The organism is Rhodococcus sp. SORGH_AS_0301 (genome assembly GCF_030818285.1).
Taxonomy (GTDB): domain Bacteria; phylum Actinomycetota; class Actinomycetes; order Mycobacteriales; family Mycobacteriaceae; genus Rhodococcoides.
This window is the reverse complement of the sequence record NZ_JAUTAC010000002.1, coordinates 1-111607: the sequence shown is the minus strand read 5'-3', so window position 1 is coordinate 111607 and position 111607 is coordinate 1. Positions and strand designations below refer to the sequence as shown.

At 68.5% G+C, this 111607-nt stretch carries 122 protein-coding genes and 1 pseudogene (1 of these 123 cut by a window edge); 50 read left to right on the top strand and 73 right to left on the bottom strand.

Annotated features, from left to right (window positions below; all coding sequences use genetic code 11):
- Both QE397_RS01260 and mshA read right to left on the bottom strand, forming a co-directional pair.
- A protein-coding gene (locus tag QE397_RS01260) for a YbjN domain-containing protein (RefSeq protein WP_037186136.1) crosses the window boundary here: on the bottom strand, positions 1 to 182 show its 5' portion. 376 nt of this gene lie to the left of the window's left edge; only the first 182 of its 558 coding nucleotides appear in the window; its start codon is at positions 180 to 182; its stop codon lies beyond the left edge, outside the window.
- Positions 179 to 1558, bottom strand: a complete 1380-nt coding sequence (mshA, locus tag QE397_RS01255) for a D-inositol-3-phosphate glycosyltransferase (protein ID WP_222650065.1) — start codon at positions 1556 to 1558, stop codon at positions 179 to 181. Before mshA ends, QE397_RS01260 begins: the two co-directional genes overlap by 4 nt.
- Positions 1559 to 1702: 144 nt before the next feature.
- On the opposite strand from mshA, the gene QE397_RS01250 reads away from it, so the two are divergent.
- Positions 1703 to 3199 carry a DUF222 domain-containing protein gene (locus tag QE397_RS01250; protein ID WP_307091190.1) on the top strand — a complete coding sequence of 499 codons (1497 nt, stop codon included), beginning with the start codon at positions 1703 to 1705 and terminating at the stop codon, positions 3197 to 3199.
- Positions 3200 to 3218: 19 nt separating this feature from the next.
- Here the strand turns inward: QE397_RS01250 and QE397_RS01245 are convergent, their stop codons facing one another.
- Entirely contained in the window at positions 3219 to 4046 is an 828-nt protein-coding gene (locus QE397_RS01245) for an alpha/beta fold hydrolase (protein WP_307091188.1), read from the bottom strand.
- A gap of 89 nt (positions 4047 to 4135) precedes the next feature.
- On the opposite strand from QE397_RS01245, the gene QE397_RS01240 reads away from it, so the two are divergent.
- Complete coding sequence (locus tag QE397_RS01240) at positions 4136 to 5359, top strand: alkane 1-monooxygenase (RefSeq protein ID WP_307091186.1); 1224 nt, start codon at positions 4136 to 4138, stop codon at positions 5357 to 5359.
- Here the strand turns inward: QE397_RS01240 and QE397_RS01235 are convergent, their stop codons facing one another.
- Both QE397_RS01235 and QE397_RS01230 read right to left on the bottom strand, forming a co-directional pair.
- Positions 5360 to 6088, bottom strand: coding sequence for a hypothetical protein (locus QE397_RS01235; RefSeq protein WP_307091183.1), 729 nt, complete (start codon positions 6086 to 6088; stop codon positions 5360 to 5362).
- A gap of 22 nt (positions 6089 to 6110) precedes the next feature.
- Positions 6111 to 7439 carry an ROK family transcriptional regulator gene (locus tag QE397_RS01230; RefSeq protein ID WP_307091181.1) on the bottom strand — a complete coding sequence of 443 codons (1329 nt, stop codon included), beginning with the start codon at positions 7437 to 7439 and terminating at the stop codon, positions 6111 to 6113.
- Positions 7440 to 7758: 319 nt separating this feature from the next.
- On the opposite strand from QE397_RS01230, the gene QE397_RS01225 reads away from it, so the two are divergent.
- Entirely contained in the window at positions 7759 to 8646 is an 888-nt protein-coding gene (locus tag QE397_RS01225; RefSeq protein ID WP_307091179.1) for a TauD/TfdA family dioxygenase, read from the top strand.
- Between the two features lie 20 nt (positions 8647 to 8666).
- The gene (locus QE397_RS01220) at positions 8667 to 9434 is read left to right on the top strand and encodes an SDR family NAD(P)-dependent oxidoreductase (RefSeq protein ID WP_222631935.1); all 768 of its coding nucleotides are present in this window, start codon (positions 8667 to 8669) and stop codon (positions 9432 to 9434) included.
- 22 nt (positions 9435 to 9456) lie between these two features.
- On the opposite strand, the gene QE397_RS01215 is transcribed toward QE397_RS01220, so the two are convergent.
- Both QE397_RS01215 and QE397_RS01210 read right to left on the bottom strand, forming a co-directional pair.
- Positions 9457 to 10638, bottom strand: coding sequence for an Ig-like domain-containing protein (locus QE397_RS01215; protein ID WP_037186261.1), 1182 nt, complete (start codon positions 10636 to 10638; stop codon positions 9457 to 9459).
- 37 nt (positions 10639 to 10675) lie between these two features.
- Positions 10676 to 11764, bottom strand: a complete 1089-nt coding sequence (locus tag QE397_RS01210) for a UDP-N-acetylmuramate dehydrogenase (protein WP_307091176.1) — start codon at positions 11762 to 11764, stop codon at positions 10676 to 10678.
- A 103-nt stretch (positions 11765 to 11867) separates the two neighbouring features.
- On the opposite strand from QE397_RS01210, the gene QE397_RS01205 reads away from it, so the two are divergent.
- The 4 genes from QE397_RS01205 (at position 11868) to QE397_RS01190 (ending at position 15389) form a co-directional block, all read left to right on the top strand.
- Complete coding sequence (locus QE397_RS01205; protein ID WP_307091174.1) at positions 11868 to 13460, top strand: Rieske 2Fe-2S domain-containing protein; 1593 nt, start codon at positions 11868 to 11870, stop codon at positions 13458 to 13460.
- Positions 13461 to 13469: 9 nt separating this feature from the next.
- Positions 13470 to 13988, top strand: coding sequence for a DUF2505 domain-containing protein (locus tag QE397_RS01200; protein WP_307091172.1), 519 nt, complete (start codon positions 13470 to 13472; stop codon positions 13986 to 13988).
- A 22-nt stretch (positions 13989 to 14010) separates the two neighbouring features.
- Positions 14011 to 14514, top strand: coding sequence for a DUF2505 domain-containing protein (locus QE397_RS01195; protein ID WP_222630250.1), 504 nt, complete (start codon positions 14011 to 14013; stop codon positions 14512 to 14514).
- Positions 14515 to 14597: 83 nt separating this feature from the next.
- A complete protein-coding gene (locus QE397_RS01190) occupies positions 14598 to 15389 on the top strand; it encodes a class I SAM-dependent methyltransferase (protein ID WP_373425199.1) in 792 nt (263 codons plus the stop codon).
- Here the strand turns inward: QE397_RS01190 and pabB are convergent.
- Positions 15348 to 17420: an aminodeoxychorismate synthase component I gene (gene pabB / locus QE397_RS01185; protein WP_307091169.1), complete on the bottom strand. Its 2073-nt coding sequence runs from the start codon at positions 17418 to 17420 to the stop codon at positions 15348 to 15350. The genes QE397_RS01190 and pabB overlap by 42 nt on opposite strands.
- A gap of 15 nt (positions 17421 to 17435) precedes the next feature.
- The gene (locus tag QE397_RS01180; RefSeq protein WP_222646260.1) at positions 17436 to 18011 is read right to left on the bottom strand and encodes a hypothetical protein; all 576 of its coding nucleotides are present in this window, start codon (positions 18009 to 18011) and stop codon (positions 17436 to 17438) included.
- 114 nt (positions 18012 to 18125) lie between these two features.
- Between QE397_RS01180 and QE397_RS01175 the strand changes: the two genes are divergently transcribed.
- A complete protein-coding gene (locus QE397_RS01175) occupies positions 18126 to 18863 on the top strand; it encodes a DUF2993 domain-containing protein (RefSeq protein WP_027506333.1) in 738 nt (245 codons plus the stop codon).
- On the opposite strand, the gene deoC is transcribed toward QE397_RS01175, so the two are convergent.
- On the bottom strand, positions 18860 to 19537 hold the full coding sequence (gene deoC, locus QE397_RS01170) for a deoxyribose-phosphate aldolase (RefSeq protein ID WP_037186135.1): 678 nt from the start codon (positions 19535 to 19537) through the stop codon (positions 18860 to 18862). The genes QE397_RS01175 and deoC overlap by 4 nt on opposite strands.
- Before the next feature lie 75 nt (positions 19538 to 19612).
- On the opposite strand from deoC, the gene purU reads away from it, so the two are divergent.
- Positions 19613 to 20503 carry a formyltetrahydrofolate deformylase gene (gene purU / locus QE397_RS01165; protein WP_027506331.1) on the top strand — a complete coding sequence of 297 codons (891 nt, stop codon included), beginning with the start codon at positions 19613 to 19615 and terminating at the stop codon, positions 20501 to 20503.
- Between the two features lie 13 nt (positions 20504 to 20516).
- Here the strand turns inward: purU and QE397_RS01160 are convergent, their stop codons facing one another.
- The 3 genes from QE397_RS01160 to QE397_RS01150 are packed head-to-tail and all read right to left on the bottom strand — an operon-like array spanning position 20517 to position 23001.
- Positions 20517 to 21110 carry a bifunctional 2-polyprenyl-6-hydroxyphenol methylase/3-demethylubiquinol 3-O-methyltransferase UbiG gene (locus QE397_RS01160; protein ID WP_307091166.1) on the bottom strand — a complete coding sequence of 198 codons (594 nt, stop codon included), beginning with the start codon at positions 21108 to 21110 and terminating at the stop codon, positions 20517 to 20519.
- Entirely contained in the window at positions 21107 to 22123 is a 1017-nt protein-coding gene (locus QE397_RS01155; protein ID WP_307091165.1) for an alpha/beta fold hydrolase, read from the bottom strand. Before QE397_RS01155 ends, QE397_RS01160 begins: the two co-directional genes overlap by 4 nt.
- The gene (locus tag QE397_RS01150; protein ID WP_231476397.1) at positions 22120 to 23001 is read right to left on the bottom strand and encodes a MerR family transcriptional regulator; all 882 of its coding nucleotides are present in this window, start codon (positions 22999 to 23001) and stop codon (positions 22120 to 22122) included. Before QE397_RS01150 ends, QE397_RS01155 begins: the two co-directional genes overlap by 4 nt.
- 76 nt (positions 23002 to 23077) lie before the next feature.
- On the opposite strand from QE397_RS01150, the gene QE397_RS01145 reads away from it, so the two are divergent.
- From QE397_RS01145 to QE397_RS01135, 3 genes are all read left to right on the top strand, one after another.
- Positions 23078 to 23557 (top strand): DUF2975 domain-containing protein, encoded by a 480-nt coding sequence (locus tag QE397_RS01145; RefSeq protein WP_027506328.1) that lies wholly within the window; start codon positions 23078 to 23080, stop codon positions 23555 to 23557.
- Positions 23557 to 23769 carry a helix-turn-helix transcriptional regulator gene (locus QE397_RS01140; protein WP_027506327.1) on the top strand — a complete coding sequence of 71 codons (213 nt, stop codon included), beginning with the start codon at positions 23557 to 23559 and terminating at the stop codon, positions 23767 to 23769. Before QE397_RS01145 ends, QE397_RS01140 begins: the two co-directional genes overlap by 1 nt.
- A 68-nt stretch (positions 23770 to 23837) precedes the next feature.
- Complete coding sequence (locus tag QE397_RS01135) at positions 23838 to 25094, top strand: Nramp family divalent metal transporter (RefSeq protein WP_051613478.1); 1257 nt, start codon at positions 23838 to 23840, stop codon at positions 25092 to 25094.
- Position 25095: 1 nt separating this feature from the next.
- Here QE397_RS01135 and QE397_RS01130 read toward each other — a convergent pair whose 3' ends face one another.
- The 4 genes from QE397_RS01130 to QE397_RS01115 all read right to left on the bottom strand — a co-directional run bounded on the left by QE397_RS01130 (position 25096) and on the right by QE397_RS01115 (position 28269).
- Positions 25096 to 25389, bottom strand: coding sequence for a DUF2516 family protein (locus QE397_RS01130; RefSeq protein WP_027506325.1), 294 nt, complete (start codon positions 25387 to 25389; stop codon positions 25096 to 25098).
- Positions 25390 to 25456: 67 nt separating this feature from the next.
- The gene (locus QE397_RS01125) at positions 25457 to 26326 is read right to left on the bottom strand and encodes a heparin-binding hemagglutinin (protein ID WP_307091161.1); all 870 of its coding nucleotides are present in this window, start codon (positions 26324 to 26326) and stop codon (positions 25457 to 25459) included.
- Positions 26323 to 26790, bottom strand: a complete 468-nt coding sequence (locus tag QE397_RS01120; RefSeq protein ID WP_037186255.1) for a helix-turn-helix domain-containing protein — start codon at positions 26788 to 26790, stop codon at positions 26323 to 26325. Before QE397_RS01120 ends, QE397_RS01125 begins: the two co-directional genes overlap by 4 nt.
- A 207-nt stretch (positions 26791 to 26997) precedes the next feature.
- Positions 26998 to 28269: a DUF445 domain-containing protein gene (locus QE397_RS01115; protein WP_307091157.1), complete on the bottom strand. Its 1272-nt coding sequence runs from the start codon at positions 28267 to 28269 to the stop codon at positions 26998 to 27000.
- Between the two features lie 276 nt (positions 28270 to 28545).
- Here QE397_RS01115 and QE397_RS01110 point away from each other — a divergent pair, with 276 nt between their 5' ends.
- Entirely contained in the window at positions 28546 to 29247 is a 702-nt protein-coding gene (locus QE397_RS01110; protein WP_027506322.1) for a TetR/AcrR family transcriptional regulator, read from the top strand.
- 6 nt (positions 29248 to 29253) lie between these two features.
- Here the strand turns inward: QE397_RS01110 and QE397_RS01105 are convergent, their stop codons facing one another.
- Together QE397_RS01105 and QE397_RS01100 are read right to left on the bottom strand one after the other, a co-directional pair.
- Positions 29254 to 29436, bottom strand: a complete 183-nt coding sequence (locus QE397_RS01105) for a hypothetical protein (protein ID WP_222631971.1) — start codon at positions 29434 to 29436, stop codon at positions 29254 to 29256.
- A gap of 44 nt (positions 29437 to 29480) precedes the next feature.
- Positions 29481 to 29735, bottom strand: a complete 255-nt coding sequence (locus tag QE397_RS01100) for a hypothetical protein (RefSeq protein WP_155957058.1) — start codon at positions 29733 to 29735, stop codon at positions 29481 to 29483.
- 204 nt (positions 29736 to 29939) lie between these two features.
- Between QE397_RS01100 and QE397_RS01095 the strand changes: the two genes are divergently transcribed.
- Positions 29940 to 30515, top strand: a complete 576-nt coding sequence (locus tag QE397_RS01095) for a type 1 glutamine amidotransferase domain-containing protein (protein ID WP_156380449.1) — start codon at positions 29940 to 29942, stop codon at positions 30513 to 30515.
- Between the two features lie 7 nt (positions 30516 to 30522).
- Here QE397_RS01095 and QE397_RS01090 read toward each other — a convergent pair whose 3' ends face one another.
- Entirely contained in the window at positions 30523 to 31011 is a 489-nt protein-coding gene (locus QE397_RS01090; RefSeq protein ID WP_307091153.1) for a PPOX class F420-dependent oxidoreductase, read from the bottom strand.
- 125 nt (positions 31012 to 31136) lie between these two features.
- On the opposite strand from QE397_RS01090, the gene QE397_RS01085 reads away from it, so the two are divergent.
- Positions 31137 to 32168 carry a GGDEF domain-containing protein gene (locus QE397_RS01085; RefSeq protein ID WP_307091151.1) on the top strand — a complete coding sequence of 344 codons (1032 nt, stop codon included), beginning with the start codon at positions 31137 to 31139 and terminating at the stop codon, positions 32166 to 32168.
- Here the strand turns inward: QE397_RS01085 and QE397_RS01080 are convergent.
- From QE397_RS01080 to QE397_RS01070, 3 genes are all read right to left on the bottom strand, one after another.
- Complete coding sequence (locus QE397_RS01080) at positions 32094 to 34343, bottom strand: EAL domain-containing protein (protein WP_307091149.1); 2250 nt, start codon at positions 34341 to 34343, stop codon at positions 32094 to 32096. The genes QE397_RS01085 and QE397_RS01080 overlap by 75 nt on opposite strands.
- Positions 34344 to 34462: 119 nt before the next feature.
- Positions 34463 to 35497, bottom strand: coding sequence for a PHP domain-containing protein (locus QE397_RS01075; RefSeq protein ID WP_307091147.1), 1035 nt, complete (start codon positions 35495 to 35497; stop codon positions 34463 to 34465).
- 120 nt (positions 35498 to 35617) lie between these two features.
- Positions 35618 to 35983, bottom strand: a complete 366-nt coding sequence (locus tag QE397_RS01070; protein ID WP_037186133.1) for an STAS domain-containing protein — start codon at positions 35981 to 35983, stop codon at positions 35618 to 35620.
- Between the two features lie 347 nt (positions 35984 to 36330).
- Here QE397_RS01070 and QE397_RS01065 point away from each other — a divergent pair, with 347 nt between their 5' ends.
- The 3 genes from QE397_RS01065 to QE397_RS01055 are packed head-to-tail and all read left to right on the top strand — an operon-like array spanning position 36331 to position 38447.
- Positions 36331 to 36762 (top strand): ATP-binding protein, encoded by a 432-nt coding sequence (locus QE397_RS01065; protein ID WP_056442299.1) that lies wholly within the window; start codon positions 36331 to 36333, stop codon positions 36760 to 36762.
- Positions 36759 to 37550 carry a SigB/SigF/SigG family RNA polymerase sigma factor gene (locus tag QE397_RS01060; protein ID WP_027506315.1) on the top strand — a complete coding sequence of 264 codons (792 nt, stop codon included), beginning with the start codon at positions 36759 to 36761 and terminating at the stop codon, positions 37548 to 37550. The genes QE397_RS01065 and QE397_RS01060 overlap by 4 nt, the downstream gene beginning before the upstream one ends.
- Positions 37551 to 37580: 30 nt before the next feature.
- A complete protein-coding gene (locus QE397_RS01055; protein WP_307091143.1) occupies positions 37581 to 38447 on the top strand; it encodes a PPK2 family polyphosphate kinase in 867 nt (288 codons plus the stop codon).
- 72 nt (positions 38448 to 38519) lie between these two features.
- Here the strand turns inward: QE397_RS01055 and QE397_RS01050 are convergent, their stop codons facing one another.
- Both QE397_RS01050 and QE397_RS01045 read right to left on the bottom strand, forming a co-directional pair.
- Complete coding sequence (locus QE397_RS01050) at positions 38520 to 39560, bottom strand: NAD(P)-dependent alcohol dehydrogenase (protein ID WP_027506313.1); 1041 nt, start codon at positions 39558 to 39560, stop codon at positions 38520 to 38522.
- A 64-nt stretch (positions 39561 to 39624) separates the two neighbouring features.
- Complete coding sequence (locus QE397_RS01045; protein ID WP_027506312.1) at positions 39625 to 39885, bottom strand: hypothetical protein; 261 nt, start codon at positions 39883 to 39885, stop codon at positions 39625 to 39627.
- Positions 39886 to 39989: 104 nt separating this feature from the next.
- Here QE397_RS01045 and QE397_RS01040 point away from each other — a divergent pair, with 104 nt between their 5' ends.
- Positions 39990 to 40847 (top strand): class I SAM-dependent methyltransferase, encoded by an 858-nt coding sequence (locus QE397_RS01040; protein ID WP_307091138.1) that lies wholly within the window; start codon positions 39990 to 39992, stop codon positions 40845 to 40847.
- Here the strand turns inward: QE397_RS01040 and QE397_RS01035 are convergent.
- From QE397_RS01035 to QE397_RS00980, 12 genes are all read right to left on the bottom strand, one after another.
- Entirely contained in the window at positions 40820 to 41401 is a 582-nt protein-coding gene (locus QE397_RS01035; RefSeq protein WP_051613463.1) for a hypothetical protein, read from the bottom strand. The genes QE397_RS01040 and QE397_RS01035 overlap by 28 nt on opposite strands.
- A 40-nt stretch (positions 41402 to 41441) precedes the next feature.
- Positions 41442 to 42392 carry an MlaD family protein gene (locus QE397_RS01030; RefSeq protein ID WP_037186130.1) on the bottom strand — a complete coding sequence of 317 codons (951 nt, stop codon included), beginning with the start codon at positions 42390 to 42392 and terminating at the stop codon, positions 41442 to 41444.
- The gene (locus QE397_RS01025) at positions 42389 to 43456 is read right to left on the bottom strand and encodes an MlaD family protein (RefSeq protein ID WP_307091135.1); all 1068 of its coding nucleotides are present in this window, start codon (positions 43454 to 43456) and stop codon (positions 42389 to 42391) included. Before QE397_RS01025 ends, QE397_RS01030 begins: the two co-directional genes overlap by 4 nt.
- Positions 43453 to 44517: an MCE family protein gene (locus QE397_RS01020; RefSeq protein ID WP_307091133.1), complete on the bottom strand. Its 1065-nt coding sequence runs from the start codon at positions 44515 to 44517 to the stop codon at positions 43453 to 43455. Before QE397_RS01020 ends, QE397_RS01025 begins: the two co-directional genes overlap by 4 nt.
- A gap of 1 nt (position 44518) precedes the next feature.
- Entirely contained in the window at positions 44519 to 45499 is a 981-nt protein-coding gene (locus QE397_RS01015; RefSeq protein WP_156380447.1) for an MlaD family protein, read from the bottom strand.
- Complete coding sequence (locus QE397_RS01010) at positions 45496 to 46521, bottom strand: MCE family protein (RefSeq protein ID WP_307091129.1); 1026 nt, start codon at positions 46519 to 46521, stop codon at positions 45496 to 45498. Before QE397_RS01010 ends, QE397_RS01015 begins: the two co-directional genes overlap by 4 nt.
- Positions 46518 to 47564 (bottom strand): MlaD family protein, encoded by a 1047-nt coding sequence (locus tag QE397_RS01005; RefSeq protein ID WP_056441520.1) that lies wholly within the window; start codon positions 47562 to 47564, stop codon positions 46518 to 46520. Before QE397_RS01005 ends, QE397_RS01010 begins: the two co-directional genes overlap by 4 nt.
- A 6-nt stretch (positions 47565 to 47570) precedes the next feature.
- Positions 47571 to 48440, bottom strand: coding sequence for an ABC transporter permease (locus QE397_RS01000; protein WP_056441517.1), 870 nt, complete (start codon positions 48438 to 48440; stop codon positions 47571 to 47573).
- Between the two features lie 4 nt (positions 48441 to 48444).
- Positions 48445 to 49248, bottom strand: coding sequence for an ABC transporter permease (locus tag QE397_RS00995; RefSeq protein WP_051613460.1), 804 nt, complete (start codon positions 49246 to 49248; stop codon positions 48445 to 48447).
- A 131-nt stretch (positions 49249 to 49379) separates the two neighbouring features.
- Positions 49380 to 50264, bottom strand: a complete 885-nt coding sequence (locus QE397_RS00990) for a 3-hydroxybutyryl-CoA dehydrogenase (RefSeq protein ID WP_027506306.1) — start codon at positions 50262 to 50264, stop codon at positions 49380 to 49382.
- A 161-nt stretch (positions 50265 to 50425) separates the two neighbouring features.
- Positions 50426 to 51715 carry an isocitrate lyase gene (gene aceA / locus QE397_RS00985; RefSeq protein WP_027506305.1) on the bottom strand — a complete coding sequence of 430 codons (1290 nt, stop codon included), beginning with the start codon at positions 51713 to 51715 and terminating at the stop codon, positions 50426 to 50428.
- A gap of 350 nt (positions 51716 to 52065) precedes the next feature.
- Positions 52066 to 52428, bottom strand: coding sequence for a hypothetical protein (locus QE397_RS00980; RefSeq protein WP_307091121.1), 363 nt, complete (start codon positions 52426 to 52428; stop codon positions 52066 to 52068).
- A 176-nt stretch (positions 52429 to 52604) separates the two neighbouring features.
- Here QE397_RS00980 and ramB point away from each other — a divergent pair, with 176 nt between their 5' ends.
- Positions 52605 to 54017: an acetate metabolism transcriptional regulator RamB gene (gene ramB / locus QE397_RS00975; RefSeq protein ID WP_027506304.1), complete on the top strand. Its 1413-nt coding sequence runs from the start codon at positions 52605 to 52607 to the stop codon at positions 54015 to 54017.
- A 1-nt stretch (position 54018) separates the two neighbouring features.
- On the opposite strand, the gene QE397_RS00970 is transcribed toward ramB, so the two are convergent.
- Together QE397_RS00970 and QE397_RS00965 are read right to left on the bottom strand one after the other, a co-directional pair.
- On the bottom strand, positions 54019 to 54513 hold the full coding sequence (locus tag QE397_RS00970; protein WP_307091117.1) for a DUF2029 domain-containing protein: 495 nt from the start codon (positions 54511 to 54513) through the stop codon (positions 54019 to 54021).
- Complete coding sequence (locus QE397_RS00965) at positions 54510 to 54743, bottom strand: helix-turn-helix transcriptional regulator (protein WP_027506302.1); 234 nt, start codon at positions 54741 to 54743, stop codon at positions 54510 to 54512. Before QE397_RS00965 ends, QE397_RS00970 begins: the two co-directional genes overlap by 4 nt.
- A gap of 92 nt (positions 54744 to 54835) precedes the next feature.
- Here QE397_RS00965 and QE397_RS00960 point away from each other — a divergent pair, with 92 nt between their 5' ends.
- A complete protein-coding gene (locus tag QE397_RS00960) occupies positions 54836 to 55372 on the top strand; it encodes a carboxymuconolactone decarboxylase family protein (protein WP_027506301.1) in 537 nt (178 codons plus the stop codon).
- A gap of 59 nt (positions 55373 to 55431) precedes the next feature.
- Here QE397_RS00960 and lpdA read toward each other — a convergent pair whose 3' ends face one another.
- Both lpdA and QE397_RS00950 read right to left on the bottom strand, forming a co-directional pair.
- Complete coding sequence (gene lpdA / locus QE397_RS00955) at positions 55432 to 56835, bottom strand: dihydrolipoyl dehydrogenase (protein WP_027506300.1); 1404 nt, start codon at positions 56833 to 56835, stop codon at positions 55432 to 55434.
- Between the two features lie 98 nt (positions 56836 to 56933).
- The gene (locus QE397_RS00950; protein WP_222638048.1) at positions 56934 to 57782 is read right to left on the bottom strand and encodes an aldo/keto reductase; all 849 of its coding nucleotides are present in this window, start codon (positions 57780 to 57782) and stop codon (positions 56934 to 56936) included.
- Between the two features lie 179 nt (positions 57783 to 57961).
- Between QE397_RS00950 and QE397_RS00945 the strand changes: the two genes are divergently transcribed.
- A complete protein-coding gene (locus QE397_RS00945; protein ID WP_027506298.1) occupies positions 57962 to 58384 on the top strand; it encodes a nitroreductase/quinone reductase family protein in 423 nt (140 codons plus the stop codon).
- A gap of 21 nt (positions 58385 to 58405) precedes the next feature.
- On the opposite strand, the gene QE397_RS00940 is transcribed toward QE397_RS00945, so the two are convergent.
- Both QE397_RS00940 and QE397_RS00935 read right to left on the bottom strand, forming a co-directional pair.
- Entirely contained in the window at positions 58406 to 59365 is a 960-nt protein-coding gene (locus tag QE397_RS00940) for a dipeptidase (protein WP_027506297.1), read from the bottom strand.
- Positions 59362 to 59979, bottom strand: a complete 618-nt coding sequence (locus QE397_RS00935; RefSeq protein ID WP_285184301.1) for a TMEM175 family protein — start codon at positions 59977 to 59979, stop codon at positions 59362 to 59364. The genes QE397_RS00940 and QE397_RS00935 overlap by 4 nt, the downstream gene beginning before the upstream one ends.
- Before the next feature lie 52 nt (positions 59980 to 60031).
- On the opposite strand from QE397_RS00935, the gene QE397_RS00930 reads away from it, so the two are divergent.
- Complete coding sequence (locus QE397_RS00930; RefSeq protein ID WP_307091112.1) at positions 60032 to 62095, top strand: prolyl oligopeptidase family protein; 2064 nt, start codon at positions 60032 to 60034, stop codon at positions 62093 to 62095.
- Between the two features lies 1 nt (position 62096).
- Here the strand turns inward: QE397_RS00930 and ppk2 are convergent, their stop codons facing one another.
- Positions 62097 to 62963 carry a polyphosphate kinase 2 gene (ppk2, locus tag QE397_RS00925; RefSeq protein ID WP_027506294.1) on the bottom strand — a complete coding sequence of 289 codons (867 nt, stop codon included), beginning with the start codon at positions 62961 to 62963 and terminating at the stop codon, positions 62097 to 62099.
- Between the two features lie 171 nt (positions 62964 to 63134).
- Here ppk2 and QE397_RS00920 point away from each other — a divergent pair, with 171 nt between their 5' ends.
- Positions 63135 to 63365 carry a PspC domain-containing protein gene (locus QE397_RS00920; protein ID WP_037186123.1) on the top strand — a complete coding sequence of 77 codons (231 nt, stop codon included), beginning with the start codon at positions 63135 to 63137 and terminating at the stop codon, positions 63363 to 63365.
- 22 nt (positions 63366 to 63387) lie between these two features.
- On the opposite strand, the gene QE397_RS00915 is transcribed toward QE397_RS00920, so the two are convergent.
- Positions 63388 to 63537 (bottom strand): hypothetical protein, encoded by a 150-nt coding sequence (locus QE397_RS00915; protein WP_222632006.1) that lies wholly within the window; start codon positions 63535 to 63537, stop codon positions 63388 to 63390.
- Positions 63538 to 63685: 148 nt separating this feature from the next.
- Positions 63686 to 65125 carry a glucose-6-phosphate dehydrogenase (NADP(+)) gene (locus QE397_RS00910; protein ID WP_222632008.1) on the bottom strand — a complete coding sequence of 480 codons (1440 nt, stop codon included), beginning with the start codon at positions 65123 to 65125 and terminating at the stop codon, positions 63686 to 63688.
- A 78-nt stretch (positions 65126 to 65203) separates the two neighbouring features.
- Here QE397_RS00910 and QE397_RS00905 point away from each other — a divergent pair, with 78 nt between their 5' ends.
- Entirely contained in the window at positions 65204 to 65806 is a 603-nt protein-coding gene (locus QE397_RS00905; RefSeq protein WP_307091108.1) for a hypothetical protein, read from the top strand.
- 6 nt (positions 65807 to 65812) lie between these two features.
- On the opposite strand, the gene QE397_RS00900 is transcribed toward QE397_RS00905, so the two are convergent.
- Together QE397_RS00900 and QE397_RS00895 are read right to left on the bottom strand one after the other, a co-directional pair.
- Positions 65813 to 66496, bottom strand: coding sequence for a hypothetical protein (locus QE397_RS00900; protein ID WP_307091106.1), 684 nt, complete (start codon positions 66494 to 66496; stop codon positions 65813 to 65815).
- 120 nt (positions 66497 to 66616) lie between these two features.
- The gene (locus QE397_RS00895; protein ID WP_307091104.1) at positions 66617 to 66910 is read right to left on the bottom strand and encodes a hypothetical protein; all 294 of its coding nucleotides are present in this window, start codon (positions 66908 to 66910) and stop codon (positions 66617 to 66619) included.
- A gap of 167 nt (positions 66911 to 67077) precedes the next feature.
- Here QE397_RS00895 and htpG point away from each other — a divergent pair, with 167 nt between their 5' ends.
- A complete protein-coding gene (gene htpG / locus QE397_RS00890) occupies positions 67078 to 68970 on the top strand; it encodes a molecular chaperone HtpG (protein WP_373425271.1) in 1893 nt (630 codons plus the stop codon).
- Positions 68971 to 69004: 34 nt separating this feature from the next.
- Positions 69005 to 70333 carry an FAD-dependent oxidoreductase gene (locus QE397_RS00885; protein WP_307091101.1) on the top strand — a complete coding sequence of 443 codons (1329 nt, stop codon included), beginning with the start codon at positions 69005 to 69007 and terminating at the stop codon, positions 70331 to 70333.
- Here QE397_RS00885 and ligD read toward each other — a convergent pair.
- The gene (gene ligD / locus QE397_RS00880; protein ID WP_307091099.1) at positions 70314 to 71267 is read right to left on the bottom strand and encodes a non-homologous end-joining DNA ligase; all 954 of its coding nucleotides are present in this window, start codon (positions 71265 to 71267) and stop codon (positions 70314 to 70316) included. The two genes, QE397_RS00885 and ligD, sit on opposite strands and share 20 nt — an antisense overlap.
- 72 nt (positions 71268 to 71339) lie before the next feature.
- Between ligD and QE397_RS00875 the strand changes: the two genes are divergently transcribed.
- Positions 71340 to 71663 carry a putative quinol monooxygenase gene (locus QE397_RS00875; RefSeq protein WP_307091097.1) on the top strand — a complete coding sequence of 108 codons (324 nt, stop codon included), beginning with the start codon at positions 71340 to 71342 and terminating at the stop codon, positions 71661 to 71663.
- Here QE397_RS00875 and QE397_RS00870 read toward each other — a convergent pair.
- Together QE397_RS00870 and QE397_RS00865 are read right to left on the bottom strand one after the other, a co-directional pair.
- Positions 71660 to 72556: an alpha/beta fold hydrolase gene (locus QE397_RS00870; protein WP_307091095.1), complete on the bottom strand. Its 897-nt coding sequence runs from the start codon at positions 72554 to 72556 to the stop codon at positions 71660 to 71662. The two genes, QE397_RS00875 and QE397_RS00870, sit on opposite strands and share 4 nt — an antisense overlap.
- 7 nt (positions 72557 to 72563) lie before the next feature.
- Positions 72564 to 73142, bottom strand: a complete 579-nt coding sequence (locus tag QE397_RS00865) for a TetR/AcrR family transcriptional regulator (protein ID WP_307091094.1) — start codon at positions 73140 to 73142, stop codon at positions 72564 to 72566.
- A 53-nt stretch (positions 73143 to 73195) separates the two neighbouring features.
- On the opposite strand from QE397_RS00865, the gene QE397_RS00860 reads away from it, so the two are divergent.
- Positions 73196 to 74113 carry an oxygenase MpaB family protein gene (locus tag QE397_RS00860; protein WP_307091091.1) on the top strand — a complete coding sequence of 306 codons (918 nt, stop codon included), beginning with the start codon at positions 73196 to 73198 and terminating at the stop codon, positions 74111 to 74113.
- 508 nt (positions 74114 to 74621) lie between these two features.
- A complete protein-coding gene (locus tag QE397_RS00855; protein ID WP_307091089.1) occupies positions 74622 to 75131 on the top strand; it encodes an endonuclease domain-containing protein in 510 nt (169 codons plus the stop codon).
- 56 nt (positions 75132 to 75187) lie between these two features.
- On the opposite strand, the gene QE397_RS00850 is transcribed toward QE397_RS00855, so the two are convergent.
- Positions 75188 to 75679 (bottom strand): alpha/beta hydrolase, encoded by a 492-nt coding sequence (locus QE397_RS00850; RefSeq protein ID WP_307091087.1) that lies wholly within the window; start codon positions 75677 to 75679, stop codon positions 75188 to 75190.
- Positions 75680 to 75778: 99 nt separating this feature from the next.
- On the bottom strand, positions 75779 to 77404 hold the full coding sequence (groL, locus tag QE397_RS00845; protein WP_027506274.1) for a chaperonin GroEL: 1626 nt from the start codon (positions 77402 to 77404) through the stop codon (positions 75779 to 75781).
- 403 nt (positions 77405 to 77807) lie between these two features.
- On the opposite strand from groL, the gene QE397_RS00840 reads away from it, so the two are divergent.
- Positions 77808 to 79259: an amino acid permease gene (locus QE397_RS00840; protein ID WP_307097296.1), complete on the top strand. Its 1452-nt coding sequence runs from the start codon at positions 77808 to 77810 to the stop codon at positions 79257 to 79259.
- On the opposite strand, the gene QE397_RS00835 is transcribed toward QE397_RS00840, so the two are convergent.
- The 8 genes from QE397_RS00835 to QE397_RS00800 all read right to left on the bottom strand — a co-directional run bounded on the left by QE397_RS00835 (position 79256) and on the right by QE397_RS00800 (position 87037).
- The gene (locus tag QE397_RS00835) at positions 79256 to 80197 is read right to left on the bottom strand and encodes a serine/threonine-protein kinase (protein WP_307091085.1); all 942 of its coding nucleotides are present in this window, start codon (positions 80195 to 80197) and stop codon (positions 79256 to 79258) included. The genes QE397_RS00840 and QE397_RS00835 overlap by 4 nt on opposite strands.
- Positions 80197 to 80991 (bottom strand): HAD-IIA family hydrolase, encoded by a 795-nt coding sequence (locus QE397_RS00830; protein ID WP_027506272.1) that lies wholly within the window; start codon positions 80989 to 80991, stop codon positions 80197 to 80199. Before QE397_RS00830 ends, QE397_RS00835 begins: the two co-directional genes overlap by 1 nt.
- Before the next feature lie 18 nt (positions 80992 to 81009).
- Positions 81010 to 81897 (bottom strand): DMT family transporter, encoded by an 888-nt coding sequence (locus tag QE397_RS00825; protein WP_307091082.1) that lies wholly within the window; start codon positions 81895 to 81897, stop codon positions 81010 to 81012.
- 5 nt (positions 81898 to 81902) lie between these two features.
- Positions 81903 to 82478 carry a DUF6764 family protein gene (locus QE397_RS00820; protein ID WP_037186116.1) on the bottom strand — a complete coding sequence of 192 codons (576 nt, stop codon included), beginning with the start codon at positions 82476 to 82478 and terminating at the stop codon, positions 81903 to 81905.
- A 75-nt stretch (positions 82479 to 82553) separates the two neighbouring features.
- On the bottom strand, positions 82554 to 82898 hold the full coding sequence (locus tag QE397_RS00815; RefSeq protein ID WP_056441460.1) for a UBP-type zinc finger domain-containing protein: 345 nt from the start codon (positions 82896 to 82898) through the stop codon (positions 82554 to 82556).
- Positions 82895 to 84349 (bottom strand): ATP-binding protein, encoded by a 1455-nt coding sequence (locus QE397_RS00810; protein ID WP_307091079.1) that lies wholly within the window; start codon positions 84347 to 84349, stop codon positions 82895 to 82897. Before QE397_RS00810 ends, QE397_RS00815 begins: the two co-directional genes overlap by 4 nt.
- A 31-nt stretch (positions 84350 to 84380) precedes the next feature.
- A complete protein-coding gene (locus tag QE397_RS00805; RefSeq protein WP_027506267.1) occupies positions 84381 to 86072 on the bottom strand; it encodes an FAD-dependent oxidoreductase in 1692 nt (563 codons plus the stop codon).
- A 38-nt stretch (positions 86073 to 86110) separates the two neighbouring features.
- Positions 86111 to 87037 carry a LysR family transcriptional regulator gene (locus tag QE397_RS00800; protein WP_051613454.1) on the bottom strand — a complete coding sequence of 309 codons (927 nt, stop codon included), beginning with the start codon at positions 87035 to 87037 and terminating at the stop codon, positions 86111 to 86113.
- Positions 87038 to 87205: 168 nt separating this feature from the next.
- Between QE397_RS00800 and QE397_RS00795 the strand changes: the two genes are divergently transcribed.
- Positions 87206 to 87616 carry a DUF5997 family protein gene (locus tag QE397_RS00795; RefSeq protein WP_056441446.1) on the top strand — a complete coding sequence of 137 codons (411 nt, stop codon included), beginning with the start codon at positions 87206 to 87208 and terminating at the stop codon, positions 87614 to 87616.
- A gap of 25 nt (positions 87617 to 87641) precedes the next feature.
- Here QE397_RS00795 and QE397_RS00790 read toward each other — a convergent pair whose 3' ends face one another.
- Positions 87642 to 87971, bottom strand: coding sequence for a hypothetical protein (locus QE397_RS00790; RefSeq protein ID WP_155957051.1), 330 nt, complete (start codon positions 87969 to 87971; stop codon positions 87642 to 87644).
- 205 nt (positions 87972 to 88176) lie between these two features.
- Between QE397_RS00790 and QE397_RS00785 the strand changes: the two genes are divergently transcribed.
- Complete coding sequence (locus QE397_RS00785) at positions 88177 to 88557, top strand: DUF1304 domain-containing protein (protein ID WP_307091076.1); 381 nt, start codon at positions 88177 to 88179, stop codon at positions 88555 to 88557.
- A gap of 10 nt (positions 88558 to 88567) precedes the next feature.
- Here the strand turns inward: QE397_RS00785 and QE397_RS00780 are convergent, their stop codons facing one another.
- The 6 genes from QE397_RS00780 to QE397_RS00755 are packed head-to-tail and all read right to left on the bottom strand — an operon-like array spanning position 88568 to position 91321.
- Positions 88568 to 89119: a hypothetical protein gene (locus QE397_RS00780; RefSeq protein WP_027506263.1), complete on the bottom strand. Its 552-nt coding sequence runs from the start codon at positions 89117 to 89119 to the stop codon at positions 88568 to 88570.
- Entirely contained in the window at positions 89116 to 89940 is an 825-nt protein-coding gene (locus tag QE397_RS00775) for an Asp23/Gls24 family envelope stress response protein (RefSeq protein WP_307091073.1), read from the bottom strand. The genes QE397_RS00780 and QE397_RS00775 overlap by 4 nt, the downstream gene beginning before the upstream one ends.
- On the bottom strand, positions 89933 to 90112 hold the full coding sequence (locus tag QE397_RS00770; protein ID WP_027506261.1) for a DUF2273 domain-containing protein: 180 nt from the start codon (positions 90110 to 90112) through the stop codon (positions 89933 to 89935). The genes QE397_RS00775 and QE397_RS00770 overlap by 8 nt, the downstream gene beginning before the upstream one ends.
- A gap of 23 nt (positions 90113 to 90135) precedes the next feature.
- Complete coding sequence (locus QE397_RS00765; protein WP_307091072.1) at positions 90136 to 90456, bottom strand: hypothetical protein; 321 nt, start codon at positions 90454 to 90456, stop codon at positions 90136 to 90138.
- Positions 90453 to 90839 (bottom strand): hypothetical protein, encoded by a 387-nt coding sequence (locus QE397_RS00760; RefSeq protein ID WP_231476392.1) that lies wholly within the window; start codon positions 90837 to 90839, stop codon positions 90453 to 90455. The genes QE397_RS00765 and QE397_RS00760 overlap by 4 nt, the downstream gene beginning before the upstream one ends.
- Positions 90836 to 91321 carry an Asp23/Gls24 family envelope stress response protein gene (locus QE397_RS00755; protein ID WP_056441439.1) on the bottom strand — a complete coding sequence of 162 codons (486 nt, stop codon included), beginning with the start codon at positions 91319 to 91321 and terminating at the stop codon, positions 90836 to 90838. The genes QE397_RS00760 and QE397_RS00755 overlap by 4 nt, the downstream gene beginning before the upstream one ends.
- 122 nt (positions 91322 to 91443) lie before the next feature.
- Between QE397_RS00755 and QE397_RS00750 the strand changes: the two genes are divergently transcribed.
- The 7 genes from QE397_RS00750 to QE397_RS00720 all read left to right on the top strand — a co-directional run bounded on the left by QE397_RS00750 (position 91444) and on the right by QE397_RS00720 (position 96327).
- Entirely contained in the window at positions 91444 to 91983 is a 540-nt protein-coding gene (locus QE397_RS00750) for an RNA polymerase sigma factor (RefSeq protein ID WP_307091069.1), read from the top strand.
- On the top strand, positions 91974 to 92426 hold the full coding sequence (locus QE397_RS00745; protein WP_307091067.1) for a hypothetical protein: 453 nt from the start codon (positions 91974 to 91976) through the stop codon (positions 92424 to 92426). Before QE397_RS00750 ends, QE397_RS00745 begins: the two co-directional genes overlap by 10 nt.
- 43 nt (positions 92427 to 92469) lie before the next feature.
- The gene (locus QE397_RS00740; RefSeq protein WP_027506258.1) at positions 92470 to 92937 is read left to right on the top strand and encodes an SRPBCC family protein; all 468 of its coding nucleotides are present in this window, start codon (positions 92470 to 92472) and stop codon (positions 92935 to 92937) included.
- Positions 92937 to 94151, top strand: a complete 1215-nt coding sequence (locus tag QE397_RS00735) for a sorbosone dehydrogenase family protein (RefSeq protein ID WP_307091064.1) — start codon at positions 92937 to 92939, stop codon at positions 94149 to 94151. Before QE397_RS00740 ends, QE397_RS00735 begins: the two co-directional genes overlap by 1 nt.
- Positions 94152 to 94292: 141 nt before the next feature.
- Complete coding sequence (locus QE397_RS00730; RefSeq protein WP_027506256.1) at positions 94293 to 94565, top strand: GlsB/YeaQ/YmgE family stress response membrane protein; 273 nt, start codon at positions 94293 to 94295, stop codon at positions 94563 to 94565.
- A gap of 110 nt (positions 94566 to 94675) precedes the next feature.
- Entirely contained in the window at positions 94676 to 95389 is a 714-nt protein-coding gene (locus tag QE397_RS00725; RefSeq protein ID WP_027506255.1) for a phosphatidylserine decarboxylase, read from the top strand.
- Between the two features lie 83 nt (positions 95390 to 95472).
- The gene (locus tag QE397_RS00720; RefSeq protein WP_231476405.1) at positions 95473 to 96327 is read left to right on the top strand and encodes a phosphatidylcholine/phosphatidylserine synthase; all 855 of its coding nucleotides are present in this window, start codon (positions 95473 to 95475) and stop codon (positions 96325 to 96327) included.
- Here the strand turns inward: QE397_RS00720 and QE397_RS00715 are convergent.
- Positions 96324 to 97034 carry a type 1 glutamine amidotransferase gene (locus QE397_RS00715; protein ID WP_027506253.1) on the bottom strand — a complete coding sequence of 237 codons (711 nt, stop codon included), beginning with the start codon at positions 97032 to 97034 and terminating at the stop codon, positions 96324 to 96326. The two genes, QE397_RS00720 and QE397_RS00715, sit on opposite strands and share 4 nt — an antisense overlap.
- Positions 97035 to 97109: 75 nt before the next feature.
- On the opposite strand from QE397_RS00715, the gene QE397_RS00710 reads away from it, so the two are divergent.
- On the top strand, positions 97110 to 99302 hold the full coding sequence (locus QE397_RS00710) for an AAA family ATPase (protein WP_307091061.1): 2193 nt from the start codon (positions 97110 to 97112) through the stop codon (positions 99300 to 99302).
- Position 99303: 1 nt separating this feature from the next.
- Here QE397_RS00710 and QE397_RS00705 read toward each other — a convergent pair whose 3' ends face one another.
- Positions 99304 to 100053: an isocitrate lyase/phosphoenolpyruvate mutase family protein gene (locus QE397_RS00705; protein WP_027506251.1), complete on the bottom strand. Its 750-nt coding sequence runs from the start codon at positions 100051 to 100053 to the stop codon at positions 99304 to 99306.
- Positions 100054 to 100120: 67 nt separating this feature from the next.
- On the opposite strand from QE397_RS00705, the gene QE397_RS00700 reads away from it, so the two are divergent.
- Together QE397_RS00700 and QE397_RS00695 are read left to right on the top strand one after the other, a co-directional pair.
- Positions 100121 to 101371, top strand: coding sequence for a hypothetical protein (locus tag QE397_RS00700; RefSeq protein ID WP_307091058.1), 1251 nt, complete (start codon positions 100121 to 100123; stop codon positions 101369 to 101371).
- Positions 101368 to 102771, top strand: coding sequence for a hypothetical protein (locus QE397_RS00695; RefSeq protein ID WP_307091056.1), 1404 nt, complete (start codon positions 101368 to 101370; stop codon positions 102769 to 102771). The genes QE397_RS00700 and QE397_RS00695 overlap by 4 nt, the downstream gene beginning before the upstream one ends.
- An 11-nt stretch (positions 102772 to 102782) precedes the next feature.
- On the opposite strand, the gene QE397_RS00690 is transcribed toward QE397_RS00695, so the two are convergent.
- The gene (locus QE397_RS00690; RefSeq protein WP_307091055.1) at positions 102783 to 103193 is read right to left on the bottom strand and encodes an NUDIX domain-containing protein; all 411 of its coding nucleotides are present in this window, start codon (positions 103191 to 103193) and stop codon (positions 102783 to 102785) included.
- Between the two features lie 135 nt (positions 103194 to 103328).
- On the opposite strand from QE397_RS00690, the gene QE397_RS00685 reads away from it, so the two are divergent.
- The 6 genes and pseudogenes from QE397_RS00685 to mnhG all read left to right on the top strand — a co-directional run bounded on the left by QE397_RS00685 (position 103329) and on the right by mnhG (position 109713).
- Complete coding sequence (locus QE397_RS00685; protein ID WP_222638015.1) at positions 103329 to 106154, top strand: Na+/H+ antiporter subunit A; 2826 nt, start codon at positions 103329 to 103331, stop codon at positions 106152 to 106154.
- On the top strand, positions 106151 to 106720 hold the full coding sequence (locus QE397_RS00680; protein ID WP_027506246.1) for a Na(+)/H(+) antiporter subunit C: 570 nt from the start codon (positions 106151 to 106153) through the stop codon (positions 106718 to 106720). Before QE397_RS00685 ends, QE397_RS00680 begins: the two co-directional genes overlap by 4 nt.
- Positions 106717 to 108360 (top strand): Na+/H+ antiporter subunit D, encoded by a 1644-nt coding sequence (locus tag QE397_RS00675; RefSeq protein WP_285184267.1) that lies wholly within the window; start codon positions 106717 to 106719, stop codon positions 108358 to 108360. The genes QE397_RS00680 and QE397_RS00675 overlap by 4 nt, the downstream gene beginning before the upstream one ends.
- Complete coding sequence (locus tag QE397_RS00670; RefSeq protein ID WP_235578870.1) at positions 108357 to 109022, top strand: Na+/H+ antiporter subunit E; 666 nt, start codon at positions 108357 to 108359, stop codon at positions 109020 to 109022. Before QE397_RS00675 ends, QE397_RS00670 begins: the two co-directional genes overlap by 4 nt.
- Positions 109019 to 109270, top strand: a pseudogene (locus QE397_RS00665) (monovalent cation/H+ antiporter complex subunit F); the annotation flags it as partial. The gene QE397_RS00670 and the pseudogene QE397_RS00665, both read left to right, overlap by 4 nt.
- 95 nt (positions 109271 to 109365) lie before the next feature.
- The gene (mnhG, locus tag QE397_RS00660; RefSeq protein ID WP_027506245.1) at positions 109366 to 109713 is read left to right on the top strand and encodes a monovalent cation/H(+) antiporter subunit G; all 348 of its coding nucleotides are present in this window, start codon (positions 109366 to 109368) and stop codon (positions 109711 to 109713) included.
- A 15-nt stretch (positions 109714 to 109728) separates the two neighbouring features.
- On the opposite strand, the gene QE397_RS00655 is transcribed toward mnhG, so the two are convergent.
- Both QE397_RS00655 and QE397_RS00650 read right to left on the bottom strand, forming a co-directional pair.
- The gene (locus tag QE397_RS00655) at positions 109729 to 110844 is read right to left on the bottom strand and encodes a glutamate--cysteine ligase (RefSeq protein WP_037186102.1); all 1116 of its coding nucleotides are present in this window, start codon (positions 110842 to 110844) and stop codon (positions 109729 to 109731) included.
- Between the two features lie 41 nt (positions 110845 to 110885).
- Positions 110886 to 111572, bottom strand: coding sequence for a superoxide dismutase family protein (locus QE397_RS00650; RefSeq protein ID WP_307097294.1), 687 nt, complete (start codon positions 111570 to 111572; stop codon positions 110886 to 110888).
- Positions 111573 to 111607 lie beyond the last annotated feature (35 nt).

Genomic DNA, 111607 nt, shown 5'->3' with positions numbered 1-111607 from the left:
CGGCACACGAAGGCCTCGATGCGCACGCCGTGGTTGCCGACCGTCAGCATCGTCGAGGTCTTGAGCTTCTTCTCACCGGGAAGGTCCACGACGAACTGCGTGTCGGTGGCCCGGGAGTAGTCCAACTCCCGGTCGGCCAACACCGAGTCGATCAGTTCCGTCACCTGGTCGGTCGTCGTCACAGCGCTCTCACCGGTCCTGTCCGTCGTAGTCGCCACAGACCACGGGGTCTGCGAGGCGAGAACTCACCCGTCGGTCTCTCGACACCCGCGGTACGGCCGAATCTCCACGCCGCGCGGGCGTAGGTGTCCAGCAACGCGTCCGAGGTGTGTTCCCACGAGAAGTTCTCCGCATGTCGTGAGGCATTCGACGCCATCACGGTGCGCAGACGGTCGTCGGCGAGCAACGACTGCACCGCGGTGGCCCAGTCGGCCGGATCGTGGCCCTGCACCAGCACGCCGGTCTCCCCGTCCCGCACGGCCACACCGAGGCCCCCGACGTCCGCGGCGACCACCGGGACACCGCACGCCTGGGCCTCGATGGCCACGAGACCGAAGGACTCCGAATAACTGGGCACCGCAACGAGATCCGACGCGCGGTAGACGTCCGCCAGCCTGTCCGGGGGTTGCGGCGGGAGGAACGTCACCCGATCCTCGATGCCCAGCCGGCGACTCAGCTCGATGAGGGAGTCGGGCCGTTCCAGACCGGTGCCCGACGGGCCACCGACCACCAGCACGCGTACGCGCGACGACGGGTCCCGCCGGTGGATCTCGGCGACGGCCGCGACGAGGACGTCCGGCGCCTTGAGAGGTTGGATCCGTCCCACGAACGTCACGAGAGGGTCGTCGGCGTCCAGCCCCAGGGAGCGTCGAGCGGCGGCGCGATCGCCCGGCCGGAACATGCTCAGGTCCGCTCCCGGCGCGACGACGTCGATCTTGTCCTCGGCCGCGTCGTACAGATCGACGAGAGCCCGGGCCTCGTCGAGAGTGTTGGCCGTGAGCCGATCGGCTTCCTCGACGACCTGCTTCTCACCGATGCGGCGGGCCGCCGGTTCCGGCTTGTCCCCCGCCGCCACCGACAGATTCTTCACCGCGGCGAGCGTGTGCGCGGTGTGCACCAAGGGGACCTTCCACCGGTCGCGGGCGAGCCAGCCGACCTGCCCCGACAACCAGTAGTGCGAGTGGATCATGTCGTAGTGGCCCGGCTCGTGCCGTGCCTCCTCGCGCAGGACGCCCGCGGCGAAGGCGCAGAGCTGGGTGGGCAGGTCGTGCTTGTCGAGACCCTCGAACGGGCCGGCCGCGATGCTGCGCACCAGTACGCCGGGCGCGGCCTCGACCACGGGTTCGTCACGGGAGGACGTGGCCCGGGTGAAGATCTCCACCTCGACTCCGCGCGCCGCCATCTGCACGGCGGTCTGCAGGACGTACACGTTCATGCCGCCCGCGTCCCCCGTGCCGGGCTGCGCCAGCGGAGACGTGTGCAGCGACAACACGGCTACCCGATGCGGGCTGTGACGGCGGACCACCGTTCCAGTGTGCCCTGTCCGATTGCGTCGCAGGTGCGCGCCCACCCGGTCATCCCCCTACGGGCGTGCCGACACATGCGCGGGAACCCGCCGACATTCACAGCGCCGGGAACACGTACGCCACTGCCCCGCGGGAGTCATGGAAACATGTCGGAGGACCCTGCTAACTTCGCACACATGTTCGAACAGGGGTGGGCGACGCAGGATCCGGAGGCCATGGGACTACCCGGAACGCTCCTCGACGCACCCGCGAACACCCTCCTGTCCACGATGTCCTACGCCTCGGCCGGACTGTCCTATCTCGAATGGACCCGATACCGGGCCGCAGCGGAACTGCACACTCAACTCGTCGTTCCTCACGAGATGTCCGATCACCGCCGGATGGATGCGACGACTCACTGCGCCGCCCGCATCTCGGCCGTCCTGTCCGTCAGCCAGGGCGCCGGAGAAGGCATCCTGACCCGCGCAATTGCACTCCGAGACCGGCTTCCCCGCGTAGCCGAGTGCCTCCGCGACGGCCTCATCGCCCCCAAACACGTCCACACCATCATCGGCCGAACCGACCTCGTCGACGGCACCACGTACGTGCGGGAAGTCGACACCGAGATCGCCGCGGCCCTACAGCGACGCGGCTCGTGGTCGGACAAACGCATGCGGGACATGATCGACCGCATCGTCTACCGCCACGATCCCGACGCCGTCAGGGAACGACGTGTGCTCGCCGAGAACAACCGCAGCTTCTGGATCGACGCGGGACCCGACGGCATGGCATACATGGGCGCAACCATGACAGCCGACAATGCCGTCGTCATCGCTGCCGCGGTGGAGGAGTTGGCCGGACGCGTGTGTCGCAAGGATCCTCGCAGCAAGGGCGCCCGTTCCAGCGACGCCCTGTTCGCCCTCGCCACCCGCACAGCGTACGAGTGCCAGTGCGACGATCCGGACTGCTCCGCGCCCGGGTGGACCGGTGAGGACGGCCTGCTCACGTCTTTCATCGTGCACGTCGTCACGGACTCCACCACCATGGCCGGCGACACCGCCGCCGACGGCAATCCAGGGTTCCTCGTCGGCCACGGCGTCATCTCGCCCGACCACGTCGCCGACCTCGCCGATCGTGCCGACTCCGTCATCCGCCCCGTCTCGACCACCAACCCCGCATCACAGCCCGCCGATCCGTACCGCCCCTCCAGCGCCCTCGACACGTTCGTGCGCATTCGCGACCAGTACTGCACCTGGCCCGGCTGCAACCGTGGGGTGTGGACCGGCGATCTCGACCACATCGCGGAGTACGACCATGAGAATCCCGACGGCGGCGGCCAGACGACCGACGTCAACCTCGGCGGCAAATGCAGGTTCCACCACAACGTGAAGACGTTCGGCGACTTCGTCGACGATCAGTACACCGAGGACGACACGGGACGCGTCGTCTCCACCGTCACCACGCCCGAGGGCCTCGTCGTCCCGGGGCCGGCGCACAACGGATACGACATCCACCCCGGACTCGCCGACGTCACCTTCGAGACGCCCGATCCTCCACCAACGAGTCCGCCCCGCACTCCCCCCAGCAGACGCCGCACACGTCTGGCGGACAAACATGCCCGCCGGAGGAACGAACGCAACCGCAACCGACGGGCCCGCGAAGTCGCCGACACCGACGACCCCCCACCGTTCTGACATGCATCACGTGTGTGGACTAACCCAGAGAGTCGACGAAACCCGCCAGCTCGGACAGGAAGCGGGCCGGGTCCGCGACGAACGGACCGTGATCGACGCCCTCCCACCACGAGGTCGACGCACCGGGCACGACGGAGGCGGTGTGCCGACCCGCGCCGACGTCCACCACCGTGTCCGCCGTGCCGTGCATCACCAGGGTGGGGACGTCCAGCGCCGCCAGCGTCTCGTCGTGTCCCACGTGGCGCCGGAACACCGCGGACCGCACGCGTGGACGCGTCGCCAGGCTGGCGCCGAACAGTGCCTGAGCTGCGGCGCCGTGTCCTTCGCCGGGTCCGGTGAGGGCGTTGCCGAAACTCGCGAGCGCCCTGATGGCCACGCGCGAGTCCTCGCTCATCGCGCCGGGGATCGCCGCACGCATCGCCGTGCCGACGGCTCCGCCGGGTCGATCCGGACCGATCGCGGTGATCGCCGCGACGAAGACGACACCCGCCACCGCACCGGTGCCGTACACCGACAGGTAGTCGCACAGCACCAGACCGCCGTAGGACCAGCCCAGCAGGACCGCACCCGAGCGGATGCCCTCCTGCTCGAGAACGGCGTGCACGTCCCCGGCCCACAGCGCGGACCGGTCGTAACCGACGTCGGGGGCACCGGACATGCCGTGCCCGCGCAGGTCCACCGCGATGACGCGGTACCGCTCGGACAGGTCGGCGAGGAGGTCGTCGCCCCAGCAGGCTCCGCTCTGGGCCCAGCCGTGCAGCAGCACCAACGGTCGAGCCGAGACGTCTCCCGTGACGCGGTAGACCAGGGATGTTCCGTCGCGCCCGAGCGCCTCTCGTATTGCCATGCCACCAACATATTGGGCGCACGTTGTGGGATGTCAGAAGGGCTCGTGCAGCGGCCTGAGCAGCGTCGACTCGTCGGTAAAGTTCCGTCGTGACCGAAACACACCAGCGCTCCATCTCGCCGAAGACGGGCGAATGGCGTGACCTCAACCGGTACTACTGGCCGTGGGCTCTCATCGCTCCGATGCTTCCGCTCATCTCCGTGGGCATCGTCTTCGGGCTGCAGTGGTGGGCACCGGGAGTGTCACAGGTCGCGTGGTGGTCGGGTCCCCTGTTCCTCTACGTCGTGGTCCCCATCGCGGATCGCATCGTCGTCCCGTTCGACGAGAATCCGCCCGAGGATCTGGTCGAGTCTCTCGAGGCCGACTTCTGGTATCGCGGCTGCGTCTACGCCTACATCCCCATGCAGTTCTTCGGCATCGGGCTGTCGTCCCATCTACTGACGGCCGACGACCTCTCGTGGCTCGGGCTCGAGAACGGCCTGTCACTCGCCTCGAAGATCGGCGTGGCGCTGACCATCGGACTCGTCGGCGGCATCGGCATCAACACGGCGCACGAGCTCGGTCACAAGAAGGTCGAGTACGAACAGTGGCTCTCGCGCATCGTGCTCGCGCAGAGCTTCTACGGGCACTTCTACGTCGAACACAATCGCGGGCATCACGTCCGGGTCGCCACTCCGGAGGATCCGGCGAGCTCGCGTCTCGGTGAGACCCTGTGGCAGTTCTACCCCCGCAGCGTTCTCGGCGGATTCCGTTCCGGGTGGGCACTCGAGCGAGATCGTCTGCACCGCACCGGGAAGCGCACCTTCTCCTTCTCGAACGCGAATCTCACCGCCTGGCTCATGAGCCTCGCCCTGTGGGGTGCGCTGGTCGGCGTGTTCGGTGTCGAACTGCTGCCGTTCCTGGTTCTGCAGGCGGTGTACGGGATCTCGCTGCTCGAGGCCGTCAACTACCTCGAGCACTACGGGCTGCTGCGGCGCACCAAGGAGAACGGACGCTACGAGCGCTGCACTCCGGAACACAGCTGGAACAGCGACTACGCCGTCTCCGACATCTTCCTCTACCACCTGCAACGACACAGCGACCATCACGCCAACCCCACGCGCCGGTACCAGGTGCTGCGGAGCATGCCCGAATCTCCGCAGCTCCCAGCGGGTTACGCGCCCCTGATCCTCGTGTCGTACTTCCCGTTCCTGTGGCGGGCGCTGATGGACAAGCGCGTGGTCGCGCACTACGACGGCGACCTCCGGCGCTCCAACATCCAGCCCGCGAAGCGGGAGAAGTACCTCGCGAAGTACCCCGCGCCGACGCGGTAGCTACTTCTTCCGGCGCCGACTACCGCCGTGCCAGTCCTGCTGCACGCCCGCCTCGTCCTCGCTCACACCGAGAGCCCGCAGCTGGGGTAGCTCCCGCAGACTGCGCTTCAGCTCCGCGAATCCCGGGAACCGTGCCAGTCCCACGACGTGGTCCCACAACTCGACCGCGTCGTCGTCCGACGGGAGCCGGCTGATGACCGGGCCGAAGAACGCCACACCCTCGGGCGGCTCGACGTGGATGATCGGTGTTCCGACGTCCTTGCCCGTGAGAGACAGCGCCTCGTCTGTCGACGCCTGGATCTCCTCGTCGAACGACGTGTCGTCCAGTGCCCGGACGTGATGCTCGGGCAGGCCGAGGCCGGCGAGGATCGGTGCGAGGAACTCGGCCGTTCCGCGGTGCGCGTGAGCACCGGCCTCGTCGGGCACCGGCTCCGCATCGAAGATCCGCGCGCCGAGCGCGGCGTACAGCGGGCCCATCGCCTCCCGGCCGTGCTCGGCCCGCACGCTCGCGGCAGCCCGGAGCAGCCGGAGCCCCGCAGTGTGTCCCGCCTCGTACTCCGGCGGGAAGTGCGTCGAGTAGTCGATGTGCGCGTTGAGTTGTCGCAGGGAGATGAAACTCCAGTCGACGGTGTAGTCCCGTTGCGCCTGGACGAGGCGGACCCACCTGCTGGTCATCCAGGCGAACGGGCACACCGGGTCGAAGTAGAACCGGAGATCGGGTGCTGTCATGTCCGCAGTATTCCCCGTGCGATCAGCGCTGAGCGTCGATCTTCCGCATCGTCACCACGGGATCGGCGTAGAGCGAGCCGAGGGACACCGCCGCCGCAGCGTGGTCCTGCACGCGCTTGCCGAAGCTGGTGACCCGCACTCGCCGCGACGTCGCGACCGAACTGGAGGACTCGAACGCGGCCTCGACGCGCTCCATCGCCGCCGGATACGCGGTGAACGCCTGACCGCCCACCTGCACGCTGTCGGGGTTGACGACATCGTGCACCAACGCCAGTGCGCGACCCAGCGCATCGGCGCGGTCGTTCAGAAGTCCCTGTGCCACAGTGGAACCCGTGCGCGCCGCCAGGTACACCGCGGCGATGGAACGCTCCGACTCGTCCAGCAGTCCGGCGCGCTGCGCCGCGGCCACGACGGCCCGATCGCTCACGGTCGCCTCGAGGCATCCCGTACGCCCGCAGTCGCACACGGCGTCCGAGCCGGTCGGTAGATGAGCGATCGACCCCGGGCCGCCCGCGGGGGTGTGCACCCGACCGTCGATGGTCAGCGCCAACCCCGTCATCTCCCGCGCATAGAAGTACAGCGACGTACCCGGCCGGCCGCCGACAGACCCACCGGCCTCCGACCTTCCCGCATCCTCGGGGGCCGACTCCGTCGCGAGCAGCAACTCCGACGCCGCCATCGCCTCGACGTGGGGCGCCACGGCCACCACGGCACCGAGCCGCTCGCCCAGGACCGCGCCCACCGGGGCGTCGGACCAGGCGAGGCGAGGGTGATCGACGGTGCCCTTCTGCACGTTCACGCGGCCACCGATGGCGACACCCACGAACAGGATGCGGCGCCGGTGCCACCGTGCGGCGAAGGACGCGGCACTCTCCGCGATGGAGCGCAGTGCGCCGGCGTGCGGGCCGGAGGGTGTGGCGATCTCGACGCCGCCGAGCACGGTGCCGCGCAGGTCGACGGCGACGATGCGCGTGGTGGTCGCGCCGATGTGCACCCCGAGGGTGCACTGCCCCTCGTGGTCCACCTCCACCGGAACGCGGGGACGCCCGACGGCGCCGGACGTGGACAGATTGGCACGCTCACGCAGCAGCCCTGCGGCGATGAGCGCACTGACGTGGCGGTTGACGGTGGCGGTGCTGATGCCGGTGGCCGAGACGATGACGTCGCGCGACACGGGGCCGCGCTGCACCACGGCGCGCAGGACGACGGCGGCCGGAGTGTCGCTGACGCGCAGTTCGGGCGCGACGACGCGCGCCGGCCTCGGCCGGTGGGGACGTCCGTACGGGGACCGCGTGGCGGAACCCGGCGTACGAGAAGCAGAACTCTGAGCGAGAACGGTGGGGGCAGACATGGGAATCCCTCGAGAGCGAGACGGATGGGCCGGGAGCCTGGGAACGAGGCCGGTCACACCCGATCGTCAGACCTCACATGGAGGTCGTCCGTCGACGCGCGATCAGACTCGTGAGAGACCGCGTCGACAACAGAGTTCGCGAGCGAGAGGCAGACGGGAACCGAGCGCGGCGGTCACATACGTGACCCGCGGTGCGGACTTCCTCGCTGGTGCCATGACCGAAAAGTAGCACCGATGTCGCCGCGCTGCAGAATCGCCTCTTTCGCTCGAGGTGATTCGAAGGGTGGACAACCTGCGACTTCGGCATGACAGTGAGCCCATGAAGACCGTAAAACTGGGCGCCAACATCGGCGCACGCATCGACGACGTGCGGATCGGCGGCGATCTCCCGGACGAGATCGTGCACGAGATCAACGAGGCGCTGCTCGAGCACGAGGTCGTGTTCTTCCGCGGCCAGCATCACGTGGACGAGAAGGTGCAGTACGCGTTCGCCGAGCGGCTCGGGATCCCCACCACCCCGCACCCCACGGTCCGGTCGCGCGGAACCCGCACTCTCGCCATCGATTCCACGTACGACAAGGCGGACAGCTGGCACACGGACGTGACGTTCGTCGACCGCGTGCCGAAGGCGTCGATCCTGCGGGCCGTGCACCTGCCCCCGTACGGCGGCACCACCACCTGGGCGTCGGCGACCGCCGGCTACGAGCAGCTGCCGCCCGCGATGAAGGCCCTCGCGGAGTCGCTGTGGGCCGTGCACACCAACATCTACGACTACGCGGCGACCGCTGCCGAGAAGTCCGTCACGTCGACGGCCGAGCGCTACCGCGCGGAGTTCCGCAGCGAGTACTTCGAGGTCGAGCATCCCGTGGTGCGCGTGCATCCCGAGACGGGGAAGCGCGCGATCCTGCTGGGCCACTTCGCCAAGTCGTTCCCGGGCCTCTCCTCCAAGGAGTTCCGCGCACTCTTCGAGCTGCTGCAGGACCGGGTGACCCGCCTGGAGAACACCATCCGGTGGTCGTGGGAGCTCGGCGACATCGCCATCTGGGACAACCGGTCGACCCAGCACTACGCCGTCTCCGACTACGACGACCAGTACCGCCGCCTCGAGCGCATCACCCTCGCGGGCGACGTTCCCGTCAGCGTGCAGGGCGAGTACTCGCGCGTCGTCGCCGGCGACGCGTCGGGCTACAGCGCGATCGCGAGCTGACGCGATCTAGCCTGGTTCCCATGACCAGCGTTCCGACGACACCGTCGACCCAGACCGACCGCCCCACCGCCGTCGTCACCGGAGCCAGCTCCGGGATCGGCGCCGCCACCGCGCGGACACTCGCCGCCGGCGGCTATCACGTGGTCGTGGGCGCCCGCCGCGTCGACCGCCTCGAGGCACTGGCCGAGGAGATCGACGGCACCGCCCTCGCCCTCGACGTGACCGACGAGGACTCCGTCGCGGCCTTCACCTCGGTGCTGCCGCGTGTGGACGTCCTGGTGAACAACGCGGGCGGCGCGAAGGGCCTCGCCCCGATCCTCGAGGCGGACCTCGACGACTGGCAGTGGATGTGGGAGACCAACGTCGTCGGCACGCTGCGCATGACCAAGGCGCTGCTGCCCAAGCTGATCGAGTCCGGTAACGGTCTCGTCGTGACCATCACGTCCATCGCCGCGTTCGAGACGTACGACAACGGCGCCGGGTACACCACGGCCAAGCACGCACAGGGCGTGCTGCACCGGACGCTCCGCGGCGAACTGCTGGGCACGCCCGTGCGTCTGACCGAGATCGCTCCGGGCGCGGTGGAGACGGAGTTCTCCCTCGTCCGCTTCGACGGTGACGAGGAGAAGGCCGCGAAGGTCTACGAGGGCATCGACCCGTTGGTGGCCGCCGACATCGCCGAGATCATCGGCTTCGTGGCGTCCCGCCCCTCGCACGTGAACCTCGACACCATCGTCGTGCGCCCGCGCGATCAGGCCCCGAACGGCCGTTTCAGCCGCCGGACCTGATTCTCACGCGGCAGTCCGACTCTCACGCGGCAGTCAGGGCGCTCATGCTCTGCCATGTGGGCCAGTCGATCGCCCAGTCGTAGATGTCGCCGTCCGCCGCCGAGAGATCGATGCGCGTGCCGGTGACCTCGACGGGGTCACCGTAGACGGCCATCTGGAAGTACGTCTGCGCGTCCTCGGTGGAGAGGTTGATACAGCCGTTGGTCACGTTGGACGAGCCCTGCACTCCCGTGGTCAGCGGATTGGCGTGGATGAACTCGCCGTTGTTCGAGATGCGGGTGGCCCACCGTTCCCGCACGTTCTCGTAGTACGGCGGGTTGGACATCAGGAAGTCCTCGTACTTCTCGGTGACGACGTGGATGCCGCTGCGCGTGACGTTGCGGTCCTCGTTGCCCTCGCCGTAACTCACCGGGATGTCCATGACGGTCTGGCCGTCGCGCACCACCTGCATGCGGTGGCTGGTCGCATCGGCGACGACGACCTGGCTCCGACCGATGGTGAAGTTCACCGTGACGTCCGAGTCGCCGTAGGCGCCGCCGCCGTAGTTCACGCCGTAGAGCTTCGCCGACACGTCGACGGTGGTGCCGGGGGCCCAGTAGTTCTGCGGACGCCAGTGCACGCGGGACCCGCCGTCGTCGGGCAGCCAGGCCCACGAGCCGGCCGTCGGCGGGTTCGTGGTCACCGTCAGCGCCTTCTCGACCGCCTTCTTGTCGACGATCGCGTCGTCGAACTTCAGGATGATCGGCGCCGCGACACCGACCTCCTGGCCGTCACCGATGTTGGTGGAGACCGACGTGATCGACTGCGGTGCCACCGTGCCGAGAGTGCCCTCGACCGGCACCGGCTTGCCGTCGCTGCCGACTGCCGTCCCTGCCCACGTGTAGACCGCGTCGTACCCGAGGGGCTCGGTGACGGTGAACGTCGTCTTCGCCGGGTCCAGCGTTCCCGCGACGGCGCGGCCGTCGGCGGTGGTGAGCGACACGGCCTCGAAGGTGCCGTTCGCGACCGAGACGGAGATCGGAGCGGTGGGTGAGACGTCGGTCGCACCGGCCGCCGGTGCGTAGGTCACCGCCGCCACGGGCGCGGCCTCGGTGGTCGGCGCGGCGCTCTCCGAGGACCCGGGTGTGCCGGAGCACCCCGCGACCAGCGCGATCACGAGTGCCAGCACGGCCAGGACGGCTGCGTACGGTGTTCTCCCCTGCATCTTCACGGGGACGACGTTACCTGTGGCAACAGACCGATCAGTCGAGCGTGCAGTTCACCAGGCGGCACTCGGGGATCAGCGTGATGCCGTACTTCTCCTGCACACCCGCGCGCACGTGCGACGCGAGGGCGGTGACGTCCGCTGCACTCGCGCCGCCCCGGTTGGTGACGGCCAGGACGTGGCGGGTGGAGAGGGTGGCCCGTCCGGTGCCGACGCGCTCGCCGTACCCGCGGGAGAACCCGGCGTGCTCGATGAGCCAGGCAGCACTGAGCTTGATGCCCTTCGGGTCCGTGAACTGCGGCGATCCGAGTGCCTCGGGCGGTACGGACGACACGATCGGGTTCAGGAAGAAGGACCCGACACTCCACGAGTCGTGCTCCGCCTCGTCCCACACCATGCCGCGATCGGTCCGCAGAGCGATCACGGCATCGCGCACCTCGCGCGCCGAGACGCTCTCTCCGATGCGCACGCCGAGCCGCTCGGCGAGCGCCGCGTAACGCACCGGTGCCGACTCGTCGCTGCGTCGGAGTGCGAACGTGACATCCACCACGACGTAGCGATCGGTGTACTTGAAGGCCGACGACCGGTGCGAGCCGAAGCCGCAGCGTGCGTTGTCCCACACCTCGACCTCCCCGCTCTCCCGGTCGAGCACCGTCACCGACTCGAGCCAGTCCGAGGTGGAGGCGCCGTACGCGCCGACGTTCTGCACGGGCGTTCCGCCGGTGCTGCCCGGGATGCCGGAGAGTGCCTCGATGCCGGCGAGCCCGTGATCGAGCGCGGTGCGGACGACCAGATCCCACTCGACTCCGGCGTCCACGTGCATCCTGGTGCCCTCGACCCGGAGCCCGGACGTCGCGACGCGGACGACGGTGCCGTCGAAACCGTCGTCTCCGACCAGCAGGTTCGAGCCGCCGCCGATGACGAGCACCGGAGTTCCGGCCGCGTCGGCGCTGCGTACGGCGTCGACGAGCTCCTGCGAGGTGGTCGCCTCGACGAGACGTCCGACGGGGCCACCGACGTGGATCGTGGTGAGGTCGGCGAAGGACACGGGGCGGTGCGCGGCCGTCACGGAGCCGGGATCGCCGGTCTCCGGAGCTGTCGCGGACTGGAGGGGACTGCTCGTCACGGGGGTGAACGCTACCCGGCGCTGCCCCCGCCTCGTCGTGAGCACCGGGTGTGCACGCCTACCATGGTCACCGAACCAGGTTCCATATTTCGGGAGGATTCACGTGCAGGTCACCAGTGTCGGACACGCGGGATTTCACATCCAGACGTCTGCGGGGTCCATCCTGTGCGATCCGTGGGTAAACCCGGCGTACTTCACGTCGTGGTTCCCGTTCCCCGACAACTCCCAGCTCGACTGGGACGAGCTCGGCAACTGCGACTACCTGTACGTCTCGCATCTGCACAAGGACCACTTCGATCCGAAGCACCTGGCGAAGCACGTCAACAAGGACGCGGTCGTGCTGCTCCCCGACTACCCGGTGCCGGACCTGCGCACGGAGCTGGAGAAGCTCGGTTTCACCTCGTTCTTCGAGACGACCGACTCGGTCAAGCACACGGTGTCCGGCCCCAAGGGCGACCTCGACGTCATGATCGTGGCGCTGCGCGCTCCTGCCGACGGACCCATCGGCGACTCGGGTCTGGTGGTGAGCGACGGTGAGACCACCGCGTTCAACATGAACGACGCCCGGCCGGTCGACCTGGACATGATGACCGAAGCCTTCGGCCACATCGACGTCCACATGCTGCAGTACTCCGGCGCCATCTGGTACCCGATGGTCTACGACATGCCGCAGCGCGCCAAGGACGCGTTCGGGACGCAGAAGCGGCAGCGTCAGATGGACCGGTGTCGGCAGTACATCGAGCAGGTCGGCGCCACGTGGGTCATTCCGTCCGCAGGTCCCCCGTGCTTCCTCGACGACGAGCTGCGCTCGCTCAACGACGTCTACGGCGATCCGGCGAACATCTTCCCCGACCAGATGGTGTTCCTCGACCAGATGCGCCGCCACGGCCACGACAAGGGCCTGCTGATGATGCCGGGAACCACGGCGGACTTCTCGGGTTCCGACCTGAACGAGCTGGCGCACCCGCTGCCCACCGACGAGGTGGAGGCCATCTTCACCACCGGCAAGGCCGACTACATCGAGGCGTACGCGCAGCGCCAGGCCGACGTCATCGCGGCCGAGAAGGCATCGTGGGCGACCGCGGCGGGCGAGCCGCTGCTAGGGCCGTTGCGCGCACTGTTCGAGCCGATCATGGCGCAGACCGACCAGATCTCCGACGGCATCGGCTACCCGGTGGAGCTGAATCTGACGGGCAGGCCGGAGGCCGGTCGACCTCCGGTGGCTGCCGACAGAGTGGTGCTCGATTTCCCGAAACGCATCGTGCGCGAACCGATCCAGGACGAGAAGTTCCGCTACACGTTCGAGATTCCGGCCGAGCTGGTCCGCACGGTGCTGCGGGACGGGGAGTCCGACTGGGTCAACTCGATCTTCCTGTCGACGCGGTTCCGGGCGAAGCGGGTCGGTGGCTACAACGAGTTCCTGTACACGTTCTTCAAGTGCCTCACCGACGAGCGCATCGCCTACGCGGACGGCTGGTTCGCCGAGGCACACGACGACACGGCCACCATCGTCAAGGACGGCTGGGAGATCCAGCGGCGCTGCCCGCATCTCAAGGCGGATCTGTCGAAGTTCGGTGTCATCGAGGGCACCACGCTCACGTGCAATCTGCACGGCTGGGACTGGAACCTCGAGACGGGCAAGTGCCTCACGTCGAAGGGCCACCCGCTGCGGTCCGAGCGCGCCGCGCAGAGTTAATCTCAGCTCATGCCACGCAGGTTCGATCACACGGTCCCGTCCACGCTCGCCGCGTCCGACGTCCACGCCGCCCTCACCACCGAGCAGTACTGGAGCGATCGGCTCGAGGCCGTCGGCGGCCCCAAGGCACAGCTGAACGACGTGACCGTCGCAGGCGACGACGCGGACAGCCGCACGGTGTCGGTGTCGATGACCCAGGCCATCGCGGAGGAGTTCCTGCCCGGCGCCATCACCAGCATCCGCCCGGGCGATCTGATCATCCACCGGACCGAGTCGTGGGGTTCCCTCGACGCGCAGGGTGCCTCGGGCACCTTCGAGGCCAAGGTCGAGGGCGCCCCGGCGTCCATCACGGGCACCCTGGCACTGCGCTCGAAGGGCTCCGCATCGAGCCTGACGGCGACGGGTCAGGCCGAGGTCAAGGTGCCGATCTTCGGCGGCAAGATCGAACAGGCTGTCATCGAGCAGGTTCTCGCGCTGATCGACGCCGAGCAGGAGTTCACCGACACCTGGGCGCCGGAGCACCTCTGACTCACCGGTAACCTCATCGACCATGGCACGTCGCATGAACTACTCGGCTCGTCTCCCGTTCACCACAGAGCAGGTGTACGGGGCGCTGACGACGCGTGACTACTGGGACGCGGTGATCGAGGAGCTGCGCAAGTACTCGGAGAACGAGCTCACGCGCTTCGATGTCACGGCGGACGGTGTCGACGTGGTCATGCGGCACATCATTCCGCGCGACACGCTGCCCGACGTCGCGCAGGCGGTGATGAAGAAGGACATGGTCATCACCCGCAACATCCATCACGACGCGTACTCGGAGACCACCGCCGGGAAGTACGACGCGTCGATTCCCGCCGGCCCGGGCAGCCTCACCGGCACGACGTCCCTCTTCGCCACCGAGGCCGGCTCCACGTTGCGCACCACGTCCGAGGCCAAGGTGTACATCCCCTTCATCGGCGGGAAGCTCGAACAGTTGATGCTCGTCAACCTCGTCGATCTGTGGCGGGGCGAGGGCGAGGTCACGCACGACTGGCTCACGAAGAATGCCTGACCGGCGGGTAGGCCGGAGGCCGGTCGGGATGAGCGGGTAGGCCGGAGGCCGGTCGGGATGAGCGGAACGAACTGCTGGGCACTGTGATCTCCCGGATCGGTCCGGAGGGTGTGGTCACTCGCGGGACGACCAACATCAACCGGTTGCGGCGCAGTGATCGCCGACTGGTGCACGATCCCGACGTCCGAGCGTTGCTCCGCGGCGCGACGTGTCCCCTGGTCGTGGACCTGGGCTACGGCGCCAGTCCGGTCACCACTCTGGAGTTGGCCGCGCGACTGCGCACCGTCCGTGCGGACGTCGCCGTCGTCGGGCTGGAGATCGAGCCGTCCCGCGTCGTCCCCGATCGGGACGGTGTCTCCTTCCGCCGCGGCGGCTTCGAACTCGCAGGACTGCGGCCACACCTGGTGCGCGCGTTCAACGTGCTGCGTCAGTATCCCGAGGACGCGGTACCGGGTGCGTGGGCACGCATCACCTCCGCTCTCGCGGACGGCGGCCTCCTCGTCGACGGCACGTGCGACGAACTGGGGCGTCGGGCCACGTGGGTCACCGTGGACGCGTCGGGACCGCGCAGTCTGACCATCGCGTGGGATCCGTTCACGGTGGAGCGGCCGTCGGACATCGCGGAGCGGCTGCCGAAGGTCCTGATCCACCGCAACGTCGCGGGCGAGCGCGTGCACGAGGTGCTGCGGGCGGCCGATCGGGCGTGGGACGTGGCGGCGCCGCTGGCACCGTTCGGACCCCGCGTGCGGTGGCGTGCGGCGCTGACAGCCCTGGCGGCGCAGGGACTTCCGGTCACCGTGCCGCGCCGACGACTGCGGGACAACGTGCTCGCGTTACCGTGGTCGGCCGTCGCTCCCGCCGAGGACACGCAGTAGCGCGTCGACCTTGAGGTGCATCTCGTCCACCTCGTCCTGCGGGTCGGACAGCGAGACGACGGCGCCGCCAGTTCCCACCGACGCCCGGCCGTCCGCGAGCACCACGGTCCGGATGACGATGGACAGGTCCGCCGCGCCGGTGAGCGAGAACCAGCCCAGCGCACCGGAGTACACGCCGCGCGGCCCGCCCTCGAGGCGGTCGATGATCTCCATCGTGCGGCGCTTCGGGGCGCCGGTCATCGATCCGCCCGGGAACGCCGCGCGCACACAGTCGACGGCCGAGAGCCCCGGGCGCACCCGACCCTCGACCGTCGAGACCAGTTGGTGCACATGGGTGTGGCTCTCCACGTCGAAGAGCACCGGCACGTGCACCGACCCGGGCACGCACACCTGATTCAGGTCGTTGCGGACCAGATCGACGATCATGATGTTCTCGGCGCGGTCCTTCTCGCTCGTCGCCAGGTCGAGGCGCGCGGCCGCGTCCTCCGCCGGCGTGCGCCCGCGAGCCCGAGTTCCCTTGATGGGCTTGGAGTCCACGACGCCCGACGCCGTGATCCGCAGGAAGCGCTCCGGTGACGCGCTGAGTATCGCCAGCCCGGGGAATCGCAGGAACGCCGCGTACGGGGCGGGACTGGCGCGCCGCACCGCGAGGTAGAGGTCGGCGGCGTCGCCGTCGAACGGCACGCTCATCTCGTTGGTCAGACAGATCTCGTAGCTCTCCCCCATCGTGATCTGCTCCAGGCAGTCCGCGATCGCCGCGCGATACGCGCCGTCGTCGTGCCGGGTGTCGATCACCGACGGCAGCGCGCCGAGGGGGGTGTCGGACACGGCCGGGCGACCGCGCTCCGAGCGGGGCATCGCGGTCACGGCCGCGGCGGTCTCGTCCAACCATCCGAGCGCCGCGGTGTCGTCGCCACCGACGAGTGTGAGGGTGAGCAGATAGGTGCACCGATCACGGTGGTCGAGTGCGATGAGTCTGTCCGCGAACATCATTCGCGCATCGGCCGTCGGCGACGCATGCGCCGCCGCTCCGCCCGTCTCGGCCTTGAGCTCGTAGCCGAGGTGACCGACGTAGCCGAGGGCGAAGTCGAACGGCACCGCGGGCACCCGGTCGACGGCCCGCGCCGCGATCTGTTCCCCGAGGTGGTCGAGGAACGACGTGACCGTCTCCTCGGTCGTGCCGTCGGCGGTCGTCGTCGTCACGCACGAGGTGGCGACGTCGTACGACACGTCCTCCGCCAGTGGGCCGTCACCGGGTCCGAGGTAGGAGAACCGAGCACTGCCGTCGAGCTCGGCGCTCGAGTCGAGCCAGAACGTGGACCGTCCGCGGAGTGGGCGCGCCACCTCCTCGGGGTCCGGTAGCACGTCGAGACGGCGCACGAGCACCCGGTAGCGGGGGTCGCGCACGACCGGGTCACGCGGCGCCACGGTCGGCGCGGAGGTGTGGGTGCTCGGGCGGGCGTCCCGCGCGAGGTCGAGAAAGTTGGCGATCACCTGCAGTCCACGTTCCGTGCCGATCGACTCGGGATGGAACTGCACTCCCCACAGCGGCCGTGACCGATGACGCAGCGCCATCATCACCCCGTCGTCGGTCCACGCCGTCGCCTCGAGCTCGTCGGGCAGGGCCGTGATGGTGAGGGAGTGGTACCGCACCACGCGCAGGGGCGACGGCAGGCCGGCGAAGAGATCGGTGCCGTCGTGCCGCACGTCGGACATCCGGCCGTGCATGGGCTCGGGTGCCAGATCGACGACGCCACCACAGCTGTCCGCGATGCCCTGATGCCCCAGACACACCCCGAGAAGCGGCAGACCACCGTCCCGGATCACCCTGCTGCTGACGCCCATGTCGGCCGGGCGACTCGGGCGGCCCGGGCCTGGCGAGACGACGACGGCGTCCACCCGGTCCAGCGGGAGGGAGGACCACGGGACGTCGTTGTGCACGACGATGGGGGCGGTGCCGGACACCTGCTCCAGGTACTGGGCCAGGTTGTGGGTGAACGAGTCGTAGTTGTCGATCAGCAGCGTGCGCATGAGAGGAACATCCTCTCAGCGCAGCGCCGTCTCCACCCGCTCGGCCACCCGGTCACCGCACTCCACAGCCTGCTCGAAGAGATCGTCGACGACCAGTCGTCCGAGCACCAGACCGTCGGCGACCACTTCGTCGAGGGTGAACTGCGAGATACCGCCCGCCGCGAGATCCAGCACGGTGCGGACCGGCGTCGTCATGCGGAAGGCACCGGAGAGCTCGATGTCCGCGCCCGTCAGGCGTCCCCGATGGATCGCGAGGCGCTGGTCGTGCGCTCGGGCCGTCCCACTGACCCGGACGTGGACGAACTGCGGGTGCAGGCTGCCCATGCCGTGCAGCTCGGCCGCGCTCTGGTGGGAGATCACCGCGGTGGCGCCCAGCCACACGCACCACTTCGAGTACTCCTCGAGATCGTGGCTCGGCCAGTCCGACAACCGCAGCAGATCGGTCTCGACCCGCGTCCAGGATCCGTCGGCGACGTGCGCCTCGATCTCGCACGGCAGATACCCGGCATCGAGCGCGTGAGCTGCGGTGAAGTACCCGTCCTGTTCGGCGACCACGCCGTCCAGACGTTCCGCCACATCGTCGCCCGCCATGCTCGAAGAGCCTACGTGGTTGTGTCACGCGTCACAGAGAAATGGCGCTGTCGCCGTGCACCCGATCGGCCGGTCCACAGAGGAACCTCAGAGATGTCGTCCACACTGTCTCTCATGACTCACGACACCGCACCCAGACGACGCTCCCGGGTGCCTCTCATCGCCGGAGTGCTGGTCATCGTCGTCATCGCGGCACTCGTCGGCGGCGAGTTCTATGCCCGCAACCGCGTCGAGAACTGCCTCACGACCCAGTTCGAGAGCGAACTCGGCTCACAGATCGACGTCGGCCTCGGCCTGCAGCCCGTCCTGTTCTCCCTCGCGACCGAGAAGTTCTCGTCCGTCGACATCTCGAGCGACGACACGAAGTTCGGGCCCGCACAGGACATGCAGGTCCAGGCGACCGTGAACGACGTCGACCTCACCTCCACGGACACCACGTCCGGTCAGATCGGCAGCAGTTCGGCCGACGTCACGTGGTCGACCGGCGGCATCCTCGCGACCCTGCAGGAGCAGGGAGTCGGCAGCGTCGTGTCCGGTGTGACCAGCGATCCCGCCGCCGGAACGCTGAAGTTCGCCATCGTCGGTGGACTGGCGGAACTCACCGTGAAGCCCGTGGTGCAGGGCGACACGATCGAGGTCCAGACCACGGACGCGTCGATCCTCGGCATCGGCATTCCCACCGACCTCGCGGACAGCGTCGTCTCGGTGCTCACGGACAGCCTGCAGGCGTACCCGCTCGGCATGACGCCGGACGCCCTCGAGGTGACCGACACCGGGATCCACATGACCCTCAGCGGCGGCCAGTACACGATCCCCGCCGCGCAGGGCGGTCAGCAGCAGGTCACCTGCTAGTCGGCGAAGCCGTCCAACACGCTGCGGGTCCCGGACAGGCCCAGTCGGGTGGCGCCGGCCTCGATCATCGCTCGGGCGGTGTCCGCATCGCGGATCCCGCCCGACGCCTTGACACCCAGGCGGCCACCGACGGTGCGGGCCATCAGACTCACGGCCTCCGTCGACGCTCCACCCGCGGGATGGAACCCCGTGGACGTCTTGACGAAGTTCGCGCCGGCCCGCTCCGCCGCCCGGCAGCACTCGATCACCGCGCGCTCCCCGTCCGCCGACGCGAGCAGCGCCGCCGACTCGATGATCACCTTCAGGACGGCGTTCTCGCCCATCGCCTCCCGGACGGTGATGATGTCCGCCAGGACGGCGTTGAAGTCACCCTCCACCGCGGCGCCGACGTCGATCACCATGTCGACCTCGCGCGCCCCGTGCTGCACCGCCAGACGCGCCTCCGAACCCTTGATCAACGAGTGGTGCTTTCCGGACGGGAACCCCGCCACCGCGGCGACCACCAGGTCACCCGTGTCACGAACCGGGAGCATCGACGGCGACACGCAGACCGCGAGGACGCCCAGATCCTTCGCCTCCGCGACGAGCGCCCGGACGTCGGCGACCGTCGCCTCGGGCTTGAGCAGAGTGTGATCGACCATGCGGGCGACGTCGGTGCGCGTGAGGGTTGTCATGCGCTCCACCTTTCCAGACGGAGGCCGGTCGGGATCGGTCAGGAAGGGACGGGTGTCAGTGAGACAATGGCGCCCATGCCGCCCGAATCTCCACGCTCCGACTCTCGCCGCTACGTCCTCACCCTGGGCTGCCCCGACCGCACGGGCATCGTCGCGCGCATCTCGACCTTCCTGGCCGATCTCGGGGGCTCGATCGTCGAGGCCGCCTATCACGCCGACGCGGACAGTGGCTGGTTCTTCACCCGTCAGGCCGTCGCGGCCTCGTCGATCGACATCGGAGTCGACGAGCTGCGCGCACGGTTCGCGGCGGTCGCCGCGGAGATCGGCCCGGAATCCGAGTGGTCGCTGCACGATTCCGGAGAGCGCAAGAAGGTCGTGCTCCTGGTGAGCAAGGAGGGACACTGCCTCCACGATCTGCTCGGGCGCGCCGCCGGCGGAGAACTGCCGGCGACCATCGAAGCGGTCATCGGAAACCACCCCGATCTCGAATCCGTCACGCGCGCACACGGTGTGCAGTTCCACCATGTTCCGTTCCCCGAGGACCCCAGCGAGCGCGGGCCCTCCTTCGACGCGCTCCGCGACCTCGTCGACGGCTACTCCCCCGACGCGGTGGTGCTGGCCCGCTTCATGCAGGTGCTGCCGGAGTCGTTGTGCGAGCACTGGTCCGGGCGCGCGATCAACATCCACCACAGCTTCCTGCCGTCGTTCGTCGGCGCCCGGCCGTATCACCAGGCGTTCGCACGAGGGGTCAAGCTCATCGGCGCGACGTGCCACTTCGTCACCGCCGAGCTCGATGCCGGACCCATCATCGAGCAGGACGTCATCCGCATCGACCATGCGGACGCGGTCGCCGACATGGTCCGTCAGGGCCGGGACATCGAGAAGATGGTGCTCGCGCGCGGACTGCGCTGGCACCTCGAGGACCGTGTGCTGGTGCACGGCCGCAAGACCGTGGTGTTCGACTAGACAGCTGGTCGTATCAGGCAGCTGGGGTTCGACCCACCACGACGGTCTCGTTGTAGACGAACAGCTTTCCCACCGGACGCGGGAACGGGAACGAGGCGGACGTCGTGCGCTCGATGCCGGCGGCAGCGCAGAGGGCGAGCAGGTCGGCGGCGTCCAACCAGCTCGTGTGCGTCGGGTCGCTGGCGAACCCGACTTCCTGCGTGCACACGATCATGACGACGGAGTCCGGCTGCAGACACGGCAGGTACTCCGTCAGCACTTCGCCCTCCGCGCCCGGCGGCAGGTGCTCGAGCAGGTGGGCCATGAGCATGCCGTCGAAGCCCGTGTCGCCGAGGGCGTGGAACTCCTCGGGTGTGTACGCGGTCATGCCCTGCGAGCGGCAGAACTCGACGGACGCGACGTTGTGATCGACACCGACGCTACCCGCGGGAAGGTTGCGCAGATTCCGGCCGATGCCGCAGCCGACGTCGAGAACGCGCCGCCCAGCGAGATGGCGTCGGATGTTCCACTGGTACGGAGCCTGCACGCGCAGAACGCGTTTCCACCGCGCACCCTGCAGCTCGCGCAGCCGCTCGGTGTAGGCGTCCCCTCTGGTGTCGTCGCTCATGCCGGCAGCTCCGCGAGCCGGACCAGCTCGGCGTCGAACTCCGCGATCGATTCCACCGAGCTCATGTGTCCGACACCGTCGAGTTCGAGGAACCGGCCCAGCACTCCGGCGCGGGAGAGTTGATCGGCGAGCTTGCGGGCGTGCACCGGCGGCGTCAGGCGGTCGCGAGTACCGACGATCACCGACGTCGGGACGTCGATGTTCTCCAGCGCGTCGTGAATGTCCAACGCGGACAGCGCCGATCCCCACATGCCCCGCGTTCGGGGGGAGCACTCGCGCACGATGCGTTCGCAGAACGCCACCTGCGCCGGAGTGGACTCGGCGCCCATCGTCACGTACTTCAGAGCACGAGCGGAGAACGGACTCGACGGGATGGGCAGTGCCGATCCGAGCACGCTCGACGCCACCCGCGCCGGCACCTGCGCGACACCGGGTGGCAACGGGATGACAGTGGTCTCGCGGACCAGACTGTCGGTGGCCGTGTTGGCCAGCAGTATCGCCTTCACGTAGTGGCGCACCTGCGCGGGATACTGTGCCGCCCAACTCATCACGGACATGCCGCCCATGCTGTGTCCGGCGACGACGGCCTTGGTGTCCGAGTCGACCGTCGCGTCGAGCACCGCGGCGAGATCGTCCCCCAGGACGTCGGCACCGAGCGGCCGGGTCCCCACCTCACTGGCTCCGTGCCCGCGCTGGTCGTACACGACGACGCGGTACCGTCCGGCGAGGTCGTTGATCTGCGGCGCCCAGAAGTCGGCGGAGCAGGTCCATCCGTGACTGAGGACGATCGGGGCGGCGTCCGGGTCGCCGTACTCGCGCACGTGCAGCGCGGCACCGTCCTCGGCGACGACCGTGCGCACCCGTGGGGTGAGCTCCGGACGCGCCAGCAGTACATCGGTGTCCGCCATCCGCGCCGAGGGCGGTGACGCCCGTCGAGTCGCCCGGATCGAGGCTGCACCAGCCACCGCGACCGCGGCCACGGCAGCGGTCACCACTGCACCACGAATGTTCATCGGTCTCCTGTCCTGCTGCTCGAGCTGGTGCTCGCGCCGTTGCCGTCACTGTCGTCGGTGTCCGCCGTGGCGGCGTCGCCGCTGTCCTCCGTGGCGGCGTCGCCGCTGAGCGCCTTCTCCATCGCGTGCACGATCTCGGCGTCCATGGTCTCGGAGAAGAGCGCCTGCACGGCACGGCTGGCCAGCGGACGCAGGGTGGTGATGAGGTCCGCCATGGCCGAGAGCTCGCTGGGGTCGAGCGTGAACGGATCGGCGCCGCCCGGAACGAACCTGTCGACGACCAGACGCACGAACTGCTGGGACACGCTCGTCAGGTCCTGGTGGACGCGCTCGGTGCGGGACAGGATGTCCGGCAGCGCGAGACCCGCGTCGAACAGCACCTTGGCCGCGCGGACCAGGGCGGGGTTCTCGATGCGGTAGCCGTCCCCGTCGCGGGAGAAGACGTCGAGCGCTTCCGCACGCGTCAGATCGTCGTCGCTGATCCGTCCGTCGAACATGGTGTCGATCTCGTCGCGGGTCAGCCGCGCCGGGTGGTCGACGTTGGCGGCGCCGTCGGGATCCTCGGTGCCCAGGACGTCCTCGACGCGGAGTCCGTACTGCGCCGCGGTGAGGAGTTCGCTGATGGTGACGAAGGTGTAGCCACGGTCGAGCATGCGCGAGATCATCTGCAGCCGAGCGAGGTGCGACTCGTCGTACCAGCCCGTCCGACCCACCTTGCGCGGGGGCGGGAGCAGACCGCGGTCCTGATAGACGCGCACGTTACGGACGCTCACGCCGGCTTCCCTGGCGAGGTCGTCGATCCGGTACTCGGTCAGGCCGACTCGGCGGAGATCCCGGGGATCACGCGAGCGAGCATCGTCGAGTGGGGAGTCCGGCACCCTCAGACCTTAACCCTGCCGCCCTCCCGCACCAGTACCTATTGATTTTCGATAGATCCTGACCGATACTCGATGCATGATCACGGAAAGACGCGTCGTCGCAACACTCAGGGTGTTCCTCGCCGGCCTGTTCGCCCTGCTCGTCCTGTTCCAGGTCATGTCGCTGCCGGGACAGTTCGCGCACATGGCCCGCGAGAACCCGGAATCCGCGTACCTCCGATGGCCCCTCACCGCGCTCACCATCTTCTGGGTGGTGTGCGTGCAGATCGTCGTCATCGCCACCTGGAAGCTGCTCACTCTCGTCCGCCGGGATCGCATCTTCTCCGGTGCCGCGTTCGTGTGGGTCGACGCGATCGTCCGCGCGATCGTGGCCGCCGGTGTGTCGCTCGGTGTCGTGTTCCTCGTCGTCGGGTTCCGCGCGGACGATCCGGGGCCCGTGCTCCTGCTGTTCCTGCTCTGCATGATCGTCGGCGTCGCCGCACTGCTGATGATGGTCATGCGTGCCCTGCTGCGGAAGGCGAGCGACCTGCGCGCCGACCTCGAGGGCGTCATCTGATGCCCATCGTCGTCCGCATCGACGTGGAGCTGGCCAAGCGCAAGATGAGCGTCGGCGAGTTCGCCGAGCGCGTCGGACTGACCCCCGCCAACGTCGCCGTACTCAAGAACGGGCGGGCCCGCGCGGTGCGGTTCAGCACCCTGGAGACCATGTGCCGGGTGCTGGAGTGCCAGCCGGGTGACCTGCTCGAATGGGTGGACGACGAGACATGATGCGGGTGCCCTAACTTATAGGTACGGCCCGGCGAACACGATCGCGCCGGGTGCCCTACACTTCCGTCATGGTCGACCGCATCGGAACTCGTCCACCCACATCCGGAGGCATCACTCCCGTCAGGCTGTTCACGCTGCTCGGCCCCGCGTTCGTCGCCGCCATCGCCTACGTCGACCCGGGCAACGTCGCCGCGAATCTCACCGCGGGCGCGCGCTACGGCTACCTCCTCGTGTGGGTACTCGTGGCCGCCAATGCGATGGCGGTACTGATCCAGTACCTCTCGGCCAAGCTGGGCCTGGTCTCCGGACGATCACTGCCGGAGATGCTCGGCGACCGCATGCGTCCCTGGCCCCGCCGGGCGTTCTGGGTGCAGGCCGAGGCCGTGGCGATCGCGACGGACCTCGCCGAGGTGATCGGCGGCGCCATCGCGCTCAACCTCCTGTTCGGCGTTCCGCTCTTCGTCGGCGGTCTCATCACCGGCGTCGTGTCGATGGTGATCCTGGCCGTCCAGTCACGGCGGGGTCAGCGCACCTTCGAGTTCGTCGTCATCGGCATGCTCGCCATCATCACGATCGGCTTCCTCACCGGCCTGCTGTTCACCGACATCGACGCGGGCGGTGTCGCCGGCGGTCTCGTACCGGGGTTCGACGGCTCCGGATCGGTCCTGCTCGCGGCCAGCATGCTGGGCGCGACGGTCATGCCGCACGCCATCTACCTGCACTCCGCGCTCGCCCGCGACCGCCACGGCGTCGAGAAGGACTCCGGCAAGCTCGACCGCCTGCTGCGCGCGACCAAGTGGGACGTCACGTTCGCGCTCATCATCGCCGGCAGCGTCAACATCGGCATGCTGCTGCTCGCCGCATCGGCGTTCCGCGGCGAGGAGGGCACCGACACCATCGACGGCGCGCACGCGGCCATCGAGAACAATCTCGGGCCCGCGGTCGCCGCGATCTTCGCCGTCGGCCTGCTCGCCTCGGGTCTCGCGTCGACCTCGGTGGGCTGCGCCGCCGGTGCCGAGATCATGAAGGGACTGCTGCAGAAGCGGATCCCGATCCAGGTGCGCCGCGTCGTCACGTTGATTCCCGCGCTGGTGGTCCTGGGTATCGGCGTCGATCCGACGCTGGCGCTGGTGCTGAGTCAGGTGGTGCTGAGCCTGTGCATTCCGTTCGCGCTGATCCCGCTGGTGCGCATGACCTCCAGCAGCGCGGTGATGGGCGCCCGCATCAACTCACGGACCACCGTGGTCCTCGCCGTCGTCACCACCGGCCTGATCGTGGCGCTCAACGCGGCACTGCTCTGGCTCACGGTCACCGGCCAGGGGTAGGCTACCAGCGCGGTCCGCGCTGGATGTCGTCGACCTTGGGCCGCACGTCCACGAGGTACACACCGATGGCGACGACGGCGATGATGCCGACGAAGCCCACCACCGGGAAGACGAGCAGGATCAGCAGCGCGACCGCGAGAATGGCCACCCACCCCGGCTTGTTCAGCTTGTCCGCGGCGGTGAAGGCGTCGGGGCGCTGGCGGATGGCGTGGAAGAGCGCGAACGCCACACCCACCAGAGCGATGAGTTGCAGGATGTTCATGATCGCGCTGGTCGCGCTGTACGCCATGGGCATGCGGTCATCCTAAACGACACCGACCCCCGCGCTTCGTCAGCGCGGGGGTCGGAATTGTCGCGATCGACTAGCTGGTCGACTTCTTGGCCGGAGCCTTCTTGGCCGGGGTGGCCTTCTTGGCGGGGGCGGGAGTCGAGGCCTTGGCCGGGGCGGCCTTGGCGGGAGCCGACTTCGTGGCCGGGGTCTTCTTGATGGGCGAGCCCGCGTTGTTGCGCGTCTTGCCCTCGACCGTGCCTGCTGCACCCGAGGCGCGATCCGACGCCTTCTGGCCTGCGGTCTTCGCCTTCTGGCCGAGCTCGTCGATCTTCTCGCTCAGCTCGTCGGCAGCCTCGTCGACATTGTCGACGGCGTCCTCGGCGCCTTCCTTGATCGCGTCGGTGGCCTCGTCGGCACCTTCCTGCACACGATCGGACGCGCGGCCCGCGAGGGCTGCGGCGCGCTCACCGACGGCGCGGGTCTGCGAGGCGACGGTACCGAGGGTCTGCTCGGTGAGGTCGACAGCGTCGTTGGCGACTGCGTTGGCGCGCTCGAGACCGTCCTCGACCGCCGGGTTCTTGCGGATGCGCTCGACCGTCTCCTCGCCGCGCTCGGCGAGTGCGGTGTAGAGGTCCGACGCCACCTTGAGGTAGGCCTCGGCGACCTTGCGGAGCTCCTCGGGAGTGAAACGCTCGCGGAGATCCGCGATCTCGTCCGGCAGCTCCTGCGGCAGCGCGTTCAGGCGTCCGCGGAGCGTCTCGACGCTCTCGGTGACGTCTTCCTGCAGGTCGGCGAGGCGGGCGCGGGCGGTGTCGACGCGGTCGTTGACGTCGGCCTGCGTGCTCTCGGCGCGGTGGCGGACCTGGGCGACGACGTCGGCCACGGCCTGGACCACGGCGTCACCGGCGCCGACGGCGGCGAACAGCGGGGTCTTGACGGTGTCGAACTTCGGGTCGGTCATGTGTGATCTCCTGATGTCGTTTCGTGGTTGATCTCTGATCGCAGCGTGGGGGTGCCGGTCTCGTTCTCGCGGCGGAACGAGTAGTAGATCTCGAGGAGCACCTGCTTCTGACGCTCCGTGATGGAGTCGTCACCGTGCACCGCGTCGATGATGGGACTGTGCGGCCGTTCCTCGAGCAGACCGGCTTGCACGTACAGGACCTCCGAGGACACACGAAGACCCTTGGCGATCTGACTCAGAACCTCTGCCGACGGCTTGCGCAGGCCCCGCTCGATCTGGCTGAGGTAGGGATTGCTGACGCCGGCGGAGAGTGCGAGTTGCCGCAGGGACACCTGGGCCGACTCTCGCTGTGCCCGAATGAAACTCCCGATGTCCTGTGTCGCCGTGCTGACGACGCGGGCGGCGAGATCTCCGGCTGCCGACACCACTGTGGTGTCGTCGCCTTCCTTCTCCTCGGATGCCATCTCGAACACTCCTGACTCATGTCGAATGCGCCTCGCCAACGACGATAACCAAGGGTGCTAGCAATTGCAAGCACTGTGCTAGCACCCACACCCGAGGGCACGCGGTGGTGGTGTCGAACAGCCACACACCCTGCTCGGCGCTGCGCACCCCGACCAGTCGGCGGAAAGGGGTGGGCACCTCACGCACCCCGTGCACGGCCGCGGCGGCTACCCGAACAACAGGTGCGAGATCGAATAGATCGCCAGACCCGCGAGCGAGCCGACCACCGTGCCGTTGATGCGGATGAACTGCAGGTCCCGTCCCACCTGCAGCTCGATCTTGCGGCTGGCCTCGTCGGCGTCCCATCGGGCGACGGTGTCGGTGATGACGGTGGTGATCTCGTCGGTGTAGTTCTCGACGATGTAGCGCACGCCGGCCATCAGCCAGCCGTCCGCCTTGCCGCGCATCGCGTCGTCGTCGCGCAGGCGGAGCCCGAACTTCTGCACGTTCTCGCTGATCTTGGCGCGCAGGGTGCTCTTCGGGTCGTCCACCGAGTCGACGATGAGCCGCTTGGCCACCTTCCACGATGCCGCCGCGAGGCCGGTGACCTCGTCGCGGCCCATGATCTCCGACTTGATCGACTCAGCCTTGGCGATGGTGTCGGGGTCGTTCTGCAGGTCGTCGGCGAAGTCGGTGAGGAACTTGTCGGCCGCGAGCCGCAACTCGTGCTGCGGGTTCGACCGGACCTTCCACGTGAACTCCACGAGTTCGCGGTGGATGCGTTCTCCGAGAAGCACATCGACGAACTTCGGCGACCAGGACGGAGAGTCCCTCGACACGATCCGGTCGATGGTCGGCAGGCTGTTCTGAGCCCATTCGTGTGCGCGCTCGGCGAGCAGGTCGATCAGTGGCTTCTGCCGGTTGTCCTCGAGCAGCGAGCCCAGGACGCGTCCGATCGGCGGGCCCCACTGCGGATCACCGAGGCGCTTGACGATGGTGTTGTCGATGACCTGCTGGATGTCCTCGTCGTCGAGCACGTCGAGGAAGCCGCGCAGCACGGTCGCCGTCTCCTCCGCGACACGGTCGGCGTGGGCCGGGTCGGCGAGCCAGGTGCCGAGGCGCAGCGGGACGCGCGCGGACTCGACCTTCTGCGACACGACGTCGACGGCGAGGAAGTTCTGCCCGACGAACGATCCGAGGCTGGTGCCGAGCTGGTCCTTCTTCCGCTTGATGATCGCGGTGTGCGGGATCTTCAGACCCATGGGGTGCTTGAAGAGAGCGGTGACGGCGAACCAGTCGGCGAGCGCGCCGACCATGCCCGCCTCCGACGCCGCCCGGACGAAACCGACCCAGCCGCCGGCGCCGCGGGACTCCTGCCACCGGCAGAAGAGATAGACGATGGAGGCGAACACCAGGAAGCCGGTGGCGACGATCTTCATCTTGCGGAGGTCGCGTCGTTTGACGTCCTCGTCGAATGTCATGAGCTGCACCGACTCCATTGTGCAGGGTCGGCGCGCGACTCGTGCCCCGACCGGCGACGACGTCTCGCCCGGACGCGGGTCCGACGGCGCCGGGCACTACTGTTGGAGTGGGCGACGTGACATGCGCCGCCGCACACGAGTGCGCCAGAAGCGCAGTCGGACATCGGGACGGAGTACACGCGCGTGGCGAGCAGATCGGCAGCGAGGAAGAGCGACGGGGACACCGCCGACCAGGACGCCGACGAGACCGGGGCCCGGAAGACCGGGCGAACCCGTTCCGGCAGGGCCGAGACGGTGAAGCCGGATTCCGACGACACCGCGACCGACGCCCGCACGGACAAGCCGGACGGCCGCAAGCGACGCTGGCGCGAGCACAAGATCGCCCGTCGTGAGGAACTGGTGGACGGCACTCTCGCCGCCATCCGGCTGCGCGGCCGCAACATCGGCATGGACGAGATCGCCACCGAGATCGGTATCTCGAAGACCGTCCTGTACCGCTACTTCCACGACAAGAACGATCTGACCAACGCGACGCTCGAGCGATATGTGGAGACGACTCTCGCACCGCGGATCTACGACGCGATCAGCGTCGAGCTCGACGAGTACAACCTCACCCGCCAGGTGGTCGCCGCGTACGTGGAGACCGTCGCGGACGACCCCGAGGTCTACCTGTACGCGATGTCGAACAGCTCGGGGCCGAACCGCGACGTGGTCGCCGAGTCGGAGCGCATGATCGCCGAACTGCTGGCGACGGTGCTCGGTGAGCGCCTGCGCCGGATGGAGATGGACTCGGGCGGCTCGCTGCCCTGGTCGTACGGGATCGTGGGCGGCGTCCAGTTGGCCACGCACTGGTGGATCTCGAACCGGTCGATGTCGGCAGCGGACCTCATCGACTACCTCACCATGATGGTGTGGGGCGGCATCCACGGTGTCGCGGAAGCGGGCGGTTCGCCCTCACGCTTCAACGCGGTCGACCACCCACTCGTCGACGAATAGAGGCGCCTAGCGGTCGTGCTCGTCGTCGAGCGGGACGTCGCGACTCTGCTCGAGCAGGTCCGCGTCGGAGGCGTCGTACGTCACGGCGACCGTGGGCGTGACCGCGTCGGTGTCGTCGTCCCGCACCGTGTCCTGCTCCTGCTCGAGAGCGTCCTCGACGGGAAGTTCCGGGCTCGTGAAATCGGGCATCTGTCGTTCCCTCCCTCGGTGAGTCTGCGTGGGCCGTTCCGAGGTTACCGGCGCTCGACCGGAACCAACACCACGGCCATACCGGCCATCCCGATCATGAGGACACCGACCAGAGCTCCCAGGGCGAAGGAGTTCACCGCGGCCGCCACGAAGGCCGCCATCCCGGCGCACAGGGCGACCATCAGGACGATTCCCGCCGTGGTGTGCTCGAAGAGGCAGGTCATCACGGGTGCCTCGGCGGCATCGCCGGCGGTGTCGGGCACGACCGCTCCGGCCGCGTCCACTGTCGGTGTGCTCACTGGTGTTCCCCTCTCCCGCGTCACCTCTCGGTGAACGCAGCGGCGCCTCGATCGGACGTGCTCACCATCCGGTCGAAGGGCAGATACCCGCGCCCGGGCCGATCCAACCCGCCGAGGGTGTGCCGTTTCCCACCACCGGGTGCCGGGTAGATCGGAACAGCCGCATCGCGTCCCGCGACACGGCGAGAACGAGAGAGGTTCACGATGACTGACACCCCGAACACCGACTCCGGGTCGGCCCGCCGCACCGTGGCGTTCCTCGCGACGGACGGTGTCGAGCAGATCGAGCTCACCGCTCCCCGCGAGGCACTCGATCAGGCCGGAGCGACCACGGTGCTGCTCTCGCTGACCCACGGTGAGATCCAGGCCTTCGAGAACGACACCGAACCTGCCGACACCTTCGCCGTCGACCAGTTGGTCGCCGAGGCCTCCGTCGACGACTTCGACGCGCTGGTCCTGCCGGGTGGAACGACCAACCCCGACACGCTGCGCCTCGACACCGACGCGGTGTCGTTCGTCCGCGACTTCATGAACTCCGGCAAGCCGGTGGGGGTGATCTGCCACGGCCCGTGGACGCTCGTCGAGGCCGACGTCGTACGCGGTCGCACGCTGACCTCGTACCCGAGCGTGCGTACCGACATCAGGAACGCCGGCGGCACGGTGGTGGACGAGGAGGTCGTCGTGGACGGCAACCTGATCTCCAGCCGCAACCCAGACGACATCCCCGCGTTCTGCGAGGCCGTGGTCCAGGCCGTCACCGCTCTCGACGCGGCCGAGTGAGCCGGGGTCAGCCGTTCGACTCGTCGGCCGGCTGACCCTGCGCGGGCGGCGGGAATCCGCCGGTCGCGATCGGTCCCCACGTGTCGATGGCGATCCGGATGATCGACTTGCCCTGCGTCACCATCGCCTGCCGGTACTCGTCCCAGTCGGGGTGCTCGCCCGCGATCGCCCGGTAGTAGTCCACGAGCGGCTCGACGGAGTCGGGCAGGTCGATGACCTCCGCGGTGCCGTCGATCTGCACGTAGGGGCCGTTCCAGTCGTCGGAGTGGATGCAGAGCGTGACGGCCGAGGACCGACGGATGTTCACGGTCTTCGCGCGCTGCGGGTACGTCGAGACGACGATGCGCCCCTGCGCGTCGAGCCCGCAGGTCACGGGTGAGATCTGCAGTCCACCGGACTGCTTCCTGGTGACCAGGGTGGCGTGATGCCGCTCGGCGACGAAGCGATGCAGGGCATCGAGATCGACTCGGTCGGCTGTTGCGTACGTCGGTGCCATGATTCGAGGGTAGGTGCTCGCCCGCCGGGGGCTAGAATCGGTGCCGACAGACGACACTCGGTCCGGACTCACCGGCCACGCGGTTCCGGGGTGCCGCGGTCGACCTTCCGCCTTCAGGACAGACCGTGACCGTTCCACCTCGTCCCCCCTCGATCGCACCGCCGCCCTCCGCGCTCTCCACCTTCGACGCCGCGGGCGCGGCCGTCGTCGCGTATCTCGACAGCATCCTTCCCGCGACGGCCTGGGCCGTCTCGCGCGTCGTCGACGACAAGCAGATCTTCCTGCGCACCAACACCAACGGCCTGGGGATCGACACCGGCCTCGTCGTGGGGTGGAACGAGTCGCTGTGCCATTCGATGACCGAGGGCGAGATCCCGTCGGTCGTGGAGGACCTCGACGACGCGGGCATCCCGCGCATCGGCGTTCCCGGGCACGACCCGGTCCGGTCGTACATCGGTGTGCCCATCCGGCGGGCGGACGGCTCGCTGTTCGGCACGATGTGCGGTTTCGGCTCGCGGCCGATCAGCGGGCCGCTGCCCGCCGGCATGACCGCGCTGCTCGATCTCCTGTCCGGGCTGCTCACCACGGTGTTCGAAACCGACCACGCCCGCGCGGTCGCGGAACGGTCCGCCGAACTGGCTCGGCGCGAGGCGGAGACCGACCCCCTCACCGGACTCTTCAACAGGCGGGGATGGAACCGGGTGCTCGAGCCCGAGGACGCGCGCTGGACTCGCTTCGCCGACCCCGGCGCCGTGGTGGTCGTCGACCTCGACGGGATGAAGCAGGTGAACGACCGGCACGGCCATGCCGCGGGAGACCGGGTGATCCGACGCGCCGCCGAACTGCTTCGGGCGTGGGCTCACGAGTCGGACGTCGTGGCCCGTCTCGGCGGCGACGAGTTCGGAATCCTGGTGTTCGACCGCGACGCCACCGACGTCGACGGCATGCTCACGGCCCTGGAGTCCTCCGCCCACGCGGCGGATGTGCCGATGTCGGTCGGCTGGAGCACGGTCACCGAGGCCGGCAGCATCACCGCGTCGTGGTCGCTCGCGGACGAGAACATGTACGTGTCGAAGCGTCGGTCACCGAGCAGGTCCGGCATCGACATTCATCCGACCCCCGGACGCCACCAGGGCGGTCACGTCGCCCGGCGGTAGTGGTCGCGCCATCAGGTAGCCCTGGGCGTAGCCGCATCCGCACCGGACGAGGCTGTCGAGTTGGGCCGTGGTCTCCACGCCCTCGCCCACCACGTCGAGACCGAACGCGTCGGCCACCGACACGACGGCGCGGATGACCGCCTCCGACTGCTCGGTCGGCAGGTCGGCGACGAACGATCGATCGATCTTGATGGCGTCGAGGATCGGGAAGCGCGTCAGGTAGTCCAGCGAGCTGTGGCCGACACCGAAGTCGTCCAGCAGGATCTTGATGCCCATCCGGTGCAGCTCGTCGAGGTTGTTCTTCACGGCGGACGTGTCCTCGAGCCACAGGGTCTCGGTGATCTCGATGCCCAGCAGATCCGGGGCGAGACCGGTGCGCTCGAGCGTGTCGGCGAGGGACGACGCGAACGTGCGCTGACGAAGCTGCAGCGGACTGACGTTGACGCGAAGTTCCACCGGATCACCGGTCTGCCAGCGCGCGGCCTCGGTGCACGCCCGGCGCAGCACCCAGCTGCCGAGCGGCCCGATCAGGCCCGCGCGTTCGGCGGCGGGAACGAACTCGTCGGGCCCGACGACGCCGAGACTCGACGTGGTCCACCGCGCGAGCGCCTCGACCCCGGTCATGCGTCCGGATCGGATGTCGAACACGGGTTGGTACGCGACGTCGAGGTCGTCGTTCTCGATCGCAGACCGGAGCTCCGAGGCGATGGTCAAGCGCCGCAACGCTTCTCCACCCTGCACCTTGTCGTACAGCTCGTAGCTCCCCGGACCCTCCTTCTTCGCGCCGCCCATGGCGACGTCCGCCTGGCGGACCATCTCCGCGGCGGTGTGCTCGCCGTACCCGACCGAGATGCCCATGCAGGCGGTGACGGTCGTCGTCCGGTTCCCGATGGTGAGCGGACGGCGGAACATGGCCAGCACACCCTGGGCGACGCCGATGGCGTCGAAGGTGCTGCGCAGGCCCGGGCACACGAGCAGGAACTCGTCGCCGCCGAAGCGGGCGACGGTGTCGGAGGGCCTGACGGTGCGGGTGAGCAGCGGCGCCACCGCCGTGAGCACCGCGTCCCCCGCCCCGTGGCCGAAGCTGTCGTTGATGGTGCGGAAGTCGTGGAGGTCCACCAGGATCACCGCGGTGAGCGTGCCGTCCTCGCGCGAGACTCCGAGCGCGGAATCGATGCGTTGGTACGCGAGCGTGCGATTCGCCAACTGCGTCAGCGGGTCGTGCAGGCTGCGGTACCGCAGCTCGCGTTCGAGGTCGGACCGGCGCACGGCGGACGCCAGCACCGCGGCCACCGTGACGACGAAGGACAGCGTGTCGGCCGACGGCGTGTGCGGCTCGGTGCGATAGACGACGAGGACACCCCACGTGCCGTCGCCCCCGCGGACGGGAGCCGCGATACCGCTGCGGAGGTCGTGGTCCTCGAGCAGGGTGACGTCGAAGCGGGTCTCGTCGCGGGTGTCCGCGCACACGATCACCTCCTCGCGCTCGAGCGCGTAGCCGGCCAGCGTCGCGGTGCCCGAGGGCAGGGTCTCCTCGTCCGGCGGCTCGAAGGTGGCCGCGTGGACGGCCAGGCGGTCCGCACCGCGTCGGCGGAACACCACGGCGTGCGTGGCACCGACGAGGTCCACGATGGACTGCAGAGCGGTGGCCACGAGGTCGTCGAAGGATCCGGTGAGCGCCGCACGGTTGAGCCCGGCGACGATGCGCTGCTCGCGCGCTCGGCGGCGGACGGCGGTGAGGGCGTCGACGAGCTCCTCCTCGCGCTCCTGCCGCTCGGAGCCGTCCACGAGTGTCGCGACCACGACCTCGTGGCCGTCGGTGGGCCCGAGTACCCAGGCGGACACCAGGATCGGTCGGGCCGGAGTTCCCACCGCGATCCGACCGGTCCAGGCTCCCGTGGCGTTCAGCTCGGAGAGAATGAGGTCGAGTGTCGAGGCGGCCGTGTCCGCGACGAGGTCTCGCGCGGACGGGTTCTCGTGGGCCGGGAACTCGAGGATGGTGCGGGCGGCGGCATTGGCGTACCGCACGGAGGTGTTGCGATCGAAGACCACGACACCGTCCTGGGACGACTCGGAGATCGCCGTCAGCGCTGCCAGAACGGTGCGCCTGTCGCCGGCGTCGCCCGAGTCCGAACCACCAGAGTTCAGGCCACCCGAGTTCAGGCTTCCCGTCACCACGTCTCCGCCCCCAGACCCGTTTCCGCCCCCAGCAACACCTCGCGATTGTTCCACCTTCGACGCACTCTGCCCGTTCTTTGCCCGCTTTTCCTCTCGGGGACCGGTACCTGCCCGCGTCACGCTCCGTCCGACGACGCCCAGTCCAGCAACCGGTCGACCGGCCAGGTGGTGACGATACGGTCCGGCGGAACGCCCACCGCGGTGGCACGCGCACAACCGTGGCCGAGCCAGTCGAGTTGGCCGGGGGCGTGCGCGTCGGTGTCGATGCTGAACAGGCAGCCGATCTCCAGAGCGAGCTCCATCAACCGCTCCGGCGGGTCCTGGCGCTCGGGACGCGCGTTGATCTCCACCGCGGTCCCGTGGTCACGGCACGCCTCGAACACGGCACGGGCGTCGAACGTCGACTCGGGGCGGGTGCCGCGTCCGCCCTCGACGAGACGGCCGGTGCAGTGGCCGAGAACGTCGACCTGCGGGTTCGTCACCGCGGCGATCATGCGCGCCGTCATCGTGGCGCTGTCCGCGCGCAGGTGGGAGTGGACGCTCGCGACGACGATGTCGAGGTCGTCGAGCAGCTCCGGCTCCTGGTCCAGCGACCCGTCGTCGAGGATGTCGACCTCGATGCCGGTCAGCACCCGCATCGGCCGCCCGCCGTCGGTCTCGAACCGTCGCTGCACCTCGTCCATGACCTCGAGCTGGGCGCGAAGTCGGTCGGCGGAGAGCCCGTGGGCGACGGTCAGACGCGGTGAATGGTCGGTGAGCACCCAGTACTCGTGCCCGATCCTGCGCGCGGTCTCCGCCATCTCCTCGATCGGACTTCCCCCGTCCGACCAGTCGGAGTGCGTGTGCAGATCCCCGCGCAGAGCTGTTCGCAGTTCCTCGCCGCCGACACCGATGGGCTGTGCCTCGGCGCGCAGTTGCAGGAGGTACTCGGGAACCTCGCCGGCCGCGGCCGCCGCGGCGACCGCGGAGGTCTTCGGACCGATGCCGCGCAGGGTGGTCCAGCCGTCGGTGCGAGCGAGCGCGGCCACCCTGTCGGCGTCCAGTGCGGCCAGGACGTCGGCGGCGGTGCGGTAGGCCTTGACCCGGCGCGTCTCGGCCCGCGACCGCTCGAGCCAGAACGCCACCTCTCGCAGTGCGGCAACAGGTTCCATGCCGTCAGAGCCTACGGCCCCGGACATGACACTGCCCCTGCCACCGGGAACCGGCGACAGGGGCAGGGGGGAGCGACGACCCGGACGAACCGGATCACGCCGAGTTTCGGTGCAGCGTGGTCAGCGGACCACGCGTGCGGTGGGCTCCCACCGAGCGGCACCCATGACGCGGGTGACCGCGTCGCCGACCACGAGGGTCAGGTGGGAACCGTTCGCCGCGCTGCGGTCGTCGAGACCCGCCACGACGGAAAGTGCTGCGGTGCCGAAGAAGTCGACTCCGGACAAATCGAGCACGATGCTTCGTCCCGCCTCGACGTCGTTGCTCACGACGTCCGAGAAAGTGGACGAGTTGGACAGGTCCACACTGCCGGTGACGCGGTACGTGGTCTCCGAGTCGGTGCGCACGACGGAGATGAGTCCGCCGAGCATGACGACGTCGTCGCCGAGAGTGGTGGTGGTGGATGCGTGTGAAGTCGAAACAGTCATGATTCTCCAAATGCCGATCTAGCTGGAGAAGCAGAGCAATGGTGCTGCAGGTGAAAGAACCCGTCCGCGACTGCAGTATGAGTGGCGGTTGGTGGAAAGGAGTCCGAGCGACCATCGACGGTGCTTCGTACGTCGGCTGCTGACTCAACCTGTCTCTGAACCTACGCTACCCGGAGCGGTCTGCCAACCACTTCGGTGAGGATCCTGGTGAACATCGAGCGACGCCGCGGGAGACGCCGCCGGTACGGTGCACGTTTTGCGACGACGGCCCCCGGGTAATCTCGACCGGTCGAACACGTACGAGGTTCGTCTGAACCGACACGCGACACGAAGAAGTGGGAGACCTCATGACACGGGCCATCACGACGGAGCCGAACACGGAGGGGGCCGACGCCACCATCGAGCTCGGTGTCCACGCCGACGCGAGCCAGCTGTCGGTCACTCGCGCCGTGGCCGCGACACTCGCCGCCCAGGACGACTTCGATCTGGACAGCATCGCCGACATCCGGCTCGCCATCGACGAGTCCTGCAGCCGCCTCATCGTGCGTGCCACCCCGGGTGCCCGCATGGTGTGCCGTTTCCTCACCGCGGACGACGCCCTCCACGTGTCGGTGACGACGACGACCGAGGCCGGCGCCGATCTGGACGCCAGCGGTTTCGGCTGGCACGTTCTCAACGCCCTGACCGACTCCGTGTCGACGTCGCAGTCCGAGGACGAGCACGGTGTCGTCTCGACCACCATCGAGTTCACCAAGAGCAAGCACGGCTGGGACGAGTGACGACAAGCGAACGCAAGCCGAAGTCACGGCGCTCGGCGGACGAGTACGCCGACGTCGCCGAGCGCTTCACCCGCATCCGCACGCTGCCCGAGGGCGATCCCCTGCGAGGCAAGCTGCGCGACGAGCTGGTGACGCGGTGCCTGCCACTCGCCGAACACATCGCCCGCCGATTCGACGGCCGCGGTGAGGCGCACGACGATCTGGTGCAGGTCGCCCGCGTCGGGCTGGTCAACGCGGTCGATCGCTTCGACGTCGAACGCGGATCCGATTTCGTGTCCTTCGCGGTACCCACGATCATGGGCGAGGTACGCCGGCACTTCCGTGACGCGGGATGGGCCGTCCGCGTCCCTCGGCGCATGAAGGAACTGCACCTGCAGCTCTCCCGTGCCATCGCGGATCTGTCGCAGACGCAGGGGCGGTCACCGACCGTCTCCGAGTTGGCCGAGTATCTCGACCTGGATCGCGACGAGGTCGCGATGGGGCTCACTGCAGGCAACGCCTACCAGACACTCTCGGTCGACAGTGCTTCCAGCGGAAGCGATTCCGAGGGCCTGTCGTTGGCGGACACCCTCGGTGACTACGACAAGGAGATGGAGAACGTCGAGAACCACGAGGCTCTCCGTCCCCTGCTCGAGAAGCTCCCCGAGCGTGAGCGCAACGTGCTGCTGCTGCGCTTCTTCGGCAACATGACGCAGACGCAGATCGCCGAGAAGATGGGGATCTCGCAGATGCACGTCTCGCGTCTCCTCGCCCGGACACTCGCCCAACTCCGCGAGGAACTGCACTAGAGAAGCGGGGCGTACGCCTACGCTCGCGGGATGAGCAGCTCACCGTCGCCCGGCTTCACCACGAATCTGCCCGCGGCCCTGGCCGCGTCGGGCACGTCGTGGTCGACGGTGGACGCCGCGTCGACGCCCGGTTTCGATCGCGACAAGGACGCCGGCAAGGAGTTGATGTCGGCGCGCGGCAAGATCCTGTCGGAACTTCAGGAGCGTCTGTACGCCTGCGGCAAGAGCGGAGACCACCGGTCGGTCCTGCTCGTGCTGCAGGGGATGGACACCTCGGGCAAGGGCGGCATGGTCCGGCACGTGCTCGGCATGGTCGAGCCCCAGGGTGTCGATCACGCGACCTTCGGCACCCCGACGGAGGAGGAGCGGGCACACCCGTTCCTGTGGCGCGTGGAGAAGAAGCTGCCGCGACCGGGCCAGATCGGGGTCTTCGACCGGTCCCACTACGAGGACGTCCTCATCGTCCGTGTGAACGAACTCGCGCCTCCCAGCGTGTGGCGCACGCGCTACGACGAGATCAACGACTTCGAGCGCCGCGTGGTCGAGAGCGGCACCACCATCGTCAAGGTGGCCATGGCGCTGTCGTGGGAGCAGCAGGGCAAGCGTCTCGCTCGTCGACTGCGCCGGCCGGACAAGTACTGGAAGTACGACCCGAGCGACATCGAGGCGCGCGAGAAGTGGGTCGCCTACCAGGAGGCGTACCAGGCGGTCCTGGATCGCACCGACACGCAGTGGGCGCCCTGGTACGTGGTGCCGTCCGATCACAAGTGGTACAGCCGGCTCGCCGTCACGGAGCTGCTGACGGGAGCACTGACGTCGTTGGACCTGCAGTGGCCGCCCGCGGACTTCGACGTGGAGCAGGAGAAGCAGCGTCTGGCGTCCCTGCCGCGGCCGTGAACGCCGACGGGCGCCGACCGCGAGGTCGGCGCCCGAAGGTGGTGTTCGCAGCTGTGGCGCTGCGCCTGTGGATCAGAGGGTGGCGGTGTCGATCACGAAGCGGTAGCGCACGTCCGACTTGACGACGCGGTCGTACGCCTCGTTGATCTGGTCGCCTGAGATGACCTCGATCTCGGCGCCGATGTGGTGCTCGGCGCAGAAGTCCAGCATCTCCTGGGTCTCGGCGATGCCGCCGACCATGGAGCCCGCGAACGAACGACGGTTCGCCAGCAGGTTGAAGGCCGGGACCTCGAGGGGCTTCTCGGGAACGCCCAACTCGACGAGCGTGCCGTTCCGGGCGAGCAGGCCGAGGTAGTCGCCCATCGGCAGGTTCGCGGAGACGGTGTTGAGGATGAGGTCGAACTTGCCGCGCAGGTCCTTCAGCGCGGTGGTGTCCTTCGTGGCGTAGTACTCGTCGGCTCCGAGTCGCTTGCCGTCCTCCTCCTTGCTCAGCGTCTGGCTGAGCACGGTGACGTGAGCGCCGAGCGCGTGGGCGATCTTGACGCCGACGTGGCCCAGTCCGCCCATGCCGATGATGGCGACCTTCTTGTCGGGGCCCGCGCCCCAGTGCTTCAGCGGCGAGTAGAGGGTGATGCCGGCGCACAGCAGCGGCGCGGCGACGTCGAGCTCGACGCCCTCGGGGATGCCCAGCACGAACTTCTCGGTGACGACGATCTGCGTCGAGTAGCCACCGTGGGTGAACTCACCCTCGTAGGTCTTCGAGTTGTACGTCTGGACGACGCCCTTGGTGCAGTACTGCTCGTCGCCGTCCTTGCAGGCCTCACAGGTGCCACAGGAGTCGACGAAGCAGCCGACGCCGACGCGATCGCCGACCTTGCGGCTGGTGACGTCGGAACCGACCTCGGCGACGATGCCGGCGATCTCGTGGCCGGGGACGACGGGGTACGTGGTGCCGCCCCACTCGTTGCGGGCGGTGTGGATGTCCGAGTGGCAGATGCCGGCGAACTTCACGTCGATCAGGATGTCGTTCGGACCGAGCTCTCGTCGCTCGATGGTGGTCTTCTCGAGCGGTGCGTCGGGTGCGGTGGCGGCGTATGCGGTTGCTGTGGACATGTACACATGTCTACCCGTGCATCGTTGACTCGTAAACCATGTCCGGTTCGTCCCCGGCGACGGATCAGCGAGCGGTGGCCATCCGGTACCCGAGGAAGCCGAGATAACCCGCGAGCGCGACGAGACCGACCTTGCGCGTGGCCGGGACGGCGATGGCGGTGCCGATCACGAGCTCCGACGCACCGTTGCGGTAGGTCCACGTACGAGTGTCCTTCGGGAACGCCGGCTCGGTGATCGAGCGGAACGCGTCGGGCGCCACGAAGTGCGCGGCACCTGTTGCAGCGAGACCGATTCCAGCGATGGTGGGCACCGTGATCGAAGCCATGAGGTGACGTCCTCTCCTGTACGCGAACGGGTCCGACCGGACCCCGTCGGTCACAGTAGCAACGTCCGCACCGCCGTGGGTGCGGTCGCGCTAGCGTGGTCGGTATGGCCGAGACACCCGCGGTACGGCGGACCCGAGAACTACTCCGAACGGGTGTCGACGCGTCGTCGCCGATGCGCGGAGTGCTCGACATCCGGGTGACGGACTCCACAGCGCGAGAGGCGTCCCCCGCCTCCGCATCGTCCGTCGCCGGGCGCCTGATGACCTTCTCCCCCCTCGCTGCCGTCTACGAACGCGCGTGGCGGCCTCTGTTCCGCCTGTGGATGGGCGCCGGCGGGCCCTCCGTGGAGGAACAGCGGGCCTACGCGGTGCGTGACCTCGGTCTCGTGTCCCCCGACGTGTCGGTCGTCCTGGACGTCGCGTGCGGGCCCGGCAACTTCTCGCGATCGCTGGCCGAGGCCATGCTCACCGGAGCGCACGGTCGGCCTCTCGTGACCGGGCTCGACGTGTCGGAGCCTCTCGTGATCGGCCTGGACGCGTCGGAGCCGATGATCGCCCGCGCGTCGGCGGACACCGACGACGACGAGCACGTCGCCTACCTGCTCGGGGACGCGCGAGAGATCCCGTTCGAGGACGACGCCGTGGACGCGGTGTGCTGCTACGCCGCGCTGTACCTGGTGCCGGAGCCGTACCGGGTCCTCGACGAGATGATCCGGGTGCTGCGACCGGGCGGCCGCATCGCGCTCATGACGACGGTGCGGCGCGGCCCACAGCCGGTCGGGGCGGTCACCGCCGCGGCAGCGAGCACCGTGGGACTGGAGATGTTCCGACGCGACGACATCACCGACGTCCTGCGGGAACGCGGGGTCGAGCATGTGGAGCAGCGCATCCACGGCGCAGCCCAGTTCGTCACCGGGCGGCTGAGCCGCAGCGATCAGGACGTGCCGGTGTCGGCTCCGTAGTCCGAGACCAACCACTCGTCGCCGGTGTGCTCGACGGTCACCGTCAGAAGCGTCGGCACGGCACCGGGTTCGGGCTGCTGCAGGTTCTGCGTGGTCTGGGTCGCGAAGACCGACACCGTGTAGGTGTCGCCCTCCTGCGCCGTGACCGTCGCTGCGTTCACCCGACCCGACGCCACCACCTGCGAGTCGGTCATGATCTGCGTGAGCACCTCGCGCACACCGTCGAAGCGCTCACGCAGAGCATCGGTGGTGCCCTCCTCGACGCCCCCGAAGAAGCCGTCGATGTCCGTGTGGTCGTAGGTCAACGACCGCTCCGTGTACGCCCGCGCCGTGTTCTCGGCGGTGGCGCGGTCGGCATCGGCTCCGCGTTCCGCGGCCAGGGCGGAGTGGGCGGACTGCCACTGCACTCCTGCCACCACGGCAGCGACGGTCGCGAGCACGGCGACCACGGTGGCGACGATCGCCACGAGGCGCGTCCGGGACGACACCGCGGGCACCGCCGTGTCCGGCGCCGCGTCGTCCTCGGTCGAGGTGGTGTCGAGTTCTGTTGTCATGATGGCCTTCTCGTCGTCCGTCTGATGCAGGAGGGGTACGTCAGTTGCCGGGCAGGGTCACGGCCACCCGAGCCGGTCCGCCGCGCGGGAAGACCTGCTCGAGCATCGTCACCAGGGCGCCGGCATCGACCCGGAGCGGGCGGATCGGCTGTGTGACCGGGCGCAGCACGGTGGCGATGAAGCCGAGGTCCGGCGACAACTGACTCAGGTACTCGTCGATCTTGGGCACCAACCGGGCCAGTTCGCCGTCCCACACGGTCTCGCCGACGTACGAGTAGTCCTGGTACGAACCGATCAGGTGGTCGAGACCTGCTCCGGAGGCGTTCAGTTCGGGAACCGCGTCCGCGAGCCGCGGGCCCAGCGCATCGGCGTACGCGTTCTCGCCGAGCACCTGCAGGTTGCGATACAGCCGCCGGATCTCGTCCTTCTTGTCGGCCAACGTGAGGGACAGCAGCCGCAACACCTCGACGACGTTGTCGATGTCCGACTCCCGGCCACGCGTGGCGGTGTCGACCGTGTCGACGATGCCGCCCAGCGCATCGGTGTCGATCTCGCGCGTGAGTGCCTCGGCGACCGCGAGGGTGTCGCTGACGCTGGGAGCGACCGAGACGTCCGCCGCGTCCACCACGTCCCCGTCCGCCAGGTACGGCCCGGAGTCCGAGTGCGGACGGAAGTCGAGGAACTGTTCGCCCGCCGCGGAGAGATTCGAGACCCGCACCTCGGTGTCGACCGGAATCTTCTGCGCGGCATCCACTCTGACGACGGCACGGAGTCCACCGCCCTCGACGTCGATCCGCTCGACCCTGCCGATGGCGAATCCTCGCAAGGTCACCTGAGAGGTGTCGATCAGGCCGCCGGACGTCGTGAGCGGCACGGTGATCTCGGCGTGGTCGCGTCGCGGATCGATGTCCAGGACGTTCAACGACAGGTATCCGACACCCAGCACGGCGACCGCCGCGAGCGCCGTGGCGGACAGGATCGAACCCCTCATCGCACGAATCCGATCGATCGCAAAACCTGAATCATCTCGTCGGCTCGATCGAGGCCGTCGGCCGGCCTCCGGCCTTCCCGGTCGGGTGCTTCTCCCGCGGGCGTGTCGCCCGAGACGGAGGCGATGCGGACGTTCGGCGACGACGTGAAGAACGGCACCAGCTTCTCGCGCAGCAGGGCGTCCATGCGGGACGCCAGCATCGGCGCCGTCAGATCGGCCGTGGCGAGAGTGCGGATCATGGGCTGCAGAGTGGCGATCACGTCGTGCAGATCTCCCGCCACCGGGTTGATCACGGCACCGATGTTCCGCGACATGTACCCCAGATCGATCAGGGCGTCGACCACGACCAACAGGGCGTCCGCGAGTCCCGCGACACGTTCCGGACCACTCGTCAGGATGGTGTCGAGCGTGTCCGTCTTCTCGGCGAACGACCGGGTCACCGCCTCGGCGCCGCCCAGGATGCGGTCGAGCTCCGTCGTGTTGGTCGCCAGGTCCCGCAACGCCTCTCGGGCCTTGTCGTTGATCAGGTCGACCGTCTCCGGATCCGGCGGGATCGCCCGGTTGAACCGATCGATGGACCGCTGGAAGTCGACGATGTGCCCGCCGGCCACCACCTCGGAGAGCCCGCGCAGCACGTCTTCGACGTTGTCCGCCGGCGTCGTCCGCTCGAGCGGGATGACGTCGCCGTCCTGCAGGGTGGCACCCGAGGTGTCGGATCCGTCCTCCGGACGCTGCAACGCGACGTAGATCTCGCCCAGGATCGTGCCCTGGCGCAGTTCCGCTCGCGTGAGCGCCGGCAGTGCGACGGTGCGATCGACGTTCACGGCGGCGACGGCGGTCGAGCCGGTGAGGGTGACCGACTCCAGGAGCCCGACGTCCACACCGTCGAGGACCACCTTGGCCCGCGCCGGCAGATTCAGCACACTCGAGAACTCGATGTCGACCCGGTAGGTCGGGCCCGGAACGTAACTGCCCGGCACGGGCAGGTCGGCGATCGAGGCACCGCAGCCCGACGCCGTCACGGCCGCGGCCGCCACGGTCAGCGCCGCCAGGAGCCGCTTCACCGGGACCCTGCCGATCCGAGCACGAGCGGGACCAGATCGACGTTCACGGTGGACCCACCCGCGACGGGCACCGCGAACTGCGGAGGTGCGAACGTCAGCCGGGCGGCCTGCGTGTCCGGATCCTGGAGGGAGGCGAGCTGTTCCGTCTGCTTCGGCACCCGCGACAGGATGCTCGCGATGTCGCCGACTCTGCTGACGATGATCGCCACGATCGGGACGACGACGTCGAGCACGCGGTAGAGCGTGGGTGCGAACTTCGGCAGCGTCTTCTCGAGGACGGGGAGAAACTCGACCGTCAGGTCGATCGCCTGGGCGAACCGCTCCGAGAAGTCGCCCGCGGCCCCGAGCCCCTGCTTCAGGTTCTCGATCAGCAGGGTGATGTCCGGCCACCGGTCCACCAGGGTCGCCGTCAGCGTGTCGACGTTGTCGACCATGCGGCGCACCTGGGTGTCCTTGTTCGCCGGATTGCCGACCAGATCGGAGACCTGGGACAGCGCGGTCCCGAGTTGCTCCCCGTTGCCGTCGAGTGCGGTGTCGAGCGAGCGCAGGGTGTCGCCGAGAATCTCCTCGTCCGGCGGCCGCGGGTTGTCCGGATCGGTCGTCGACGTCGTTCCGAGAAGCTCCGCGCCGAGCTTGTTCACCGCCTCGAGGGTGTCGCTGATCCCGATGGGGGTGCGGGTGCGCTCGAGCGGGATGCACTCGTCGCGATCGAGGGGCACGCCGTCGCGATACGGCGTGGTCAGTTCGAGCCGGCGATCGGTGACGATGGAGTCCGACATCGTCACCGCACCCACGTCGGCCGGCAACGTGAGCGAGTCCTCGACGGACATCGTGACCCGGACGTGGTCGCCGCGAGGCTCGATGCCGGTCACCTCGCCCACGGGGATGCCGAGGAGCGTGACGTCGTTCCCCTCGTAGAGACCGACCGAATCGGTCATCTCGGCGCACAGATCCGAGCGCGGGGTCCCGACGAGCTGGGCTGCGGACGACGCCGCGGTCCCGGCGCCGACCAGGACGACGGCGGCGACGGCCACTGCCACCACCTTGCTGCGAGCGGCCACGTCAGCACACCTTTCCGGGAACCGGGACACACAGCGTCGATCCGGTGACGACGGCGGCACTGCGGTCGATGACGGGCCCGGCGCCGGTGTCGAGAAGGCCGGCCATGGACTCGGAGAACTCGCGGCCCGCGGAGATCGCGTCGTCGATGGACCCCGTACGCTCCTTCAGCGACGCCACGAGATTCTCGACCTCGTCGATCGTGGGGCCGAGCCCCTCGTCGAGCGCCATGATCGGTCGGTGCAGGAGCGAGAACAGCCGGTAGAGCTTGTCGGCGGCCGCGGCGACGTCGGCGCGCTTCGCGCCCAGCTTGGAGGTGATGATGCCGATCTGCTTCAGCAGCCCCAGCAGGATCTCGCGATCGGTCGCCAGTTCGCCGATGTACTCGTCGGCCACGTCGAGGCTCCGGTCGAGATCGTCCTGGCGATCGGCGATCGCACCGGTCATGGACGTCAGGGTCGTGGTGATGTCACGGATCGACTCCGGCTGAGCCTGCACGGCCCGATCGATCTCGGCGATGTTCTGCCGCAACGACGTTCCGTCCAGATCGCGGAGGATCGGTGTCGCCGCCTCGACCGTGTCGGACAGCGAGAACGGCACGCGGGTGTGCTCGAGCGGGATCTCCCCGTCCTGCAGCTCTCCGGTACCGCCGGGAGTCAGCGAGAAGTAGTGGCCCCCCACCGGCGTCAGCAGGCGCACCCCGAGCGACGTCGCGTCGCCCAGTTCGACGTTCTCGTCCACCTCGAAGGCCACCTGGACGTGGTCGCCGTCCAGCTTCATCGACGTCACCGATCCCACCGAGATACCGGCGATGCGGACGTCGTCCCCGGCGTGCGCTCCGCCGGTCGTCTCGAATGCCGCTGTGTACGTGCGATGCCCGATGGGAAGCGAGTACACGACGACGGCGGCCACCACGGCGACGACGAGCGCGAGCACGCCCACGATTCCCCAGACGGTCTGGCTTCCCTGACGCACGGAGCTCATCGGCACACCACCAGGCGCTGGGTTCCGAGCACGACCGAGCCGATGCCGGGAATCTCGGTGTCGCCGGCCGAGCACGCGGAGACCTGCCCCTCGGGGGCGTTGCGCACCGTCTGGCCGACACCGCGCAGCAGACTGGGCACCATCGCGAGCAGGTCCACCAGTTGCTGAGCTCCCGGTACGAGCCGCCTGAACGCCGAATCCACCGGGCCGTACTCGGAGTCGTAGGTGTCGCGCAACTGCTCTCCGATCGAGATGAACGGTCCCTGACCGGAATTGATGTCGTCGACGGACGAGAGCAGGGTGTCGGCCCTGTCGGCGAACGTCGACACCACGCGGTCGAGTTCGGCGAACAGTCGACCCAGTTGCTCCGAGCGCTCGGCCACCACACCGGAGATGGCGCCCAGATTGCGGATGAGGAGCACGATGAGGTCCTCGCGCTGCGAGGCATAGGTGGTCAGCCCGTCCAGGTCGCGCAGGACCGGCCCGAGGCCCGACCCGTCACCCTGCACGAGATCGAGCACGTTCTGCGCGAACCGGTTCACCTGGTCGGTGTCGATGGTCTCGAAGATGGGCTGGAACCCGTCGAAGAGCGTCGTGATGTCGAACGACGGCACGGTCATGTCGTCCGCCAGCGAGGACCCCGGTGCCAACTCGGATCCCGAGTCGTCGGTGCTGATGAGCTCGAGATACCGCTGACCCAGCAGGTTCTGGTAGCGCACAGCAGCTTTCGTGGTCGTGAGCACCGGGCGGTCGGAGTCGACCTCGAAGGACACCCTGGCCCGGTTCCCGTCGAGTTCGATGTCGTTCACCGACCCCACGAGCACGCCCGAGAGGCGGACGTCGTCACCGGCGTAGAGACCGGAGACGTCGTCGAAACGCGCGTCGAACGTCGACCGGTCGTCGCCGCCGCCGTTGCGCAGCGCGCCGCCCACGAGGACGAGACACAACACGGCCACGAGCGCGAACGCACCGAGCTTCACCAGGGTCGCCACCGGCGTCCCCACCACCGACGATCGCGTCACAGCACACCGCCCAGTCGCGCCGCGAAGGCTTCCGCCGGACCGGCCATGGCGGGCATGTTCTTCACGATCACCTGAAGTTGCAGCTGGGTCCGGCCGTCGACGTTCGGGAAAGCGTCCTCGACGCCGGAGATCACGTCGGGCACACGCTGGTATGCCGGCGCGAGCGTTCCCGCCGAGAGCGCCACCGGCAGCAACACGTCCAGCAGGGTGTCGAGCAGCGGGCGGAGGTACGGACCGTTGTCGCGCAACAGATCTCCCAGTGGGATCGAGAGGCCGGATCCGAGTCCGGACATGGCCTTGATCGCCCGCGCACTGTTCTCCGGATTCTCGAAGTACTCACTGCTGGTGACGACCTGGTCGATCACGTCGGTGACCGGTCCGATGGAGGCGCCCAGCCCGTCCGCCAACTCACCACCGCGGTGCAGCTTCCAGGCGAGCGGCGCACGCTGGGTCTCGGCCATCATCTGCGCGGTGTCGAAGAAGGGCTTCAGGCTGTCGCCGAACTCCGACGACACGCGGGACGCCAGGTCGAGCACCCGCTCGGTGTTGTCCGCGTCCAGCACGTCGGTCAGATCGGCGAGTCGGCGGAAGACGCCGGTGACCGTCGCCGTCTCGGTGTCGTCGCCCAGCGCCAGGACGGTGTCCTCGCGCAGCGGGGATCCCTCTCCCTCCGAGTACAATTCGATGACCGTCGCTCCGAAGACCGTCGCGGAGGAGAACCGCGCGGTGACGTCGTCGGTCAGGACCGAGGCGACGGCCGGCTCGATGTGGGCGTGCACTCGCTGCGATCCGAACCCGAGCGGCTCGATCTCGTCGACACGGCCTATGGGGAGTCCGCGGTACTTGATGTCCGACCCGACCGCGAGGCCGTCACCGACGGCGGTGCTGTCGATCGTGAGATCGAAACGGGACTCGAAGTCACCGGTGGCGTACTTGCCGAGCACCACGCCGAGGACCACGAGCACGACGGCCACCACGAGGCCACGTACCCGGAGCGAGCGAGGGCCCGCGGATCTGCGGGACAGATCGTCGAAGACTGCCATGATCCCCTACCCCGAGATCCTGATGCCGACGTCGACTCCCCAGATGACCACGGTGAGGATCATGTCGAGGACGACGATGACGATGAGCGACGCGCGGATCGCGCGGCCCGACGCACGGCCGACACCCTCGGGTCCGCCCGTCGCGTAGTAGCCCTGGTAGCCGTGGATCATGATGACGGCGCCGACGAAGATGGTGGCCTTGAGCAGCGAGTACAGCAGATCCGACGGCTGCAGGAACGCCGAGAAGTAGTGGTCGTACGTCCCCGACGACTGATCGCCGAACGCGGCGACGATGAACGCACACGAGACGTAGCTCAGGATCAGCGTGAGCAGGTACAGCGGGATGATCGTGACCACGCCGGCGATGACGCGCGTGGTGACGACGAACGGGATCGAGCGGATCCCCACCACCTCGAGCGCGTCGATCTCCTCGGAGATGCGCATCGCACCGATCTCCGCCGTCATGCGGCATCCCGCCTGGGAGGCGAACCCGATCGCGGCGATCATCGGGGCGAGTTCCCGCGTGCTGGCGTAGGCCGAGATGAAGCCCGTGAGAGGACCCATGCCGACGAGATTCAGGGCGTTGTAACCCTCGATCCCGATGGACGACCCCACGGCCACGCCGAGGATGACCAGCACCGAGACGGTACCGCCGCCGACCACGAGATTACCGCTGCCCCAGGTGATGTCGGTGAGCACGATCATGGTCTGGCGCCGGTAGGCACGCAGGGTGTGCGGGATCGCGACGAGCACCTGCCACACGAAGGTGAGCTGATGCCCGAGGTGCTCGACCAGCCCGAGCGGTACGCGAGCGATGCGCTTGCCGCCGCGGACGAGCGGCGCGGTGCCGGGCGGGGTGTAGCGGGCGACGGTCATGGCGTCACCCGAGCCGCTGCGGAAGGAACATCGACACCAACTGGGTGGCGAGGACGTTGACGATGAAGGCCGACAGCACACCGACGACGACCGAGGCGTTCACCGCGTTCGCGACACCGCGAGGGCCCGACGTGGCCTCGAATCCGCGCTGGCACGCGACGAGAACCACGATGATGCCGAAGATCTCGGCCTTCACCATCGCGACGACCAGATCGGTGGTCGAGGCGAAGGACGCGAAGGAGGACAGGTAGCTGCCCGGCGTACCGCCCTGGAACCCGACGTTGACGACATACCCGGACACCAGACCCATGAAGATGACCAGCGAGCACAGCAGCGGTGCGACGACGAGCATGGCGGCGAGCCGGGGAGTCGCGAGCCGACGCACCGGGTCGATGCCCATGACGCGCATCGCGTCGATCTCCTCGCGCACCGTGCGGGCACCGAGATCGGCCGCGATCGCGGATCCTGCTGCGCCGCCCAGCAACAGCGCGGTCACGATGGGCGCTCCCTGGCGGATGACTCCGAGGCCGCCCGCGGCGCCCGCGATGGACGTGGCACCGATCTGATTGGTCAGGCTGCCCACCTGGACCGAGACGATGACGCCGAACGGCACCGAGACGAGAACGGCGGGAAGCACGGTGACCGTGACCATGAACCACGCCTGGTCGAGGAACTCGCGCCAGGCGAAGCGCAGGCCCACCAGGTCCCGCACCAGGTGGCCGAACGCAGCGACCACGAGGTCGGCGAAACGACCCAGCGTGCGGGTGCCGGTGGTGACGCGGGAGACGAGCGGCATGCTGCGCGCCATGTCGATCCCCCCGTACGTCTCGAGTCAGTCGGACGCAGGTGGTGCGCCGCGCTGAAAACTAGCGCGGCAGAACGGGGATCGAGTCGGTTTCTCGGGAGTTCAGTGACGCCTGACAAACATCGGGCCCCGGACTAGGTCGCGATGCGACCGTTGACGTACTCGTAGAACCCGGCACTGGTCTTCTTGCCCAGCAGGCCGGCCTCGACCATGCGGAGCAGGAGAGGCGGCGGCGCGTACAGCGGTTCCTTGTACTCGGCGTACATCGAGTCGGCGATCGACTTCACGGTGTCGAGCCCGATGAGGTCCGACAGTGCGAGCGGGCCCATGGGATGCGCGAGGCCCAGCACCGTGGCCTTGTCGATGTCGTCGCGCGTGGCGAAGCCCGACTCGACCATGCGGATCGCCGAGAGGAGGTACGGCACCAGCAGAGCGTTGACGACGAAGCCGGACCTGTCCGCCGCGCGGACGACCTGCTTGCCGAGGACGTCGGCCGCGAAACGTTCCGCGCGTGCCAGGACGGCATCGGACGTCTTCAGCGACGAGATGAGTTCCACGAGAGGAAGAACCGGCACCGGGTTGAAGAAGTGCATGCCGATGACCCGCTCGGGGCGGGTCGTGGCCACGCCGAGCTTCATGATCGGGATCGACGAGGTGTTGGAGGCGAGCACCGCGTCGGGATCCGTGACCACTCTGTCGAGCTCGACGAAGAGAGCCGTCTTGATCCCCTCGTCCTCGAGCACGGCCTCGACGACGATCTCGCGATCGGCGAAGTCGGACAGCTCGGACGTGAAGGTCAACCGTGCGGCGGCCTGCTCACGTTCGCGCTCGGTGATCTTGCCGCTGCTGACGCCGCGGTCGAGCGACTTCAGGATGCGCGCCTTGCCCGCGGCAGCCAGTTCGCGTGTCTGCTCGAACACGATCACGTCGACGTGGGCGCGTGCGCACACCTCGGCGATTCCGGCCCCCATCTGTCCGGCGCCGACGATCCCGACACGTTCGATCTTGTCCACGGCCACGAAAACTCCTTCGAAATGGGACTCCCTGCGCGACAACGCGAGAGGGTGAGACGGGGGTAACTCTGCTCGGGCACGGGCGAAGCCCGCAGATACGAGACAGGCGGCCCGCAACGAATGTCGCGAGCCGCCTGACTAGTGCGCTGAAACCTCGAAGTGGCGGATCAGTGGAACTGGCCCTCTTCGGTGGAGCCCTTCAGGGCTGCGGTCGACGTGTTGGGGTCGACGGTGGTGGCGATGCGGTCGAAGTAGCCGGCGCCGACCTCACGCTGGTGCTTGATGGCGGTGAAGCCCCGCTCCTCGGCTGCCTTGAACTCGCGCTCCTGCAGGTCGACGAACGCCGTCATGCCCTCGCGGGCGTAGCCGTGCGCCAGATCGAACATGCCGTAGTTGAGCGAGTGGAAGCCGGCGAGGGTGATGAACTGGAACTTGAAGCCCATCGCGCCGAGCTCCTTCTGGAACTTCGCGATGGTCGCGTCGTCCAGGTGCGCCTTCCAGTTGAAGGAGGGCGAGCAGTTGTAGGCGAGCAGCTGGTCGGGGAACTCGCTGCGGACCGACTCGGAGAACTTCTTGGCGACCTCGAGATCCGGCACGCCGGTCTCCATCCAGATGAGGTCGGCGTACGGGGCGTAGGCCTTCGCACGGGCGATGCAGGGCTCGATGCCGTTCTTCACGCCGAAGAAGCCCTCGGCGGTGCGGGTTCCGTCCAGGAACTCCTGGTCGCGCTCGTCGACGTCCGAGGTGATCAGCGTGGCTGCCTCGGCGTCGGTGCGGGCGATGATGACGGACGGCACGTCGGCCACGTCCGACGCGAGACGCGCGGAGGTCAGGGTGCGGATGTGCTGCTGGGTGGGGATGAGCACCTTGCCACCGAGGTGGCCGCACTTCTTCTCCGAGGCGAGCTGGTCCTCCCAGTGCACGCCTGCGGCGCCGGCCGCGATCATGGCCTTCTGCAGCTCGTAGGCGTTGAGCGCGCCACCGAAGCCGGCCTCGGCGTCCGCGACGACGGGCGCGAGCCAGTTCTTCACGGACGAGTCACCCTCGACCTTGGCGATCTCGTCGGCGCGCAGAAGAGCGTTGTTGATGCGACGCACGACGCTCGGAACCGAGTTGGCCGGGTAGAGGCTCTGGTCCGGGTAGGTGTGGCCCGAGAGGTTGGCATCACCGGCGACCTGCCAGCCGGAGAGGTAGATGGCCTGGAGGCCGGCGCGCACCTGCTGCACGGCCTGGTTGCCGGTGAGGGCGCCCAGCGAGTTGATGTAGTCCTCGTTGTTCACGAGATCCCAGAGGATCTCCGAGCCGCGACGCGCGAGCGTGGCTTCCTCCACGACGCTGCCCTGCAGGTCGGACACCTGCTGTGCGGTGAAGTTGCGGGTGACGCCCTTCCAGCGGGGATTGGTGTCCCAGTCCTTCTGGATCTCTTCCGTGGTCTTCGGTGTGCCGGTGGTCGACATCGAAAAGCTCCGTCTCTGTTGCGTCTGCGTCGGCAGCGTGCTCGTGCTTCGCAGGCTTGCCAGGCATATCGGATGTACGACCCCACGATGGCACAGAGAAAAAGTGGTGTCTACCTGCTGCGACTGTAAATCTACGCTAAGCAGTACGCGCGTTCTGCGAATCTTGCGAAGAACGTCGCGAGTGTCGTGGCGACTCCGTACCCGTCAGTAACCTGATAACCGCAGTTCGGGAACGAAATGCACGCAATACCGAACACCGACGAGATCGCCGTGCGACACGCTCACTCCCGGCGTCGCCCGCGGCCGGCTGTGACCACCGTCACCGTACGTTCGTACTGTTTTCTGGTGCGTCAGGCCGTCGCAGCGACCCGACGACGCTCGGTCAGCACTCCCAGGACACCCATCGCCGCGATCACGACGCCGCCGACGAGCGCGTAGTAGTCCGCCGTGCTAGCACCGGCGGGGAATGCGAGGACGACGGGTGACGTCGCCAGCACGACACCGAGTACGACGTGGGCCCAATGGCTCGAGCGCGATGCACTGCCCATGGCCCACAGCGCCGAGAATGCCGCCAGCAGACCCAGCACGAGGATGGCGCCGGCCACCTCGCTGCGGTGGGGCACCGGGAGCCAGAGCGTCGACAACACCAGAACGGTGCCTGCCACCAGCACCACCGCGTCGCGGACAATTTCCTGTCGTACCGAGTGGGCCATCTCGCTTCTCCTCACAGTCGTCTCTCACGTGCACTGCACATCTGCCCCCTGCAACGCCCAGTGTGCGCCCGTCTTCCCCGGCGCGCCCGTGTGTGACAGACCAGACCTGAAACCCGTCTCACCTGCAAGGACCTGGCTAAGACGGGGTAATGCCGGGGGCGTCCTAGACTGTCCGCATGGCACGGACCTACGTCGGCGGCCGGCTTCGCCAACTGAGGGTCGAGCGAGGGTTGAGCCAAGCGGCGCTCGCCAAGCAGCTCGCGATCTCGGCCAGCTACCTCAACCAGATCGAGCACGACGTCCGACCGCTGTCGTCAGCGGTGTTGACGCGCATCACCGCAGTGTTCGGAGTCGACACCACGTTCTTCTCCACCCAGGACGACACGAGGCTCGTCGCCGAACTCCGCGAGGTGACCCTGGACCAGGACGTCGGAGTCGACGCGGACATCGACGAGCTGGCCGAACTCGTGGCCGACCACCCGGCGATGGCGCGAGCGATGGTCACCATGCATCGCCGGTACCGCAACACCACCGCCCAACTCGCGGCGGCGACCGAGGACCGCTTCGCCGACGGCAGCGGCAGCGGATCCATCTCGAAACCGCACGAGGAGGTCCGCGACTACTTCTACCAACGCCAGAACTACCTCGACGCACTCGATCGTGCGGCCGAGGACCTGGCGAACCGATTGCGTTTCCACCGGGCGGACGTCGCGGCCGAGATAGCCAAACGGCTCCGCAATCTGTATGACGTCCAGGTCATCGAGCGCATCGACCTGGGCGAGAACGTCCTGCACCGCTTCGACGCGCGGACCCGTGTTCTCGAGATCTCCCCGCGACTGTCGGCCGGCCAGAAGGTGTTCCGCTTCGCGGCCGAACTCGCGTACCTGGAGAACGGCGACCTGATCCGCAGCATGGTCGAGGACGGGGGCTTCACCGGCGCGGAGTCGCGGGCACTCGCACGACTCGGCTTCGCCAACTACTTCGCCGCGGCGACCGTGCTTCCGTACGCGCGCTTCCACGAGGTGGCGGAGGATTTCCGGTACGACATCGAACGACTCTCCGCCTACTACGCGGTGAGTTACGAGACCATCTGTCACCGGCTCTCGACGCTGCAGCGGCCGTCGCTCCGCGGGGTCCCGTTCTCGTTCGTCCGGGTCGACCGTGCCGGCAACATGTCCAAACGCCAGTCGGCCACCGGGTTCCACTTCTCGTCGAGCGGCGGCACGTGCCCGCTGTGGAACGTGTACGAGACGTTCGCCTACCCGGGCAAGATCATGACCCAGATCGCCGAGATGCCCGACGGTCGGCGCTACCTGTGGATCGCGCGCACGGTGGAGCGGCGAGCGGCGCGCTACGGCGAACCCGGCAAGACCTTCGCCATCGGTCTGGGATGCGAAGTGCGTCACGGAAATAGGTTGGTCTACGCCGACGGCCTGGAGTTGGACGGATCCTCCGTGGCGACGCCGATCGGCGCCGGATGCCGCGTGTGCGAGCGTGCCCACTGCCCGCAGCGTGCGTTCCCGCCGCTGGGCAAGGAACTCGACATCGACGAACATCGAAGCTCGGTGTCGCCGTACACCATTCGCTGACTCAGTACTCTTCGGTCTCGAACTGCTGCTTGCGACGGCGGCTGCGCCGGATCATCAGCGCCACCGCTCCGCCGCCGACGATCCCCCCGACCACCAGGCCCGCCCACGTGTCGGCTCCCGCGCGGCTCGGCAGGTATTTGTCGGGAGCGAGCGTCACGCCGATGCCGACGAATGCGACGAGCATCAACGCGGCAGTCACGTTGGCACGCGCCGTGAACCACCGCGACTCTGCGAACAGGTCGACGTTCTTGGACTTGGCGTACCCGATGGTCGCGTAGTTCACGACCGCACCGAAGACGATGATACCCAACGCGATCCACGCACCTGTCGGACCGGCAACCCATGGGAGGACGGCGGCGGCGATCAGCCCGCCGAAGATGTGCAATTGCAGACCCACGGCGGCTGCCTCGTTCCACACGTCTCTCTGACGCTCGTCGTCATAGAACTCGCTGTCCAGATCGCCGACCATTCGCATTGACGAGGTGAAGATGCTCATGTCGATTCCTCCTCAGGTTCGAGCCGATCATCGGGGGTGAGCGGGAAGAGATCCTCGACCGTCGAGTCGAGCGCTCCCGCCAGCTTCAGGGCCAGGTACACGCTGGGCGAATAGTCGCCACCCTCGACCGAGACGATCGACTGCCGGCTCACTCCGCACGCCCGCCCCAGTTCCGCCTGGGTCAGGCGCGACGACTTACGGAACTCCCGCACCCGGTTCGTCACGACCATGATCCGAGTCAACTCCACTTGTCATTAGGCGTCAAGACTTCTTGACATCAGATCACCGAGAGGCGGACGACTCGGGTGTTAGCCTCAGCGACGTGACAGGACACCGCACCCCTCCGGCCACCCTCCGCTCGCTGCGTCCCGTCAACTGGGGCATCGCCCGACTGGCCGGCGCGGTCACCCGCACCGGCGACATGCACCTGTTCTCCACTCTGGGACAGACGGGCGGCCTCTTCCGCGCCTGGCTGTTCTACAGCGGCCGCCTGATGCCGTTCGGTGGGTTGCCCCGCAAGGACACCGAGACGGTGATCCTGCGGGTCGCCGCACTCCGCGACTGCCGGTACGAACAGGACCATCACCTCCGTCTGGGCGCGCGCGCCGGCATCGACGACGCCCTCGCCGACGCCATCGCCGCCGGTCCCGACGCTCCGGGTCTCGACAGTCGGACCGCCCTGATCCTGCGGGCGGTGGACGAGCTGGTGTCGACGCGCGATCTGTCCGACGCCACGTGGACCGAGCTGACGACCGTCTGGTCGTCCCGATCGCTCATCGAGTTCGTGCTGCTGGTGACCCAGTACGACGGACTCGCCACCACGATCACGACACTGCGCATCCCCCGCGACTACCAGTAGCTGCACAGACGAGAACACCCCGGTCGCTCGTGAGCGGCCGGGGTGTTCTCGTCGGAAGATCAGAAGTTGATCATGTGCCCTGCGAGGCCGTGGATGGCCTCCTGCAGTGCCTCGGACAGCGTCGGGTGCGTGTGCACGTTGCGCGCGAGTTCGGTGGCCGTCAGGTCCCACTTCTGCGCGAGCGTCAGCTCCGGGAGGAGCTCCGAGACGTCGGGTCCGATGAGGTGCCCGCCGAGCAGCTCGCCGTGCTTCGTGTCGGCGATGAGCTTGACGAAGCCGGTGGGATCGCCGAGTCCGTGTGCCTTGCCGTTCGCCGTCATGGGGAACGTCGCGACCTTGATGTCGTGGCCGGCGTCCTTGGCCTGCTGCTCGGTGAGACCGAAGCTGGCCACCTGGGGCTGGCAGAAGGTCGCGCGCGGCATGAAGCGGTAATCGTCGATGGGAAGCGTCTCGGCGCCGCCGATGGTCTCGGCCGCCACGACACCCTGTGCCTCGGCGACGTGGGCGAGCTGCAGCTTCGCCGTCACGTCACCGATCGCGTAGATGTGCGGCACGTTGGTGCGCATGACCGAGTCGATGGCGATGGCCCCGCGATCGGTGACCTCGACGCCCGTCTTGTCGAGCCCGAATCCCTCGACGCGAGGAGCAAATCCGACGGACTGCATGACCTTGTCGACGGTGACCGTCTCGGTCTCGCCGCTCTTGTTGTTCTTGATCGCGACGGTGACCTTGCTGCCGTCGTCGTCGATGCTCTGCACCGCGGCGCCGGTCATGATCTTCACGCCGAGCTTCTTGTACTGCTTGGCGATCTCCTTGGAGACGTCCTCGTCCTCGTTCGGGAGCGCGCGATCGAGGAACTCGACGATGGTGACGTCGACGCCGTAGTTCTTCAGGACGTACCCGAACTCCATGCCGATGGCGCCCGCGCCGACGATGAGGATGGAGCCCGGGAGCTCCTTCGTCATGATCTGCTCTTCGTACGTCACGACGTTCTCGCTCAGCGACGTTCCCGGCAGCAGCTTCGTGGTGCTGCCGGTGGAGATGATCGCGTTGTCGAAGGTGACGGTCTCGCTGCCACCCTTCGTCAGCTCCACCTCGATGGTGTTGGCGTCGGTGAACGACCCCTTGCCGTCGAGCTGGTCGATCTTGTTCTTCTTCATCAGGAAGTGGATGCCCTTGACGCGACCGTCCGCGACCTTGCGGCTGCGATCGTAGGCAGCGCCGAAGTCGAACGACACGTCACCGGAGATGCCGAACTGCTTGGCTTCCTTGGTGAACAGGTGCGCCAGTTCGGCGTTGCGCAGCAGAGCCTTGGACGGGATGCAGCCCACGTTGAGGCAGACACCGCCCCAGTACTTCTGCTCGATGATGGCGGTTTTCAGGCCCAGCTGCGCCGCGCGGATGGCTGCGACGTACCCACCGGGTCCGGCTCCGAGAACGACGACGTCATAGTGTGAGGTCACGGTTGTCCACCTTAGTCCCGTCGATCCGGACACACATCGAAAGGTCCGGCTACTGGCTGGTAACCGGACCTTTCGTGTCTTTATTTCAGCGGCTCTACTCAGTCGGGGATCATGTCGAACGTGTCGGGGTTCGGGCCGGTGCGGCCGTCCTCACCCTTGTCCAGCGCCGAGATGTCGGCGATCTGACGGTCGTCGAGTTCGAAGTCGAAGATGTCGAAGTTCGCCTCGACGCGCTCGCGCGTGACCGACTTCGGGAAGATGATGTCGCCGCGCTGGATGTGCCAGCGGAGGGTGACCTGCGCGGTGGTCTTGCCGACGTCCTTCGCGATGCGCTCGAGCTCGGGGTCATCGAGAACCTTGCCCTGTGCGATGGGTGACCACGCCTCGGTGGCGATGCCGTGCTCCGCGCCGTACGCGCGCACCTGGTAGTTCGAGAAGTACGGGTGGACCTCGATCTGGTTGACCGACGGGACGGTCTCGGTCTCCTGCGCCAGCTTCTCGAGGTGCGGCACCTGGAAGTTCGAGACACCGATGCTGCGCGCCCGTCCGTCCTTCGTGAACTCCTCGAGCACCTTCCAGGTGGAGACGTAGTCACCGTCGTACTGCGTCGGCAGCGGCCAGTGGATGAGGAACAGGTCGATGTAGTCGGTGCCCAACTTCTCGAGTGTCTCGTCGAACGAGCGACGGGCGTCGTCGGGGCGGTGGAAGCCGTTGTTCAGCTTGCTGGTGATCCAGACGTCGTCACGAGAGACGCCCGAGTCCTTCACTCCCTGGCCGGTCTCCTTCTCGTTGCCGTACATCTGCGCGGTGTCCAGGTGGCGGTAGCCCACCTCGATCGCGGTGCGGACGGCATCGGCGGTCTTCTCCGGCTCGATCTGGAAGACGCCGAAACCCAGCTGGGGGATGGACCGGCCGTCGTTGAGGGAGAGGGAAGGAACGTGGCTCATGTGCGTGAACTCCTGTTCGTTGTTCGTGATCCGAGTTCGTGCTCGTGTGCGCGGAGTACCCCGCGACGGGGGCGGTGAAGCCACCCGCGGGCGCCCCGCTCCTCTGGTGCAACGGGTGTGTCGAATCGTTATTCCGGATCGATGGTCGTCGCGACGACGAGGACACCAGAATGACCACCATGAGCGACTTCAACTCGATGGTCATCGCGGAGTTCCGCGACAACGGTGGACACGTGGCGACAGCCGGGTTCGGCGACAACCTCGTGGTGCTGCACTCGATCGGTGCACGGAGCGGCGAGGTGCGGCTGAACCCGCTCTTCGCGATCTCCGAGAACGGCACCTGGTTGGTGGTGGGCTCCGCGGCGGGGGCGGTGAAGGATCCCGCATGGGTGCACAACCTCCGGGCTCACCCACGCATCGACATGGAGGTCCCCGGCGACGACGCGACCGTACGCACCATCGCCGTCGACGTCACCGAGGTGCCCGACGACGAATGGGAGACTCACTGGGCGAAGTTCACCTCGGCGTCCCCCGGCTTCCTCGAGTACACGACGACGGCGGAGGGGCGACAGTTCCCGATCTTCCGCCTGACGCCCGCCTGACAGGGTCGGGTCCAGCCGGCGTCAGGTCCACACGGCGTCGGCCACGCGGCGGAAGTTGCCGCCGAACACAGCCGCCACCGCACTCTCGTCCCAGCCGCGCTCGGCGAGCACGGCCGGGAGCGTGTGGGTGTCCTCGGGCGGAACCCACTGCAGTGCCCCGTATCTCGTGTACTCCTCGGAGAACGCCTCGGGGTGGAGTGCCAACTCGGTGTTGAAGTCCTCGTGGTCGAAGGAGTAGTCGCTGCCGACACCGATGTGATCGATCCCGACCAGGTCGACTCCGTACTCGACGTGGTCGGCCATCGCGCGCACCCGATCCGCGCGACGTTCGGGTTCGTTGACGCCGAGGAAGATGCCCACCCCGTTGATGCCGACCACGCCGCCGGTGTCGGCGCACGCACGCGCCTGCTCGTCGGTGATGTTCCGCGGATGTTCCCACAGCGCAGCGAAATTGGAATGACTGTAGATCATCGGCCGGGACGTCGTCGCGGCGATGTCGAGCCCCGTCCGCCGGGAACAGTGCGACCCGTCCGCTGCCATGCCCGCCTCGTTCATCGCCCGGATCAGGTCGCGTCCGTGGGCGGTGAGACCCGTGTCGACGGCGTCGAGGCATCCGCATCCCGCGGCGTTCGCATGGTTGTAGGTGGGCAGCATCGAGCGCACGCCCAGTTCGACGAAGTAGCGCACGTTGTCGAGGTCGCCGTCCAGAGGAGCGGAGTCCTCGAGGTCGAAGGCGAGGGCACGCAGTCCCCGTCGTCGGGCCTCGTCGATGTCGGCCACGCTCCGGGCCGGAAGGAAGCGACCGTCCGCGAGTGCCCGCGCACTCCACGTCGTGGCCAACTCCGTCGCCGACGCCTTCGTGTGGGGCGAGTAGCCGACGTTGACGGAGAGGTAACTCCCCGCCTCGTACCGCGCCAGTTCGGTGATGTCGGTGTCCGCGTACAGCGGCAGGCAGGTGTGCTGCTCCCACAGCGCTGTCACCGCGCACCCCCGGCCAGCGCGCGAGAGAGCAACGGGGCGAACAGCATCGCGAGCAGTGCGTAGAGGCCCACAGACGGGACGAGCAGCGCCACCGCGGAGACCACCAGGAACAGGACGACCGGAACCCAGGGCACCGCCGCGCCGCGCGCGCCGGGACGCAGATCTCCACGCAGGAAGCCCGCAGCACGCACGCGTGCTGCGAGGAGACGGGACACGATCATGGTCACGGCGATGACCCCGAGGTACAGCCCCACCGACAACGGGTCCCCGTGGGGAGCCGCGACCTCCAGCACAGTCGCCACGGGCATCAGCACGATGCCGGCGAGCCACAGGAGGTTGAGCCGCACGACGACCTCGTCGTACCCCGTGACACGAGTGAAGAGCGCGTGATGATCGCGCCAGAACCCCGCGATGACCGCGAAACTGATGCCCGCGGCGACGAGTGCGTAGCCGTTCTCCCGCAGGAACGCTCCCGCACCCTCCGGGGTGTCGCGGGCACTGTCCACGAGGGGGAGCACGACGAGCGTGATGGCGATCGCCACCACCGCGTCGGAGAAGAACACGATGCGGTCCAGCCCCTGCTGAGAGCGCACCTCGGTGTCGGGTTCGGTCACCTCGACACTGTAGGTGCGCCGTCCTGCTCGCGCGAGGGCGACCGCGGGCAGAATGAGCGATGTGACCGACAAGTACGAGTGGCTCGAAGACGTGACCGGCGACGCCGCCCTCGAGTGGGTGCGCGCCCGTAACGAGCGCACGGTCGACGAGTTCACCGCGAACGACGAGTTCCGGACGCTCGAGACCGACATCCGGAGCATTCTCGACACCGACGCGCGCATTCCGTACGCGCGCAAGCGCGGCGACCACCTCTACAACTTCTGGAAGGACGCGTCGCACCCCCGCGGGCTGTGGCGGCGCACCACCATGGAGGAGTACCGGAAGGACAGTCCCGCCTGGGACGTCATCATCGATCTCGATGCTCTCGCCGAGGCCGAGGGCGAGAACTGGGTGTGGAAGAGCGCGCAGGTGCTCCGTCCGTCGTTCGACCGCGCGCTGATCTCCCTGTCGCGCGGCGGCGCGGACGCATCGGTGATCCGCGAGTACTCGCTCACGTCCCGCTCCTTCGTCGCACCCGACGAGGGTGGCTTCGTCGTCCCCGAGGCCAAGACGGACATCGACTGGATCGACGCGGACACGGTCTTCGTCGGCACGGATCTCGGACCCGGGTCGCTCACCGATTCCGGGTACCCCCGGCGCGCACACCGGTGGCTCCGTGGAACTCCTCTCGCGGAGGCTCCAGTCGTGTACGAGGGTGAGCAGACCGACGTCGCGGTGTCCGCCTCGCACGATGCGACGCCCGGCTTCGAGCGCAGCCTGGTCCAGCGCGCTACCGACTTCTTCAATGCCGTCACCTCCATTCTTCACGACGACGGATCGACCACGGTCCTCGACGTGCCCACCGATGCCTCGGTGTCCCTGCACGAGAACTGGTTGACCGTTCGCCTGACGACCGCATGGACCGTCGACGGCACCGAGTACGCCGCAGGGTCGCTGGTGGCCGCGAAGATCGACGAGTTTCTCTCCGGTGCAAGGGATCTGATCGTCCTCTTTGCTCCCGACGCCCGCACGTCGCTGCACCAGTACGCGTGGACCGAGAACCATCTGCTGATGGTGCTGCTCGAGGACGTCCGTTCCAGCGTGCACGTGGTGACGCTGGGCGACACGGTCACCTCCGAACGCCTGCAGGGACTCCCGGACGCCGTCGACGTCACCGTCATCGGCACCGACCCCGAGTTCGGCGGTGACGAGTACTTCCTCGACGCGAGCGGCCACCTCACTCCGTCCACTCTTCTGGTGGGCACCGTCGGGACCGATCCCGAGGTCCTGAAGTCCGCTCCCGCGTTCTTCGACACCACGGGCCTCGCGGTCGAGCAGTACTTCGCCACCTCACTCGACGGCACACGCGTGCCCTACTTCGTCGTACGGAACCCCGGAACGCAGGACCGTCCGACGGCCGCAGGCCCCACCCTCCTCTACGGATACGGCGGTTTCGAGGTCTCACTCACCCCCTCCTACAGCGGCGTGGTCGGCGCGGCCTGGCTGGCTCGGGGCGGTACCTACGTGGTGGCGAACATCCGCGGCGGCGGCGAGTACGGGCCGTCGTGGCACACCGAGGTGCTGAAGTCCGGTCGACACAAGGTGCACGAGGACTTCGCGGCGGTCGCGAGCGATCTGGTGGAGCGCGGCATCACCACCCCGGACCAGTTGGGCGCGCAGGGCGGCAGCAACGGCGGCCTGCTCATGGGCATCATGCTCACCAAGTACCCGGAGTCGTTCGGCGCCATCGTGTGTCAGGTGCCGCTCCTGGACATGAAGCGGTATCACCGCCTGCTGGCCGGGGCGTCGTGGATGGCCGAGTACGGAGATCCCGACGATCCCGACGAGTGGGCCTTCATCTCCGAGTACAGCCCGTACCAGAACGTCGCACCGCCGGGGAACTCGATCGGTGTGTATCCGCCGATCCTCATCACGACGTCGACGAGGGACGACCGTGTGCACCCCGGGCACGCGCGCAAGATGGACGCCATCCTCGAGGAGTACGGGTACGACGTCTCCTACTACGAGAACATCGAGGGCGGCCACGGCGGTGCGGCCGACAACGCGCAGGCCGCATTCAAGTCCGCGCTGGCGTACACGTTCCTGTGGCGGACGCTCGGGGGCGGTACCCGCTAGGTCAGTCGGTGTCCGGTTCCGCAAGTCCGACGATGGACGGATCCGGGCGCCCCACCACCTCGTGGTCCTTGTTCGAGTAGTCGAAGCTGTTCAGCACGAAGCGCATCGCCTCGAGGCGGGCGCGTTTCTTGTCGTTGCTCTTCACCGTCGTCCAGGGGGCGTGATCGGTGTGGGTGAACCGGATCATGTCCTCCTTGGCCCTCGTGTACGCGTCCCACTTGTCCAGGGAGGCAAGGTCCATGGGCGAGAGCTTCCACTGCCGTACCGGATCGACCTGGCGGATGGCGAAGCGCGTCCGCTGTTCGAGCTGGGACACCGAGAACCAGAACTTGGTCAGCTGCACTCCGTCGTCGACGAGCATCTGCTCGAACAACGGTGCCTGGTGGAGGAATCGGTGATACTGCTCGTCGCTGCAGAATCCCATCACACGTTCCACGCCGGCCCGGTTGTACCAGGAGCGGTCGAACAGGACCAGCTCTCCGGCAGCCGGTAGGTGGGTGACGTACCTCTGGAAGTACCACTCCGTCGACTCGCGTGGCGACGGCTTCTCGAGTGCCACCACCCGCGCGCCGCGAGGGTTGAGATGCTCCATGAAGCGCTTGATCGTGCCGCCCTTGCCGGCGGCGTCGCGACCTTCGAAGACGATGACGTGGCGGCCACCGGTCTCCTTGATCCACATCTGCAGCTTCAGCAACTCGATCTGCAGAAGACGTTTCGTACCTTCGTATTCCGCGCGCGGCATCCGTTCGTCGTACGGGTACGCCTGGCGCCAGGTGTCCACCGGGACTCCGTCACCGGTCAGCAACACGGGGTCGTCGTCGTCGTCGTCCCGCACGCTGAACGACGAGGTGTCCGAGAGGTCCACGATCCGGGACAGGGCGAAGTCATCGAGAGCGGTCACGCCAGGAACCTACGAGCCGCCGGAGACGGGACGGTGATCACGGGGTGAACAGCAGATGCCGTGACAGGCGGAGTTTCAGGGTACGTCTCGGGGTGGTCACCGATGGTGCAGCGCCCGGGCGGAACTCAGGATGGAGACATGACATTCCACGAGAGCAACTCCACCGTCCACCCGAACCCGAACCACACCACGCAGCTGACGCGAAGCCGAGACGACGCCTGGATCGCCGGGGTCTGCGGCGGTGTCGCCGCGTACACCGGATGGGATCCCAGCCTGGTGCGCGCCCTCACCGTGGTCGGCGCCCTCGTCTCGTTCGGCACCGTCGCCCTGCTCTACCTCGCGATGGTCATGCTCGTTCCCCGAGCATGACCATCGCGGGGCGTCGCGGAGATCAGCTGCCGCTACCGGTCCCGCCGGTTCCGAGAAGACCGTCGAGCAGTCCTCCCACACCGTCGAGCACAGAATCCAGTGCGCCACCGAGCAGTCCACCACTCAGCAGGCCACCGTCGGTCCCACCACCGAGAATCAGATCGAGAAACATCCGTCGTCCCTTCTCCTACACCGCGCCAGGAATGACGGCGACGGCCCCGATGGCCGTGGGCTGGACTGTAAATGCCCGCGACCGTGAAAGGAATGGTTTCCTGCCGTAAAAGTCCGGATTCTCGGGAGCGGTCGACCTTACCGTCGAGTCACTTGTCTCCGGTCACCAACCAACCACAGGGAGAGGCCAAGTCGTTCGCTGCCTCGGGTCCCATCGAGCCGGGCTCGTACGGGAGCACGGCCGGCGGAGAGGTCAACAACGGTGCGGCGACCTCCCACACGTGAGCCAGTCCGTCGGGACGGGTGAACAACGACCGGTCACCGTCGAGTACGTCGAGAATGAGTCGTGAATAGGGCGACAGCGGCTCGGCGTCCGACACCGTCGACAGGTCGAGCGACATCCGACCGATCCCGAGGTCCTCGCCGGGGCCGGGCTCCTTGACCGTCATGGCGATGTCCACTCGGCCGTCGCCCGACAGGTCGAACGTCAGCACGGCGCCGTCGGCCGGCAGGTGCTTCACCGGTCCCTCGGGGCGACGGAACACCAGCGACACCCGCTGCGTGCTGGTTCCCAGCATCTTGCCGGTGCGCAGGACGAAGGGAACGTCGCGCCACCGGTCGGTGTCGACCCACATGCGTGCGGCGACGAACGTGTCGGTCGACGAATCGTCCGCGATCCCCTCGACGTCCTGGTAGCCGCGGTACTGACCGAGGACCACCTCGGACGTGTCGAGCGGGCGGAACGCCGCGATGACCGACTCGCGGGCAGTCTGCAGGTCGTCCGCACCGAGGCTGAGTGGGGGCTCCATGGCCACCTCCGCCGCGACCTGGAACAGGTGCGTCACCAACATGTCGAGCACGGCACCCGTGGCGTCGTAGAACTCGGCACGGTCGTCGATGTCCAGCGTCTCCGGCACGTCGATCTGCACCTGCTCCACGTGTTCCCGGTTCCAGATCCCCTCGATCATCCCGTTCGCGAAGCGCAGGATGTGCAGGTTCTGGGTGTTCTCCTTGCCGAGGAAGTGGTCGATCCGATAGACCTGCTTCTCGTCGACGATGGCATGGACCGCCTCGTCGAGCTTCTCGAAGTTCTCCTGCGACGTGCCGAACGGCTTCTCGTAGACCACCCGCGCGCCCTCGGCGAGATCGTGTGCGCCGAGCGCCTCGGTGTAGTCGATGAAGGTCGAGGGCGGCAGCGCGATGTAGTGCACGAGCTGCACGTCGCCGCCCAGCTCGTCCTTCACGTCTCCGATGACCGACGGCAGGTCACCCGGATCGTCGGCGGTGAATCCGTTGCCCGCGAAGCGAACACGGTCCGCGAACGACGACCACACCTTCTCGTCGATGCTGTCGACACCCTCCCCGGGACCGAACTCCTCGAGCGCCGCGCGGATGTGCTCGCGGAACTCGTCGTCGGTCTTCTCACCTCGACCGTTGCCCACCAACGCCCACTGCTCGGGCAGCAGTCCTTCCTGCGCAAGTTCGTAGAACGCCGGCAGCACCATGCGCTTGGCAAGGTCTCCCGTCGCCCCGAAGAGCACGAAGATGGTCGGAGCCCCGCCGGATTCGGATGTCGCAGTGTCAGCCATGCCTCCATGATGCCCAGTCGGGGGCTCCCCCGAACCTCGATCGCCTCACAGTGCCGCGTCGACGCTACTGTCGAGCCGGTGACACGATCGATCTTCGACGGCGACATCGCCGGTATCGGGACCTCCAGCGGAACCAGGATCGTCGTCGGCCACTGGACGTCGTCGCCGCTGGGCGACTTCACCGATGTCATGGTCGAGTTCGCGGACGGCGAGCGCCTTCTGCTGGCACCGTCCGACGCGGTCCGCGAGTTCGTCACCGCGACCTACCACTTCGACACGACGACCATCACCGACGTCTCGTATCACCGCCGAGGTGACCGAGTCGGCGTCTCCGCGGGTGATCTCGAGGTGTCCTTCCAGATCGGCGGCCCGACACTGCTGGGTCGACTGCTCACCCTCGCACCGACGTCGGTGGTCACCGCACCCTGGTTCTGTACGGTGAGCGACCCGATCGCGCGGGTCGTGATGCGCGGCGTGCGGACCAGGGGCACCGCCGGCGGTGGGCGGCGCGAATACTACGGAGCGCGAGGGCAGCGCAGCATCGTCGGCGCGACGACATCGTGGAAGGGCGACGATCTGGGACACCTGTCGCCGGTGGAGCCGCCGGTGCGATTCGGATTCGGGTCGACACCCGCGGCCCCGTCGACGACGCGGATACGCACGACGATCGACCACCGCTGACCGATGTCACCGCAGGGTGGTGTTCTCGTCACGGGAGAGGAAGAACGCGTTCGAGCCGACGCGGGCGCACGCGACTCCGTCCTCCCGAGAGACGCAGAAGCTCTGCCCCGTGTTGATCACCTCGCCGTACTGCAATGTGCGGATGTTCTCCGAGCCGGTGAAATAGCCCTGATTCGTGCAGTAGTGGATCGGCCCGGCGCTCTCCACACGGACGGCGTACCTGCTGGTGGCACCGTTCGAGCAGACCTCGCCCTCGTCGGGAGCGACACTGGACACGGCCTGGCATCCCAGGAATCCGACCGAGGTTCCGTTCGGGAAGAGCCCACACGACACATTCCCCGACGGCGTCCGGAAGTAGTACCCCTCACCCGCCCCGCCATTGTCGCGGAAGAGCTCGGGATCCACCGACACCTCCTGCGACCCCGGACGCGGGAGTGCGTCCGCCGGGTCTGCCGACTCTGCCGACGGCGACTGCTCGACCGGCTGTTCCTCTGCGTCCGGCTGATCCGACGCTGCACCGGTGGGCGGCTCGATCGGCGCCACGACCGATGTCCCCGTCGGCGTCACGACCGAGGTGTCAGCGGGCGCCGGAACCGCCGTCGCCGACGTCACCTGGTCCGGAGCCGAACATGCCCCCAGCACCGCGGCGCCGGCGACCAGGGTGGCCGCGACGGCAGCCCGTGTGCTCATCGAGAACGACATGTCGACTCCTGTCCGGAGCCGGCCGGTCGCCGCCCCCTCTGACATACCCATCGGTCTCTTTCGTGGCGTCGTTACCTGTACTCACGTCACGATCAGGACACGAGCCGGCTAACTGCCGTCGAGGGGTGCGATGCCGGCGATGAGTTGGTACGGAGTGAACGGACCGCTCTGAGGTCCGAACCAGCGGACGCAGTCGACCAGGATCGTGGTGCCCTTGGCGCGCTCCGCAGCAGCGACGTCCGGACACGTGGGGAAGATCCCCGGCACCACCTCGTAGTACAGCGGCCCGACGTAGGTCGGCTCCGCGGAGGCGGTTCCCGCCCCTGCCAGCACCGATCCCGCCGTGACGGCTCCGGCGGCGAGTACTCCACCGACCACTCGCCGTAGTCCGATTCGCACCATGACACACACCTTCCGATGGGAGAGCCCCGGCCTTCGAAAACCGTACCGTGCGGACTGTTACGGGGGAAGAGGCATGCGGGAACGCAGGCACGGTTGCCGTAAAATACGAGGGTCCACCAGGCACTTGTTTCGATCAGGGGAGTCACGTGACCGCGCACGTCGAAGAAATGCAGTTCCAGGCCGAGACCCGGCAGCTGTTGGATCTGATGATCCACTCGGTCTACTCCAACAAGGACTCGTTCCTCCGCGAGTTGGTGTCCAACTCGTCGGACGCGCTGGACAAGCTGCGACTCGAGTCGTTCCAGAACAAGGATCTCGGCGCCGACACCTCCGATCTCCACATCGACCTGGAGATCGACAAGGAGAACCGCACCCTCACCGTGCGGGACAACGGCATCGGCATGTCGCGCGACGAGGTCGTCGATCTCATCGGCACGCTCGCGAAGTCGGGCACCGCCGAGGTCCGCGCGAAGCTGAAGGAAGCGAAGGACGCGGCCGCGTCCGAGGAGCTCATCGGCCAGTTCGGCATCGGCTTCTACTCCACGTTCATGGTGGCCGACAAGGTCACCCTCGTGACCCGGCGCGCGGGTGAGGACACCGCGACGCGCTGGGAGTCCAGCGGTGAGGGCACGTACACCATCGAGGAGGTGTCCGACGCGCCTCAGGGCAGCGCCGTGACCCTGCACCTGAAGCCGGCCGACGACGAAGACCACCTCTACGACTACACGTCCGAGCACAAGATCCGCGAACTGGTGAAGCGGTACTCGGACTTCATCGCGTGGCCCATCCGCATGCAGGTCGAGAAGACCACCGGCGAGGGCGACGACGCCACGACGGTGCTCGAGGACGAGACGGTCAACTCGATGAAGGCGCTGTGGACGCGCTCGAAGGACGAGGTCTCGGACGAGGAGTACACCGAGTTCTACCGCCACGTCAGCCATGCATGGGACGAGCCGCTCGAGGTCATCCCCATGAAGGCCGAGGGCACCTTCGAATACCAAGCGCTGCTGTTCATTCCGTCGCGCGCACCGTTCGACCTCTTCATGCGGGAGTCGAAGATCGGCATCCAGCTGTACGTGAAGCGCGTGTTCATCATGGACGACTGCGAGGAGCTGGTGCCCGAGTACCTGCGCTTCGTCAAGGGTGTCGTCGACGCGGCGGACCTGTCCCTCAACGTCTCTCGCGAGATCCTGCAGCAGGATCGCCAGATCCGCGCCATCCGGCGCCGCCTGACGAAGAAGGTGCTGAGCACAGTCAAGGATCTTCAGGCGAACCAGCCGGAGAAGTACACGACGTTCTGGACCGAGTTCGGCCGCGCCCTCAAGGAGGGCCTGCTCTCCGACCACGACAACCAGTCCACTCTCCTCGAGCTGTCGTCCTTCGCCAGCACCCACAGCGACGAGAAGCCGACCACGTTGGCCGAGTACGTCTCTCGGATGAAGGACGGCCAGGACGCGATCTACTACATGACCGGCGAGTCGCGCCAGCAGGTGGAGAACTCCCCGCACATGGAGGCGTTCACCGCCAAGGGACTCGAGGTGCTGATCCTCACCGACGCCGTCGACGAGATGTGGACCGGGTCCGTACCCGAGTTCGACGGGAAGCCGTTCCGTTCCATCGCGAAGGGTGCCGTCGATCTGGGTGACGACGAGGCGGAGACCGAGGAGAAGGACGCACGAAAAGCGCAGTTCGCCGACCTCACCTCGTGGATGGCCGAGACGCTGTCCGACGACGTGAAGGAGGTCCGCCTGTCCTCACGCCTGACCACCTCACCTGCCTGCATCGTCGGCGACGACTTCTCCCTGAGCCCGCAGCTCGAGAAGATGTACCGCGCCTCCGGCCAGCCGGTCCCCAAGACCAAGCGCATCCTCGAGCTCAACCCGGACCACGCACTGGTCACCGCACTGGAGAAGGCCCATGCGGAGAAGACGGACGAGATGGCGCTGGCCGAGACCGCCAAGCTGCTCTACGGCACAGCCCTGCTCGCCGAGGGTGGCGAGCTGGACGACCCGGCGTCGTTCGCGAAGTTGTTGGCGGAGAGGCTGACACGCACGATGTGACCTGAGGACATATGCCCACCCGTAGGGTGGGCATATGTCGGGGGACGTGGTCGTGATCGGGGCGGGACTCAGCGGGTTGGTGGCAGCACTCGACCTGACCAGGGCGGGGCGCTCGGTCATCGTCCTCGAGGCCGCCGACCGGATCGGCGGCAAGGTTCTCACCGTCGACACCGAAGGTCACCACGTCGATCACGGCGCCCACTGGATCGGTGGAGACCAGACCGCGGTGCGCGCACTCGCCGCCGAGTTCGGTGTCGACACGGCTCCCGAACCGCGACGGCGACGGGGTGCGGACGAAGTGTTCGCGGCCGCCGGCCGCGTCCACCGCTATCACGGTCAGGTGCCGCGCATCCCCGTTCGCGAGTGGCTCCCCGTCGGTTCGGGTATCGCGCGCCTCGACCTGGCGGTCCGCACCGTCGACCGCGCGGTGCCGCTGCTGTCGACCTGGCGGCCCGGAGATCACGAGATGTCCGACGTTCTCGCGCGTCGGATGTTTCCCTCCGCCTACGGCCGCGACATCCTCACGTGTTTCTTCCGGCTGATCTTCGGCGCCGACCCGGACGAGGTCCCCGCCCGAGCCGCACTCGAGTACCTGCGCGCGGCCGGCAGCCTGCGGGCGATCGCCGAGGTGCGTGACGGAGCGCAGGAACGCTACTTCGTGGACGGCACCGCATCGCTGATCTCAGCTGTGGCACAGCACCTCCCCGCCCCGCCGGAGACGTCTCGACCCGTCATCGCGATCCGGCCGGACACCTCCGGAGTCGACGTGGTCACCGCGGACGGCACAGTCCGCGCATCGTCGGTGGTTCTCGCGGTTCCCCTCCCCCGCGCCGCCGACATCGACGGCGCGCTCCCCGCCGGACTCGGGGACCGGATGCGCACCTCCCGCATGGGCGAGTACGCGAAGACCATCGTCGTGTACGACAGTCCGTGGTGGCGCGAGAACGGACTCACCGGAACGGCACTCGACGTCGACGGCCCGGTCCAGATGATCGTCGACGGCAACGCCGGAGGGGACTCGCCCGGCATCCTGGTCGCCTTCAGTGGCGGTCGAGCCGCGGCGGACCTGTTCTCCCGCACAGATCGCCGTGACATCGTCGTCGCCGAGCTGGTGCGGCTGTTCGGCCCTCGGGCGCGGTCACCTCGTCGTGTCGACGACATCACCTGGTCGGCGCAACCCTGGCTGGGTGGGGCGCCCACCGCGATCCCGCCGTACGGAGGCGTCTTCCACCATCAGGACCTGACCACGGACCGCGTGCACTGGGCAGGAACGGATCTGGCCGATCGCTGGCCCGGCTACCTCGACGGAGCCGTGCGCTCCGGCCGGCGAGCGGCGCGTGAGATCATTCGTCCGGTTCGGTGAGCCCCGCCCGCTCGTCGCGCTCGGCCCACTCGATCAGCGGGGCGATCGAGTACACGGCATCGTCGATTCCTGCGTGCAGATCACCTAGATCCGCGAATCGGGACGGCACCGTGTACATGGTGAGGTCCCGCGGCTCCACGTCGACGATCTCGTCCCACGTGATCGGCGTCGACACCGTCGCGTCCTGATTGCCGCGCACGGAGTACGCGCTCGCGATGGTGTGGTCGCGCGCGTTCTGGTTGTAGTCGACGAACAACTTGGTGGGATCGCGATCCTTGCGCCACCACGTCGTCGTCACGTCCTCGGGTGCGCGCCTCTCGACCTCGCGGGCGAACGCCAGTGCAGCCCTGCGGACATCGGCGAAGCCCTGCTCCGGCGCGATACGCACGTACACGTGCAACCCGTTGCCGCCCGACGTCTTCGGCCACCCGACGGCACCGAGTTCGTCGAGCACCTCGCGCGTCACCGCCGCCACCCGGCGCACCCGGTCGAAGGAGCAGTCCGGCATCGGATCCAGATCGATGCGCCACTCGTCCGGACTCTCCACGTCGGCGCGCCGGCTGTTCCACGGATGGAACTCCACCGTCGACATCTGCACGGCCCAGATCACGTGCGCCAGTTCGGTGACGCAGAGTTCGTCCGCGGTGCGGTTGTAGCGCGGGAAGGTGACCCGCACCGTCTCCATCCAGTCCGGAGCGCCTTTCGGCAACCGCTTCTGGTGCACCTTCTCCCCGGCGAGACCGTCGGGAAACCGGTGCATCATGCAGGGCCGCTCCCGCAGCGCGCGCACGATGCCGTCGCCGACAGACAGGTAGTACTCGACGAGATCACGCTTGGTGGCACCGCTCGCAGGGAAGTACACGCGGTCGGGGTTGGACACCCGCACCGTGCGTCCGCTGACCTGGAGTTCGATCGCCGGTGACGTGGCTGCCATGACGCGATACTAGTGCGGCCCGAGGGGGTACACAGGAACACGTCGGAGTTCGTACGAGCGAAGGAGCACCCCTTGATCTTCATCACCGCCAAGTTCCGAGTGAAGGCAGAGCACGCGGACGACTGGCCCGAGATCTCGCGAGCCTTCACCGAGGCCTGCCAGGCGGAGGAGGGATGCCTCTGGTACTTCTGGTCGCGCACACTCGACGATCCCACCGAGTACGTCCTCGTCGAGGCCTTCCGCGACCCGGATGCCGGCGCGGCCCACGTCCAGTCGGACCACTTCAAGCAGGCGCAGAAGGACCTCCCGCCGTACCTGCAGGAGACCCCGAAGATCATCAGCCAGGAAGTGGACGGGACCGACTGGAACGAGCTGGGAGAGCTCGCGGTCGGCTAGTTCTCCGCCAGCGTCCGGACGGCGTCGGCGAACTGTCCCGGGAGTTCCTGGGGCGGATTGTGCCCGGCGTCGACGGCGCGGACGTCGATCAGATCGGTGAAGTGCGCCGAGTGGTCGGATGCTCCGTACAGCGCCGCCACGGTGTCCTCCGTCGGATCGATCACGATGGTGGGCACCGTGATTCGCGGTTGCGTCGCCAACAGCTGTTCGGTCTCGGCGTAGGCCGCGTCCCCGGGTACCAGGCCGTACCGGTGGCGGTACGAATGGACCGCCACGCCCACGAAATCCGGGTTGTCGAACGACGGCGCCGTGGCGGCGAACTCGGAGTCACCGAACCTCCACGTCGGCGACCAGTCGGTCCACAGCGTCTGTGCGATCTCCGCGCGGTACGCCGCGAGACCGGCGCGACCTCGCTCGGAATGGAGGTAGTACTGGTACCAGTACCGCTTCTCCAGATGCGGTGGGGCCGGCGTCGTGGCAGCCGCCGCACGGTCCTGAACCAGGTATCCGGACACGCTGACAAGACCCGACACCGACTCCGGCCAGACAGCGGCGACGACACACGCAGCCCGGCCGCCCCAGTCGTACCCGGCGACGAGTGGCCGGTCGAGGTCCAGCGCCGCAATCAGTTCACGCAGGTCGTGACCGAGTGCCGCCTGTTCACCCGACCGCATCGTTCCGGCGTCGGCAAAGCGTGTCGGGCCGAAGCCGCGCAGATACGGAACGATCACATCGAATCCCTGTTTCGCCAGGATGCGCGCGACGTCGTCGTAGCAGCGGGTGTCGTACGGGAAGCCGTGCAGCAGTACGACGGTCCGCCCCGCCGGATCGCCGTGGCGCTCGTAGGCGACGTCGAGAACCCCGGCCCTGACGGTGCTGATCACTGGTGCCATGGATCCATCATGCCCGTCGACCACTGCGGCCGGCCGAGGTGACGACACCGATGCAGTGATCGACGAACCGCTGTCGATCCACCTCGATTCCGCCGTCGAGGTACATCGTGAACAGAGCCGTGAGCGCCCCCACGACGCCGGTCGCCGTCAGCTGGCGATCCGCGTCGTCGGACTCGAGTTGCTCGCCCACCACCGACACGAAGACGGGCATCGTCGCCATGCCCAGCGTGCTCAACGCGGGGTCCACGAACGGGGCTGTCAGCAGCACTCGGCCACGAGCCGGTTCGTCGATCATCAACTCCACGAACGCCGTGACGGCACGGCGGGCGCGCTCGTCCGGGCGACGGGCCTGACCCACGGCCGTGACCAGTGCCTCGCGCGCACCCCCGGCGACATCGCTATAGACGGTGCGCACGAACGTGTCCCGGTCGGTGAAGTTCTCGTAGAAGTAGCGTTCGGTGAGCGAGGCGCGCGAACACACCGAGCGCACGGTGACGGCGGGCCGACCGACCGAGCCGAGTAGTTCCACCCCGACCGCCAGCAGGGTTGCGCGTCGCTGCTCTCGCCGCGCCTCGAGCGTGGTCACGTTGCGACACCTCACTGTTGACGACCGTCCACCCTGCACCCTACGGTGACAACATGCGTAGTCAGCCGTTGGGGCCGGAGTCACTCACCTGGCGATACTTCGGGGACTGGCGCGGCATGCTGCAGGGGCCCTGGGCCGGCTCCATGCAGAACATGCACCCGGCACTCGGCGCTGCCGTGACCGAGCACTCGACCTTCGAGTCCGAGCGATGGCAGCGCGTGATGCGGTCGCTGTACCCCATCGGGGGCGTGGTCTTCGACGGCGACCGTGCGGCGGACACCGGCGCTCGAATCCGGAACTATCACAAGGACATCAGCGGTCTCGACGCCCACGGGAAGCCGTACCACGCCCTCGATCCCGACGTCTTCTACTGGGCGCACGCCACGTTCTTCGTCGGCACGATGCTCACCGCCGACTACTTCATGGGCGGCATCACCGAGGCCGAGCGCGAGCAGCTGTTCGTCGAACACCGGCAGTGGTACTCCCTGTACGGCATGAGCATGCGCCCGGTTCCCGAGACCTGGCCCGACTTCCAGCGCTACTGGGACCACATGTGCCGCGAGGTACTCGAGGACACCGCCGCCGCACGCTCGGTGCTCGACATGTCCGCCCTCCCCCGCCCACCCTTCCTCCCCTGGTTGCCCCGGCGAGTGTGGGCCCTTCTGCTCCCCGGCATCGAGAAGTCCGCGGTTCGGATGACCGTCGGTCTTTACGACCCAGCGGTCCGAGATCTCCTGGGCTACACCTGGACCGACAAGGACGAGCGATGGCTCCGCCGCGTCGGCACACTGGTGAACCTGGCCTTCCGCATGGTCCCGGCGCGCCGGCGTATGCATCCCCGAGCCCGAGCCGGCGTCGACATCGCTGCCGGTCGGCAGCCCACGAACTCGCCGCTCGCGGAGACCCCCGACCGCAACCTGCCACCCCTCGGGCGTCGGGACAATCCCCGGCATTACGTACCCGGCCGCTGACCGCACGTCAGTGCACCCGATCGCGCACGAATCAGCGGAATGGCAGATTCCGGCACCATAATGTGGCTCCAGATGCAACAGCCGCTGGAGGGCTCTTGATGAGCGATCGGTAGTCCACAGGGGCACCTCCTAGTTGGACTACCGCCACTACGGGCGTCGCGACACTGTTGCGATGGACGTATTCACCTGGCACCAGCTCATCGCCGGCGGAATCGACGGCTCGACGGTGAGCCGGCGGGCGGCACGCGGCGCTCTTCACCGTGTGCTTCCCGGTGTCTACTCGTCGGAAGTGCCTACGTACACCACACGATGCGAGGCAGTGAGGCTCTGGAAGCCCGACGCAGTGTTCAGCCACGACACCGCGGCGTGGATGTGGGACCTTCTCCCCGAGGAGCCGGCCCTGGTGCACGCCACTGTTCCGAGGACCGGCACCACGAGGGGTCCCGACTGGGTGAGGTTGCATCGTCGAACCCTGACGAACGTCAGATGGTTGGGGGACATACCTGTCGTGTCCCTCGAACACGCGATCCTCGACGTCGCCGGCACGTTGACCCGGCCGCAGTTCGAGAAGGTGATCGACAGGGCGCTGTCACGGGCGGTGAGCTGGCGTTCCCTGGCGCAGCTGTGCGACGAGGCGAAGGGGATGACCGGCATGCGTCTGCTGCGTGACCAGTTGCGGCGAGCATGCCCCCACACACTGTCCGAACCCGAGCGCATGGTGGCGCGAGCTCTCACCGCCCGCAACATGCACCTGGAAATCAATGGCAAGGTCGGCCCGTACTACGGAGATCTGGTGGACCGGCGCGGGCGCGTGGTGGTGGAGATCGATGGGCGTGAGTTCCACACGGCTGCAGACGTCTTCACCAGTGATCGGCGCCGCCAGAACGCACTGGTGTTGGACGACTGGATGGTGCTGCGATATTCCGCAGCGACCGTGTCCGCCCACGTCGACGCTGTCGCGGACGAGGTAGTCGCCACCGTGCGCCGTCGACGATCCTTGGCTCGACGACGCACGTGACTGCACCCGATCGCACCCGAATCTGCCGTTTCGCAGAATTACCGACGATCGGGTGCCTACACGTGCAGCGAGGCCACAACCTCCCCGACAGCACCCTCGAACTGGTGCCCACCCCGCTGGTGCTCGACCACCCGAGCGCCCGGGAGCCGCGCGGAGGCCAGTGCGAGGTGCGCGAACGGCACCACGTCGTCGTCGCGGCAGTGGTGCAACGTCAGGGAGACCTCCGGCGAGACGGTCGGCCACTCGTACTGGTGGACGTCCCAGCCCGCGGCACTCCAGTCGGGCATCGCGAGCAACGTGGCGGCGGGAACCGGGACCGAAGCGAGCACGTGCAGCAGGACGGTGGCGCCGAAGGAGTGCGCGATCACGACGTCGGGACTCGCCTCGAGGCCGCGGCGTATCGGTCCTGCCCACGCCTCGACGCTCATGTCGTCGCTCGGGATGCGGGGCATGTCGACCGTCGCGCCGAGCAGCGCGCCGAACTCCTCCGCCATCGGCTCGTCGTCGTCCTCGCCGCCGGCGCCGTGGACGAACAGCAGTCTCGTCATACCGATACCGACTCGACGGGGCGCCGGAACTCACCGCGGAACGCCGAGAGCCGGCCACCCGTGAGGGTGACCGGCTCTCGTGCGATCAGGGAGCGGGACTCAGAAGTCCATGCCGCCCATGCCGCCGGTCGGATCGCCCGCGGGCGCTCCGGCCTTCTCCGGCTTGTCGGCGACGACGGCCTCGGTGGTGAGGAACAGAGCCGCGATCGACGCTGCGTTCTGCAGTGCCGAGCGGGTGACCTTGACCGGGTCGTTGATGCCGGCGGCGAGCAGGTCCTCGTACTCGTTGGTCGCGGCGTTGAGGCCGTGGCCGAGGGGGAGGTTGCGCACCTTCTCCGCGACGACGCCGGGCTCGAGGCCGGCGTTGAACGCGATCTGCTTCAGCGGTGCCTCGAGGGCGACGCGAACGATGTTCGCGCCGGTGGCCTCGTCGCCCGTGAGGTTGAGGTTCTCGAGTGCGGGAGCCGACTGCAGCAGCGCGACGCCACCACCGGCGACGATGCCCTCCTCGACAGCTGCCTTGGCGTTGCGCACGGCATCTTCGATGCGGTGCTTGCGCTCCTTGAGCTCGACCTCGGTGGCGGCACCGGCCTTGATGACTGCAACGCCACCGGCCAGCTTGGCCAGGCGCTCCTGCAGCTTCTCACGGTCGTAGTCCGAGTCGGAGTTCTCGATCTCGGAACGGATCTGCGAGACACGACCCGCGATGGCGTCGGCGTCGCCGGAGCCCTCGATGATGGTGGTCTCGTCCTTGGTCACGACGACCTTGCGAGCCTGGCCGAGCAGCTCGAGTCCGGCACCCTCGAGGGAGAGGCCGACCTCTTCGCTGATGACCTCGCCACCGGTGAGGATGGCGATGTCGGCGAGCTGCGCCTTGCGACGGTCACCGAAGCCCGGTGCCTTGACGGCGACGGACTTGAAGGTGCCACGGATCTTGTTCACGACGAGGGTGGAGAGCGCTTCGCCCTCGACGTCCTCGGCGATGATCAGGAGCGGCTTGCCGGACTGGATGACCTTCTCCAGCAGGGGCAGCAGGTCCTTGACGGTGGAGACCTTCGAGCTGACGAGCAGGATGTACGCGTCTTCGAGGACGGCTTCCTGACGCTCGGCGTCGGTGACGAAGTATCCCGAGATGTAGCCCTTGTCGAAGCGCATGCCCTCGGTGAGCTCGAGCTGCAGGCCGAAGGTGTTGGACTCCTCGACCGTGATGACGCCTTCCTTGCCGACCTTGTCCATGGCCTCGGCGATGAGCTCGCCGATGGACGCGTCGCCTGCGGAGATACCAGCGGTCGCAGCGATCTGCTCCTTGGTGTCGATCTCCTTGGCGGACTTCAGCAGGGACTCGGTGACAGCGGCGACGGCTGCCTCGATGCCGCGCTTGAGGCCGAGCGGGTTCGCGCCGGCTGCGACGTTGCGCAGGCCTTCGCGGACGAGTGCCTGAGCGAGAACGGTCGCGGTGGTGGTGCCGTCACCTGCGACGTCGTCGGTCTTCTTGGCGACCTCTTTGACCAGCTCTGCGCCGATCTTCTCGTACGGGTCCTCCAGCTCGATCTCCTTGGCGATGGACACACCATCGTTGGTGATCGTGGGGGCGCCCCACTTCTTCTCGAGTACGACGTTGCGACCCTTGGGGCCCAACGTCACCTTGACTGCGTCGGCGAGGCTGTTCAAGCCCCGTTCGAGGCCACGGCGTGCCTCTTCGTCGAACGCGATGATCTTGGCCATTGCGAAGTGATCCTCCGGATTGGGGGTGACACACGAAGCGACCGCGGGTGGGTCGCTCCCTTTCCACATCCGGCCGAGTCGGTGCCCGCGACGGACGACCAGGGGTGTCGATGATTCCCGATCTCACCTCTTCGACCTGGCACTCACAGTACGCGAGTGCCAACCAGATTTCTAGCAGTCGAGGTGGTCGAGTGCAAGGTCATCGTCGAGTGGTCGCGATTCACACGGTGTTCACGTGCCGGAACGACGACCGACTCACGCGTGAGAAGAATGTGTGACGCGACCAGTTGTCGCGCGCCACAACAGAATCCACGCGAATCGGACATATGCACCCGCCCACCCCTGCGGACGAAAGGACCACATCGTGTCCGATGCAGTCGACACCGGTTACGACAACTCGGCGATGGCACACGAGGAGGAGGGCTACGACAAGGGCCTGAAGCCTCGGCAACTGCAGATGATCGCCATCGGCGGCGCGATCGGCACCGGCCTGTTCCTCGGCGCGGGCGGCCGCCTCGAGTCCGCGGGCCCGGGCCTGTTCATCACCTACGCCGTCTGCGGCGTCTTCGTCTTCTTCATCCTCCGAGCGCTCGGCGAGCTGGTGCTCCACCGCCCGTCCTCCGGATCGTTCGTCTCCTACGCCCGCGAGTTCTACGGCGAGAAGGCCGCCTACGCGGCCGGGTGGATGTACTTCCTCAACTGGGCGATGACGGCGATCGTCGACGTCACGGCCGTCGCGACATACATGCACTACTGGGGCGCCTTCAAGGGCATCCCGCAATGGACCATCGCCCTGATCGCACTGGCCATCGTGCTCGCCGTGAACCTGGTGTCGGTGAAGTGGTTCGGCGAGATGGAGTTCTGGGCGGCCATGATCAAGGTCGCGGCGCTGGTGACCTTCCTGGTCGTCGGCACCGTCTTCCTCGCCGGTCGTTTCGACGTCGACGGCCAGTCGACCGGCTTCGGCGTCATCTCGGGCAACGGCGGCCTCTTCCCCACCGGGGCGTGGCCGCTGGTCATCGTCACGTCAGGTGTCGTCTTCGCCTACGCGGCCGTCGAGCTGGTCGGGACCGCGGCCGGAGAGACCGAGAACCCGGCGAAGGTGATGCCGCGGGCCATCAACTCCGTCATCTTCCGCATCGCGGTGTTCTACGTGGGATCGCTGATCCTGCTGGCGCTGCTGTTGCCGTACACGACCTACCGGGCCGGGGAGAGCCCCTTCGTCACGTTCTTCTCCCGCATCGACGTCGAGGGCGCCGGCACGATCATGAACATCGTCGTGGTCACCGCGGCGCTGTCCAGCCTCAACGCCGGGCTGTACTCCACGGGCCGCATCCTGCGGTCGATGGCGATGAACGGCAGCGCGCCGTCGTTCACGGCGCGGATGAGCCGGAACGGTGTCCCCTACGGCGGCATCCTGCTCACCGGTGCCCTGACACTCCTCGGCGTGGCGCTCAACGCGTTCAAGCCCGGCGAGGCGTTCGAGATCGTGCTCAACATGTCGGCCCTCGGCATCATCGCCTCGTGGGCGACCATCGTGCTCTGCCAGCTGCAGCTCTACCGGTGGAGCCGCAAGGGCATCCTCGAACGGCCGTCGTTCCGGCTCTTCGGGGCGCCGTACACGAGCTACGCGACGCTCGCGTTCCTCGCCGCGGTGCTGGTTCTCATGGCGCTCGACGCGCCGATCGGGACGTGGACCGTCGCCACACTCGTCGTCATCGTGCCGATGCTCATCGGCGGCTGGTTCCTCGTCCGGGCCCGCGTCCTCAGCGTCGCCGAGGAGCGGATGGGCTACACGGGCAAGTACCCCGTCGTCGCGAACCGGCCGACGGATCCCGAGACGCCGAGCGACTAGCGACGTCGGTACCAGGGCCGGCCGGGCTCAGGTGGCGGGGAGGCCGGAGGCCGGTCGGGCTCAGGTGGCGGGGAGGCCGGAGGCCGGCCGGGCTCAGGTGGCGCGTGGTCCCTCAGGGCCCGCGCCACCGCCACGCTCAGGTCGTGGCACGACGCGAACCGGTCCGGCGGCTCCTTGGCCAGCGCGCGCTGCACGACGGCGTCGAGGCGGGTCGGCAGGTCGGCCCGACGCGAGCTGACGGACGGCGGGGTCCGCCTCAGCTGGGCGTCCATGACGGCGAACGGAGTGGCCAGCGGGAACGGCGGCCGTCCCGTGAGCAGTTCGACGAGGGTGGCACCGAGCGCGTAGATGTCGGTGCGGGCGGTGAGCGTGCCGCCCCGCAGCAGTTCGGGTGCCGCGTAGCCGATCGATGTCAGCACCGTCCCGTCGTCCGACACCAGCGGTGTCGGCGAGGACGTCGACCGCGCGATTCCCCAGTCGGACAGCAGAACCTGCTCCCGGGTGTCCGCATCGGCGACACTCGCGAGCAGGATGTTGGCCGGCTTGACGTCCCGGTGGACGATCCCGAGCCCGTGCGCGTGATCGAGGGCTCTCGCCACGCCGTCGACGATGCGGGCGGCTCGGTGGACGTCGAGTGGGATCTGTCCGCGCGCGACGAGGCGGGCGGCGCTGTACCCGTCGACGTGCGACATCGACATCCACGGCCGCCCGCGGAACTCGCCGTGATCGTGCGCCGCGACGATGTTCGGGTGCTGCAGCAGGGCCCCGATCCGCACCTCGGCCGCGAACGCGTCCCGCGGGGCGTCCGCACGCAGGATCTTCAGGGTCTCCGGCGGTGCCGATCCACGTCGGGCGAGATACACCTCGGCGGTGCCGCCGTGACCGAGCAGTCTCTCGACGCGGAACCCCGCGAACTCGGATCCCGGCCGCAGGACCACTACCGACCGATCTCCAGCACCGCCGGCAGGTCCGCGACGGAGTCGACGACGAACGCCGGTTGCATCGCGTACTGGTCGCGTGCGTGCCGGTCGAGGCGTTCCTGACGGAACTTGCCCGTGCGGACCAACATGCCGCGCATGCCGACGACCTGGGCGGCGAGCACGTCGTTGTCGAGATCGTCCCCGACCATCACCACCAGGTCCGGATCGACGCCCATGCGTTCCGCCGACGTCTGGAAACCGAGCGGCGCCGGCTTGCCGACGGCCGTCGCCGTGCGGCCGGACGCCGATTCCATGCCCGTCAGATACATGCCCGTGTCGATGCGCAGCCCCTCGGCCGTGGTCCACATGAGGCTGCGGTGCATCGCGACGACGGGCACGCCCTGACACATCCAGTCGTAGACCCGGCTGAGCGCCTCGTGAGTGAACTGCTCGCCGGCGCCGCCGAGCACCACCACGTCCGGATCGCTGTCGACCCACTCCACGCCGGGCAGATCGTCGGCGATCCGGCCGCTGTTGAGGAGGACGCACCGTGCACCGGGGTACCGCGTCCGCAGGTGGTCGGCGGTGAGAGTGGCCGCGGTGACGATCTCGTCGGCGTGCACCTCGATGCCCGCATCGGTGAGCGCGTCGGAGATCTGCTCCCGCGTCTTCGACGTGGTGTTGGTCAGGAACGCGCACGCCACGTCGTTGCTGCGTAGCGTGCTCACCGTCTCCGCGGCCCCGGGCACGGGACGCCAACTGGTCATGAGCACACCGTCGATGTCGAACAGCACCCCACCGATCGGACTCATGCGACGAGCCTAGTGCCGCTACGGGTTCGGGGCAGGATGGGCGGGTTCGACGTTCTCGGCCGCGCCCGCGGACCGGGCCAGGGCCACCGCCGAGACCACCACGAGAATCAGGGCGACGACCAGCACCACCGTGACCTCACGATCGGCGTCGAGGTACTCGCCCAGCACGACGAATCCCAGCAGCGACGCGACCATCGGTTCCATCACGGTCGTCGCGGGCAGCGAGGCCTGCAACGCACCCACCTGGAAGGCCGACTGCTGCAGCGAGATCGCGACCACGGCCACGGCCACGAGCGCGTACGGCTCGACCGAGGTCAGCAGCGGCTGCGGTCCGCGTCCGGCGAGGTGGACGACACTCTTCGTCAGCACGGCCGCGACGCCGAACAGCGCACCGCCGGCCAGTCCCAGCAGCAGGGCGCGCCGGGACCGGGAGCCGCTGCGCGCGCCGAGAACACAGGCGAGAACGAACGGGATTCCGACGCAGAGAACGACGACCCAGTGCCGCGTCTCGGCGCGTTCCACGCCGGGCCGCGGATCGCCCACGACGACGAGGACCGCGATGGCCGCCGTCAGCGCGGCAGCCCACAGCCAGTCCTTCGCCGACACGGTGCGGCCGGAGAACCGAGCACCCAGCGGCAGCGCGAACAGCAGGGACAACACGAGGAGCGGCTGCACCAGGAGAAGGGATCCGAGCCCCAACGCCGCCGCCTGCAGGCCGTAGCCGCCGATGCCGACGACCGTGCCGATCCACCACAGCGGCTCGCGGATCAGCGTGGTGATGGGTCCCAGCCGACCGACGGACTCGTCGGGAATCGACGCCGCCGACCGCTGGCGGACGACGGTACCGACAGCGATGCACACCGCCGCCCCGACGGCGCAGAGCACCGCCAGGACGGTGGCGTTCACGACGGTTACAGACCGGCGATGCAGGACCGCCCGGTGGAGAGGTCGAGAGCGAAGGAGTTGAGACCGGCGCAGTTCACGCCCGTGACCGTGCTGGCCGTCGCGCCGCCGCCGTACCCGGCGATGGCGACGGAGGTGGCTCCGTTCGTGGCGAAGGACTGCGAGATGCCGCCACCGAGGGAGTACGAGTACGAGGTACCCGCTCCCAGAACGGCACTCAGCGCGGTGCCGAAGCCGGTGGCGTTCGACGTCGAGCGCCCGCCGTCGGCGACGCTGACCGCGGTACCGCTCTCGGACGCCGACGACGTGGCGACGCCGGCGCCGGTGGCCTTGGCTCCGCAGCTGGCCGTGTCGCTCACCTGGATGTCGTTGGCCGCGGGCGGGGACACGCAGGTGACCGGAGCCGCGGACGCCACCCCGGTACCGAGGATCGCCCCTGCGGCGATGGTGGCGCCGACCGCGACGGCTGCGCCGAATCGCGTTGCACGAGAGGAACTTCGATCCGAGCGCGTGGCGTTGGAGAAGAAGGACGAGGTGGGAATGAACGACACGGACGGCTCCTGAGGCTGTGCGAGAGAATGCATCGTGCAATGCACCGCAGACCTTACCGCCCGCTCGTCCCTACCGGCGGGTAACTCCATAACGATTCGATGTTGGGTTCAGCGGACGTGGCGCTGCCAGTCCCAGGGGACCCGAGACGACGGTCCGGGCACCGTCTGGTCCATCGGATGATGCTGCGGCGCAGCGAGTTCGGGACCGTCGAAGCCCTCCTCGGTGACGTAGTTCCAGAACCACGTCTCCCCGGGTTCGAACGACTGCACGACGGGATGACCGCTGGTCGCGGCATGGGCACTCGCGTGCTGCGACGGTGAGGAGTCACAGCATCCGACGTGGCCGCACTGAGCGCACCGACGCAGGTGCACCCACCACCCGTCGGTGGCGTCGCACTCCACGCAGCCCGTGCCGCTGGGCGGTACCGCGGTGTCGATTCCGTTCGTGCTCATCCGACTTCCTCCTCTGCGGTCGGCATCGGCGCCCCGGCCGGGCCGTCGATCGGTATTCGTACCTGGAACCGGGTGTCTCCCGGCTCCGACAGCAACCGTAGGTCGCCGCCGTGCTTCTTCACCACGATCCGCCACGAGATGTCGAGGCCCAGACCGGTGCCCTCGCCCACAGGCTTGGTGGTGAAGAACGGTTCGAAGATGCGGGACCGGATCGCCTCCGGAACCCCCGGGCCGGTGTCCCCGATCTCGATGAGGGCCGTGTCGTTCTCCCGCGCCGTGCGCAGAGTGAGCGTTCCGTGGCCGTCCATGGCCTGTACGGCGTTGTCGATGAGGTTGGTCCACACCTGGTTGAGCTCCGCGGCGTACGCCGCGACGGGAGGCAGCGCCGGGTCGAAGTCCTTGACCACCGTGATGTCGTCGCCGATCTTGCGACCGAGCATCACCAGGGTGCTCTTGAGGAGGACCCGCAGATCCACCTTCTGGAACGGCGCACGGTCCATCTGCGAGTACTGCTTCGCGGCGTTGACCAGCGTCGACACCCGTGTGGTGGAATCGGAGATCTCGTTCATGAGCAGTTCGGTCTCGATGGTGTAGTTCAGCCAGCGGATCGTGCTCTCGAGAAGCTCCGCCCCCGTGTCCGCGGCGACGCGCTCGAGCCAGTCGGCCTCGATGCCGGCCTGCACGAAGGTCGGGGCGAGGTCCCACCCGTCGGAGATGCCGTGGTCCTCGAACCACTCCCCCAGCGCGTCCTCCCGGTCGGAGGCCTCCATGGGAGTGAGCTCCGGCGCTTTGCCCACCAGTTCGGCGGCCTCGTCCTGCAGGCGGATCAGACCCGTCAGGGAGTCGGTGTCGTAGACGCCCGACGCGATGACGCCGAGTTTGCGGCGCATGTGCGACACCCGGTCCCGCAGCGCCGCCGTCGCACGGACCGCCGCGGCGGCCGGGTTGTTCAGCTCATGTGTCAGACCGGCCGACAGCGACCCCAGCGCCAGCAACCGCTCCCGCTGGTCGATGACCTGCTTGCTGCTCTGCTGACCGAAGAACAGTCCCTCGAGCATGTGGACCGCCATGGGGAACCACTCTCGAACCAGGTCTCCGAACCGCTCGGCGTCGAGCACGAAGAACCGGGACGGACGCGTCACGTCCATGCCCGACATGTACTTCTGCGGGGCGCGGTCCCCGAGGTACGCCTGCCACGCACCCGCGTAGACGCCCCGCGACGACGTGCGGTTCACCTCGATCTTCTCGCCGCCGGACATCCTGGTCAGCACCAGTTCCCCGTCGAGGAGCACGTAGAAGCACGTGGCGTCGTCGCCCTCCGCGAACACGGGACCGGCCTCGATCATCTCCACGTGCCCGTTGGCACACAGTTGCTCGAGCTGCTCGTCGTCGAGCGACTCGAAGAGGAACAGCGTCTTCAGTTCCTCGGTGCTGCAGTCGAGTTCGGTCATGATGATCCAGCTTCCGGGACGCGTGCGGTGGTCAGGGTTGGGCGAGATAGCGGTGGACGAGCATGACGGCCATCGCACCCTCACCGACGGCCGACGCGACGCGCTTGGCGGAGTCCGCGCGCACGTCGCCCGCCGCGAAGATGCCGGGCACGCTGGTCTCGAGATGGTGCGGTGCGCGGTCGACCGACCAGCCCGGAGGGCGGGCCCCGTCGACCGTGAGGTCCTGACCCGAGACGACGAAGCCGTGGCGGTCGCGCACCACCACGCCGTCCAGCCACTCGGTCCGCGGCGCCGCCCCGATGAAGAGGAACAGGTAGCCCGTGTCGACGGTCTCCTCGTCGCCGGAGACCTTGTCGCGCAGGGTGATCTGTTCGAGGTGGCCGTCGCCGTGCGCGGCGGTCACCTCGGTGCAGGGGCGGACGGAGATGACGGGGTTCTTCTCGATCTGCTGCACGAGGTAGTACGACATGGAGGCTTCCAGCGACTCGGCGCGCACCACGATGGTCACCGACCGCGCCCACTTGGACAGGTACATCGCTGCCTGACCGGCGGAGTTCGCGCCGCCCACGATGTACACGTCCTGATCGGTACAGCCGACCGCCTCGGTGACCGCGGAGCCGTAGAAGACGCCGCGACCGGCGAACTCGTCGACCCCCGGCGCCGGATGCCGGCGGTAGGAGACACCCGTGGCGAGGATGATCGAGTGCGCGGCGATCGCACTGCCGTCGGTCAGACGCACCACGCGCGCCGGCCCGTCGACCTCGACACCCGCGACCTCGCGGGTGGTGACGAGTTCGGCGCCGAACTTCTCGGCCTGCCGACGTGCACGCTCGGCCAGCTGTGCGCCGGACACCCCGTCCGGGAAACCGAGGTAGTTCTCGATGCGCGAGCTCTGGCCCGCCTGCCCACCCGTCGCGGTGCGCTCGACGAGGACCGTCCGGAGACCCTCGGACGCGCCGTAGACGGCCGCGCCCAGGCCGGCGGGCCCGCCGCCCACGACGACGAGGTCGTAGAAGTCCTCCGTCGGCGTGGTGCCCAGACCGAAGTACTCGGCCAACTCGGTGTCGGTGGGGTCGAGCAGACACGACCCGTCCGCGCACACCACCACCGGCAGCGTGCGATCGTCGTGACCCGCCGCCGCCAACAGACGCGCTCCCTCGGGCTCGTCCGCGAGGAACCACCGGTACGGCAGCCTGTTGCGGGCGAGGAACTCGCGCATCTCCGACGATCGAGACGCCCACCGACCCGCGATGATCTTGGTCTCCAGGATGGGCCGGATGTCGGCGGCGTGCCACGCGTCGAGCAGCGTGTCCACCACCGGGTACAGCTTCTCCTCCGGCGGATCCCACGGCTTGAGCAGGTAGTAGTCGAGGTCGACGACATTGATCGCCTCGATGGCGGCGTCGGTGTCCGCGTACGCCGTGAGGAGCACGCGGCGCGCGAACGGGAAGATGTCCATGGCCTGCTCGAGGAACTCGAGACCGCTCATCGACGGCATGCGGTAGTCCGCGAGCAATACCGCGACCTGGTCACCGCGCAACGCGATCTCTCGCAACGCCTCCAGGGCGGACTCGCCGGACTCCGCCCGGATGATGCGGTACTTCTCGCCGTACTTGCGCCGCAGATCGCGGGCGACGGCGCGGGACACCCCGGGATCGTCGTCCACGGTGAGGATGGCCGGCTTGCTCGCGCCGGCCGAACTTCGGGGAGCTGGGTCGCTCACGAACCCGCCTTTCCACTCGTCACGACGGCGACAGTATGTCAGCGTCGTCGGCGGGGCACCTGACTTCGCTTGGCGGCCGGCCCCGGAGCAGCTGCCTTCTTCTTCTTCCTCGGCGGTGTCCCGCGTTCGGACTCGGTACGCGAGCTGTGCGCGGCCCGTCCGCGCACCACCCCCAGGAACTCCTGCGGCAGGTCGAGTGTTCCCTCTTCGGGTGCGGCGACCGATGTGGGCCAGGCCAGGAAGATCCGGGTGGGGTCCGCGTCGGTGACGGGCCGGTAGAGCAGGTCCTTGCGACTGTGCAGTCGGGCCAACGAGTGCGGCACGAGCACCGGGCCGACACCGGCGGCCACCATCTCGAGCGTCGTCGGCAGCGACGCCTCGGATCGGTCGGAGCCGTCCTGCAGCGACTCGCCCTCGAGATCACCGAGCGTGACGGCGTCGTAGGCCGCGGCCGGATGGTCCTTGGGCACCACCACGACGGCGACCTCGGAGTACAGCGGGACGCAGTGCAGCCCCTCCCGTTCGGCGGGCTCCCGCACGAAGCACATGTCGACCACACCCGTCCGCAGCGCGTCGAGCTGGTCCGACTCCTCGACGACGACCGTCTGCAGGTCGGTGCCGGGGTGGCGATCCGCCCAGATCCGGGTCCATTTCGTGACCGTCACTCCCGGAACGAAACCGACCCGCAGCGTCGGCCGCGCCGGCGCTGCCGCAGCCTCCTCGGCGCGGCGGCGATCGTCCTCCGCCACGATGTCGCGGGCCCGGTCGAGCAGAGCCCGTCCGGCCTCGGTGAGTTCGGTGGGCCCGTCGCCCGGAACGAACAGGGGTTCGCCGACCTCGTCCTGGAGTTCCTTGACCGCGGCACTCAGTCGGAGCCGGGAGATGTTCAGCGCCTTCGCCGCGCGCCCGAACGCGAGCGTCTCGGCGACCTCGATGTACCAGCGCAGGACGGTCGCATCGTTCACCGGGCCAGCGTAGTCCCCGCTGCGCTCGGCCGACTTCCCGCTGCGCTCGGCCGACTTCCCGCTGCGCTCGGCCGACTTCCCGCTGCGCTCGGCCGACTTCCCGCTGCGCTCGGCCGACTTCCCGCTGCGCTCGGCCGTGGTCGGCCGTGCGGGCGCTACGCTGGCGCGGTGAGCCAGGACCTGAACGCCCAGACGATGAAGCCTCTGACGGCTGCTGCCAAGCTCGGGATCTTCCTGCCGGCGGCGCCGGAGGAGTTTCGCTCCCAGCCCATCACGCGAGGCGACCTCGAGGCTCTGCGCCAGAATCCGCCGCAGTGGTTGAGCGATCTGTGGACGGCGGGGCCGTTCCCCCGCGACGTCGTGGCGCGCAAACTCGGCGTCACCAACACCGCACTGGCGCGCAACGACGTGTCCGACTCGATGACGCAGGCCGAGATCGACGCGCTGTCCGCCGAGGAACCGGACTGGCTGAAGGCCGAACGCGAGAACTACGCGGAGGTGCAGCGCGAGGCCGTCCGCGTGAAGGAGAAGGAAGAGGCGCGCCGGGCGCAGACCAACAGGCCCCCGAAGAACCGCTGACGGACGCGCGGCCCGGCGAGCCGGGTCAGCCGACGAAGCGCTGGGCGACCACGTCGACCTGCGGAGCCTGATGCGCCGAGCGGCGCCGCCCGACCTCGTCGATGCCGCCCATGAGCGCGGCGACCAGACCTGCGGGGTCGGTGTTCCACTGGCGCTCGATGGCCTCGATCTCACCCGGCAGGAACAGGCCGGTGAACCGCAGATCGGACACCCACTGCCCGATGTCGCCGCACGAGATGGTGGTCAGGACGTCCTGGTCCACGCCGATCTCGAACTCATCGCAGAAGACCGCGCGGATCATCTCGGTGTGGCCGGTGTTGACCGCGTGTGAGCGGTGCGCCAGAAGGTCGTGCATGTGGTTCTCCCCGACACGAGGGGCGTCGACACGACGCCGAATCTGTGTGTAACGAAGCGGGATCGTGGAGCGATACACCATCTCGTCCGTGGGCCGAAGCGTACGCGCCGGACGAGGGTCCCGGGGCTCCTGTGACAACTTCGTGAGAAAACACAACTGGTGCTGGCCCCGTGCCGTGTGGCAGGTGCGGCGCATACTGACCGGCATGACCGCCGTCGCTGCTGTTCTGGCCGCTCTCGCCGCCGCGCTCCACGTGTACATCTTCGTTCTGGAGTCCTTGGTCTTCCGCACCAAGGGCCGTCACGTCTTCGGCGTGCGGGAGGAGTCCCACGTCGACGTCGTCGAGCGGTGGGCCTTCAACCAGGGCTTCTACAACCTGTTCCTCGCGGTGGGTGCCGCGGTCGGCGCGGTGAACCTGGCGGCGGGGAATCACACCGTCGGCGCCGTCCTGGTCTTCGTGTCCGCGGGATCGATGGTCGGCGCCGGCAGTGTTCTGCTCGGCACCGACCGTCGGATGATGAAGGGCGCGCTCGTGCAGATCGTCCCGGCAGGACTGGCCGTCGTGGCCACCGCACTCGCGCTCTGAGCCGCGAGGGTCAGGCCGAGAGCAGTACCCGAACGCCGACGGCACCGTCGCCGACGACCGACGCGACCGCGCTGCGCACGTCCGTCAACTTCTCCGCTACGGTGCGCAGCGATGCGGACTCCTCGGCCCGCACCACCACGGTGATCACCGGGACACGGCGACCGTCGGACCGCTCGTGACGCAGACGCGCACGCGCGGACTTCACCCCGTCGACCTCGCGGGCGGTGTCGGCCGCCCTGTGAGCGACCGATCGCAGATCGACGGTCACGCGGCCGTCGGGATCGCCGGTGACCGGCAGCGACAGGGTGCGCCCCGCTGAGGACGGCAGCCTTCGTACCAGTGAGAACACCACGAGCAGCGCGATCAGCACTCCGGCGCCGAGGAGAGCCCACGGCCACCACTGCTGGTCCTGCGCGTCGGTCACCACCGACGCGTCGACCTCGGTGAGTTCGAACGGGAGTCGATCGCGCTGCCACAGTGCGGCGCCACCGCCGACGGCCACGAGCGCGAGTCCGATGATCAGGACACCGAGGCGGTCGAAGAACACCGTGGTCCGCTTCATTTCTCGCCTCCTGCGACAGTCGGGGTGGCCGTGGTCTCGGGTGCGGCCGCCACCGTGGGTTCCGGCTCGGTCACCTTCGCCAGGTCGGCCTTGTGCACCCACACGTCGTCCGCGATCCCGCTGGACCGGTACCGACGGGCGCGCCACTTGAGCGAGGCCAGGACGACGAGAACTCCGACAACCGCCACGGCGATGCCCGCGGGGAACATCCAGGACAGGGGTGTGAGTCCGTCGATCCAGTCGAGTGCGCTCGCCGTCCACTCTCGACCGCTGATGATTGAGAACCCGACCAGCGCGTCGCGGATCAGCACACCGGCCCCGGCGAGGAGCAGCAGCGACACCACGATCGCGATCGGGGTCGCGGCCGGAGCCGCGAGCGGCCGGGTGGTCGGCGCCGGAGTCGCGCCCGACGCCGGCGCGGCGGACGAGGACACGGAACCGAAGTCGCCGACGTGTACGTCGACGGAATCCGTGCGCAGGCCCGAGTCGGTCATGCCGCGCGCGATGTCGCGGCGGAGATCGTCGGCCACGGACGCCGCCGAGCGCGGCCACGCCACGGTCACGTCGACGGCGGCGCGTACGCGGTCGTCCTGCTTCGTCACCTTCACACGGGACGGTTTGCGGCCGAAGCTCCCGCCGGAGGTGACGACACCGTCGGTGCGACCGAGGGAGGCGTCGGCGATGGACTCGACCGCGCGATCGAGGACTGTGAGCGACCCACGCTGCGCGGGGTCGATCGTCCCGGGGTCGGGCCTGTCGGACAGGCCTTTCGAGACGGTGTCCGCTGCGTCCGCCGTGTCGCTCGGGGCGGTGTCAGCCACGGCCGCGACCTCGCAGGAGTGCCTCGGGGTCGAAGTTTCCGTCGCGGTACGCGCCGACGGCGAACCCGATCGCACCCAGGACGAGAGCGACGAGGAATCCGGTGAATCCGCCGGCTGCGGCAGCGACTGCCAGAAGGAGGCCGGCGAGAAGGCCGATGGTCGAGGAAGTCATGGTGCTCCGATCGTGGAGAGCGGTCAGTTCTCCCGGGAGGGAGAACGTGGGTCCGTGGGTCTGGGTGGCCGGTCGGCCGAGCTCGTGGGCAGGTCGACGTAGGTGCGCCGCGCGGGCAGCAGTCGACGGACCCGGGACAGGCGGCGAACGGCGAGCCGTCGTCGGGAGACGCCGACGACCACCTGCGTCGCGACGGTCCCGCGGGAGAACTTCGCGTCGATGTCGCGCAACGCACGGATGAGCGACTCGGCGTCGCCCCCGGCGTCGGGATGGTGCGCTCTCGCCGCCGCACGCCGAGCCTCGCGATAGGCGGGGTCGGCGTGCGGCGGACGAGGCTGGGTCACGGGCGGAGAGTACCCCCGGGAGCCGAGGTCGACCCCGGCTCGGAGGACTCGGTCGGTTCCGGTCCGGAGGACCCTGTGTCGGCGCCGCCGTCCGACGGCGACGCCACGTCCTCGACCACGACGTGCACCGGGGCATCGACCACCGCACGGACCGCGCGGCGAACCGCGTCGGCCGTCTCGCGTACGACGGCGTCCGGGGTCACGGCGATGTGGATCTCGGTACCGTCGTCCCGAATCGCGACCCCGGCGACGCGCCTACCGGGAAGGTAGGTGCCTATCTCGCCGAACATCCCGCCGTGCAACGAGGCGACTCCGTCCACCGCGACGACCGCGTCCGCGACGAGATCGGCGCGATCGCTGCCCGACGGTGCCGCGGGGCTCATCGAACGCGTGCGGGTGCTGCGTCGTCGCGCTCGTCTTCTTCCTCGAACAGGAAGACGTCGTGCACGGTGATGTTGACCTCGGTGACCTGCAGGCCGGTCATCCGCTCGACCGCGTCGATCACGTTGCGACGGATGCCCGCGGCGAGATCCGCGATGGACACGCCGTAGTCGGCCACGATGTCGATGTCGACGGCTGCCTGGCTCTCGCCGACCTCCACGGACACGCCCTGCGAGTGGTTGACCCGGGCGCCGGGGATGCGCTCGCGCAGTGCACCGATGGCGCGGGTCGCGCCGCCGCCCACGTCGTGCACGCCCTGGACCTCACGGGTGGCGATGCCGGCGATCTTGGACACGACGACGTCCGCGATGGTGGTGCGGCCGTCGGACGCGACCAGTGCACCGGTGGAGTCGGTCTTCTTGTCCAGCGCACCGTTCGAGCCGGTGGCGGTGGTGGACGTGGTGGATCCCTGTGCTGTCGTCATCTACGTCATCCTTTCGGGTTCGTTGTGTCGGGAGTAGGTCGAGGCGGACCGAGGAAAACGTATGCGGATGTGATGTATGCCACACCACTGTCGTTTCACACCCGCTGGTTCGAATCTGCTCCGTGGACAGCGATGCGGCTCTCGTCGACGCTGCGGTCATCGGTGACCGCGGCGCGTTCGAGGAGATCGTCCGCACGCACGGTCCCGCGATGTTCCGGTACGCCCGCAACATGTTGCGTGACGACGGCGTCGCGGAGGAGGTGGTCCAGGACGCGTTCGTCGCGGCCTGGAAGAGCCTCGGCAACTACCGGTCCGACTCGGCGCTGCGCACATGGCTGTTCGGTATCACCGCACACAAGGCCATCGACGCCACGCGGCGCCGCATCCCCCGTCCGCACGAGGAGTGGCTGTTCGACGACGCCGTCAGCGACGTGTCGGACGATCCGGAGGTGCGGGCGACGGAATCGCGGTTCCTCGCCGAGCTGCGCGTGGCCCTCGGGGCACTGCCACAGATGCAGCGCTCGTGCTGGTTGCTCCGCGAGGTCGAGGGAATGACTCATGTCGAGATCGGGGAGATCCTGTCCATGTCGCCGTCCGCGGTGCGCGGTCAGGTCACCCGCGCACGAACCACTCTGAGCGAGAGGATGGCGTCATGGCGTTAGACACGGCGGACGAGCCGGACGATCCCGTGCTCAGCCGCGCCGCACAGGAACTCCGAGACGAGGAGGTGCCGTCCTGGGTCGAGGCCAGCACGGCGATCCTCGCCGCACTCCGCGCGACGGCTCGGCGGACACGCGCGCTGGACGCCTCGCACCCGGGTTTCGTCGACGGCGACTCGCTGCGGGTGGGCGACCACCTGGTGCTCCTGTCCATCGCCCACGCCCTGTCGGAACTGCCCTGCGGGGTCAAGGGCATCGAACTCGACGTCGACGGACGCCGGTGTACCGGGGTGTCCCTGGACATCGCCGTGACGTACGGCCAGGACATGGCCGCGCTGGCGATGACACTGACCGGGAGGACGGCCGACGCGGTGAACACCACGCTCGGCACCGCTCTCACGGCGGAGGACGTCGCGGTGCACGTCGTGGACGTCCTACTACCCTGACGGCGTCACCACCCAGCCTGCCTGAACACACCGGGAGAACTCCATGGCCACACCCCTGTCCGTCAGCGTCGACATCGATGCACCGCCGAGCGCGGTCTGGTCCGTGGTGTCCGACCTGAAGCGCATGGGTGAGTGGAGCCCCCAGTGCGCGGTGATGAAGGTGTTCGGCCCGCTGCGCGTGGGCACCCGGACGCTCAACGTCAATCGGCGCGGACCCCTCGTGTGGCCCACGACGTCGCGGGTCGTGCGCCTCGAGCCCGAGCGACTGCTCGCGTTCCGCATCACCGAGAACCACACGGTGTGGTCCTACTTCCTGGAACCGACCGAGACGGGCACACGCGTGACCGAGCGTCGCGAGGCACCCGGCGGCACCACCAAGGTCTCCGACACCGCGGTGCGACTGGTGCTGGGCGGCACACGCAACTTCGAGGCCGAACTCGAGCGGGGCATGGCGTCCACCCTGGCGAAGATCAAGGACGCGGCCGAGAGTTCTGCTCGTACCGTGAAGTGATGACCCCTCGCGCCCGCACGACCCGCGCCCTCGCCGGCCTCGCCCTGTCCGCTGCTCTGGCGACGACGGCGTGCTCGACCACGACCGAGTCCGACGCCTCCCCCGCGGCCGGCACCCCCGAATCGCCGACATCGCAGGCAACGACACCGGGACCGATGTCCGCGGACGCCGCGAGCGCCGTCCCGAACGTCGTCGTCTCCTCACTGGCCACCGGGCTCGATCACCCGTGGGACGTGGTCCGGGCGCCGGACGGCACCGTGATCTTCGACGAGCGCCCCGGCCGCTTCACCGCGATCCGGCCCGGTGGTGAGCCGACACCGATCAGCGCCGATCTCGGCGATCTGTTCGTCGGATCGGAGACCGGTCTGATGGGCCTCGCACTGTCACCGACCTTCGAGACCGATCGGACCCTGTACTCCTGCCAGGGCATTCGAGGCGACGACCCCACCATCGGCGTGGTCGCATGGACCGTGGCCGACGACTACGCGAGCCTCACGCGTGAGCGCACCGTCGTCTCCGGGTTCCCGGTCACCTCCGGTCGCCACGGCGGATGCCGGGTGCTGGCGAACGCCGACGGCACCCTGTTCATCGGCACCGGCGACTCGGCTCAGGGCACCGTTCCGCAGGACCCGACGTCGCTCGGCGGCAAGGTCCTCCGGGTCGACGCCGCCACGGGCGCACCGGCCGCAGGCAATCCCGACCCCGCGAGCCCGGTCTTCACACTCGGCCACCGCAACGTCCAGGGACTGGCCGCCCGGCCCGGCACCGATCAGATCTTCTCCGTCGAACAGGGCACGTCGCGGGACGACGAGGTGAACCTCCTCGCGGCGGGCGGCAACTACGGGTACCGCCCGGACCGCGGCGGCGGCTACGACGAGTCCGTCGCGATGACCGATCCGGACCGTGTACCCGGCGCCCGGAACGCGGTGTGGAGCTCGGGCCCGAGCACCATCGCCACCGCGTCGGCCACGTTCCTCGACGGTGACGCCTGGGGCGCGTGGAACGGCATGCTCGCCGTCGGCGTGCAGAAGGGCCAGGAGGTCCTGCTCCTCGATCTCTCCGACGACGGCACCACGGTGGACGCGCAGTCGACGATTCCCGCTCTCAGCGAGTACGGCCGCATCCGCACGGTGTCGGCACAACCGGAAGGGACGCTGCTCGTGACGACCGACAACGGCGACACCGACCAGATCCTGCTGGTCACACCGCAGTAGTTCCGCCGTCACACAGTCGAGGCCGGATCGTGATGTGCCGACGGTCGGCTTAACGTTTGCTGAGTATCGGGGCCGGGTACAGAAGGTCAGTAGTCATGCCCGGTCCACGGGCAGCAAAGCTGATCTGAAAGAGGTTCCATCATGTTGGGTCTGGGCATCATCGGTTGGATCATCATCGGCGGACTCGCCGGATGGATCGGCAGCAAGATCATGAAGACGGATGCGCAGCAGGGCATCATCCTCAACATCGTCGTCGGCATCATCGGCGGCCTGCTGGGTGGATTCCTGCTCCGCGCGTTCGGCGTCGACGTCCAGGGCGGCGGCATCATCTTCAGCTTCGTCACGTGCCTCATCGGCGCGTGCATCCTGCTGTTCATCGTCAAGGCAGTCACGGGACGCGGTTCGCGCGTCTGACGCAGACCCCACCTCTCGGGGCCCCTCACGTAATCTGTGAGGGGCCCCGAGTCGTGTCCGCACTCCCCTCGGGCCGTGAGAGTCCGCCCGAATCGACGTAAGAGGAGCCCGTGGCCCGCAGACCTGTCCCCCCTGGTACGCCTGAACCGACCGGAGCAGGACACATCGTGGACCTGGTGCGGCGCAGCATTCCGCCGCTGCATCCCGCCGGTGCCCCGTTCGTCGCGGTGCCGTTGGCGCTCGCCGGACTCGGCCGCCGCCACCGGATCGTCCGCACCGCCTCGCTGCTCGCCGCCGGAGCCATGGCGGGCTTCTTCCGCCACCCTCCGCGCGTCCCGCCGAATCGGGCCGGGGTGGTCGTGGCCCCTGCCGACGGTGAGGTCGCACTCGTCGACCACGCGGTGCCGCCCGCCGAGTTGAACCTCGGCACCGCTCCGCTGCCGCGGGTCAGCATCTTCCTGTCCGTGCTCGACGTCCACGTCCAGCGCGTCCCGGTGTCCGGCACGGTCGAGGCCGTGGTGCACAAGGCCGGACAGTTCCTGTCGGCCGACCTCGCCGACGCCAGCGAGGTCAACGAGCGCACCAGCATGCATCTGCGCACACCGTCGGGTCACGACCTGGCGGTCGTACAGATCGCCGGACTGCTCGCGCGACGCATCGTCAACACAACGTCCGTGGGCGATTCGCTCACCATCGGCGACACCTACGGACTGATCCGCTTCGGTTCGCGCGTCGACACCTACTTCCCGGAGGGGTCGCGGACGGCGGTGATCGTCGGGCAGCGCGCCATCGGAGCCGAGACGGTTCTGGCCGAGCTTCCGTGAGCGCGGCACGCGAGCAGGCCGACGAGTCCACCGGCCGCCAGGGCGCGGTCCGCCTGTTGCCCAGTGCCGTCACGGTGCTGGCGATGTGCGCAGGACTGTCCGCCGTGAAGTTCGCGCTCGACGGTCGACTCGGGTTGTCGCTGGCCATGATCGGCGCAGCCGCCGTCTTCGACGCCCTCGACGGTCGCATCGCACGCATGCTCGACGCGACCAGCCGGATGGGAGCCGAGCTCGACTCGCTCGCCGACGCCATCTCCTTCGGCGTCGCGCCGGCCCTGGTGCTGTACGTGACGCTCCTCGAGGGCAGCAGCGGCGGGTGGGTCATCGCCCTCATCTACGCGGTGAGCATCGTGCTGCGCCTCGCCCGGTTCAACACACTTCTCGACGACGACTCCCGGCCCGCGTTCGCCGGCGAGTACTTCGTGGGTGTCCCCGCTCCGGCGGGGGCCCTGGTCACACTCCTCCCGCTCGCTGCGGAGGAGCAGTGGGGCAACGGCTGGTGGTCCTCGTACTACGTCGTCGCCACCTGGGTGGTGCTGTCGGCCCTGCTCATCGTCAGCCGTATCCCGACGATGGCGTTCAAGACCGTCTCGGTTCCGCCGAGAATGGCGACGTTGCTGCTGATCCTCGTCGGCCTGGCGGGCGCGGCACTGATCACGTTCCCGTTCGTGCTGCTCATGGTCCTGATCGTGTTGTATCTGCTCCACATCCCGTTCGCGGTGCGGTCGCAGCGATGGGTGGCCGCGCGGCCCGAGACGTGGGAGGCCAAGCCCGCCGAGCGACGGGCCGTACGACGAGCGATGCGCAAGGACCGCCCGGCACGCACCGGTATCGCCCGGCGGCGGCGTCCCGCCCGCGCCACGGCGAGTTCGGCTCGGCTCCGACTCCGGTCACCGAGCGCCCGAGCAGCCGACGTCCCGCCCCGCGACGAGATCTAGCGGGACACTCCCGCACGAGCGAGGACCGCGTCGATCAACCGGGAGCAGGCCTCGATGGAGGCCTGCTCCCGGCGCGCGACCTCCGCGCGGATCGCGGGGACGTCCACACTCGCCTCCACCTCCGCCCGCACTCCCCGTGCGTCCCACCCCTCGATCCACGACTCGAACACGTCGACCGTGATCTCCGGGTGGAACTGCAGACCGATGTGCGGTCCCGAGACGAAGGCCTGCAGTGCGGCCGCCGTGGTCGCGAGCGGCTCGGCGCCCGGCGGGAGCGTGAACGTGTCGTCGTGGAACTGCATCCACGGACCCTGGGGGATCAGCTCGTCGGACTCCGTCCGCACGGTCACGAATCCGTGCTCCGACTCGGCCGCACGCGTGACGGTCCCGCCGAGCACCCGCGCGAGCAGCTGACCACCGAAGCACACACCGAGAACCGGAACGCGCTGCGCGACAGCGTCACCGAGCCAGGTGATCTCCTCCGCCAGCCACGGGAGCGCATCGTCGTAGGCGGCGTCGGGTGAGCCCATCAGCACGATCAGGTCGAACGACGAGGCCGTGGGCCGGTCCGCGTCGCGGCTGTCACCCTCGAACGAGAAGGTCGTCGTCTCGAATCCGCGATCGCGGAGAGCCGGGCCGATCGAGCCGACGTTCCGGACGCCGAGGGCGTGGTCACGTTCGTGGAAGACGAGGGCGGCACGGGTCATGCGCGCAGCATAAACGGGCCAGGCTGCACACGCTGGAGCGAGAGCCCGGGCCGGTCGGCTCGATAGGCTCGGGGAGTGAGCACCCCCGATCTCGCCCTGACCGTTCGCCTCACCACCTCCGCCGCCGATGCCCGCCGCGGGGTGGTCCGTGTGCACGCGGAGGTGCTCACCGCGCTCGGACTGCGCGAGTGGGACGCCGTCGAGTTGATCGGCGCGAGGCGTACCGCCACCGTGGTGGCACAGGCACCGGCCGGAACGCCCACGGGGACCGTGCTGCTCGACGACGTGACGATGTCGAACGCGGGACTGACGGAGAACGCGTCGGTCGTCGTCGCTCCCGTCTCGGTGCAGGCGGCACGCACCGTCCTGGTGCACGGATCCGCGACGACCACCGCGCTCGACGACGCGACGCTGCGCCGAGCACTGCTGGGAAAGGTGGTCGTCGCGGGCGACGCCGTGTCGCTCCTGCCCCGCGACCTGGGGCCGGGCACCTCCACCGCGTCGGTCTCGCAGACGCTCTCGCGCACGGTCGGTGTCGCGTGGACCACCGAACTGCTCACCGTCACGTCGACCGACCCGGCCGGCATCGTCAGCATCCAGCCCACGACGGCCGTGACGCGCGGCGCCGCTGCCCGCGGACAGTCGAACGACCGCGCGACACCCCGCCCCGTCGAGGCTCCGCCCCAGCCCGTGATTCCGGTGGACGACCTGGTCGGTGTACGCGACCAGGCGGCGAAACTGACGGAGTGGCTCGAACTCTCGCTCGATCGCCCCGAGCTGCTCCGCACTCTCGGCGCGTCGGCCCAGCTCGGCGTCCTGGTCACCGGGCCGGGCGGCGTGGGCAAGTCCACCTTCGTCCGCGCCGTCGCCGCCGGTCGCAGGCTGGTGGAGATCGACGGTCCGTCGGTCGGGTCGCTCGCCCCCGAGGACCGGTTGGCCGCAGTGGTCGCCGCGGCCGATCGACTGACCGACAGTCCCACCGGTGCAGTGCTTCTCGTCGGTAACGTGGATGCGCTGCTCCCCCTGTCCGCCGACGGACGGGGCTCTGCGGCGGATCCGGTGTCGACTCTCGTCCTCGATCGCCTGCGACAGGTGGTGCAGACACCGGGAACCGTCCTGATCTGCACGACGTCACGGCCGGACGCCGCTGATCCGCGTCTGCGCGGACCTGATCTGTGCGATCGCGAGCTCGCACTCCCGCTTCCGGGGTCGGTCGAGCGCGCCGCGTTGCTCGAGGCGCTGCTACGTGATGTTCCGACCCGGAAGATCACCCCTGCCGAGATCGCCCTGCGCACACCCGGATTCGTCGTCGCGGACCTCGCAGCCCTGTGCCGGGAGGCAGCCGTCCGGGCCGCGGTGCGTGCCCACCGGGACTCGGCCGAGCCCGTTCTCACACAGGACGATCTGGTCGGGGCCTTGTCGGTCATCCGGCCACTCTCCCGGTCGGGCACCGAGGAACTCGCGGTCGGCAGCCTGACCCTCGACGACGTCGGCGACATGGTGGAGACGAAGCGGGCGCTGACCGAAGCGGTGTTGTGGCCGCTACGCCATCCCGACTCCTTCGCGCGGCTCGGTGTCGAGCCGCCGCGGGGCGTGTTGCTCTACGGCCCGCCGGGGTGCGGCAAGACGTTCGTCGTCCGGGCACTCGCCAGCTCGGGGCAACTCAGCGTGCACGCCGTCAAAGGCGCGGAGTTGATGGACAAGTGGGTCGGCTCGTCGGAGAAGGCCGTCCGCGAACTGTTCCGGCGAGCACGAGACTCGGCACCGTCGCTCATCTTTCTCGACGAGGTCGACGCCCTGGCACCGCGCCGCGGGCAGAGCAGCGATTCCGGCGTCGGCGATCGCGTGGTGGCCGCGTTGCTCACGGAGATGGACGGTGTCGAGCCGCTGCAGGACGTCGTGATCCTCGGCGCGACCAACAGGCCCGAGCTCATCGACCCGGCACTTCTGAGGCCCGGACGACTGGAGAAGTTGGTGTTCGTACCGCCGCCCGACGCCGAGGCGCGTCGCGCGATCCTCGCGACGGCCGGAGCCTCGGTGCCGCTGGCGGACGACGTCGATCTCGACTCTCTGGCCGAGAATCTCGACGGGTACTCCGCCGCGGACTGTGCGGCACTGCTGCGCGAGGCGGCTCTCGCCGCGATGCGCCGCGACGTCGACACCGCCGTCGTGACAGCGGACGACGTCGCGACCGCGCGCGACGCCGTCCGGCCGTCACTCGATCCGGTGCAGGTGGCCGCTCTCGAGGCCTACAGCACGAGGGACTAGGTCACGCCCAGTCGGCGAGCACCTCGTTCGCGCGCTCGGCGAGCACCATCTGGAAGATGGGGCCGAAGCTGACACGACCGACACCCAGCTGCGCGAGGGCGGACTTCGAGTTCTTCACCGGGTGGCCGATGGCGTTGACCGGCAACGGGAGCTCCGCGGTGAGTCGCTTCTGATCGTCGTCGCTGTGGAAGCCGACCGGGTAGAGCACGTCGGCACCGGCAGCGGCCGCCAGCTTCAGGCGGGCGATGGCGCGATCCACGCGATCGTTCTCGTCACCGATCTGCTTGACGAAGAGGTCGGTACGGGCATTGATCACCACGTGGACGTCGGTGGCATCCGAGGCTGCGCGCAGTGCACCGACGAAGTCGGCGTGCTCCTGCGCCTCACGCAGACGGCCGCCCTCGCTGTGCACGGTGTCCTCGATGTTCAGGCCCACCGCACCCGCGTCGATCAGTCCCTCGATGAGACGCTTCGGGTCCTCGCCGTAGCCCGACTCGATGTCGACGGAGATCGGCACGTCGACGGCGGCAGTGATCTGGCGGATGCGAGTGAGCAACTCGTCGAAGGTGATGCCCTCGTTGTCCGGCTTGCCGATCGAGTCGGACACCGGGTGCGAGCCGACGGTCAGGGCAGTAAAACCCGCGCTCACCGCGAGGTTCGCCGACCAGGCGTCCCAGACGGTCGGAAGGATCACCGGGTTTCCGGGGACGTGCAGTTCGAGGAGGGTCGTGGCCTTCGTTGCGAGTGTCATGCTCGGGGCAACCGAGGGGGGCCGCTGTCGATTCCCGAAACCGGATGAAGACCGATAGGTTCGCCGCGTGAGCGCATCCGGTGGACGTCTCGACGCCGTGTCGACGCCGATCGCCCTCGTCGTCGGTGCGGGCACCGCCGTGCATGCCGTGACGTCGCCCGATCTCGTCGCCGACACCGGCAACGGCCCCGCAGCGGTGGTGGCAGCCGTGGCCGTGGCCGCGCTGCTCACGGGACGATCGAGCAGAGCCGCACCCGCGGTCCTCGCTGCCGTCGGCGGCGCAGCGCTGGTTCTGGGCACTCTCGGATCCTCGGCCGCCCTGTCCCTGCTGGGGGCGCTCGGCAGTGGCGTCGTCCTCGGCGTGCTCGCCGTCCTCGCCTCGGTCCGACGCCTGTGGGTCGCCGCGTTCGGAGTCGCGTCGACCGTCTCTCTGGTCCTGAGCATCACCGTCGTCGCGATACCGCGGCGCTACGCCTCCTACGTCGACACCGACACGACGACGTCCCGCACGGTCGCACTCGTCGCCGCGATGGTGGTGACAGTGCTCGCGATCGGTCTGCAGTCGAGGACGCAGCGCTCGTCCCGGAGATCCTCGACTCGCACCGCCCTGACGGCGGTGATCGTCGCCCTCGTCGGACTCGTCCCGGTGCTGGTCACGAACCTGACGGCTGCCGCCGGAGCAGCCGGGCTGGGCGCGGTGACCACGACGGCCGCGTGGTCGGTGTCGACGATCGTCGTCACGCTGGTGCTCGTCGGTGTCGCTCTGGCACTGCCGAGCGGCGGCGTCCTCGTGGTCGCGGGCACCGTGCTGTGGTTGTCGACGCGGCCGGCCTCCGTCGTCGTCCTCACGACGGCGGGCACCACGGCCCTCCCCCTTCTCCTCGTCGTCGGGGTCGCACTCGCCTGCGCCGTGGGCGCCGCGGCAGGCGCCCGTGCACGACCCGCGGTGGGCACACCGCTGGCCATCCTGTGCTGCGCGGCCGTGGTGGCGGCGATCCACCTCGGAACGTCCTTCACCGGGGTGGCCGTCATCGCGGCGGCGCTCGCGACCGGCGCCGTCGTCGGGGCCGGCGCCGCGTCCGTCGACGTGCCGTCACCCGCCGCTGTCGTCGGCGCCGGCCTGCTCGTCCCCCTCGCTCTGACGACCATGCCCTCGTCCCCGATCTCGGCGGACTTCGGCTGGACGGCGTACACGCCCCTCACCCTGCAGTCGGGGTCCGTCACCCTCACCGAGCCCACGGCAGGGACACTGGTGACGGTGACCTGCCTCGCTCTGTGCGCCGTCGGCGCCGAACTGATCCGACGGCGCCGCGGGTGAGACACCACATCGCCCTCGCCGCCTCACTCCTCGCAGCCGCGCTCGTCGGAGCTCTCGGCGCTCTCGCGTGGTCCGGCCCCCGCAGCGACACGTGGCCGTTCGCGGCCACCGTCGACGATCTGATCGGGTGGTCGTCCACCCAGTCCACCGCCACCGTGGTCGGGCAGGTGCTGGTGGTGGTCACCGTCGCGCTGGCCGTCGGACTGCGGATGCCGACGCGCATCGCACCGTGGGTGTGCGCGGCCCTGCTGGTCGTGGTGCTCGCCTTCACCAAGGTGGCGATTCCCGAAGCGGCGAGCCTGGCCGTCTTCACCGCACTGCACATTGTCAAGTCGTGCGCGGCCGGCGTCCTGGTCGGCCTCGTCCTGCACGCCACCCGACGATCCGCCGCCGGATGGGTGGCCCTCGCGACCGGCGTGCTCGGCGGAACGCTGCTCGCCTCCGTCGGAACGACCGCCGCGTCCGCTGCCTTCGTGGCGACGCGTCTCGACAGCACCAGCGTGTTCGGCGAACCTGCCTGGTGGTTGATCGGCTCCGCGTTCGCGGCGTGCATCGTCGCCGCCGTTCTGCATCGACCGGCCGCTGATCCCGACGAGGACCCGACCGCCCGCGAACTGGTGCGGCTCACCGTCTACGCGATGATCGTCGCCGTCGTCTGCCGCGTGGGTGTCGAAATCGTCGGCACCGGCGAGTACGCACTGTGGAAGGCGATCGTCGTGCTGATCGTGGCACTCGTCGTCGTGGACCGCGTCGCCGCACGGTGGGAGTCGGCCGATGCACGAACGGTGCTGGTCGCGATCCTCGTCACCGCCGCTGCCGTCGCGATGTGGAACGTGGGCGCCCGCACCCTGCTCGACTCCCGGCTGCTCACCGTGGTGGGCGTGGGCGGACTGGTCCTCGGCGCCGTCCTGGCCTGGCGGCTCCCGGTCGGACGCATCACGTCCTGGCTCGCGGCCCTGGCACTCACCGCGCTGCCGATGGGCGCTGCCCTCGTGAGCGTCGACGAGGTGTCCGCGGCAGCACTCGGGGTGGTGGCCGCGCTCGTTCCGATCGCCCTGACCGCCGTCACCGCGGATCCGCACGCGACGGTGCGGCCATTGGCGGCGGCGCTGCCCGGGCTCGCGATCCTCGTCGCTGCGGCGGCGCCGGTACCGGCGCAGACACTCGACCCCGAGTGGCTGAATCAGCTGTCGATCGGGTCCGACCAGCCCACCGGGACCACCGGCAGCGTGTCCGTGCTCGGTTACGACAACCTCGACAGACTGCTGTCGGAGTACACGTCCACCGACCACACCTCCGCTTACCTCCTGCTCGGGGTCGCCGCGCTCTGCACGCTCCGCATCGTGTGGCTGTCCCGGCGCACAGATGCCCCCGAGCAGGACGCCGAACCCCATGCGTGAGCACGGGTTCCTCAGATCACCAGGCCCTGCGCCCGGAGGTGCCGGAAGACCCGCATCGATCCCGGCGCGACGTCCGGCATGGCGGCGTACTCGGCGACGGTGAACCACCGCAGATCAGCGATCTCGCTGGTGGCCCGAGGTTCGCCGGCGAGGTCGGCGGAGAAGCACGTCATGTGCAGATCACGGCCGAGGGGGTCGCCGAACGCCGGGCACTCGACGACACACAGCAGGTGTACCGACGACTCGACGACGTCGACGCCCAGTTCCTCCCGCACCTCGCGGTGCAGCGCCTGGAGTGGTGTCTCACCGGGATCGATCTTGCCGCCGACCATGTAGAACGCACGCTTGCCGACCGACCGGGCCTGCAGCATCCGGCCGTCACGGACGAGGGCGAGGGCGGCGGTGCGCAGTGGTTCGGTCATCGCCCGGTGACCATACCCGTACCGGGGGTGGGTATCGCTGACCGAGAGGGCGTGGACCCGCACCGGTAGTATGGAGTGGACGACGTCTCGTGCGTCCGACACCCCGCCGCCCCGACGTCCACGACGGAGTGCCTCTTGCTTTCCATTCTCGTTGCCCACACGGTGGCCGCGCTGATCGCGCCGCTTCTCGTGCGTCTGTGGGGACGACAGGCTTTTCTTCCGCTCGCCGCGGTGCCGGCCGCCTCGCTCGTGTGGGTGGCCGCGAACTGGAACACCGAGCAGCGACTGTCCATCGAGTGGGTCCCCGGACTCTCCATGAACATCGATCTGCGCTTCGATTCCCTGGCCGCGGTCATGTCCACGCTGGTGCTCGGCATCGGCGCACTGATCCTGCTCTACTGCGCTCGCTACTTCGAGGACGACGAGCCCCGTCTGGGCATCTTCGCCGCGGAGCTCGTCGCATTCGCCGGTGTCATGTTCGCGCTGGTCACCAGCGACAACATGCTGATGCTCTACATCTTCTGGGAACTGACGACGGTGCTGTCGTTCCTGTTGGTCGGGCACTACGCCGAGCGCGCCTCGAGTCGACGCGCCGCGACGCAGGCTCTGCTGGTCACCACGGCCGGCGGTCTCGCCATGCTGGTCGGCATCATCGTGCTGGGCCAGACGGTGGGCAGTTACAACCTTTCCGACGTCATCGAAGCGGCGCCCCGCGGCTGGTTGGCGGGCACCGCCCTGGTCCTGGTCCTGGTCGGCGCGCTGAGCAAGTCGGCCATCGTTCCTCTGCACTTCTGGTTGCCCGGCGCCATGGCCGCGCCGACACCCGTCAGCGGGTACCTGCACGCCGCGGCGATGGTCAAGGCCGGCATCTACCTGGTGGCGCGTCTCGCACCGGGCTTCGCCGACGCCGGGCCCTGGCGCTTCACCATCCTCACGCTCGGTCTGGCGTCGATGCTCGTCGGCGGCTACCGCGCACTGCGTGCGTACGACCTCAAGCTCGTGCTCGCCTTCGGCACGGTGAGCCAGCTCGGCTTCCTCGTCGCCATCGTCGGCATCGGTTCGCGCACGGCGATGCTCGCGGGCCTCGCGATGGTCCTCGCCCACGGCTTCTTCAAGGCCGCGCTGTTCATGGTGGTGGGCATCATCGACCACTCGACCGGCACCCGAGACGTGCGCAAGCTCGCGCATCTCGGGGACCGGTCGCCCGTTCTCGCCGCGACGGCCGTGATCGCAGCGGCGAGCATGGCGGGCCTTCCGCCGTTCCTCGGTTTCATCGGCAAGGAGACCGCGTTCGAGTCGACGCTCGACTCGGACGCGATGGGTCCGCTCTCGTCTGCGCTGGTGCTGGCCGCGATGGTCGTCGGCTCGATCCTGACCGTCGCCTACAGCCTGCGCTTCGTGTGGGGCGCCTTCGGTCGCAAGAAGCTGCGGCAGCCCAGCGCCGCCGTCGCCTCGATGCACGCACCGGGATGGTTCTTCCTCTTCCCGCCCGTGCTGCTCGCCGTCCTCGGACTGGTGGCCGGCCTCGCCGCGCCGGTCGTCGACACCCTGATCGCGCCGTACAGCAAGACCCTGCCGTCCTACGGCGCGGAGGACTACCACCTCGCGCTGTGGCACGGCGTCAACCTCCCGCTGGGTCTGACCGTCGTCGTCATCCTCGTCGGAGTCTTGCTCTACCGAGTGCACAAGGCGATCGCGCGAACGGTCCCGGCCGTGCCGCTGAACGCCGACCGGGTGTACGACCGCGTCCTCTACCTGATGGACCTGCTGTCGCTGCGCCTCACCGGAACCACCCAGCGCGGTTCGCTTCCCGGCACGCAGGCGACCATCCTCGCCACCCTCGCTCTGTTCCCGCTCGTGTCGCTGATCGTCTACACCCGTACCGGCGTCGAGAGTCGTCTCGCCGACTCCCCGATCCAGCTCGTCGTGGGCGCCATCATGGTCGCGGCCGCGATCGGCGCCGTGGTGATGAGGAACCGTCTGGCAGCCGTGCTGCTCGTCGGTGTCACCGGCTACGGCTGCGGTGTGCTGTTCGCGGTGCACGGTGCGCCGGACCTCGCGCTGACCCAGTTCCTCGTCGAGACGCTCACGCTGGTCGTGTTCGTTCTCGTGCTGCGCAAGCTGCCGGCGGAGATCGACGAGGGGCGCGCGTTCGGCCGCAAGCCGGCGCGCGCTGCCCTGGCCGTGCTCGTCGGCATCACGGTCACGCTGGTGGGAGCGTTCGCGATGAACGCACGTAGCACCCGCCCCATCGCGGAGTTGCTCCCGGACGCCGCGTACAACTTCGGTGACGGCAGCAACGTGGTCAACGTGATCCTGGTCGACATCCGCGCCTGGGACACCCTCGGCGAGATCTCGGTGCTGCTCGTCGCGGCCACCGGCGTCGCCAGCCTGGTGTTCCGCAATCGTCGCTTCGGCAGTGCGCCGCGCGTGTCCGACGCCCCGTCGGCGATGGACGGCCAGCAGGTCGCGTCCGAGATCACGTGGCTCAGCGGCAGCGATCTCATCGACCCCAAGCACCGCGTCCTGGTCCTCGAGATCACCACTCGCCTGGTGTTCCCGACGGTCATGATGCTGTCCATCTACTTCTTCTTCGCCGGCCACAACGCGCCCGGCGGTGGCTTCGCGGGTGGACTCACCGCAGGCCTCGCCCTCGTGCTGCGCTACCTCGCCGGTGGCCGCTACGAGCTCGGCGAGACGGTGCCGTTCGACGCCGGGAAGATTCTCGGCATCGGCCTCCTGTTCGCCGGCGGTACGGCCCTCGCCTCGTTGTTCCTCGGAGCACCGGTGCTGTCGTCCGCCACCTTCGAGGTGACGCTCCCGATCCTCGGCGACATCAAGATGGTGACCGCCCTGTTCTTCGACCTGGGTGTCTATCTCATCGTCGTCGGACTGGTTCTCGACGTCCTTCGAAGCCTCGGAGCGCGCCTCGACGCGCAGATCGAAATGAGCCGCCAGTGACCGCGAACATCGGAATGCTCGTGGTCGTCGCCGCGCTGATCGCGGCCGGGGTCTACCTGCTGATCGAACGCAGCATCATCCGGATGCTGCTCGGCGTGCTGCTCATGGGCAACGGGCTGAACCTGCTGATCCTCACCTCCGGCGGTGGGTCGGGCAATCCACCCGTGGTCGGACGCGTGTCCGAGGTCGCCGACGGTGACGCGGATCCGTTGGCGCAGGCCCTGATCCTCACGGCCATCGTCATCACGATGGGCATCGCCGCCTTCGTGCTGGCCCTGGCGTACCGGTCGTACACGATCAACATCGCGGACGTCGTCGAGAACGACCCCGAGGACACCAAGGTGCTCACGCGTCGCAGCCTCGCGGACGCTCCGGACCGCGACAAGTCCGACGATCCGATCACCGGCGAGCCCGGCGAGGCCGGAGACGCCTTCGACAAGGACGGAAACCCGATTCCTCTCGACCAGATCGCCAACCGCGAGGACCTCGAGTGCTACGAGGATCTCCACGAGGGCAAGTTCCGTGACCGGGACGACGTCTCCACGCCGGCGGGTGACTCCCGATGACGCTGTCGCCGACCATCATCGGAACCCTCACCCCGCTCCCGGTCCTCATCCCGCTGCTCGCGGCCGCCCTGTGCCTCGTGCTCGGTCGGAAGCCACGCGCGCAGCGGGCGGTCACCATCGTCGCGCTCGTCGCCGTGACCGCCGTCTCGTGCGTCCTGCTCTACCTGGCGGACCGGGACGGCACCACCGCGCTGCAGGTCGGCGGGTGGGAGGCGCCGATGGGCATCACCCTGGTGGTCGACCGCCTGTCCGCTCTGATGCTGGTGGTCTCGTCGATCGTGCTGCTGGCCGTCATCGTCTACGCCGTCGGGCAGGGCATCCGCGACGGTGACGCCAATCAGCCGGTGTCGATCTTTCTACCGACGTACCTGGCGCTCACGGCGGGTGTGTGCAACGCGTTCCTCGCCGGTGACCTGTTCAACCTGTACGTGGGGTTCGAGGTCCTGCTCGTCGCGTCGTTCGTGTTGCTGACGCTCGGTGCCAGCGCCGAACGGGTGCGTGCCGGCGTCTCGTACGTCATGGTCTCCGTCGTCTCGTCGATGATCTTCCTGGCGGGCATCGCCGCCACGTACGCGGCCACGGGCACTCTGAACTTCGCCCAGCTCGCGCTGCGTTTCGACGACATCCCGCAGGGCACGCGGCTCGCGATCTTCTCGATCCTGCTCGTCGCGTTCGGCATCAAGGCCGCGGTCTTCCCGCTGTCGGCCTGGCTGCCCGACTCCTACCCGACGGCGCCCGCGCCGGTCACCGCCGTGTTCGCGGGCCTGCTCACCAAAGTGGGTGTGTACGCGATCATCCGGACCCACACGCTGCTCTTCCCGGACGGCGCCATGGACAACGTGCTGCTGGTCGCCGGTCTGCTCACGATGGTCATCGGCATCTTCGGTGCCATCGCCCAGAGCGAGATCAAGCGTCTGCTCTCGTTCACGCTGGTCTCGCACATCGGCTACATGATCTTCGGTGTCGCGCTGTCGACGAAGGCCGGTCTCTCCGGGTCCGTGTACTACGTGGCCCACCACATCCTGGTGCAGACCACGCTGTTCCTCGTGGTCGGTCTCATCGAGCGCCAGGCCGGGTCGTCATCGCTGCGCCGGCTCGGTGGTCTCGCCGCGGCCAGCCCGCTCCTGGCCATCCTGTTCCTCGTTCCCGCGCTCAACCTCGGCGGCATCCCCCCGTTCTCCGGCTTCATCGGCAAGGTGGCGCTGCTGCAGGCCGGTGCGGACAAGGCGAGCGTGCTGGCCTGGGTCCTCGTCGCGGGCGGCACGATCACCAGCCTGCTCACGCTCTACGTCGTCGCCCGTGTGTGGACCAAGGCGTTCTGGCGCGCCCGCGCCGACGCCCCGGACGGCGAGATGTCGGACGACTCCCCCACCGCGCTGCTCGACAACGCCAACGACGTCGACTTCGACAGCCGCGTCGATCCGGGCCGGATGCCGGTCGGGATGCTCGTCCCCACGGTGGGACTGGTGCTCGTCGGACTGTCGCTCACCGTGTTCGCCGGACCGTTCATCGGGATCAGCGACCGCGCCGCCGACGACCTGCGTGACCGCAACGTCTACATCTCGGCCGTGCTGGGCACCGTCGACGATCCCGTCACCTACGCGGACGGACGCGACGCACCGGAGGAGGGAGGACGATGACCCTCATGAGTCGCGACGTCGCCCTCAAGGCCGCGTTGCTCGCATGGCTCACCGGCGTGTGGGTGCTGTTGTGGGGCAACGTCTCCGCGGCCAACATCCTGGGCGGTCTCGCGGTCGGCACGTTCGTGATGACCGTGCTCGCGCTCCCGCGCGTTCCGGTCGAGGGCCGGGTGCACCCCCTGTCGGTGGTGCGACTGATCGGCGTGCTCGTCTGGTACGCGGCGGTGTCCAGCGTCCAGGTCGCCTGGGCCGCGATCCGTCCCGGACCGTCACCCGTCAACGCGGTGCTGCGCTACCCGGTGCAGATCAAGTCCGACCTGGTGCTGACGTTCATGGTGGACGCGCTGAACATGGTGCCCGGCACCATGGTGCTCGACATCGACCGCGAGGATCGGGTGCTGTACATCCACGTCCTGGACGTCGCGAAACCCGATGCGGTGGACCAGTTCCGCACCATCGTGCGTGCCTACGAGACGGCCTTCATCTCCGCGTTCGAGCGCGACCCGGAATGGCACCCGGCCACCGAGATCGAATCGATGGCGGACACCGACGTGGACAGCGTGGCCGACACCGTCGACGACATCAGCACCGACTACTCCGACAAGTCCGGCGACGAGAGTTCGTCCGCCCGCAGGTCGGACCGGAAGGAGGACCGGTCGTGACCGTCGTACTGATCGTCTCCGGCGTGATGCTGCTGTCCGCCGCCGTCATCACCGCGTATCGCCTTCTCGCCGGCCCCAACTCGCTCGACCGCCTCGTCGCCGTCGACACGCTCATCGCGCTCACGGTCTGCGGGGTGATGGTGTGGGCGGTGTACTCCCGCGACACCACGCTGGTGCCGTCCATCGTCGCGCTGTCGGTGGTGGGCTTCGTCGGGTCGGTGAGCGTGGCGCGGTTCCGCGTCGCCGACACACCCGAGACCCGGCGCGCCGCGGCCGCCGCCACGGCGCGGACCCCGCACCCACCCCGCGGAGACGAGTCCCGCGACCGACGGCAGGGGAAGTCATGACACTCGTCCTCGACATCATCAGCGGCACGATGATCATCCTGGGATCGATCCTCGCGCTCACGGCGGCCATCGGAGTCGTCCGCTTCCCGGACACGTTGTCCCGCATGCACGCCGCCACCAAGCCTCAGGTGGTGGGGTTGATCCTGATTCTCATCGGCGCGTTCATCAGCCTGCGCGGCAACGTCGACATCTGGATGATCTTTCTCGTCGGCGTCTTCACGGTGCTCACGGCGCCGATCATCGCGCACACCGTGGGCCAGGTCGCCTATCGCGAGCAGAGCAGCCGTGACGACCTCTTCATGGTCGACGAGCTGCGCGCGGACGAGCGCAACGACCGAGCCTGATCAGCGACGTTCTGGTCAGCGAAGTTCGGAGATGAGCGAGTCGACGACGGCGATGAGGTCGCCCCCCGACCTCTCCGCCACGGCACGCTGACGCTGATACGACGCACCCTGGCGCGGGATGTCCGCGACGCGGCCCAGCTCGTCCGCGCACCCCAGCCGTACGGCGATCGGGGTGAGCTTCTCCAGCAGGTCGAACAGGTCGTCGGTCATGAGCCGCTCGTTGCTGTCGGCGTCGAGCACGATCTCGGCGTCCAGCCCGTACCGCGCGGCGCGCCACTTGTTCTCCTGCACGTGCCACGGCGGGATCGTGAGCAACGGCTCGCCGGCATCGAGCCGTTCGTCGAGATACACCACGAGACAGTGGATCAGGGCGACCAGGGCACCGAGCTCACGCTTGGTGGACACCCCGTCGCACACCCTGATCTCGATGGTGCCGAGCCGCGGCACGGGACGGATGTCCCAGTGCATGCCGCCGAGCTGCGAGATGACGCCGGTCTTCATCTGGTCGTGCACGAAACCCTCGAACTGCGACCAGGTCTCGAACTGGAACGGCAGTCCCGCGGTGGGGAGCTGCTGGAACATGAGCGCGCGGTTGCTGGCGTAGCCGGTGTCCGACCCGGCCCACATCGGGGACGACGCGGACAGCGCGAGCAGGTGCGGGTACTGCAGCAGGATCGAGTTGAGAATCGGGAAGACCCGGTCGGCCGAGCGGAGTCCGACGTGGACGTGGACGCCCCAGATCAGCATCTGCCGACCCCACCACTGTGTGCGCTCGATCAGCTCGTCGTAGTGCGGGGCCGCGGTGAGCTGTTGCGACGACCACTCGGCGAACGGGTGTGTCCCGGCGCAGAACAGGTCGACTCCCAACGGATCCGCGGCACGGCGCACCAGATCCAGCGACTCGCTCAGATCGTCGATCGCTTCACCGACGGTGTCGCAGATGTCGGTCACCAACTCGACCGTGTTGCGCAGAAGTTCCTTCGTCACGCGCGGCGTGTGCGCTCCCGCGAGTTCCACGACGCCGTCCATCACCTCGGACGCGGTGTTCGACAGATCCCGCGACACGCGGTCGACGAGCGCGATCTCCCACTCGACGCCGATGGTCGGACGCTCCGACCCGGCGAACGGCACCGTGGTCGATCTCGACTCGTTCTTCAGGGGGACGTGCCCGTCTACTCGGACTCGACGACCGCGCAGGCGACGCGGCTGCCGGCGTCGCCCGTGCTGAGGGTCGTCGCGTCGGGAACGGGCTGGCCGTCGGGCAGCGTGTAGCGCGTCGGGATGTTGGCGAAGTTGTCGGCGCCCGAGTGGACGATGACGGCCACGCCGCCGCGCAGGTCGTCGAGCGTGACCGAGTCGGTCGTCGTCGTGAGGTCGGCGGTGCCGTCCTCACGCACCTGCAGCGAGGTCAGGTCGCCGCTGGCCGGGTGGCCGGTGTTGCCGTTCACCTGCAGGTGACCACCGGCGGACAGGAATGCGCCGGGCTCGCCGCCGGTGGGAGCGACCGAATCGGGCTCGCACACGGGGTTCTGATGCATGTGCAGGCCGTGGAAGCCGGGGGTCAGACCCTCTGCCTCGACAGTGACCTCGAGGTGTCCGTCGACCTCGGCGAAGGAGACCGTGCCCATGGTCTCGCCCTCGGGGCTGCGCAGGTCGCCGGTCATCGCGGCCTCGGTCGCCGAGCCCCCGCCCTCGGAACCCTCGCCGCCCGCGCTGTGGGACTCCTCGCCGTGCTCGGAACCCGCGGGCGCGGCGGAGCTGGTGAAGACGGGCGGGGTCGTGCCGGCGACGTAGCTGGCTTCCTCGCCGTTGCTGCAGGCCACCATGCCGAAGAGGGCTACTGCGGCGAGAGGCGCCACGACGAGGGTGCGAGGTGCGACTCGGCTGCGCTTCC

Bases quoted from the DNA above. Each gene is read 5' to 3' on its own strand.
- QE397_RS01250 (WP_307091190.1), top strand. From the start codon at position 1,703: ATGTTCGAACAGGGGTGGGCGACGCAGGATCCGGAGGCCATGGGACTA.
- QE397_RS01245 (WP_307091188.1), bottom strand. From the start codon at position 4,046: ATGGCAATACGAGAGGCGCTCGGGCGCGACGGAACATCCCTGGTCTAC.
- QE397_RS01235 (WP_307091183.1), bottom strand. From the start codon at position 6,088: ATGACAGCACCCGATCTCCGGTTCTACTTCGACCCGGTGTGCCCGTTC.
- QE397_RS01230 (WP_307091181.1), bottom strand. From the start codon at position 7,439: ATGTCTGCCCCCACCGTTCTCGCTCAGAGTTCTGCTTCTCGTACGCCG.
- QE397_RS01225 (WP_307091179.1), top strand. From the start codon at position 7,759: ATGAAGACCGTAAAACTGGGCGCCAACATCGGCGCACGCATCGACGAC.
- QE397_RS01220 (WP_222631935.1), top strand. From the start codon at position 8,667: ATGACCAGCGTTCCGACGACACCGTCGACCCAGACCGACCGCCCCACC.
- QE397_RS01215 (WP_037186261.1), bottom strand. From the start codon at position 10,638: ATGCAGGGGAGAACACCGTACGCAGCCGTCCTGGCCGTGCTGGCACTC.
- QE397_RS01200 (WP_307091172.1), top strand. From the start codon at position 13,470: ATGCCACGCAGGTTCGATCACACGGTCCCGTCCACGCTCGCCGCGTCC.
- QE397_RS01195 (WP_222630250.1), top strand. From the start codon at position 14,011: ATGGCACGTCGCATGAACTACTCGGCTCGTCTCCCGTTCACCACAGAG.
- pabB (WP_307091169.1), bottom strand. From the start codon at position 17,420: ATGCGCACGCTGCTGATCGACAACTACGACTCGTTCACCCACAACCTG.
- QE397_RS01180 (WP_222646260.1), bottom strand. From the start codon at position 18,011: ATGGCGGGCGACGATGTGGCGGAACGTCTGGACGGCGTGGTCGCCGAA.
- QE397_RS01175 (WP_027506333.1), top strand. From the start codon at position 18,126: ATGACTCACGACACCGCACCCAGACGACGCTCCCGGGTGCCTCTCATC.
- deoC (WP_037186135.1), bottom strand. From the start codon at position 19,537: ATGACAACCCTCACGCGCACCGACGTCGCCCGCATGGTCGATCACACT.
- purU (WP_027506331.1), top strand. From the start codon at position 19,613: ATGCCGCCCGAATCTCCACGCTCCGACTCTCGCCGCTACGTCCTCACC.
- QE397_RS01160 (WP_307091166.1), bottom strand. From the start codon at position 21,110: ATGAGCGACGACACCAGAGGGGACGCCTACACCGAGCGGCTGCGCGAG.
- QE397_RS01155 (WP_307091165.1), bottom strand. From the start codon at position 22,123: ATGAACATTCGTGGTGCAGTGGTGACCGCTGCCGTGGCCGCGGTCGCG.
- QE397_RS01145 (WP_027506328.1), top strand. From the start codon at position 23,078: ATGATCACGGAAAGACGCGTCGTCGCAACACTCAGGGTGTTCCTCGCC.
- QE397_RS01140 (WP_027506327.1), top strand. From the start codon at position 23,557: ATGCCCATCGTCGTCCGCATCGACGTGGAGCTGGCCAAGCGCAAGATG.
- QE397_RS01135 (WP_051613478.1), top strand. From the start codon at position 23,838: ATGGTCGACCGCATCGGAACTCGTCCACCCACATCCGGAGGCATCACT.
- QE397_RS01130 (WP_027506325.1), bottom strand. From the start codon at position 25,389: ATGCCCATGGCGTACAGCGCGACCAGCGCGATCATGAACATCCTGCAA.
- QE397_RS01125 (WP_307091161.1), bottom strand. From the start codon at position 26,326: ATGACCGACCCGAAGTTCGACACCGTCAAGACCCCGCTGTTCGCCGCC.
- QE397_RS01120 (WP_037186255.1), bottom strand. From the start codon at position 26,790: ATGGCATCCGAGGAGAAGGAAGGCGACGACACCACAGTGGTGTCGGCA.
- QE397_RS01115 (WP_307091157.1), bottom strand. From the start codon at position 28,269: ATGGAGTCGGTGCAGCTCATGACATTCGACGAGGACGTCAAACGACGC.
- QE397_RS01105 (WP_222631971.1), bottom strand. From the start codon at position 29,436: ATGCCCGATTTCACGAGCCCGGAACTTCCCGTCGAGGACGCTCTCGAG.
- QE397_RS01095 (WP_156380449.1), top strand. From the start codon at position 29,940: ATGACTGACACCCCGAACACCGACTCCGGGTCGGCCCGCCGCACCGTG.
- QE397_RS01090 (WP_307091153.1), bottom strand. From the start codon at position 31,011: ATGGCACCGACGTACGCAACAGCCGACCGAGTCGATCTCGATGCCCTG.
- QE397_RS01075 (WP_307091147.1), bottom strand. From the start codon at position 35,497: ATGGAACCTGTTGCCGCACTGCGAGAGGTGGCGTTCTGGCTCGAGCGG.
- QE397_RS01070 (WP_037186133.1), bottom strand. From the start codon at position 35,983: ATGACTGTTTCGACTTCACACGCATCCACCACCACCACTCTCGGCGAC.
- QE397_RS01065 (WP_056442299.1), top strand. From the start codon at position 36,331: ATGACACGGGCCATCACGACGGAGCCGAACACGGAGGGGGCCGACGCC.
- QE397_RS01055 (WP_307091143.1), top strand. From the start codon at position 37,581: ATGAGCAGCTCACCGTCGCCCGGCTTCACCACGAATCTGCCCGCGGCC.
- QE397_RS01050 (WP_027506313.1), bottom strand. From the start codon at position 39,560: ATGTCCACAGCAACCGCATACGCCGCCACCGCACCCGACGCACCGCTC.
- QE397_RS01045 (WP_027506312.1), bottom strand. From the start codon at position 39,885: ATGGCTTCGATCACGGTGCCCACCATCGCTGGAATCGGTCTCGCTGCA.
- QE397_RS01040 (WP_307091138.1), top strand. From the start codon at position 39,990: ATGGCCGAGACACCCGCGGTACGGCGGACCCGAGAACTACTCCGAACG.
- QE397_RS01035 (WP_051613463.1), bottom strand. From the start codon at position 41,401: ATGACAACAGAACTCGACACCACCTCGACCGAGGACGACGCGGCGCCG.
- QE397_RS01030 (WP_037186130.1), bottom strand. From the start codon at position 42,392: ATGAGGGGTTCGATCCTGTCCGCCACGGCGCTCGCGGCGGTCGCCGTG.
- QE397_RS01015 (WP_156380447.1), bottom strand. From the start codon at position 45,499: ATGAGCTCCGTGCGTCAGGGAAGCCAGACCGTCTGGGGAATCGTGGGC.
- QE397_RS01005 (WP_056441520.1), bottom strand. From the start codon at position 47,564: ATGGCAGTCTTCGACGATCTGTCCCGCAGATCCGCGGGCCCTCGCTCG.
- QE397_RS01000 (WP_056441517.1), bottom strand. From the start codon at position 48,440: ATGACCGTCGCCCGCTACACCCCGCCCGGCACCGCGCCGCTCGTCCGC.
- QE397_RS00995 (WP_051613460.1), bottom strand. From the start codon at position 49,248: ATGGCGCGCAGCATGCCGCTCGTCTCCCGCGTCACCACCGGCACCCGC.
- aceA (WP_027506305.1), bottom strand. From the start codon at position 51,715: ATGTCGACCACCGGCACACCGAAGACCACGGAAGAGATCCAGAAGGAC.
- QE397_RS00980 (WP_307091121.1), bottom strand. From the start codon at position 52,428: ATGGCCCACTCGGTACGACAGGAAATTGTCCGCGACGCGGTGGTGCTG.
- ramB (WP_027506304.1), top strand. From the start codon at position 52,605: ATGGCACGGACCTACGTCGGCGGCCGGCTTCGCCAACTGAGGGTCGAG.
- QE397_RS00970 (WP_307091117.1), bottom strand. From the start codon at position 54,513: ATGAGCATCTTCACCTCGTCAATGCGAATGGTCGGCGATCTGGACAGC.
- QE397_RS00965 (WP_027506302.1), bottom strand. From the start codon at position 54,743: ATGGTCGTGACGAACCGGGTGCGGGAGTTCCGTAAGTCGTCGCGCCTG.
- QE397_RS00950 (WP_222638048.1), bottom strand. From the start codon at position 57,782: ATGAGCCACGTTCCTTCCCTCTCCCTCAACGACGGCCGGTCCATCCCC.
- QE397_RS00945 (WP_027506298.1), top strand. From the start codon at position 57,962: ATGAGCGACTTCAACTCGATGGTCATCGCGGAGTTCCGCGACAACGGT.
- QE397_RS00930 (WP_307091112.1), top strand. From the start codon at position 60,032: ATGAGCGATGTGACCGACAAGTACGAGTGGCTCGAAGACGTGACCGGC.
- QE397_RS00920 (WP_037186123.1), top strand. From the start codon at position 63,135: ATGACATTCCACGAGAGCAACTCCACCGTCCACCCGAACCCGAACCAC.
- QE397_RS00915 (WP_222632006.1), bottom strand. From the start codon at position 63,537: ATGTTTCTCGATCTGATTCTCGGTGGTGGGACCGACGGTGGCCTGCTG.
- QE397_RS00910 (WP_222632008.1), bottom strand. From the start codon at position 65,125: ATGGCTGACACTGCGACATCCGAATCCGGCGGGGCTCCGACCATCTTC.
- QE397_RS00900 (WP_307091106.1), bottom strand. From the start codon at position 66,496: ATGAGCACACGGGCTGCCGTCGCGGCCACCCTGGTCGCCGGCGCCGCG.
- QE397_RS00895 (WP_307091104.1), bottom strand. From the start codon at position 66,910: ATGGTGCGAATCGGACTACGGCGAGTGGTCGGTGGAGTACTCGCCGCC.
- htpG (WP_373425271.1), top strand. From the start codon at position 67,078: ATGCAGTTCCAGGCCGAGACCCGGCAGCTGTTGGATCTGATGATCCAC.
- QE397_RS00885 (WP_307091101.1), top strand. From the start codon at position 69,005: ATGTCGGGGGACGTGGTCGTGATCGGGGCGGGACTCAGCGGGTTGGTG.
- ligD (WP_307091099.1), bottom strand. From the start codon at position 71,267: ATGGCAGCCACGTCACCGGCGATCGAACTCCAGGTCAGCGGACGCACG.
- QE397_RS00870 (WP_307091095.1), bottom strand. From the start codon at position 72,556: ATGGCACCAGTGATCAGCACCGTCAGGGCCGGGGTTCTCGACGTCGCC.
- QE397_RS00860 (WP_307091091.1), top strand. From the start codon at position 73,196: ATGCGTAGTCAGCCGTTGGGGCCGGAGTCACTCACCTGGCGATACTTC.
- QE397_RS00850 (WP_307091087.1), bottom strand. From the start codon at position 75,679: ATGACGAGACTGCTGTTCGTCCACGGCGCCGGCGGCGAGGACGACGAC.
- groL (WP_027506274.1), bottom strand. From the start codon at position 77,404: ATGGCCAAGATCATCGCGTTCGACGAAGAGGCACGCCGTGGCCTCGAA.
- QE397_RS00840 (WP_307097296.1), top strand. From the start codon at position 77,808: ATGGCACACGAGGAGGAGGGCTACGACAAGGGCCTGAAGCCTCGGCAA.
- QE397_RS00830 (WP_027506272.1), bottom strand. From the start codon at position 80,991: ATGAGTCCGATCGGTGGGGTGCTGTTCGACATCGACGGTGTGCTCATG.
- QE397_RS00820 (WP_037186116.1), bottom strand. From the start codon at position 82,478: ATGCATTCTCTCGCACAGCCTCAGGAGCCGTCCGTGTCGTTCATTCCC.
- QE397_RS00815 (WP_056441460.1), bottom strand. From the start codon at position 82,898: ATGAGCACGAACGGAATCGACACCGCGGTACCGCCCAGCGGCACGGGC.
- QE397_RS00810 (WP_307091079.1), bottom strand. From the start codon at position 84,349: ATGACCGAACTCGACTGCAGCACCGAGGAACTGAAGACGCTGTTCCTC.
- QE397_RS00790 (WP_155957051.1), bottom strand. From the start codon at position 87,971: ATGCACGACCTTCTGGCGCACCGCTCACACGCGGTCAACACCGGCCAC.
- QE397_RS00785 (WP_307091076.1), top strand. From the start codon at position 88,177: ATGACCGCCGTCGCTGCTGTTCTGGCCGCTCTCGCCGCCGCGCTCCAC.
- QE397_RS00780 (WP_027506263.1), bottom strand. From the start codon at position 89,119: ATGAAGCGGACCACGGTGTTCTTCGACCGCCTCGGTGTCCTGATCATC.
- QE397_RS00770 (WP_027506261.1), bottom strand. From the start codon at position 90,112: ATGACTTCCTCGACCATCGGCCTTCTCGCCGGCCTCCTTCTGGCAGTC.
- QE397_RS00760 (WP_231476392.1), bottom strand. From the start codon at position 90,839: ATGAGCCCCGCGGCACCGTCGGGCAGCGATCGCGCCGATCTCGTCGCG.
- QE397_RS00755 (WP_056441439.1), bottom strand. From the start codon at position 91,321: ATGACGACAGCACAGGGATCCACCACGTCCACCACCGCCACCGGCTCG.
- QE397_RS00745 (WP_307091067.1), top strand. From the start codon at position 91,974: ATGGCGTTAGACACGGCGGACGAGCCGGACGATCCCGTGCTCAGCCGC.
- QE397_RS00740 (WP_027506258.1), top strand. From the start codon at position 92,470: ATGGCCACACCCCTGTCCGTCAGCGTCGACATCGATGCACCGCCGAGC.
- QE397_RS00735 (WP_307091064.1), top strand. From the start codon at position 92,937: ATGACCCCTCGCGCCCGCACGACCCGCGCCCTCGCCGGCCTCGCCCTG.
- QE397_RS00730 (WP_027506256.1), top strand. From the start codon at position 94,293: ATGTTGGGTCTGGGCATCATCGGTTGGATCATCATCGGCGGACTCGCC.
- QE397_RS00720 (WP_231476405.1), top strand. From the start codon at position 95,473: ATGTGCGCAGGACTGTCCGCCGTGAAGTTCGCGCTCGACGGTCGACTC.
- QE397_RS00715 (WP_027506253.1), bottom strand. From the start codon at position 97,034: ATGACCCGTGCCGCCCTCGTCTTCCACGAACGTGACCACGCCCTCGGC.
- QE397_RS00705 (WP_027506251.1), bottom strand. From the start codon at position 100,053: ATGACACTCGCAACGAAGGCCACGACCCTCCTCGAACTGCACGTCCCC.
- QE397_RS00690 (WP_307091055.1), bottom strand. From the start codon at position 103,193: ATGACCGAACCACTGCGCACCGCCGCCCTCGCCCTCGTCCGTGACGGC.
- QE397_RS00675 (WP_285184267.1), top strand. From the start codon at position 106,717: ATGACGCTGTCGCCGACCATCATCGGAACCCTCACCCCGCTCCCGGTC.
- QE397_RS00670 (WP_235578870.1), top strand. From the start codon at position 108,357: ATGACCCTCATGAGTCGCGACGTCGCCCTCAAGGCCGCGTTGCTCGCA.
- mnhG (WP_027506245.1), top strand. From the start codon at position 109,366: ATGACACTCGTCCTCGACATCATCAGCGGCACGATGATCATCCTGGGA.